The following is a 101079-nucleotide window of genomic DNA, read 5'->3' as shown; positions in this document are numbered from 1 at the left end:
ATCAGTGGTTTTTTTATTGTAGAAAAAGCCATAGAACTGAAGGTTAAAGATACCGCGCTTTGCGACTAGCGTCGATAGTAGATGAGTAGGGTGACTTCTTGGACATCACATGATCCAAATGGTTGTAAAAACAGCTTCATTCCCCCCATTCGATACCGTTATCCTTTTGAATCGTAGCAATCCCCATCGATTATACTTACTAAATTTCTTATTGGATAAGCAACAGGAACAGAGATAGAATACTAAACAGCAAACAATATCAAGACGTATATATTTTATTTAGTGTAGTTAACCATACGTCAATTAGTGACTATTAATCTACTTAATAAAATTAAATAATAATTGTAAAAACATCTAAATAATGATATTCTTATATAAGAAAATAAATGGGTCCCGTGGTGTAGCGGTTAACATGCCTGCCTGTCACGCAGGAGATCGCCGGTTCGATCCCGGTCGGGACCGCCATATTAGAATGTATATACGCTCATGTAAAGCAATGCTTTATATGAGCTTTTTTCTATTTCCTATTTTTTCCCTATACTATTGGTAGCAATCGCCCTAGTATTAGCGCCTAAATACCTTGTATATCCATTCAGTGAGGGTTCGACCAACCGGTAGCTATACCTCTAATGGTTGTTGTTAACAATCGATGGGTTTCCCTTTGCGTTCTTCCATTCCAATTGATTTCACTACTGCTAGCCAGCTCAAAATCTGTGCAAGGTTGATCGCGGTAATTTGCCCATCAGACTTGCTGTCTTGCCGAAAGGTGACCAGAGAAACCCTCTATAGCAATCTGGGCTCCAAAATTGGATATATGATAGTAACCATTCACTTTGAAACTAAAACTCTCTTTTTTCATTAATATCACATGATGACGCTTGCACATAAATATAGTGGTAGTAAGTCTTTTCTCGAGGTGATATTAATGAATAAAACACGATTCAGAAGAAATTTGATAGCCCTGATAGTGATTATTATAGCTGCTATTATTGTTCTTCTTTCAAAATGGTATTATGAAGTAAATAAATATCACGATATTGCAGACATGAATTCATTTCGCTGGCAAATGAATATGAATATAGAAGAGTTCACAGAACTTGAAAAAGGGATGTCGTATCTAGAGGTAGTAGAGGTCGCTAAAGGAGAAGGAGAGCCTGTGAATGATGGGGTATATATTTGGAAAGATGAATTATTGTTAACTCAAGTTTATGAAATACACTTTCAGGATGGGAACCTAAAAGAGAAAAGGATAGTTGAAAAGCGCGGTAACTCAACGCGATGATTCACATATAGAAAATATTGCACGATTATTTTGAGGTTCGCCATTATCCATCATTCGAAGAATTATGCTTTTATTTTAGAATAACAAGGTATAGACTTTGAACATTTATCGCTGTTTAGGTAAACTTATTGTAATGTGATTGTGAGAGGATAGTTAAAAATGATATTTGAAATGGAAGTTATGTCCTTAGAAGAAACACAAAGCTTAGCTCATAGATTGGCTCAAGTTTTGGAAGCTCAAGACACGATTACGCTTGAAGGCGATTTGGGGGCAGGGAAAACGACATTTACACAGGCGCTTGCTAAGGGTCTAGGCATTACAAGAACAGTAAATAGCCCGACCTTTACGATCATGAAGCAATACGAGGGAAGACTGCCCTTTAACCATTTAGATGTTTACCGATTAGCTGATAGCGATGAGGATCTTGGATGGGAAGAAATCTTTTATGGGGATGCAGTAACTGTTGTTGAGTGGGCGCATTTAATAGAAGAGGATTTACCGGATGAACGGTTGGCAATTGAAATTTACCGAAGCGGTAATGATAAAAGAAAGTTTGTATTCAAGCCAATCGGTAAGCGATATGAAGAGTTGTGTGAGGAGTTATTTTAATGATTTGGTTAGGAATTGAAACATCGAATTCACCTCTATCCATAGCCATTGTAAAAGATGGACAAATTGTGGAGGAGATTGTACAAAATGAAAAACTGACGCATTCCGTTACAGTGATGCCAACTATAGAAGAACTTTTCCGGAAAGCTAACTTAAATCCAGCAGATTTGGATGCAATTGCTGTCTCAGAAGGACCAGGTTCCTATACAGGATTGCGTATCGGTGTAACAATTGCAAAGACATTAGCTTGGACATTAAAAAAACCACTTGTCGGGGTTTCGAGTCTCCAGGTTTTAGCAGCCAATGGCCAAGGGTTTGCTGGTGTCATCTGCTCACTATTTGATGCTAGAAGACAAAATGTATATGCGGCAGCCTACGATGGTGAAACAATGCAACCAGTGATCCAGGACCATCATAATTCCATCGGAGGCTTATTGGAGCAACTACAGCTATTAAATACGCCTGTATTATTTATAGGTCTTGATGCAGTTAATTTTAAGGAAGTGATTACTGCTCAATTGGGTAATCAAGCGATATTTGCTTCTACATCCCTTGCATTGCCAAGGGGCTCCAAGCTGATTGAATTAGCACAAAAACAATCATTGCCAAGTGTAGAAGAAGTTCACAACTTTGTTCCAAAATATCATCGTATAACAGAAGCAGAAGCAAATTGGATTAAGGATCAGAAAAAGGGGCAATAAAAAATGGTACATTATCGTAAAATGACCCCGGAAGATGTAGAGGCTGTTCATCAAATTGAGCTAGCATCCTTTCCAACACCTTGGACATTGGATTCATTCCATTATGAAATGAGAGAAAATAATTTTGCTTATTATATTGTGGCTGAAAATGATGAGGGCAGGATTATTGGCTTTTGTGGAATGTGGCTAGTCATAGATTCGGCTCAAATTACCAATGTCGCTGTTCATGAAGCAGCAAGAGGGCTTGGTATTGGTGAAGGATTGATGAAAGAAGCAATGCGCATTGCCAGAACACGGGATGTGGATGTTATGAGTTTAGAGGTACGTGTTTCGAATTTTGTAGCGCAAAATCTTTATAGAAAATTAGGGTTTCAAGATGGTGGAATCCGTAAAGGATATTATACAGATAATCAAGAAGATGCTCTTGTAATGTGGGTGAATTTAAATGAATGATCAATATATATTAGCAATTGAGACAAGCTGTGATGAAACTGCTGCTGCTATTATTCTCAATGGCAGGGAAATCATCTCCAATGTCGTAGCTTCCCAAATTGAAAGCCAAAAGCGTTTTGGAGGAGTAGTTCCAGAAGTGGCTTCAAGACACCATGTTGAACAAATTACAATGATAATAGAAGAGACGCTGGAAAAAGCGAATATGCAGCCTTCTGAGTTAACAGCAGTTGCCGTTACTGAAGGGCCTGGATTAGTTGGAGCGTTACTAATAGGCATTAATGCTGCCAAGGCCTTTGCCTTTGCACATAGCTTGCCTCTAATTCCAGTACACCATATTGCCGGTCATATTTATGCAAATGAGTTAGTGGAACCGATGCAATTTCCGTTATTAGCTCTTGTTGTATCGGGTGGGCATACAGAATTGGTATTCATGAAAGAGCACGGGAGCTTTGAAGTAATCGGGGAAACGCGGGACGATGCAGCGGGTGAAGCCTATGACAAAGTGGCTCGTGTTCTAAATATGCCATATCCAGGTGGGCCACATATTGACCGTCTTGCACATGAAGCAGAAGAAGGAGTAGAATTCCCTCGTGCTTGGTTGGAGGAGAATTCATATGATTTCAGCTTTAGTGGATTAAAATCAGCGGTTATTAATTATAAGCATAATATGGATCAACGAGGGGAAGAAATTGATCCTCAAAAGGTAGCAAAAGGTTTCCAGGATAGTGTAGTAGAAGTATTAACAACAAAAACGTTGCGTGCTGCCCGACAATACCAAGTGAAGCAAGTAATTGCTGCAGGCGGAGTATCTGCAAATAAAGGACTAAGAACAAGTTTGGAACAAGCATTTGAAGAAGCGAAGATCTCTTTCGTTGTTCCGCCTTTAAAGCTATGTACGGATAATGCTGCAATGATAGGGGCGGCCGCTGCCCATATGTATAACGCAGGAGTTCGTGGGAATCTTGCCATGAATGGACTTCCAGGCAAGGAATTAAAAAGTTGGATATAGAATATATTAGCTGTTTCAAAGTAATTTGAAATAGCTTTTATTTTTTTAATAAAATAAATCATTCTACTCTATGCAAGTTTCTCTTTGAGTTATTAAGTTATACACCTTTTGTAGAATTTTTCTGAAAACTTATCCACAGATTAAGAATATTTTTTTAAAATTGTCAAGGCGAACATCCGTACTTATGCACAAAATGTGTATAACTTGGGGATAACCTGTGGCAAAACTATATATAGTGGTTTTTTTTACACAGTAGATTGTGGATTAATAAATTTAAAACTGTGGATAATGTGGAAAAGTATGTTGATATGTTGAAAATACTAAATTGTTCTTGTGAATAAATTTGTGGAAATTTTTTATCGAAATTTGTCTATTGACCAAGATATATGTAAATTATTAAGTAATAATAAAAATACCATGGACATAGTCACATGGTATTTTTAAGGTTAATCTATTGAGATGCAATAATATTCTCAAGCTCATCATTTAACTCAAGCCATTGCAATTCAAGTTCATCGTGTTCTGTTTTTATTAAATCAAGTTCCGACTGATACTTCATTACTTCTTCGTGGTTCTTGAAGATTTCCGGTTCACAAAGCTTGGCTTCAATATTTGAAATTTGTGCACTTAACTCAATCATCTTCTTTTCCACTTCTTCAACGGTACGACGGATTTGCCGTTCACGTTTTTTGGCATCCTTGTCGATTTGGGAGGTGGAGGCTTTGGATGGTGATGCAGTCTCTGTTATTTTTAAAGAGGCTTTTTGGGCTGCTGCTTTCATTTCCGCCAATTCTTCGAGTTCTTGTTTTTTCTCAAGATAATAATCATAATCACCTAAGTATTCAAATGAACCAGTTCCGGATAATTCGACAACCTTCGTAGCAATGCGGTTAATGAAATAACGGTCATGGGATACGAATAATAAGGTACCGGGATAGTCGATAAGTGCATTTTCCAGAACTTCCTTACTATCCAAGTCAAGATGGTTTGTCGGCTCATCCAATACGAGTAAATTTGCCTTCTGCATCATAAGCTTGGCGAGGGCAATACGAGCTTTTTCCCCACCGGACAATGAATTGATGGGCTTTGCGACGTCATCTCCACTAAATAGGAAGCTTCCCAAAATCGTACGAATATCCTTCTCATTCAATAATGGCCATTCATCCCATAATTCCTGAAGAACAGATTTGTTGCCAGTCAACTTTGCTTGTTCTTGATCATAGTAACCGATTTGAACATTTGCGCCGTAGCGAATATCTCCCGATTGGATTGGCAGATCTTTGACGATTGTTTTGAGCAGCGTTGATTTCCCGACACCATTGGGACCAACAAGAGCAATCCGATCTTCGCGGAACATCCGCAAATTAATATTCTTGGATATGCTTTTTCCTTCATAGCCTATCATTAAATCATCAACGGAAAGGACATCATTTCCGCTTTGGCGTTCGATCGTAAAGCCGAAATTTGCAGAACGCTCATCGCCATCAGGTGAATCCATCCACTCTGTTCGTTCAAGAACCTTCCTGCGGCTCTGGGCCATTTTTGTTGTCGAAGCGCGCGCTATATTCTTTTGAATAAATGCCTCAAGTTTAGCCTTTTCATCCTGTTGGCGTTCGAACATTTTTAAATCTCGCTCATAATTCTTCGCCTTTTCATCTAAATAAGCACTATAGTTTCCAACATATTTTGTCACATGTGTTCTTGAGACCTCGTAAACAATCGACACAACTTGGTCCAGGAAGTAACGGTCATGGGAGACGATCAAAATTGCCCCTTCATACCCCTTCAGATAGCCCTCAAGCCAGCTCAATGTTTCAATATCAAGGTGGTTGGTAGGCTCGTCCAGTATTAATAGATCTGGTTTACTAAGCAATAGCTTTGCCAATGCCAGTCGCGTGCGCTGTCCACCGGAAAGGGAGAGAATGGGCTTTTCGTAATCGTCCGGAAAAAACTGCATGCCGTGAAGCACCGAACGAGTATCTGCTTCATATTGATACCCGCCAGCATCCTTGAAGTCATGTTGTAGTTGGTCGTATTCCGCCATTACTCTTGCATAGTTTTCGGAGTTTTCGTAAACGGCTGGATCAGCCATCCGTTGTTCAAGGGAACGCAATTTTTTCTCCTGGCTTCGCAGTGAGTCGAATATTGTCATCATTTCGTCCCAGATCGATAAATTAGATTCGAGGCCTGCATGCTGCTCGAGATAGCCAATTTTTACGTCCTTTGGGATAATAATTTCCCCGGAATCATACGACATTTGGCCGGCGATTATTTTAAGTAATGTCGATTTCCCTGCACCGTTGCGACCTACCAAGGCAACTCGATCTCTATGTTGAACTTCTAATTTTACTCCGCTAAGTATTTCATCCGTCACAAAAGATTTATATAATTGATTAACTTGTAAGACAATCATTTTAACACCTCAGTTCTATCATTAGTGTAATAGATGAAGAATCCTTGCGCAATGTGGATGCTTTACTTATTTGTGCATGTTTAGTAAGATGAAAACGATTTTGAATTATATAAATTTCACAAGCGTTTTATCGAACCTGCACAAAGGAATTTTGAGTTCCGAGAGATAAGGCTAGTAAAATTGGAGATATAGGCTATAATCACTTATACAGAAAAAATAAAAACAGTCAGTTTGGGAAATAGATCGGGGGATAATTGTGTGAAGCAAGACATGAAAATTCCTCAAGCAACTACCAAAAGACTTCCACTCTATTACCGCTTTTTGCAAAATTTCGCCAATGAAGGAAAGAGGAGGATTTCTTCGCAAGAATTGAGTGAAGCAATGAAAATTGATTCTGCAACAATTCGAAGAGACTTTTCTTATTTTGGCGCTCTTGGCAAAAAGGGATATGGATATGATGTTCTTTACTTGCTTGAGTTTTTTAGACAAACACTTGATCAAGATGAAGGAGCGAATGTGGCCTTAATCGGTGTAGGGAACTTAGGAAACGCCTTTTTAAAATACAATTTCCAAAAGAACCACAATACGAGGATTGTTGTTGCATTTGACTCGAAAGCACCGCGCGATGGTATGGAAGTTAATGGGATACCCGTTTACCATCCAGATCGTCTAGAGGAAATGTATCATGAATATAACGCGGAATTAGCCATCTTAACGGTATCTTCGCGATCCGCACAAAACGTAGCGGACCGGTTGGTTGCGATTGATGCAAAAGGGATATTGAACTTTACACCGGTACGGTTAAATGTACCAGATTCCTTAAAGATGATGAATATCGATTTATCTGTCGAACTAGAGGCATTAATCTACTTGATTCGAAACAGTGATTGACACAAAGTCTTAAAATTTATCCATTAGCAAATTGCGACAAGATGAGATAAAATGTACATATAATAGAGGAGGTGGCTACAATGGTTATGCATTTAAATGCAATTTCACCATTTGCCGTAGTTATTATTTGTGTAGTAGCCCTATTAGTTTTTGGACCAAAAAAACTGCCGGAGTTAGGCAGAGCGATGGGTACAACTTTGCGTGAGTTCAAAAAGGGAACTAGTGGGTTATTAGATGACGAAGACGAAAAGAAAAAGAGCGCTAATGTCATCGAACAAAAAGACCTAGAAAAAGAAAACAAGTAAGCTAAGGATGTCTATCTCAATGAATCCAAAAGATCTCACTGTTATTGAACATATAGAAGAATTAAGAAAGCGCTTATTCATATGTGCAATTTTCTTTATTCTTTCCTTAATTGTGAGCTTTTATTTTGCAAAGCCGATTATCAAATATATTCAGTATAGCGAACAAGCAGAGCAATTGACTTTAAACGCTTTCAATGTAGGTGATCCACTTACTGTTTATTTGGAAGTTACATTTATAGTGGCGCTGATCATTACATCGCCCATTCTTTTATATCAGCTTTGGGCGTTTATCACACCCGGGCTGCATGAAGCCGAAAGAAAAGCAACGTTAAAATACATTCCGTATGCATTTTTATTATTCGTTGTTGGACTGGCATTTGGCTATTATATTTTATTCCCAAACGTCATGAACTTCATGATGCAATTATCAGATGATCTTGATATTCAACAAACAATTGGGATTAATGAATATTTTGGATTCTTATTTAAATTGGTCGTTCCATTCGGCATCATCTTCGAATTGCCAGTGGTAATGCTTTTCTTGGCACGGTTGGGAATCTTGAATCCTCAGCTTATGGTGAAGCTGCGCAAGTATTCTTACTTTGTTTTATTCGTACTCGCTGTATTGGTAGCGCCGCCCGATATTATTTCCTATATTTTGATTTCAATTCCATTGTTCGTTTTATATGAGATCAGTATAGTGATTGCGCGGATAGGTTATAAAAAATACCAAGTGGCCGAAGAAAAGCGTTTGCAGGAAGAGAAGGAAATCGCAGAGAGAATACAGGTAGAAGACTTACTGGCTGAACAGCGCCGTCAAATTGAGGAAATGAATAATCGACAATAATTTTAAAGCCTATTTTCAAAGATGAATTCTTTTGAAAATAGGCTTTTTGTTATGATAAGAATTTATCCAGGTTAGACATTAATCAAAACTATTGAAATAAGTGGGCGTTCATTTGGACAATAGTTACAAAACCGTTCAACATCATATGAGCGATAATCGATGTTAGTAATCGACGTGTCTTATAATATAAAAACGCAAAGATAAACCCGCTGATGGTATATAAAATGATGTGTGTAAAATCAAGGTGTATCAGGGCAAAAATGATAGAACTGATAATTCCTGCAACCCAGAAACTTTGTGTTTGAACAATAGAACCAAACACTACGCGCCGGAAAACAAGTTCTTCTAATATTGGTCCCAGAATAACTGTAGCGAGTATCATGATCGGGGCAACTTCTGTTAAAAGAATAATTGTTTCCGTATTCTCGGAGCCTTGTTGAATGCCAAGCCCGGTCTCAATGATGGCCCCGATCGTCTGTCCAAGAAAAACTAGGAAAAAACCTATAATCCCCCAACCGATTGCAACAGGAATTGAAGATTTTTCTCCCTTAAATATATTCCAGAAGTTCTTATTTTTAGAGATTAAGAATATACAAACTAAGAATGCAATTGCAAATGAGATTGTGGACCACCATCCAGCCAGCGCAATTTCTTCATTTCCATCTTGTGAAAAAAATTGCAGGAAGAATGACTTAATAGGTTGAATTCTTAATAGAAAGCCAGATAATTGCATGACTATGTAAGTGATTAAAACATAGAAGGCAGTTTTTTGAGTTTGAATTTTTGTAGAAGTGCTCAATAGAATATTTCCCTCTTTCTAAATCTAGTGTGAAAAACTTTGTGAGTCCCCGATTGCGCTTAAAAATTAAATTAAACGTATATCCGGAAAAGTAAGTAGATAAACTATCACCGGTAAGTTTTAGTTATGATACTCTATGCTTCTATTGTAGATGAATGTGGAGAGAAAACAAAATTTTTTAGGCTTCTGGCTTGCAAATGGAAAAGTAATTCATTATTATAATAATTGTGTTAGCACTCCTAAGTAGAGAGTGCTAATAAAATTATATAAATTATAACTTGTAGGAGGTTGTTTCACTTGTTAAGACCATTAGGTGATCGTATCATTATCGAACTAGTTGAGGTGGAAGAAATTACAGCATCAGGTCTTGTACTTCCAGATTCAGCAAAAGAAAAACCACAAGAAGGTAATGTAGTTGCTGTGGGAACTGGTCGTGTACTAGATAACGGCACACGCGTCGAGCTTGATGTGAAAGAAGGGAATCGCATCATCTTCTCTAAATACTCAGGCACAGAAGTGAAATATGAAGGCAAAGAATATTTAATCCTTCGCGAAAGTGATGTATTGGCTATTATCGGCTAATAATTTGAAAGTTAATCTTAAGCAAAAAGGGCGCCATACATAACCTTTACGGCGCTCACATGCTACTTTTGATTTTGAATAGAATAATAAAATTTGGAGGTAGGCAAAATGGCAAAAGATATTAAATTCTCTGAAGAAGCTCGTTCTTTAATGCTTCAAGGTGTTGATAAATTAGCAAACGCAGTAAAAGTAACATTAGGACCAAAAGGGCGTAATGTTGTATTAGAAAAGAAATTTGGTTCTCCATTAATTACAAATGATGGTGTAACAATCGCAAAAGAAATCGAACTTGACAATCCATACGAAAACATGGGTGCAAAATTAGTAGCCGAGGTTGCTTCTAAAACGAATGAAATCGCTGGTGACGGTACTACTACTGCAACAGTATTAGCACAAGCAATGATTCGTGAAGGACTTAAAAATGTAACTGCTGGAGCTAATCCTGTCGGAATCCGTAAAGGGATGGACAAAGCGGTTGCTGCTGCATTAGAAGAATTACAAGCGATTTCTCGTCCGGTAGAAAACAAGGAAGCAATTGCTCAAGTTGCTGCAATTTCTGCTGCTGATGAAGAAGTTGGTGATTTCATCGCAGACGCAATGGAGCGCGTTGGTACTGACGGTGTAATCACAATTGAAGAATCTAAAGGGTTCACTACTGAATTGGATGTTGTAGAAGGTATGCAATTCGACCGCGGATATGTATCTCACTACATGGTAACGGATACTGACAAAATGGAAGCAGTATTAGACAACCCTTATATCTTAATAACAGATAAAAAGATTTCAAACATTCAAGAAATCTTGCCATTACTTGAACAAGTTATTCAACAAAGCCGTCCGCTATTAATCATTGCAGAAGATGTTGAAGGGGAAGCACTTACAACATTAATCCTGAATAAATTACGCGGTACATTCAACGTAGTAGCTGTTAAAGCTCCTGGATTCGGTGACCGTCGTAAAGCAATGCTAGAAGATATCGCTGTGTTGACTGGTGGTCAAGTAATCACTTCCGAGCTTGGCTTAGATTTAAAAACAGCTGATGTAACAACATTAGGCCGCGCTGGTAAAGTTGTTGTGTCTAAAGACAATACTACAATCGTTGAAGGTGCTGGTAATGCCGATGAAATCGAAGTTCGCGTTAACCAAATCCGTTCTCAAATTGTTGAAACTACTTCTGAGTTCGATAAAGAGAAATTACAAGAACGCCTTGCTAAATTAGCTGGCGGTGTGGCAGTAATCAAAGTTGGTGCTGCAACTGAAACTGAACTAAAAGAACGTAAATTACGTATCGAAGACGCATTGAACTCGACACGTGCTGCTGTTGAAGAAGGTATTGTATCAGGTGGTGGTACAGCGCTTCTAAATGTATACGGTGCTGTAGAAAAAGCTCTTGATACAGTAGAAGGTGACGTAGCGACTGGTGTACGTATCGTATTACGTGCTCTTGAAGAACCAGTACGTCAAATTGCAAACAACGCTGGTCTTGAAGGTTCAATCATCGTGGACCGTTTAAAACGCGAAGAAATTGGCGTAGGCTTCAACGCTGCTAACGGCGAATGGGTAAACATGATCGAAGCGGGTGTTGTTGACCCAGCGAAAGTTACTCGTTCAGCATTACAAAACGCTGCATCTGTAGCTGCTCTATTCTTAACAACAGAAGCAGTAGTAGCAGACGTTCCTGACACAAATACTCCGGCAATCCCAGATATGGGCGGAATGGGCGGCATGATGTAACTTCCACACGGATGTGGTGGCTTAGGCTTTGCAACAGGACGTTGCGTTCTTTGCCTAAGTTCCTTCGCGCACGAAGTTGGTCATGCGGACGTTGCCGCAGAGGCTTACACGATGTAAGTCATATCAGCATTGCCACAGGACGTGGCGGTATTGCTGATAAGTGGCGGGTTTAGTCCGCGTTCCTTAAAATTACTTGTTATTATTGGGTTTGTATGTAAGATGAAAGTGATTTGCTAACATTTTGCTAACATAGAGGATTTTAATTGAAGCTTCTCATTAGTTGTGAAAACTTTTGGGAAGCTTCTTTTTTCATTTCTTTTGTTACGTGGAGATAATCTTTAGTGGAAGAACCAGGGGCTTTCTTAAGCCCCCTATAGGTTTCTTCTAAGCCTGTTTCTCTTTCTCTAGTTTTAGCCGTCAAATCACTTCAGAGTTTGCTCACAGGGCTTGTCTGTTGATTATATAATGGTTTATTCACGTCATTTTAATGTTTCGTGCTTACCGTTTCTTAGCTGCTAGTGAAGTTTTAGTTTCTTCAACAATTCGACCGATTATAATTCGTAACTACTAGCTGGTACTGCTAGAACGATTTCGGGCTTACTAACTGGCATAGCCTATAAAACTATAAAACTTAGAAACCGTAAGAAATCTTCCGGTGATCATCTTACTTATTGAAGGATTTTAAATTTTGCTTGCCCCACTCATACATCATTAAAACAATTGGCATCAAGCTTTGACCTAGTTCTGTCAATGAATATTCTACTCGTGGAGGAACTTCCGGGAATACTCTCCTTTGAATAATGCCATCTTCCTCTAACTCTCTAACTTGGGTTGTTAATACCTTATGCGTGATTTTTGGAAATAAGTGTTTAATTTCACTAAAACGTAATGTCCCATCTGTGCCTAGATAGTAAATAATCGTAATTTTCCATTTGCCGCTAATGATGGATAAGGTTAATTCCTTTTCACAATTAAATTCACCATTCTCAATTTTCTTTCTAACTTCCCTTCGTAAATCGTTCATCAAATACTTCTGCCCCCTTTTAATCAAAAAGTATCCTTTAAGTAACTTTCTCACAAAAAAGTGCGTTCTTCCAAAGAAAGGAACTATTTTTTAGAATAAATTTAAGATAGAGAATATTTAGAATATTAACCTTCATAAAATGGAGTAAGCAACTTGAGATAACTCTATCAATTTGGGATGAAAAGAACTACGTAATTTAGGTAAGAAAAATGGAGGGGGAAAAAGAATGACAGGAAACAGAGCCGTAGTTTACAGGGGGACAGGACAAGTAGCTGTTGAAGATATTGGCTACCCGGACCTAATCTTAAGAGATGGACCAGGAGTAAATCCTTTAAATGTTGGTCGTAAGTGTGACCATGGCGTAATTCTTAAGGTTGTTACAACGAATATTTGTGGAAGTGACCAACATATGGTTCGGGGTCGGACAACTGCTCCTTCAGGGCTTGTTCTAGGTCATGAGATTACGGGTGAAGTCATTGAAGTAGGACGAGATGTCGAATTCATCAAAAAAGGGGATCTTGTATCCGTACCATTTAATATTGCTTGTGGCCGTTGCCGCAGTTGCAAAGAACAGCATACACATATTTGCGAAAATGTTAATCCAGATCGCCCTGGTTCTGCTTACGGCTACGTAGACATGGGTGGATGGGTAGGTGGGCAATCCGAGTATGTAATGGTTCCCTATGCAGACTTCCAGTTGCTGAAATTTCCAGATAAGGATCAGGCCCTGGAAAAAATCCTTGATCTAACAATGCTTTCTGATATATTCCCAACAGGTTATCACGGTGCGGTAAGTGCCGGTGTGAAGCCTGGTGCTACTGTATATGTAGCTGGAGCTGGACCAGTAGGTTTGGCTGCAGCCCATTCTGCCCAACTTTTAGGGGCCTCCGTTGTTATCGTTGGTGACCTAAATAGTGAGCGACTTGCACAGGCTAGGAGCTTCGGTTGTGAAACGGTAAATCTTAGCGAACATCCTAATCTCGGAGAGCAGATTGAACAGATTCTAGGAGTTCCAGAGGTCGATTGTGCGATTGACTGTGTTGGTTTTGAAGCACATGGACATGGTAAAGGAACAGGTGAAGCTCCAGCTACTGTTTTAAACTCCATAATGGAAGTTACCCGTGCTGGAGGGCGACTTGGTATTCCAGGTCTATATGTTACAGGTGATCCTGGTGCGGTAGATGAGGATGCGAAAATCGGTACTTTAAAAGTTCGTTTGGGGCTTGGATGGGCTAAGGCCCATACTTTCGTAACTGGACAAACACCGGTTATGAAATACCACCGTGACTTAATGATGGCTATCCTGAGTGGCAGAGCTCAAATTGCGAAAGCTGTAAATGCAACACCGATTTCCTTGGATCAAGCACCGGCTGCATATGCTGAATTTGATCAAGGGGCTTCCAAGAAGTTTGTCATTGATCCTCATGGAATTTTAACTAAATAAGATAGGCAATTTAAAATTAGGAGGTCCAATATTATGAGTAACATTACATTAGAGTTGGCCAAAGAAATCATTTCAGGTGCTGAAGAAGAAGCAAAGAAAATTGGAGTTTCCATGGTTATTTCAATCGTTGATGAGGGTGGAAATATGATTGCTACCCACCGCATGGATGATGCCTGGTTAGCAAGCATTGACATTGCCCAAAATAAGGCTTGGACATCAGTTGCGTTAAAAATGCCTACTTCAAACCTAGCGCAAGCAACGGTTCCTGCAGCTGAACTTTATGGTTTGAATACAACAAATAATGGACGTCTTGTCGTTTTCGGTGGTGGAATTCCTCTTATCAGTAATGGAAAAGTGATAGGGGCTGTGGGAGTTAGCGGCAGTACGGTTGCTCATGATGTTCAAGTTGCAGAGGCTGCTGTGAAAGCGTTTAATAATAAGTTATATGTTTGATAGAAACAAGTTTGAGTGAACTTTTTAGTATATATTTATTCGGGGAGAGTCAGTAGATTTTTACTGGCTCTCATCATTTTAATAAGAAGCTGAAACATACTGCCTCAGGACGCTTTAAATGCACGGGGCAGATAAAGTATTGTAATGATGTAATTTAAAGAAACAGACGTAATGGATGAGTTCCGACGCACGAAAAAACTGCCGACCATAGTCGGCAGTTTAGATTATCGAATTACCAATTGCTATTATTTAGCTTTGATATGTGCAACGACACTATTATTTCTATAAGTGACAGTTACCTTATAACCATCAGCAGTTACATTATCGAATTTACCTATCACCTTGTCGGCAGTCATTAAAGTAATGTTTGTAGCCTTTTCTCTTTTATAATTAGAAAGATCCAGATTCAGGTTTCCACCATCAAGATATAAAAGTCCCTCAACATTTAGTTGACTGTAGTCATTTTCCATTGCAATATCTAGGTTTCCAGCTTCCATTGTTAAATTGCCTTTTAAATCTAAAGATCCATCTACATTAACTAACAATGTACCGTTTTCTACATAAAGATCGCCTTCACCAAAAGCAGTCCTAGAAGTAGCTTCCAACGTTCCGCCTTGCAGCAATGTGCCTCCTGAGTAACTATTATTTCCTGTTAATGTAAGCGTTCCTGTCCCTTGCTTGGTAAGCATACCTTTGCCGGTAATATCATTTCTCCACCAATCATGTGCATGAAATCTTCCTTTTGAAGCATCCATATCCACGGTTACGTTGCTTAAAAACGCACCATATCCATCAGATGCTGTTACCAAATCAAGTCTTCCCCAACCATTTGATTCATCTATCAATGGGTAGCCTGACTCAATCTCTGTAGTATACAGTACTTCTCTACGTTGCTTATCTGTTAAATAAGGCTGACGAGTTTCCAATAAAACTTCTGCCCCTTTAGGTACTACAGGGTCTAAACCTTTTATCCCTGTTTGAGGTAATCCGTAAGTAAGTTTTTCTCTATAGAAAGCTTTATTTGCTTCATGATTTTCCCACTTTTCTTCATCGTACGCACTTTCAAACTTATAAGCCTCTGTTACCGTATGTGCGTATTCGTATAAGCTCATATTTTTTGATTCAGCTACTTCACCGAATACTTCTCCAGCATTTTCATAAGCCTTATCCAATACCTCTTTATTTTCTGCAAGGTTGTATGCATAGGCAGTCATTGCTGTAGATTGTATTCTTGCTCCTATAACATCAAGTGGAGAATGCATTCCGGTCACTATTCTATTTTCTCCCATTTGAGCTGCTCTTGTTAAAAATTCAGCATATCTTTCCGGTGTTGCATATGCAAATCCGAATGTTGACAAATAAGCTGCACTTGTATGCCCACTTGGAAAAGCTCCGTCTTTACCTCTTCCGTCTTCTGCTTTTCTTTTGACATATTCCAACGCAGGAATTACTTCCACATTCGATTCATATTGTTGGTAATGTCTTTCTCCGGTTTCTTTTTTGCCACCTGAAGGTAATTCTTCTACTGTACTTCTACCGCTGCCGAGGGTTTCCCAAACAGGCAACCCATTCTTATCAACCACTTCTTTCACTTCTCCATTTGAATTCATTCTGTACGGTCTTGGAGAAGAGAAAAAGTATTTGGAAGGATTTGACGAAGAAGGATTCCTAAATCTAATTAAATGTACTAAATCCATTGCATCTGAGAGTTCAGAGTCCTTCCATTGTCCCATTCCTTGGCTCTGGTCTTCAACAGTTGTTTCTTCCAATACTATATTCATGTCCTCCGTTGTTCTAACAACACTTGTGACCGGTTTAACGATATCAACGTAGGTATTAGCCAAAGGCCCAAAAGCTTCTATCATGCTATATATCTTATCTCTTTGATCATCGTAATAGGCCGCTAATGCCTCTTCGTCAGTTCTGTTTTTAGTAACCTCTTCCACATATTTTATATTGGTTTTCCAAGTCTCTGAATCTCTGATTTCTTCGTTGGCATATGTCTTTTTATCTGCTACTACTTTTGTCTTATCATTTTTATATCCATCAAAATAAACTGTAGGTCCGTCACCATAATTGGCAACCTCACCAATTGCACCAGGTTTAGTTAACGCTGATCCGTCTCTCCAATCTGGTTGATTTAAAGACCATATTTGATCAAAACCATCTAAAATACTAATAAAAGGATTAGTTGCAGCTACATTCTTTAAGATAGAATCATTGGCATTTCCACCATTATCCACTGCCGATAAAGTTTTATCAACTTGAGGAGCATCTGTATTTACTTCTCCAGTAGTCCCTTGTGGTTTTTGAGGCTTTGAAAACTTATCACCTTTAAAAGTGTTATTTGATGTAACAACTGATTCTGTTAGAGAACCGTGAGGATAACTGGAAGCCTGAACAGGAAGTGTTGAAGATGCCATCGTTATCGTTGCAAGTAGTATTATTGAATTTTTTTTCACAAATTTCATATCTTTTGTGTTTCTCCTTATTTTCTCAAATGTTTTATTTAATCTCTAAAAAGATATTAAGAGATTGAATACTCTTTAACCGCATAGGTTTTACTATAAGGAGCGTATGTTATTTGAATATAGTGAAATTATTAAGGTTATGTGAATTTTATGAGGAAATAGAAGATGTAATTTTACAAAAGTTGTAGTTTTTTAGAAATCCTAAAAAGGAAAAAGGGAGCTTAAACAAAAGGCTCTGTTAAAGTCTGTTGTTCATAATTTGATTTACAGAACCATATTTTTTGTAATGGGTTTAACTATAAAAAAGTTGGTGATGAACGTTTCAGGTGTTAGAATCCATTCAACATCAAAGGAATCCAAATACTATGAATGACTTGGTGATTAAAGTAAAATTTAATACAAAATTTGGAAATGTATGATACGCTTAGGTTATCTAGAGTCACGATATAAACATTACTGCTTGTTCAACTTGGGGCTAGCATAATCATTTATATTTAAAATCAAGGCAAATAAAACTTTGTCCTAATGATACTAACGGGTGCGATGCTTTAACAGGGCTCGCTTGCCTTGTTGCGCTAACGAGGCAGTTTACATAACATAGAATACCTAAGCCGATGTTTTTTGCTCGTCTAAGAATAATGGTGATTTTTAATAATATTTCGAAACCTTACTTTCAGTTGCTTGTGAGATGGAAAGAAATACAGGAACAGTACTTTTGTGGATTAAATAAAACTAAAACAGGAAGAAATGGGGTGATTTTATTTTAGAAAAACTCAGGAAAATTAATATGAAAACTGCTGTATTTATGGGAATTATTTTTTACTCTTTGACTATCTTAATCCACTTTCTTATTATAAGCAAAAGTATGCCATTCACATGGGTTAATGGTGGAAGGTCAGAATCATTTGCTAATCAGCTTCCAATATCTGTTATAAATATGGTTATTTCTATTATTGGATTGGTTTTTACGTTGTTCGTTGGTAGATTTAAACTATATAAATACACAAGAGGAATAACCGTTATATGTTGGTTTTTTGTTGTACTTTGGTCTTTTGGATTTATACAACAACTGTTTGGAACAACTTTTGAAAAAATGGTTGTTTCGATAGTATTGCTTCTTGGAGTTATCTCGAACTTGCGTATGGCGGTTGAAAAAAAATAGCTGTAACTATTAAATTAACAAGTTTGTGAACAATTACCCTTAAACTAAAGGGGGCGTTAGTTTAACAAGCAAATATTATAAAAAAGGAACTTCCTTACATCAGGAAGTTCCTTTTTTGTTTGGTGAAATTCCAAATAGGACTGAGGGCTTAGTAAAGAATTAGCCTGAGGAAGGTTTTGCTAATAATTTCCATCTGTTATGATTACGTTGGTAAGTTCAATATTTATTGGGTTCAAGTCTAAAAACAATCTTATTGGAAGGAGATATAATTTTGTTCTTAAAAATAGTAAAGAACGATTTCATCAGGAATAAGATTTCCACTATATCAGTTTTACTATTCATAACGATGGCCGTTATTTTGGCAACTAGTGCAGTAAATAATGTGACCACTTTGATTCAGTCGATGGCAAAATTAGAGGAACGTGCAGTACCAGCTGATATTGCGCAGATGCATACCGGTGAATTTGACCAGGCAGAAATTGACCGATTCACGCTCCAATACCGGGATCATATAGCGATGCAGGAGACGATGATTCTGCAAAATGTTGATGGAAGCAATATTCATTTTAGTCAAAATCAAACATTGGCTGGCACGATACAGGATATTTCATTTGTTGTTCAGAATCGTAAATTTGATTTTATATTGAATTTGGATAATGAAAAGCTGGATGTAAAGGAAGGGTTCGTTGCTGTCCCCATCTATTTCATGGAACAACATGACTTAAAAATAGGTGATACGATTACAGTGAAAAGCGGCGGATACGAGAAAGAGTTTGTCATTTCAGATTACGCAAGAGATTTTGAAATGAACTCTTCCCTTACTTCTTCCAAAAGGTTTGTGATTAATCATAATGACTTTCATGAAATGTTTGTGATAGGACCTGGGGAAATGGAATACCTGATTGAATTCAAATTAAATAAAAACGGAGATGCTGATACTGTTCAGACAGCATATATCGAAGCAGGTCTTCCGGCAAACGGCCCGTCAATCAGAGGAAAGATGTTTCTGTTGTTTAATGCCATGTCAGATATTGCAGTCGCAATGGTCATCATTCTTATCAGTATTTTGCTGCTTATTATAGCTTTCCTCTGTATCAGGCTTACATTTTTGGCAAGCATTGATGAAGATTTGAGAGAAATCGGTGTTATGAAAGCAATGGGGATATCCAAAGAGGATATAAAGAAGGTATATCTTAACAAATACAGGGCCATTTCATTGATAGCCGGTATCATCGGTTATCTGCTTTCCTTGGCAACGGTAAATCTGCTAAACGGTAATATAAAGCTATACATTTCTTCCGATTTATCCGGTAGCTTGAATTACTTGCTATCGCTTATAGCTCCATTACTTGTATATTTCATAATTGTGATGTACTGCAAGAGAGTACTGAAAAGAATCGATAAGATTTCGGCGGTGGAAGCATTGCGGAGGGATTCCATTGAGCACGGAAAGAACGGAAAACATCATTTTCCACTGATAAAGAACAAATTCTTCAGCATTAATATATACATGGGGCTTGTGGATGTTTGGAAACGTTTCAAACTGTATAGGCTGCTGTTTGTTATTTTTATTGTATGTACGTTCATTGTTATACTTCCTGTAAATATTTTTAACACCATGACTTCACCAGAATTTTCTACCTATATGGGAATAGGAAAACAGGATATGAGAATCGATCTTCGAAGAACCGATCGCATTACAGAAGATTTTATAAAGCTGCAGCAAGAGTTAGAAAATGATAACGATATTGAAAAGTTTGCAACCTACGTCACAAGTTCCTACCCGGTTAAGAACGAGGAAGGTTCCTGGAATTATATGAATATTGAAATCGGGGATTTTTCTGCATTCCCATTAAACTATTTGGAAGGAAGAGGACCGGAGAGGGAAGGAGAAATCTCGCTCTCCTTCGCTAATGCCGCAAAGGACGGCTTAAACAAGCAGGTAGGGGATGAGGTAACTGTCCGAGTAGGTGGGAGAGAGCAGTCTTTAACAGTTACGGGTATTTATCAGGATATTACAAATGGTGGAAAAACAGCAAAGGCGAATGCAAATCTTGGCGTAAATGAAAAGGCTGTTCTTTGGTATATTGTGAGCATGGATATGGTGGACGGGGTTAATATTCCTGCGAAAATGGACTACTACCAGAATGCTTATAGCACGGCGCAGGTAAATGATATCAAAGAATATACGCAGCAGACACTTGGAAATATCATAAATCAGATGGGTACCGTTGTAATAGGCGGAATTGCCATCGCCATCATCATAGCTGTATTAATCACGGCATTATTCCTTCGAATGTTACTATCAAAGGATATTTCTCAGATTGCCATCATGCGGAGTGTGGGATTAACTTTAAAGCAGATCAATCATCAATATATGGCAGGTACGATGATGGTACTGGTAGTGGGAATCATACTTGGAGTTGTGATTGCGAATTTACTGGGAGAATTTCTTGTCAGTATGGCCATGTCCTCGATGGGAGCAGCAAAAATTGAATTTGTTCATATTGTATGGCAGACCTGGCTGCTTTGTCCGTTGGCACTCATTACAACCGTTGGATGGACAATATTCATGTCCTGCAAGGTAGCTGTAAAGGATGATCTATCTGTCGTCTTAAGAAGCTAACGGTACTAATATGCATCCCAGGACAATATTGGGAAATAGACTTCGATTTTAATATTTGGAATAGGAGGAATATGGATGACCTATATAATAGAAGCAAGAAATATGAACAAAAAAGTAATGTTAGGAAAAGGTCATGAAATTCATATCTTAAAGGATGTTAACTTGGAGATCGAAGAGGGAGAATTCGTTTCGGTTATGGGGGCATCTGGAAGTGGGAAAACTACACTCCTATATAATATTAGCGGTATGGATAGATTGACTTCTGGCAGCGTGAAATTTAATGGTCGTGAGATCGGCAGCCTAAAAGAAGAAGAATTGGCCAAGATTCGACTGAAATCAATGGGATTTATCTTTCATGATATTAATTTATTAAAGAATTTGTCCTTGATTGACAATATTATGTTTCCTGCACTTGTATCAACAGAGGCGAATAAAAATTCAGTAAATCATAAAGCGAAAAAACTTATGAAAATGACAGGAATTGATAAGCTTGCAAATCATAATATCAATCAAGGCTCTGGTGGACAGCTGCAGAGAGCAGGCATCTGCAGGGCTTTGATAAATGATCCGGATATTATATTTGGAGACGAACCTACCGGAGCATTAGATTCCAAATCGACAGAAGAAATTATGTCCATTCTTGGGGAGATTAACAAAAGTGGGACGACGATAATGCTGGTTACGCACGATGTGAAGGTGGCAGCAAAAACTGAAAGAATCCTGTTTATGGTAGATGGAAATATTGTTTCACACAAGAAAATGCGTAAATACGATGCACAGCAAAACGATAGTAGGGAAAGAGAAGAAGACCTTTTGAAATGGTTGGTTGAAAATGGGTTCTAATTTTTCAGTTCAAATGGATAACTTGAGAAGTAAGTTCAAAGGGGAAAGTTAAGCATGTTTGTAAACATAGCTGACTCAATTTGTGCACGTCATGGTAAAAAATATTTTCTAAAGTATAGGCTACTTCCTAAAAATGAAGTAGTCATTCTTTTTTTAAAATACTGCAACTTGCATTTCAAGAATTTAGGATGACAACATTCTCAAGGATACAACAGATCCTTACCATGATATGCACTTCACTTTTAGTTGCTGATAATTTTTTCTAGAGCTAATCATTTCCACGAAGGCAATTCACCTCTTATCGGTAAGTCCTATCACTGCATGCCAATTCCTCAGCCATACTCCATTTTGAGCTTTTAATTTTTCCATTTGATTTTTTTACATAATGATCTCCCAACACAAGAAAAGATAGTGCCTTATTAATTATCTTTTGTGAAATTCCCCGTTTATATAGCATAAAGAGAAAAAGACTTTTTATGTGACATATATTGGGATTTGAAGTGTATATATAGTAATAATTCAATTCTAGGAATAACAGATGATGAACAGGAATGCCTAAACAAAATAAATCGTTTACGAATACTGTAGATAAGTAATGAACAGGGTTTGAAATTGGTTGAGAAGAAGGGAGCAGAAAATGAAAGCTCTTTATCTAAACGAGATTATTTCTCAAATTGGTGGAACGTGGATGCAGGGAGAGGGCAATCCTCTTATAAAAGATGTTGTAACGAAACCTTCCAGAATTAGTCATAATAACACGCTAATGATTGATTTATATACAAAATCGAGAATAGATTCCAAACTCTTTAAAAAATACTCGCCAGTTGTTGTTGTAACAGAAAAACCAAAGGATTTCGCCAAGCTTGGAGATGAAGTTATTGTCATAAAAGTAGACGACATAGAACAAACATACTGGAAGTTCATTGATTACTATCGGGATCTCTTTGATATTCCTATTATTGGAATAACAGGGACTTGCGGTAAGACAACTACAAAGGAAATGATTAAACATATACTTGAAAGCAGCTATCCGGTTTTGGCTACTTATAAAAGCTTTAACGGAGGCCATCGAAATCACCGCTATCTACTAGGTATAGATGAAAATACAGGGGCATCTGTCATCGAGATGGGGGTTGACTCCCCGGGGGATATCCTCTTTTATTTAAAATATTTTCGCCCCCAAATCAGGGTGTTATTAAATATTGACGTGTATCATTTGGTAGGTTGTGAGACTCCGGAAGGATATCTAAAAGCCAAAGCGGAAATTTTGCATGGTTTGGATCCGGTAAACGGCTGTCTCATCTTGAATGCGGATGATGAGAATATAAAAAGAATAGATATTAGCAAACTTACTAATATTATTCAATACATTGGATTCAGTGAAGGCTGTCATTTTCGTGCAACGGATGTAACTTACGATGATAGGGGGACCCTTTTTACACTACATCATCAAAAGCAAACCTATCCTGTCTTTGTACCAGCATTTGGTGAACATAATGTCTATAATGCTCTTGCCGCAATTGCTGCAACATGGAATGCAGGGGTGCATATAATGGAAGCGGTAGAACGATTATCTACATTTCAACAAGTTAAAGAACATTTGGAACTTAAAAATGGACTTGGGGGATCTACAATCATTGATGATACCTGGAATGTAGCTCCTCTATCGATGGCTTCTGCTCTTAAAGCATTAAAAGAAATGGCAGGTACGAAAAGGAAAATTGCTCTTTTGGGATATATGCCTCAGTTGGGGGACGGATTATTCGCAGAACAGCAGTACTCCAAGATGGGTGAGAAGGCAGTGGAAGCTGAAGTAGATCTACTGATTGTTGTAGGAGAGGAAGCACGGAAAGTTGGGAGCAGAGCATTGGAAATGGGAATGGACCAAAGTAAGGTGTACTTTTCTGGCAACCCAATAGAAATTTATCAAATTCTTCAACCTTACTTAAATCCGGATTCCATTATACTCCTAAAAATCCCTCATAGGGTGATGGTTCAAGATACATTTAAAGAACTTAAGGAAAAAATCATCATTACGTGAATGGAGGGACTACATGAAAAGTTTATTTCTCCAAGATATTGTTGAGCAAATTGAAGGCAATATTGTTCAGGGATCAGGGAACCCACTTATTCAAAATGTAGTCTATCGGCCAAAAAAGATAGTAGACCAAACCCTGCTGTTTTATCGATACCAAGATATGAAAATTGAAAATAAAGTCATAAAAAAATATAAATCTGTTGCAATTGTTACAGATAGGCTTGATTTGATAAAAAATTTACCAGAGCATGTCATCATAATCCAGGTGCCGAATATCGAAGAAGCTTATTGGAAGTTTGTACACTTTTACCGTCACCTTTTCAAGATTCCAGTGGTTGGCATTACGGGTACTTGTGGAAAGACGACAACAAAACAAATGGTAAAACATATTTTGAGAAAATACTATAAAGTTCACTCCACCTTTCTAAGCAATAATCAGCGATCACTTAATTTACACTACCTGCTTGGCATCAATGATGATACAGAAGCAGCAGTCTTTGAAATGCCGGTAGCTTCTCCAGGCTATTTAACAAATACCATTCGCTACTTTCAACCCCAAATACGAATCCTTCTAAACATAGATGTCTACCACTTAACGGATAGTAAAACTCCGGAAGCCTATATGAAAGGAAAAGCTGAAATAATCAATGACCTAGATCCGGATACGGGCGTCATTATTTTAAACGCTGATGACGAAAACATTAAAAAGGTCCTTGATGTAAGTTCATTTAAGAATGTTGTCTATATAGGATTATCTGAAGGGTGCGACTTCAGAGCAGAAGATATTGGATACTCCGACAGAGGAATGAAGTTTACTCTCGAACATCAAGGGCGATCCTATCCAGTCTTCGTTCCTGGTTATGGAAAACCGAATGTTTATAATGGGCTTGCTGCGATTGCTGCAGCGGTTGCAGCAGGAATGAATGTAAAAGAATGCTGTGAGCGGCTAGCATCGTTTGAACAAATGAAGGAGCATCTCCAATTCCTGGAGGGGGAGGGGGGGTGCATCATTATTGACGATACGTGGAATGCAGCTCCATTATCGATGGCCTCTGCCCTGGAGGTTCTTCAGGAAACCTCGGACTCTAAAATGAAAATAGCACTACTAGGCTATATGCCACAATTGGGAGATAGCCGATATGCACAGGAACAGTATGCCAGAATGGGCGAGAAGGTAGTTGAAACAGAGGTGGACCTCCTTTTTGTTGTTGGTCAGGAAGCGATTGAAATCGGAAGGAAGGCTCTTGAACTACTAATGGATCCTGGCAAAGTTTATTTTTGCAATAGTGGAACAGAAATCTACCCATTCATTCAACCATATCTAAACAAAAATACAACTATCTTATTGAAAATCCCTCATCGAGTTATGGTTCAAGAATCTTTTAAAGAGTTAAAACGAAACCTCATCCCTAAAACAAATTAAATTCAATAATGAAAGGAAAGGCAATGAAAAAGACAACAAAACTAAAAGAATTAATAACTTCTAATTCATTGGAATTTATTATGGAGGCTCACAATGGTCTAACAGCAAAAATAGTGGAGGAAGCGGGTTTCAAAGGAATATGGGGAAGCGGATTGTCCATCTCAGCCTCTTTGGGAGTACGGGATAATAACGAAGCCTCCTGGACCCAGGTGCTGGACACATTGGAGTTTATGAGTGATGCCACTACCATCCCAATTTTACTTGATGGCGATACCGGTTATGGGAACTTTAATAATGCTAGAAGGTTAGTCAAAAAATTGGAGTCCAGACAAATTGCTGGAGTTTGTATTGAAGACAAATTATTCCCCAAAACAAACTCTTTTATCAGCGGGGATACACAGCCTCTTGCCGATATAGAGGAATTTTGCGGGAAAATTAAAGCGATGAAAGACAGTCAGTCGGATGATGATTTCGTTGTTGTTTCCAGAGTAGAAGCCTTTATTGCGGGTTGGGGGCTGGAAGAGGCACTCAGGCGGGCAGAGGCTTATCGCCTTGCTGGTGCAGATGCAATCCTCATGCATAGTAAAAGAAAGGATAGTACTGAAATAGAGGCCTTTTTGAAGGAATGGAGCAATAGACTTCCAGTTGTACTCGTACCGACAAAATACTATACTGTTCCGACTGATAGATTCAGGGAATTGGGTGCTAGTCTTATCATTTGGGCTAATCATAGTTTAAGGGCATCGATTAAAGCCGTCCAGGATACGACCAAGCAAATCTACGAGGATGTAAGTCTGATCAACGTAGAAAAAGAGGTTGCTCCATTAGACGAGGTGTTTCGCCTACAAGGAGCAGGTGAACTGAAGGTCGCAGAAAAACGATATCTTCCTGCCACAGGAACTAACGTTAACGTAGTCATATTGGCAGCAAGCCAAGGGGAAATGGAGGGGCTTACAGAAGAAATCCCTAAAACTTTATTGGAAGTTGGAGGGAAAACCCTGCTCTTGACACAGATACATGAATTTAACAAAGTTGGTATAAAAAAGATTAGCGTAGTCAGAGGCTTTGCGAAAGATAAAGTAACCTCCACCAATTTTTCGGTCATTGACAATGATTTGTTTGCGGAGACAAAAGAACTTTACTCCTTATATCTTGCAAAGGAAGAATTGAAGGAAAATACCATTATTAGTTATGGAGATATCATTTTTAAAAATTATATTTTGAATGACCTTCTTAATGATATGAGCGATATTACTCTTATAGTAGATGCTGATGTGGAAAACACCGCAGCTAAAGATAAAGATTACGTAATTACAAACATCCCTTACTCAAAGAAGCTTTATTCCAGTACAGTTCAATTTGTCAAAATGTCTGGAGACTTGAATGGAAAAGAAGCGCACGGGGAGTTTATAGGACTCTGGAGAGTAAATAAAAGCGGTGCCGAAGTGGTGAAAAACGCACTGATGGAACTATCAAATCGAAAAGATTTTAAACAGCTGACAATGGCAGATCTCTTCAATCATATTAGTACAACTCACCCGATTGGGGTGAAATATATCAAAGGTTCTTGGCTTGATATCGATACAATCAGGGATCTCAAAAAAGCAGGTGATTTGTTTGATCAACACTAAAGCATTTGGAAATGAGTTAAAAAAGCTGGGCTTTGATTTTTTTAGTGGTGTTCCATGTTCCTTTTTAAAAAATTTAATCAACTACGCAATCAATGAATGTGAATACGTTGCAGCTACGAACGAGGGTGAAGCAGTAGCTGTTGCTGCAGGTGCTTATCTTGGTGGTAAGAAGCCGGTTGTTCTTATGCAAAACTCTGGTTTGACCAACGCTGTTTCGCCATTGGTGTCTTTGAATTTTCCATTTCGACTTCCGGTACTTGGATTTGTCAGCTTGCGAGGGGAACCTGGGATTCCCGATGAGCCCCAGCATGAACTGATGGGCTGTATCACCACAGAAATGCTTGAACTTATGAAAATAAACTGGATGTACCTTGCTGACGACTTAGACCAAGCCAAAAAGCAATTGATTCAGGCTAATTCATGTATTGAAAAAAATGAGTCTTTTTTCTTTGTTGTGAAAAAAAATACGTTCGAAAAAGAAATCTTAATGGATCAAAAAGAGCTTGTAAATGTTAATACTCAAAAGATTGGTCAAACCAAAGAAAACCAACTTCCCACACGATTTGAAACGCTGCAGCTCATTAATTCTTTAAAGGATCAAAAAACCATCCAATTGGCTACGACCGGTAAAACGGGGCGAGAGTTATACGAAGTTGAAGATGCACCAAATAATCTGTACATGGTTGGTTCCATGGGATGTGTCAGTTCCATCGGTCTTGGCCTTTCATTAACGAAGAAAGACTATGAAGTTATTGTGCTGGAAGGAGACGGAGCATTATTGATGCGGATGGGTAGCCTTGCAACGAATGGGGCATACGCTCCGAATAATTTGCTACATATCCTTTTGGATAATAATGCGCATGATTCGACGGGAGGACAACTGACTGTATCCAACAATGTTCATTTAGTAGACATTGCAGCTGCTTGCGGCTATACCAAATCTATTCATATTCACAACCTTATAGAATTAGAATTCTATATAAAAGAATGGAAACGGGATAAACAATTAACTTTTCTATATATGAATATATCCAAGAAATCCAAAGAAAATCTTGGGCGCCCAAAGATGAAGCCAAATGAAGTTAAGGAACGATTGATGGTGTATCTGAATGGTTAAAAAGGCTGTTATTTTAGCCGGTGGGATGGGCTCCCGCTTGCGTGAGAGAACAAAAGACCATCCGAAAGGCTTCATCAAAATAGACAATTTATCCATTGTTGAACAATCCATTTTAAAATTAATAGAGGCTGGGATAGAAACAATTATCATCGGAACAGGCTATCTATCCGAGCAATACGATCAATTGTCATTGAAATACCCTCAGATTCAATGTGTTCGCAACAATGATTATGAACATACAGGCAGTATGTATACGCTGTGCAATTTAAAGAATCATGTTTCAGAAGACTTTCTTTTACTTGAAAGTGACCTGATATATGAAAAAAAAGCGTTAGGAATTTTAATAAATCATAAGGAACGCGATGTAATATTAGCAAGTGGGTTTACCCATTCCAATGATGAAGTTTTTATTGAAACGGATGAGAATAATCTATTAGTAAATATGTCAAAAAACAGTGGGGAATTGAAGGATCTTCATTCGGAATTGACTGGGATAACAAAGCTCTCTATAGAAACGTTCAAGGTAATGTGTGATTTTGCAGAGTCCATCTTCCCGGAAAATAAGCAGCTTGATTATGAAACTGCTTTAGTCGGCATTTCAAGCCAAAGGAATATATACGTTCACAAATTGCAGGATTTTGTCTGGTGTGAAATTGACAATGAAGATCATTTGCTGCGCGCAGAGAAGTACATTTATCCAATGATCACCCTCAAAGATAAGAATTTTCCTCCAGTAAAGAGAAATGTTTTATTGAATCCCGGACCTGCTACCACAACGGATACTGTTAAGTACGCACAGATAGTGCCGGATATTTGTCCTAGAGAAGAAGAATTCGGAGCGGTAATGGAGACAATTACTGGCGAGCTTACACGATTGGTTGCAAATCCCGATAATTATTCATGCGTTTTGTTTGGCGGATCAGGTACGGCCGCTGTTGAGTCTACTTTGAGTTCTGTTATAGGAAATGATGCTGTTCTTATTATTAATAATGGTGCCTACGGAAAAAGGATGTGCCAGATTGCAAAAACATACAATCTAAACTATATCGAATATAATAGCAGCAGTTACGAGGCCATTGATCTTTTATCATTGGAACAAACAATTCAACATTGTTCCAAGAAAATTTCTCATCTATGTGTTGTCCATAACGAAACAACAACAGGCTTGCTCAATGATATAAATGCAATAGGAGGACTTTGTAAAAAACACCAGATTCAATTAATTGTGGATGCTATGAGCTCATTTGCAGCCATTCCAATTGATATGGATGTGATGAATATTAGTTATCTTGTAGCCTCCTCTAATAAAAATCTACAAGCAATGGCCGGCGTAAGTTTCGTGATTGCCAGAACAGAAGATCTAGACAATACAGAACACATTCCTGCAAGAAATTTCTATCTTCATCTTTATTCACAATACAAATATTTTCTAGAAACAAAACAAATGCGTTTTACTCCTCCTGTTCAAACACTTTATGCACTTAAGCAGGCAATTGTAGAATTAAACATAGAAGGTATAAAACGGAGGTACGAAAGATATTCAAAAGCCTGGGAAGTACTCATCAATGGTATTACTCAGTTAGGCTTAACTTATTTAGTTCAAAAAGAGCATCAATCCAAGATTATTACGGCTATTGTAGAGCCTTCTATTGAAACCTATAAATTTGAGGAAATGCATGATTATTTTTATAGAAAAGGATATACGATTTATCCGGGGAAACCGGGTATAGAGGATACCTTTAGGATAGCAAATATAGGGGATATAACTTGTAAGGATATGGAATTATTTATTACAATGCTTGAAAACTATTTAAGAAGTATTGGATATTTACCTGAAAGGAACGAAAAGAATGGGTTTTCCAAAGCATAGATTAGCAGCATCCGTAGCTGTTATCAATGATCAGAACGAAATACTTTTGATAAAAAACTGGAAAAGGGGATGGGAATATCCAGGTGGTTACGTGGAGAACGGGGAATCAATCGAGTCAGCGGCCATTAGGGAAGTGAAAGAGGAATCCGGGATTGATATTTCCATCACTAAATTATGTGGATTGATTCAAGATGTTAAAAACAGCAGATGCACCGTTTTGTTTTTGGGAACTCCGATAGGTGGTAATTTGGCTGGGAGAGATGATGCCTTGGATGCAGGGTTTTTTTCAATTGAGGAAGCACTCAAGAAAGTTACTTGGAAAACATATAAAGAAAGAATTCTTAAGTGTTTAAATACAGAAGAGCACCCCTTTATCATTGAATCTTAATATAAGGGGGCTAAAAGATGAGTGTCTCCTATGTCTCATTAACAACTGAAGAAGCCATTGCTAAATACAAAGCGAATTATGATAGGTATTTCAAAAAGGAATTAGTCAAAGTGGATCAGTATCGAAAAAACGTTAAACATCTGAAGGGAAGTCTGGCTGACCAAATTGTAGAAAGAGCGATATGGTATATGAATCATGGCTATACGGTATACGGTCATGGCTTCAATACGTATCATTCCGATGGTGTTATAGATTGTTCGGGGTTTACTAAATTAGTCTATGGTGACTTTGGTTTTGAATTAACAGGAGTCTCGAGAAGGTATGAATCTATTGGAGCCAAAATTGAAGGTGTATATAGTAAACTCGTGGGGTCCAATGATTCCGAAGATTCCTATTGGTGCCTAGAAGGGGTGGAAAATCTCCGAATCGGTGACATATTAACCTGGTGGAAAAAGAAAAAAGGAATTAAGTCCATTGTCCATGTTGCTATCTATATGGGGGAGATCAACGGTAATCCATCGGTAATAGGTACAACTGGGGGAACTCCTACAGCGCTCGGCATTATCAGCAGTTTCAGGCGATGGTATGGATCACATTTCTATAACGCACAACGCATTTTACCAGAAGGATCATGGACGCCCGGAACCGTTATTGCCGGTCATGAAGATACAGGTCCCGTCATCCCGGAGAGCTATGTACTTCCCCCTCAGAATCCAATTGTCATGCCTTAACTATAGAGAATTAAAAATTCGCTTCACAATCCCATATATTGCTGTGTCAGAAGCTGTACCTATTTAAGCTTTATAGGTTCATAAATAATATAGATAGGGACTTAGTGCAGGTGGAAATCAAAGAGGTGAAGTTAGTGCAAAGTTATACCGCTGATTTCGGTTTTATATACAATGATAAGAGGCAGCAGAAACTTATTTCACATTTAATAACCCAGTTAAGGCCATTATCGATGGAACATAAAATAAAGATTGTACTGTTTTCTCTAGAAAATTTGGATCTAGATGGCACAATTATCAGTGGAACAATAATAGAAGGAAACAGTGTTCAAAAAGGACAATGTGATATCCCGCCTTTTATCTATAATCTTGCCCTCCATTCAAACGCGGATAAAATGGATAAAATGAGAAGTTTAAGAAAAATGGAAAATACTTTAATTATTAATCCGATCAATCGATTCATACAAGGAATTATCTTCGAAATGTTATCCTCTTTACCAAACTTACAACCATATCTTTTACCAGCGGTATCTTTAAACACTACTACCTTAAGCGATTATCTTGAAAAATATGAATCTTTTTTTATAGTTCAGGAAAAATCGTTCAGCAAGCCAAAAGCAGTCACAATCAAAAAATTGCATGACGAATATATTATTTATATCGGAGCATATGGGCAAAGGTGCAAAAAGGACGAAATCCTACCCTATATAAAAAAGATGATTCATAAAAACAATCATCTCCTTATAAAGGGAATCGATCGCCTGAAAAATGGAGACGTCCCTTTGGAAATGAAGATTTTTCTGCAAAAAAATTGGAAGGCTGAATGGTCAATCACTGCAACTGTAGCCAATCAAGGTATTTTCTCCAAATCTGAATCTTATTTTGCGAAAACAAGATATCCCTCCAACAATCTTGGTATCGAGGAGATAAATGAATATACAAAATGCTTGGATACTGTATCAAAGGAAATTGGGAGATTTTTGGATTATTATATTCCCTTCGTCGGTAGCTTTACCTTTGACTTTATTTTTGATGAAATCCGCTCGCCCTACCTCATCTATGTAAGCGGGTTTGAGCAGGATCAAAACATCATCGGGCAAATGGACTCGGAATCTCAAATAAATCTCCTCCAAAATGCTTTTTATTATCTATTATTTCTAATGAATAACTCTGGCATGGAAAAGGGTGCACACCATGAATTGGATAAAAGTTGAGCGGAGTGAGGTGGAAGGTTTTGAACAATCCCAAAATATTCTCTACACTTCGAAAGGATTGGCAAATAAGTTGAAATCTAGGACCATACTGAAATTTGGTCAAAAAGAGATACCTATATCGGTGAAAGAAATGCCCTCCAAACAAGAAGGCCATAAAGCTGATTTTCATCACCCTGACATTATCCAGTTATCCGAAGATACGATTAGCGAACTATTGATCCAAACATCTTCGACCTACCAATTGGAATATTCCGAAACGACGATTAAGATAGGACCAGTTGTAGGTTTTTTGCTCGGTGAACAGCATTATTATTATCATCATCGCAGATTGAAGGAATTAACGGATGCTATGGGAATATATGAAAAAGTAGGGGGGCTGTTCATCGCTTTTCGTTATTGCTCCATCGATTGGCAGGAAAAGTGCATTTTCGGTCACTATTATAACGATGTTACGAAAAGATGGGAGTATGGGAAATTGCCCATTCCCACTGTTGTCTATCGCAGAGGCTTTAATAAAAGGAATAACTTTGTAAATGAATACAAGAATGAGTTTCAATGGAAGGTTTTTAATGATATTCGGTTTGATAAGTGGGAGATGTATTGTCAATTAAAGGATAATGAAAAGCTTAATCCATTTTTGCCAGTAACGGAATTATTAACGGTTGATAGTCTTCTCGGGCTCTTTGAGAAATATCCGAAAGTAATCCTGAAACCTAAGAGCCTTTCTAGAGGGAGGGGAATAACGATTATAACTTTAAAATCTCCCGAAACCTTTGTAATCCATGATTATCGATATTATAACGATCTTACTATTGCAAAAGCAGAGTTGGAAGAATACCTTCAAGAAGGTAAATACCTAGATAGCGAATATATTATTCAACCATTCCTGAATTTGGCGAACATTGAAGGAAGTCCATGGGATATTAGAGTTGTCATGCAAAAGAATGGAGAAAACCAGTGGATTTGTAATGGGATAGAATGCCGACTGGCGCCAAGCGGAAAGATGATAACAAACATTTCCAATGGTGGAAGGGCACTTCACTTAAAAGAGGCATTGGAATTAGCATTTGGCGAAGAAGTCGAAAGTGACCTCATTAGTAAGGATATTCATGCGATTTCGATGGAGTTTTGTAAAATGATGGACCTCACAGGATATCATTTTGCTGAATTTGGATTGGATATTGCCCTTGACACTCATCAACATTACTGGTTTATCGAAGCGAATGTCCGTCCAACCTTTAAAGGATTTAAAGCATTGGATGAACAAATCTATAAACAGATATGCTATGAACCTATTCTATATTCCACATCCATCGCAGGTTTTAGCTGGGGGAACAATGATGATGCGGATGAATAAAATAATACCCGACCTCCATGCCAATAACTGCTTGACCATACATCCGGATGTCGCAAAATATCATAACCTTTCTACTGCTAAAAAATGGTTTCTCCGTTTTGGCAACCAAGCACTAGAAATGAAGCTAAAAACATCATCTGTATTAACCGAAGACGAAATAAAGCTATCTGCTTCTATTATTGATTTATTAAGCATCCCTATAAACTGCCGATTTGAAATTCGCCGGGAAAATAATGAAATTTTATTGGGACCTTTTATTGGCATCCTGGTCGGAGCAAATAAAAGCTACTTAGATGAGAGTGTACAGTATTTATCCAATTATTTATATGATTACGAACATATCGGAGGAGCTGTCATTGCCTTTTCGCTTGAAGGTATTGATCCGCTACGCTATACAATTGAAGGATACCTATATAGCCCGGAAACAGAAAAATGGGAACCAGGCATTTTTCCTTATCCAGCTTCCGTCTTTAAAATCATCTATCTAAATAGAGAATGGAGAAACCATTTTCAAACAGTTTTCGGTCATCGCTATTTTAATAGTTATGTATTTAACAAGTGGGAGATGTATAAATGGTTAAGCCAGAATTCACAGCTAAACTCCTTTTTGCCCAAGACCGTAATTTATTATGCACCACAGGATATAGAAAACCTCTTGAATGAGCACAACGAGATTTTTATAAAACCAGTTCACGGCAGTATGGGTGAAAGAATATACAGGGTTAAAAAAACTCAAGGGTCCAGCCTGCAATTGGAATTTCAACAAGCAGGAGAGCCTCAGAAAAGTAATTTTTCAAGTGTTCATGAACTCGGTGTTTTTTTGAAAAAACAATTTAAGGGAAAAACATTTATATTACAGCAATCGCTGGATCTAATAACCTATCAGGAAAAAAAAATTGATTTTCGGATTGTCATGGTTAAGAACCAGTCTGGTGATTGGGAAGATATGTGTATGGTAGCCAAGTATGGAAGAGAAGGTAGTATTGTAACGAATATACTGGCAGGCGGTACAGCAGAGGTCGGAGAAATAACATTGCAAAAAGTATTTGGATTCTCTGAGGAGGAAGCTTTTCGTTTTCGTAAAGAAATTTCCCGAATCTCCTATGAGGCAGCCCGATGTATAGAAGAATGTGGTGTTCACTGTGGAAATTTAGGGATTGATATTGCAATAGATACTGCTAAAAAGGTATGGATTATCGAAATAAATAATGTAAACCCTAGTCCTTTGTTTGCGCTTGATATCAATGACCGGCAACTTTTTTATCAAATAAAACGTTCAAATATGCTTTATGCAAAAAATCTGGCTGGATTTCCGGAGAAAATGACATGATTTATTACTTCAAAGAACTTTCTGAAAATAGAAAGAATCTACTATTCCTCCCTCTATCCATTTGGGAAAATATGAATCCAAAACCTCAGTGGCTGACTTTGCAGGCCGGAGAATGGATGGCGAGAGTGGAGGTTGAGTTGCGCGAAGATTTGCCCGAGAATACGGTAGGAGTTTCTACTATTGCTGAATTTCCTTTTAATTTGCCTGAACAAATACCGTTTGAAATGAAAATCCAAGAAGGCAAGCTTCGTATTGGTCCTATCATGGGGATATTAGCTTTTCATGAAACCCACGAGATGACAGCCGAGGCATTAGAAAAATATACTCGTTATTTAGCCGGCTATTCCAGTATTAATGGCCTTATTTATATATGTTCAGCAAAGGGCATTAATCATTCTTTAAAGACAATCGAGGGGTATTGCTTCAATCTAGAGGAAAAAACAAGTAAACCTGTTTGGATGTTTGGCAAGTTTCCATTTCCGGACGTACTATACTGTCATTTGGAACAGAGCGAAGATGAATATAATCAAACGCTATCAGTAATGCGGGGGAAGATACTGAATGCTAATTTAAGTAGTAAGTGGCTGTTGAGTAAACTATTTCAATCCTCTATTCATCTTCGTGGGCATTGGCCTTACACAGAGTTATTAAATAACGATCATAAACTGGATGATATGCTCAATAAATTTGGATCAGTCTACCTAAAGCCTTTAGTGGCTGAAAAAGGAAAGCTACTTTTTAAAGTGGATAAAAAAGAAGGAAGCTATCGCATTCATGATTACTTCGGGGATGAGAAAAGTTTAAATTCAACTATGGAAGTAAACGATTATCTGAAAGGTGCATTACATGATACGTATCTCGTACAGCAGGCCGTCCCGGTAGTTAAATATGAGGAACGATGTTTTAATTTTAAAGTCCATATGCAAAAAACAAGCAGGAGCCATTGGAAATGTGCATATATTACTGCTCATTTCGGAGAAACGGGAGGCATTTCCGCTAACTTTAATCGGACTGGAATTGTCTTGAATGGTAGGGATGCACTGAGACAGGTATTTCAAATGGATGAACGGGAAGTATTTAAAAAGGAACAAGAGATAATCGAACTTTGCTGTACTGCTTGTAAAACACTTGAGCATTCAAAAGGCAGCTATGCAGAATTATCCATAGATATTATCCTTGATGAAAATTTATCCGTGTGGTTAATGGATATCAATCATCACCCAGACCATCAATCATTATTCTATTCTGATAGGCAATTATATTTAAACGTTCTAGCAACCCCCCTGGAATATGCAAAATTATCAGCCTGGTAGGATGAACCTATTGCTACGGGATGGATGGTTTAGCCTTTTTCTACATTCTGACTTAAATATAAAGAAGCTTCCCATTAGTTGTGAAAACTTTTGAGAGCTTCTTTTTTTAATACTTTTGTTACATGGAAATAGACAACCTGGTGATCTAAATCTGAATAAACCAATCTATACATAATTGCCTTACAGCAAGGTTTTGCGAAACAGAACCGTTTGCGAAATCCATAAAGCCGTTATTCATGGCTTCGGTTGTAGGAAAGGTGTGCCAGCAGCTATAACTCCATCCTGTATTCAGTTTGATCAAAAGGACTTTTCACCATTAAAAGAGGACTGCTGCTCATTTGAGCATGGACATCTCTCATTTATTTAGGCCTCTGAATATACTGATGGGAGAATTGGAGTTGAACAACGTGAGAGAATTATTTACGGATGCCCCTTCACATCGAGAATTGCTAAACGATTGGGAACGAGAGGTACTAGAGAGATTTTCTGCAAAAATGAGTGATAAGAACCAGCCTTTCCCCTGTATCCCGGCAACAATAGGTTTTTCAAAGAACCAATTACGTTATGGATTTACTGGAGACCCGCGGAAGACTGAAACGTTATATGAGCTAGCAGGGCTACTGAGCAAGTTCACAAGTGAATCCAGAAATTTCGGTTCCTACACCTCACTAATTATCTTCTATCATACACCTATAGATATGAGGGATACTTATAGAGTTGAGGATTACGAGCAGTTATTTTGGAAACAACTTAGCGGCTTGGCGGCAATCGACTCCGTTGAATGGCCGGCTGATATGCCATTGGATCCTCACAATCCAATGTGGGAGTTTTGTTTCAATAGGGAAAAATACTTTATGTATTGTGCAACTCCTGCCCATATCAACCGCCAAAGTCGGCATTTTGATGTAATGATGCTGGCCATTACCCCACGTTGGGTACTGCAGGAACTTAATAAGAAGGAGAGTTTTGCCCGAAACATTAAAGCCAGGGTCCGTGAAAGATTGGCCAACTACGATGCGGCCCCTGTCCATCCAGACTTGAACAGTTACGGTGCCAAAGATAACTTTGAATGGAAACAGTATTTTTTGCGGGATGATGATACTTCATTATCAAAATGTCCTTATCATCGATTACTGAAATTTTTGAAGCAAGAAAAATGAACAAGAATTATTTATCGCCTAACATACAAATTCCATGGAGGCAACTCATTAGTTGTGAAAACTTTTGGGGAGCTTCTTTTTCATTTAATTTTGTAAAGCGGAGGTGACTGATCAGGTGACTGATCATAATAAATACCCTAATCTATTCCTAATTTGTTTGAATGTTGTTGCGCACAATCCATTGTAAAGGTTATATAAATTTAAAGTCATTCTTATTGACTCATATAGAAATATTCGTTACCATACTCTAGACCGGTTGCTATAATTTTTTTGGGGTGAGCTTTGGATGAAGGAAAAACATAATACTAGGGAAGTCATCTTACAAACTGCAACACGGCTTTTTCAACGACAAGGTTATAACGGAACAGGGCTTAATCAAATCATTGAAGAAAGTGGAGCTCCCAAAGGTTCGATTTATTATCATTTCCCCAATGGAAAAGAGGAAATTGCCACAGAAGCCATCTCCATGATGAGAAAGCTTGTGTTGGAAGGAGCTGAAAATGACTTAATTGGTAAAAATTCAGCTGCAGAAGCATACGAATATTATGTCCATAATGTAGCTGCTGTATTTGATAAGAGAAGTTGTATAGACGGGTTATCAATTGGGTTAATTGCATCGGAAACAGCATTTACGCATGAAAAGCTCCGGTCTTCATGTGAAATGGTTTTCAAGGATTTACAGTCTCTGCATGCTCAAATCCTTATACAGTACGGGTTTGAAATAGAACGGGCAGAAGAATTAGGGATAACCTTAACGGCGATGATCGAAGGTGCATGCATTTTATCCATCACATATCAAGATGGAAATCCATTGCGCAGCATTGCAAAGCAGTTATCCTTCCTGTTAGAAAGAAATCAAGAGACACAAGGAGAGAAATAAAAAATGGAAATGAGTAATACACAGCAAATGAAATCGGTAGAAATTAATATTGGTGAGTTACGTGTTGTTCCAATCATCATTTCATTTGTTGTTGCTGGATTTATAGGCCTGTTTAGCGAAACAGCCCTAAATATGGCATTAACAAATCTTATAAAGGATTTTGGTATACATGAAACAACGGCACAGTGGTTAACCACGGGCTATCTTCTTACATTAGGTATTCTTGTACCTGTTTCAGGACTCATCATGCAATGGTTTACTACAAGGCAGCTATTCATTACATCACTTATTGCTTCTATTATAGGTACGTTAATAGCAGGTATTGCGCCGACTTTTTCGGTATTGATGATTGCGCGTATTGTGCAGGCAGTCGGAACAGCCTTATTACTGCCATTAATGTTTAATACAATACTATTGATTATCCCGCCTCATAAACGCGGTCGCATTATGGGTATTATAGGACTTGTTATTATGTTTGCACCGGCTGTCGGTCCGACTATTTCAGGTATTATTATTAATAATCTAACTTGGCACTGGATTTTCTGGGTTTCACTACCGCTATTAATCGGAGCCCTTATTTTCGGTTCATTCTTTATGCAAAATGTTGCAACACCAACAAAGCCAAAAATCGATTTTCTTTCTATTCTATTATCTACACTTGGATTTGGAGGAATCGTATTCGGATTCAGCAGTGCGGGAGAAGGGGGCGGCTGGGGAAATCCAACTGTAATTATCGCCATTATCGTCGGTGTGGTTTCCTTAATATTGTTTTCAATTCGACAAACGAAAATGCGGCAGCCTATGCTGAATTTAAGAGCATTCAAGTATCCAATGTTTACAGTTGGTCTTTTATTAGTTCTTGTTTGTATGATGGTATTGTTGTCAACGATGATTCTTTTACCGCTTTACTTACAAACTTCACTAGCACTTACTACGTTTGCTGCCGGGCTTCTACTTTTGCCAGGTGGGATCATCAATGGGATATTATCCCCGGTTATGGGTGGATTGTTTGACAAGTACGGCCCAAAATGGCTCGTTAGAATTGGAATTGTCATCTTGCTTGGAGCAATGTTTGGATTCTCTACGATAACAATCGAGACGACTTCCGCTTTTGTTATTGCTTTGCATATCATTACAATGATCGGGGTCTCCATGATCATGATGCCTGCACAGACAAACGGTCTGAATCAACTGCCGCGTGAGCTGTACCCTGATGGGACGGCCATCATGAATACGTTGCAGCAGGTTGCCGGAGCTATCGGGACAGCTGTTGCCATCTCTATCATGTCTTCAGGTCTAGAATCATTCACGCCGGAAGACCCAGCCAATCCGCTAAATCCTTTGCTTGCATTTACGGCAGGAGTTCAGGATGCATTCATTTTCGGCATTATTATGGCGATTGTTGGTTTCATCATTTCATTGTTTGTTAAACGTGTTAAAGTAGAGCATCAAATGTAATTTATTATAACAGCCTTGCTATTTTTGCAAGGCTGTTTTTGTTTAAGGCTAATCTTTGAATAATTAGAGTCCTCTTTTGATAAAACTGGAATATGTTGTTTGCACGGGTATGAATTCGGTTTCTCCTTTATCAACTAGCATAGAATGAGGATTGATGCGGATGAAATCCTCAACATAATGAAAAATGCCATTTGTGGTAAGTGCTTTTTTATTTTCTTCGCTTAATTCATTGTACGTTACATCATATTCAGAACCTGAATCACTGTTTTTCCAAGCGACGAATTGCATTGCACGTGGTATATCTTCAAAAATATTATTGCGGAAAGTCGGGTTGATGGCACCACTTGCCAGTATACCGCTGTTCGCGTTGTATTTACCGGGAGCAACATTTTTAAATAGATTATTTTCTATAGTAGCATTACTCCAGTTCAATACACGAATTGCATCCTCACGCATTTTCTCTATTTTATTATTTCTGATTATGATGTGGTCGTGATATTTCCCGCCAGAATATTTATGGGTGCCGATTGCACGGTCCAGATCGTAGAAAACATTGTTTTCTATTGTTACATTGTGGTTGGGTGTTTTATCGAACTTGCTCCATTTAGAGCTCCAGCCATTCGTCAGCTTGTCGGGAGTATCGATATTAATCGCTTCTTTTATTAAGGTCGGGGAAGGTTTTGAATTCTTGAATTTATTATTGGAGATAATAGCATTTTCTGTTGCATCAACCTCAATGAAATGGCCGGAATACATATTAATAAAATTTATATTTTCGATTCTGATGTTTTTATTATGGCCGGCAATAATACCAATCCCATCCTTTTCAAAATTCAAGTCAATCGTTGCTGTCCCGGTGCCAATGATGGAGATGTTTTTCTCGCCTTCATATTTGCCATGGACATGTTCTTTTTTCGCGAGAGAAGGACGGATAAATTGGAAAATGGATTTATTAGCATCATTTTTAGTACCCGTTTCATCTCCATTTACAATTTTTGCCCCATCTTCAAGTTTAATCGTTACATCTGAAGGGACGAACAATACGTTTGAAACCGTATAAGTTCCCTTTTCCAATACGAGTGTCCCGCCTCCTGATTCTTCAAGCTGCTCAAGATAGGAACGAATTAAAAAATAATGTTTCGAATACTTATTGTAACTTGATTGATTCATGAAATTCCTGTTATATGTTTCGCTATCTGGTGAAATAGTATATGTCTCCGTGTTAGCTTCAATAGAATTTGCAGGAAAGAAAAACCACATAGTTAACACAAATAAGGTTAATAAAAACTTTTGCATAATCCCATACTCCTCTTGATAATGCTTTATGAATTTTAAACTTTTATTTGGAATAAAAAATTATTGACTTACCAGTAATTTTTTCTTTTACAAGTAAGTTATTTACTACTAATCTATCTACCCTTAATGAACATAAATAATCGCATGGAAGGATTATTGGATTAACTTTCCTTTGCTAAAATCAACATGAAAATTCGGAGTAAGCAAATTGTTTGTATAATCTTCCTGAAACCTCACAATCTAAACTCATAATAATTTATTGGAGGTTTTATCAGTGAGCAAATTATATTATTTATCAACCATATTGCTGCTTGCATTTCTTTTGGTTGGATGTAATTCAGAGGGTGCTATAGATAATGAAACCAGCGATAATATAAACGAAACAACGGATGTTATTGAAGAAGAGCTTGGGGATATGCAAAAAGAAGATCTTGAGGATTCAAACACGGATACACAATTAGAGAATGAACCTTCCGATGCCCAACAGAATAATGGGAACACTGGTACTAACGGCACTAACGGTGCTAATGGAACCAACGGCGATAACGACACTACTGGCAATAATGGAAATAATGGAAATAACAATGACGGCAATACTAATGAAGAACCTTATGTAGAAGAAGGCGATGGTGTCTTTGATCAAGGAAATAATAATGAACAAGACACGACTGAAAGTGAAGAAACTGACAGTGCAGCTGATAATAGATAATAATGTTTAAAAACCGGTCTCAATGGAGATCGGTTTTTTTTGAAATTATTAGTGAAATAATTTTTTGAAACAATGTATATAAATTACTGAAATGGACGTATTCTTATGTATCTTAATTTTCTATTACTAATTAATGACTATACTTCAAAAATAAAGGTTTGGTAATAGAGGATATATAGTATTATCCAAATTTGCCATTAAATTTTATCACCAACATAACATTATTATCGGGAGGTTTCATTATGTCAGAACAAGATAAAAACGGTAAAAAAGAGCCAACACCAGAAAAGCGTTCATCAAGGCGTCAATTCCTTAAAAACTCGGGGTTAACTGTTGGGGGACTTGTTGTCGGTGGTGCTCTTGGAAGCTTGTTCGGGAAAGATACAGCGACTCAAACAACTACCGTTAAAGAAGAACAACAAGCAGCGGCACCTGCAACTGACAATGCCAATCGAGCTTTAATGTTCTTCACACCAGATCAATTTGATATAGCAAATGCTGCGGTAGAAAGAATCTTCCCAGCAGATGAACTTGGACCAGGTGCGCAGGAATTACTGGTTGCTTATTTTATAGATCATCAATTAGCAAGCGGATGGGGCATAGGGGCCAAGGAATATACTTCTGGTCCTTACTATCCAGGAGAAAAAACACAGGGATATCAAGGCAGATTAAACAGGCAGGAGATTTTTGCAATAGGCTTGGAGGCAATTGAAAGTCATAGTATAGCAACCTTCGATAAATCTTTTATCGAACTGACGGAAGAACAGCAGGATCAAGTTCTAACTGATTTTGATGATGGAAACGTTGAAATGAAAGGTGTATCCTCAGACTTTTTCTTTAGTTTACTGCGTTCAACAACAATTGAAGGGGTCTATGCAGATCCACTATATGGCGGAAATGCAAACATGGAAGGTTGGAAGATGAGAAACTTCCCGGGACATCAAATGAGCTACTTCAACCTTATTGACCAAGATGAATATGAAGAGATAGAGCCAAAATCTTTATCATCGCAGCATAATCACTAATTTTATAATAAACACACTCGACCGTGATCAAGATATTAAAACGAACTCGATTGATATAGAGATGAAATTGATTGGAGAGATACGATGGTAACTACATTACCGAAAACAGATGTTGTATTAATAGGTGTAGGGTGGACAGGCGGTATTTTGGCGGCTGAACTATCCAAAAAAGGATACAAAGTTGTTGGTCTTGAACGAGGAAAAGGTAGAAAACTCGATGATTATTTAATGGTACATGATGAATTGCGCTACTCAAAACGCCATGAAATGATGCAGGACTTGTCAAGAGAAACGATAACCTTTAGAAATAACGAGAAAATGCGTGCTCTACCAATGCGTCAACATGGCTCTTTTGTAATCGGGGAGGGTGTAGGAGGTTCTGGAAGTCACTGGAGTGGACAAAATTTTAGATACTTGCCTTACGATTTCCAAATAAAAACGTTGACTGAAGAGAAGTATGGCAAAAACAAAATTGATCCGATCTATACAATTCAGGACTGGGGAATTACTTATGATGAACTAGAACCGTACTACGATGCATTTGAAAAAATGGCCGGTATTTCCGGAGAAGAAAATCCACTTGGTGGAGCTAGATCGAACCCTTATCCAACAGGGCCGATGAAAGTTTCGCCTGTCTTGAAATTATTTAAAGAGGCGACAACCAATTTGGGCTTGCACCCATTTTCGGTACCTTCAGCCAATCTTTCCGAAACTTATACCAATCCGGACGGTATTAGTCGTGCAGCATGTCAATACTGTGGCTTTTGCTCGCGATTTGGCTGTGAATATGGAGCGAAAGCGGATCCAGTTGTAACGGTGGTTCCAGTAGCAGAAAAAACAGGGAATTTTGATTTGCGTACGCATTCAAATGTTGTGGAAATTCTGCACCAAGGCAATAAAGCAACTGGCGTTCGTTTCATAGATACCCAAACAGGAGAAGAATTCATTCAACCTGCCGAAGTAGTAGGGGTGACAAGTTTCGTGCTAAACAACACGCGCTTGCTTTTATTATCAAACATGGGAACTCCTTATGATTCAAAAACAGGTAAGGGTGTAATTGGCAAGAACTATGCCTACCAAAATAACTGTGGAGAAACTATTGGATTATTCGATGATAAACAATTTAATCTATACGCTGGTGCGGGTTCGTTAGGAATGTGTATTGATGATTTTAACGGAGATAACTTTGACCATACGAACTTGAACTTTATCCATGGCGGCAACATTGCATTATTGCAAACAGGAAAAGCACCTATCGGATTTAACCCTACTAAAGAAGAAACTAAAAACTGGGGCAAACAGTTTAAACAAGAATCCATCAAATATTCCAGCCGTCAAATTGCTCTCGATGCTCAAGGTGCCATCATGCCTCACAGGTATCACTATCTCGACCTGGATCCAACGTATAAAGATGCGTATGGGAATCCTCTACTTCGCATGACGTTTGATTATGAGGAACATGATCGTGAAATGGCGAAATTTATCGGGGACCAAACAGAGAAAATCGTAAAAGAGATGGGGGCAACTGAAACTTATACAACAAGAGATCAACCAACATACGATATTGTTCCTTACCAATCGACACACAACACAGGTGGCGTCATTATGGGGGCCGATCGGGAAACAAGTGCTGTTAATAACTATATGCAAATGTGGGATTTCGAAAATGTATTCGTTCCTGGTGCAAGTGCATTCCCGCATAACTCTGGTTATAATCCGACAGGTACTTTGGGGGCACTATCCTACCGTGCCGCAGAGGGTATCGATAAATATCTGAAAAACGGTGGATTGTTAGTATAATCTTGGATAATAAGGGAGAAAAGAGGATGTTCTTTAATAGATCATCCTCTTTTGTGTGTCAGGTCCTATATTTTAAATTGGCCGGTAATTTTATTTAATTGTTCGGATTGTCTTGCCAATTGTTCTGCACTTTCCAGTATTTGTTCCATTAAACTGGATGTTTCTTCCGTGGAAGCAGTCGTTTCTTCAATGCCTGCCGCAGCTTCTTCTGATACACTCGCTATGCTTGAAATTGCAACGTTCATTTCCTCGCCTCTGGCAGACAATTCTTCCAAGTCTTTCGATATGATTGCTACTCCATTTGCCATGCGATCTATTAGTGAAGAAATTGTAGTAAATGTTTGGGAAGTTTCTTTAATTTGATGTGTTCCGCTTTGGACAGCTTCAAAGCCGGATGTTAAGGAACTACTTACATTGACTGCCTCATGTTGTACTTCGGAAATAATGGACGTAATATCCAATACACTGTGCTTAACTTCCTCAGCTAATTTTCTCACCTCATCAGCGACAACAGCAAACCCTTTACCATGTTCTCCGGCTCTCGCTGCTTCAATGGCAGCATTCAAGGCTAGTAAGTTAGTTTGTTCTGCAATTCCTGTAATCACATTGATCAAGGTAGTAATATTATTGACTTTATCGTTTAATCCTTTCACCCGGTCAACGGAATGTTCGATTATTCCCTCAATTTCAACCATTTTTTGTTCTGATTGAAGCATCAACTGATTACCTGAATCTGTAGATGTTTTCACTTCTTCTGTTATTTCCCTGACTTCCTTTCCAGACTGGTTGGTTTGGATCATGCGCTGAATAAACTCCGTTACAGCATCTGCAAGTGTTGCAGAATCTTGGGCCTGATCTTGCGCACCTGAAGCTAGTTCTTCCATAGTCATGGCAATTTGGTAACTGCCTTCCCTCACTTCGTTTGATGAAACAGCAAGCGATTTACTTTGGTTCGTCACAATATCACTTGCTTTTGAGAGCTCTTGCATAATCTCTCTTAATTGGGTACCCATGCTATTTGTAGCATCCATCAACTGAGCTGTCTCGTCTTTGGATCTTGTCTCCAAGTCGGTAAATTTCAAATCCCCTGAAGCAATTTGATGCATACGTTTCATGACAGTCTTTATTGGATTAGCAATAGATCGAGCACTCCATAGGGATAATAGGATTGCAGTTATAGTAACAATTGCTGAAATAATCAGTACTGTAGCATTGACTGTACCAAGTGCTTGAAGTACTTCATCCCCGTCATCAATAATGAGATTTTCTCTATTAGTAGAAAGTTCTTCAAATCCAGCCATGATTTCTCTTCCAAGTGGCTGTGCCTTTTCTTTCATTATTTGTATAGCTTCTTCCGAATTTCCTTTTTCTAATTCAACAAATACTTCATCGGCAACAATTTTTCTCCACTCAATACTTTTTTGGATGAGGGTTTTTGCCTCTTCTGATGCTCCGTTATTCAATATCTGCTCCTGAAGAGAGATACTCATTTCCGTATACTCCATGAATGACTCTTTGAAGGATTGATCTTCGGGGTAGAGTAAGTAACCACGAGCTAGAGCAATACGCTGGGCGATATTGAATGCTAACTTTTCATCTGCTATCAGCAGGGGCATTTCCTCTTCCAGGATGTCATGAACTTTGTTATTCGAATTATGTATTGATAAGTAAGTAATGCTGCTTAATATAAGTATTAATAATATAATTATCAAATTTATCAGCAGTAATTTATGCTTAATACTTTTCATTTGTTTCACCTCGGATGTATTTTAAAAACAATTCATTAAAAGCTATATCGTCCGATTTTAAATAGACTTTATAGATAGAATTTTATCGGTGAAAATAAATTACATGTCAGTATCCAGTAACGTATAAATTAATGAGTTTAGTTGATGGAGCCAACGGATGAACAAGTAAGAAAAAAAGCACGCGTGCAGCTAGTTCATGCTTACACGAGTGCTCCAAATGGGAGTATTTCCATGGTGAACTTCTCTTTTCGTAGAAGTTATAGGGTTTTTAAATCTAGGGAGTTATTTGAATCTAAATTGTTAGTTATATAAGAGAATTATTATTCTTTTCTTCATTCTTGATTTGCAGATATCTCCATAGTGAAACGGATATCTCATTTGCCTCTGCTTCATGGGAAGTGTCCTTGAAAGCATTTTTAAAGGCAGGTAGTACAGCTTCTAAAATATAAGTTTTTTCATCTTTTGTTTGCAGTTCATTTAGCAGGTACTTTGCATATTCGACTCCGCTTTCCGGGTCGTCAGCAGTTAGTTTTTCTGTAAAACCGTGCAGCTGTTGAAGCAAAATACTTTTCGTAATTTGTGTTTCCTCCGCTTTTTGGTGAAGTGCTTGAAATAATTCTGAAGTAATTAAAATGCTATTCGTCTTCTTTAAATGAATCAGGATTCCTTCAACATGGTTTAAAACATTTTTTACAACATCCTCTGGTGTAGCCAATTGTTTAGTGACCATGGCAATAACACGAAAAGTGTTTTGCATCATCGCAATGGCTTGGACAGCACATTCATATGAAAATTTACGAATCTCTTCTCCATAAATATCAACCAATCTAGAAGCAAGCCATTCAATTTCATTTATCAGGTGCTTTTCCAGTACTTGTTTTAATTCGGGATCTTTGTCCCCTGATACAGCCTCAAATATTTGCATTAAGTTTCTCTTGCGATGGACATATGCTATTAACGCCATTTGTTTAAGCAGTACATTTATATCATTCGGGTTCGTATTTAACGCTACTTCTAACCGGGTACTTATAATTTCTTCTCTAGTTTCATCTAGGATGGCAATTAGACATTGCGTCTTTGAAGTAAAGTGATTATAAAAAGTACCTTTGGATACATTAGCTGAAGAAATAATGTCAATAATAGATGTATCATTATAGCCTTTATCTAAAAAAAGTTGTCGTGCAGCCTGTATAATTTGTCTTTTCCTTTTATTCATAACCTCACCTAACTATCCCTTTTATTAAGAATATTATACCGCAAGTATAATTTGAAAACACTTTCATTTCAACATTTTAAACAATAAATATTTTTTTGTTGAAAAAAATAGACTAACGGTATAGAATATATTTCGAGGCATGAAATGAAAAAGAGAGAGAGTGAAAATATAAATATGAACAATAACTTTCAAACACTTGAAAAGCCCCCTTATTTAATGATAGCAGTTCTATTCGTGGGCGCTTTTGTTGCGTTTTTGAATAATACTTTACTAAATGTAGCACTTCCAACCATTATGACAGATTTAGGCGTGACCTATTCAACTGTTCAATGGTTAGCAACAGGATATATGTTGGTGAGTGGGGTATTGATTCCTGCTTCTGCATTTTTAATTACCCGTTTTAAGACAAGACCATTATTTATTTTTGCAATGTCCATCTTCGTTGTAGGTACAATAGTGGCCGCAATTGCACCAAGTTTTCCTGTATTGCTTGCAGGTCGTATGATTCAGGCAGTTGGTTCTTCGGTAATGGCCCCGATTCTTATGAACGTTATGTTGATTAGCTTCCCTGTAGAAAAGCGTGGAGCAGCGATGGGGATGTTCGGGTTAGTAATGATTGCAGCTCCAGCAATTGGTCCAACTCTATCTGGTTGGATTGTAGAGCATTATGAGTGGCGAGTTCTTTTTGAAATGATTATCCCAATTGCGGTTTTAAGTTTATTATTTAGTATTTGGAAATTAGAAAATGTACTTCCAAATAAAAAAGTTACACTGGATTACTTCTCACTGGTACTTTCAACAATTGGTTTCGGTGGAATACTTTATGGATTTAGTAACGCCGGAAACGATGGCTGGACAGATCCAATCGTACTAACAACAATTATTGTTGGGGTAATTGGAGTTACACTATTTGTTCTGCGTCAACTTAAAATAGATACACCAATTTTAAGTATGGAAATTTTCAAGTCACCATTATATGCACTGTCAGCTATCATAAGTGCCGTACTTTCCATGGCAATGATGGGCGGTATGATTTTAACACCTGCTTATGTACAAAATGTACGCGGAATTGAACCATTCGAATCCGGGTTAATGATGTTGCCTGGTGCCCTTGTAATGGCGATTATGTCACCAATTACAGGTCGTCTATTTGATAAAGTGGGGCCGAAACTTTTAGCTATCACTGGTTTAACAATTACAGCAATTTCAACATATTTCTTGCACGAGTTAGATATGGATTCTACTTACCTATACATTATTATGATTTACACAATTCGTATGTTGGGTATCTCCATGGTCATGATGCCAATTATGACAAATGGTTTAAACTCTTTACCAGCTCGTTTAAACCCGCATGGTACAGCTTCCAATAATACGATTCAACAAGTTGCCGGGTCAATTGGTACAGCATTATTAGTAGCAATCATGAATAAAAGAACAACTGCTACTGGTGAGGATTTTGCTGCACAAGCACAAGCGAATATAACTAGTCCAATGTCACAAGAACAAATGGCAGCAATGAAAGCCCAAATTACACAACAAGCATTGCTGGACGGAATTCAGTACTCATTCTTAATAGCAACAGGCATTACAATTGTGGCATTAATCTTATCATTGTTCCTAAAACGGTCAACAAGTCCAGATAGCAAGGCAACGTCGATTGATTCAAAAAATAATGGAACAATCGAACAAGCTAATGCAACATTAAGCAAATAAAATCGTTATATATTACACCTATCACTGTGTACTTTATATAAGAAAAGCCATTCCTTTATTGGAATGGCTTTTTTGTACGCTAAGTACAAATAATAGGGTGCATTTAAATTGCTAAAGTACGAAGTGGGTATTGAAATAATCTCTACAGGAATATAATGACTTTATACGACATTTTCGAAATGTTGGGGTTATCGAATCTTTTCGAACATATGAATTGGTGTATAATGGGGTTATGAAAAGTAGTAAGTCATGGGGGTTTTGTGGATGGATGTGCTTGATTTTCTAGATAAGTTAGATGAAATCAATATTTTATTCGAGCCGATTTATAGTGCAGATGAACATGTTATCGTTGCCTATGAAGTAATTGGCCAGATTAAAAACAATGGGGAAACGTTTAATGTACTAAATTTTACATATGATGACACAATACCTGTAGATATTCGTACCGATGTTGAGCATGCACTTGTCAAAAAAGCAATAGGGTTAGCAAAAGATGAAATTTCCCAAAATCATGTTAGATTGTATCTTCCATGTAACCCTAATTTGTTAATGGAGGACTTTGGTGATCGATACTTCCAATTATTAAAAGATACATTGGGTGAAGAATTATTAACTTATATCTATCTTGTGATACCGGAGCATAAGTTCCAAGGGGAGATTGAACAGCTGCAGCATCCGATTCGTTATATTAAAACCTACGGGGTCAAGATTGCTTTGGATCAGATAGGCTCCGAGAGCAATCTTGACCAAATTTTAATGTTCGAACCAGCTACACTGAAAATTAATGTAAGCCAGTTAAACTACAATGCATGGGGAGCTCAAAACCATGTGTTTACAACGATACAGTCATTGGCAGTAAAAATTGGGGCAGCTTTAATGTTCGATAATATACAAACCGATTATCAGTTGCATCACGCATGGAAAAGCGGGGCAAGATTTTTTAAAGGGATATACCTGCAAAAACCAGCAACTGATTTCATTCCAAAAGATACGTTAAAGGATCGTTTTCGAAATGAATGTAAGCAATTTATTTCTGCCGAGAAAAGATTGCTTGAAAGTAAATTCGAAGAAATGAAGAACCTTGGGAAAAAGATTACGTCGATTGTGGAAGTTACCAAGCCGGATGGCAAAAATGTTGAAAAACTCCTGCAATTAGCCAATCAACTAGAGCAATATGCCTTCCGTTTCTATATTTGTAATGATGAAGGATTCCAAATTTCCCCCAATATTGTTCGGCATAATGGGAAATGGAATGTGGAAGAGTGTGCGGTCGGCAAGAACTGGAGTTGGAGACCGTATTTCCTTTTTAACATCATAAAAATTCGCAATACCGAAAAAGGAAATTTATCGAGTATCTATAGCGATATCGAGACGGGTGAGTTGACTCGCACTTTCTCAATGGCATTAAAAGACCACGAATATCTATTTGTAGATATTACCTACGATTATCTCTATGAACACAATATTGTAAACTAAAGAACAATTCCTATTTGTAGTTTTGCTATGAATAGGATTTTTTTTTTATGTATTTTGAAGGATTGTGTCCTCAGTATATTTTCCGAAATTCTTATTTTTTCAAAAGTATGTTATGTAAAGAGTAATAGAAACATAAAATACTAGGTGTAATTACCATGAACGATAAAAGGGAGGAAATGAGATTCAAATACATGTAGTCCAGTCCGGACAGTCTCTTTTTGGTATCGCACAAGCCTACAGCACAACAACTGAGAGCATCATCGAAGCCAACCAAATAGAAAATCCGCAGCGTTTAGTCATTGGGCAAGCTTTGGTTATTCCGATTACTGGGAGTTTTTATTGGGTACGGCAAGGGGATACGTTATACTCCATTGCACAACGTTTTGGATTGAACGTAAACACTTTGGCGCAATTCAATGGCATTAATGTCAATACACCTTTAAGTGTTGGGACACGGCTATACATTCCACCAATGCAAAAACGGAATGCAGAAGTCAATATTTACATTGAACCAACTGGTGATACAGTTAGCCAGGAATTATTGAATGAGGCAAGAAGTGTAGGACGGTATTTAACGTATCTGGCTCCATTTAGCTATGAAGCAAGAAGAGATGGAAGTCTAGATCCGCTTCCGATTGAGGGAATTCCAGAAGCGGCAAGGGAAGCTGGAGCATCGTTAATGATGGTAGTATCCAATCTTGAAAATGGCCAGTTTAGTGGTGAACTAGGTAGAGCCATTTTGCAAAGTACGGCTGTTCAAGAAGTGCTGCTTGAAAACATAGTCGAAGAAGCTCGAAGAATTGGCAGTGTATCAGATATCCATTTTGATTTCGAATTTCTTCCAGGAGATCAACGACAAGCCTACAATAATTTCTTAAGAAAAGCAGTAGATTACTTACACGGAGAAGATTTGCTGGTGTCGACTGCATTGGCGCCGAAAACTAGTGCCGAGCAGGCAGGTCAATGGTATGAAGCCCATGATTATAGAGCTCACGGAGAAATAGTCGACTTCTCTGTGCTTATGACGTACGAGTGGGGTTATTCAGGTGGACCGCCAATGCCGGTGTCGCCTATTCCACAGGTAGAAGAGGTTATCCAATATGCCTTAACGGAAATGCCTGCAAATAAAATCATGATGGGGCAGAATCTATATGGCTATGATTGGACGCTTCCCTTTGTGCAGGGGGGGCAATATGCAAGAGCCGTAAGTCCGCAAAGGGCGATTGAAATCGCACAAACAAACAATGCTGTTATTGAGTATGATTATACAGCACAGGCTCCACATTTTAACTATGTGGATAATGAAGGAAAAGCACATAAGGTCTGGTTTGAGGATGCAAGGTCCATCCAGGCGAAATTTAATCTTATGAAACGCTTGAATTTGCGAGGAATTAGTTATTGGAAGCTTGGCTTCGCATTCCCGCAAAACTGGTTATTGATTGGCGAGAATTTCAATGTAGTGAAGCGTTAAACTAAAGTTACTGAAATTATAAATATAATAAATGAGTAAAAGGGCAGTTTAGAATGATAAGCTGCCTTTTTGATGCGAAATCTAGGATTATATTAAAAAAAATAGAGATTTCTATTTTTTATTTCCAATATTTATCATACAATATTTCGTATAAGAAAATAGGGGGGATATTTTGGTAAAGTTAAATAAAATTGGAATACCTATTCTGACAGTTGCAATGTCTCTGGGAGTAATGTCTGTTGGGAGTGCCGAAACAATTGATAAACCATTCGCGAATAATCTGCAGATCGAAGTAGCCAAAGCGGATAACATAATCTCGAAAAATGAAGTAGTAAAAAAATTTAAGGAACTTTTTCCGAATGAATTTAACTTCCTCACAATGGAAGATTTCTATCTGAATACAGGTCATTATTATCCGGAAGATGAAACCATTCGATACGATTTAAGCTTTACAAAATTAGTGCAAGGTAAAGATGTTTATGGAAGCGCTACTTTTAAAGGAGATAACCTGGAATTAGAAAGTTTCCACTTTGAACCTGTAAACAAAACAGATGCCCTGTTTCCTGCGAAAATAACGAAGGAAGAAGCACAAAAAATTGCACAGGATTTTATGAAGAAGTTTGCAGGCGGCAAACAATATAAACTAGATAAAAATAACAATGAATATTACTACTATTATTCCAATCAATTATTAACCGAACCAATCCGATACTATTTCTCCTTTATCCGTACAGAAAATAACATCGAAATCGCTGACCAAAGAATGGAAGTGGCGGTTCTTGGTAATGGTGATATCGTTCAATATTCTCAATATCAAACGAGCGATGGAAAAGGTTCTTTTGAAAAAGCAGAGAACTTGTTAAATGAAAAAGAGCTATTAAGTAAAATAAAGGAAAATATGAATCTCCAATTGCAGTACCAAGTAAATTATGACTTCCGATCAGATAAACCTAATGTACAACTAGTCTATACTCCAGTAACTCAATTTACTGGTATCAATGCGATAACTGGTCTATGGCATACAAATAATGGATTTACGGAGAATCTGCCAAATAATCCAAAGGTAGAAAAACTAACGCAACAACCATTAAAACCAAGGCAGGAAGCTATTACAGTGGAGGATGCAAAAGAGGTCGCTGAAAAATTGCTGGCAATTGATTCGGAAGAGGTTAAGCTGAAGTTTGATAGTATTGATGAAAGAACAAACAGGGATGGAAAAGAAACGATTAGCATCAATTACACCTATGAATACCGAAATGGCGGATATGGGACAAGCCTGGACCTGGATAAGCAAACAGGTGAAATTATCCAATATCACAATATTAAAAATGAAGTTTTAATGCAAGTTGGACAAAAAACAAATGATGATAAAAAAATAACTAGCGATGAAGCATTATCTAAGGCAATTGATTACTTAAAAGAATGGGTACCATCTACTTTGCATAACTATATCAAGCCTATTGCCGAGCCCTATACTGATGAAAACTATGGGGTTTATAATTTCACATTCCCAAGAATCGTTAACGGAATTGTTGTAGCAGGAAATGATATTAGTATAGGTATTAATTTTGATGGTTCATTAAGTAGTCTTTATATTAATGCACTAGAACTGGAACAATGGCCAACGACTGATGGTATTCTATCGAAGGAAGAAGCGGAAAAAATTCTCGATGAAGCACTCAATGTGAAGCTGCAATATGCAAAAGAAAATAGTCAAGAACAAACGGAGCATTACTCATTGCTATATACACCGATTTTTAATGAGAAGTCATCCACTTCGATTGATGCAATTAGTGGTGAGTGGACAAGTATATTTGGCGTAGCAGAATATCCAATTGTTACGGATGATGTAGCAGAAGAAGAACTAAATTACCTTATTCAAAATAATATATTAGAAATCGATGAAGATAGCTTCAATGCGGATTCACCAGTAACAAGAGGAGAAGCCTTGAATGTTCTTCTTAAATCAATCTCCTACGTTTATGAAAGAGATTATCCGCAACAAGTAGAAGCCCATCAAACTTTTAAGGATATTGGTCCGGACAATCCATACTATCAGGTAGTGGAACAAGCCGTTAGAATGGGAATCGTGGATTCGGAGAAGGGTAACTTTATGTCTTCCGAAAAGATTACCCGCGAGGAGCTTGCAGTGTGGTATATAAGAGCAATCGGGCTGGAACAAGCTGCAAAACATATGGAAGTCTATCAGCTTAACAACATAAAAGATGCAAAAGATGTAACCTATAAGGGCTACGTGGCATTAGCTAATGCAATGGGTATTATTCCTTCACAAAATGGATTATTCAATCCGAAGAAATCAGTAACTTATTCCGAACTTGCTATATCAACGATTCAGTTAGCGCATAAAGTCCACGAGAATGGTAACGCAAATAGATATTATTGATTGAGTAATGGGAGCTGGCATAATTTATTTATGCTAGCTTTTTTTGTTTTCAAAAACTTTTTCGAAAAAATTGGAATTTAGAAAAAAATAGGGTAATGGTAGAACGGATCACTTTTATTCTTATGAACGTTGGCACAACTTATAGTTTTTACCAAAGGTGGATAAAATGAGAGGAGTGGCAAGACAAAACATGAGGGTGAATTGTATGGAGAAAAGAAAAAGCAGCCAGGATGGACCGTTTAATGTTTGGTCAGGTTTCTTATTTGGAGTTGGATTAGTTGCTTTTATTGATGAAGCAGTATTTCATCAACTCCTTCACTGGCATCATTTTTATGATAAATCAACACCTAGCATCGGACTGGTTTCGGATGGGATTTTTCATGCATTTAGTTGGTTTGCTACAGTGGCAGCTCTTTTTATGTTGGCAGATCTTCGGAAGCGAAATGTGTGGGATAGAGGAAGGTGGATCGGAGCTTTGATTTTAGGAACCGGAGTCTTCCAGTTATATGATGGCATCATTCAGCATAAGCTCCTGCGCCTACACCAAATCCGTTACGGAGTGGACATTATTCCTTATGATATCGTATGGAATGTAAGTGCAGGATTTATGATTATAATTGGATTGATTATTTTAGGGCGGAAAAGATCAACTCAATCAAAGTAAAAAAGCGGGTGAACTATAATGCATAATCATGAAGCCGGAAGTGGGATCTATAGTTTTCTCGATTTGCTGAGCTATGCTTTACCAATGGTATTCACTGTCGGTTATATAGTAATGGTTTATAGAACGAATAAGAGATACAAGAAATGGCCAGGTACACGAATTGTCTTTTGGGTAATTGGTGTATTGTCTGTTACATTCGCAATTGCCGGACCAATTGCTGAGCAGGCTCACTCAAGTTTTACGGCACATATGATGGCCCATTTACTGCTGGGGATGCTAGGTCCGCTGTTTATAGTTCTTTCCGCACCGATGAAGCTTCTATTAAGAAGTGTTCCGATTGTTTCGGGCAGGCTGATTAGCAAAGGACTTAAAAGTTCCTACTTACAGTGGATTACCCACCCAATACTCGCAAGTGTACTGAATTTTGGCGGTCTATGGATTCTCTATACGACGGATTTATATAGCATGATGCATTCATCTTACTTACTTTACGTTCTTGTGCATATCCACGTTTTTTTTGCAGGATATGTTTTTACTCTCTCCATGATTTATATAGAAGTGACACCTCACCGCACGAGCTTTCGGTTAAGAGCGGTTGTATTAATTTTGGCGATGGCATCTCACGGTATATTGTCAAAATGGATTTATGCAAACCCACCAGCCGGCGTTGACAGTACGGATGCACAACGCGGCGGAATGTTGATGTATTACGGTGGGGACGCCATTGATGTAATCATTGTAATTATCTTATGTTATCAATATTTTGGTGGGAGAAATCGATTGTCGGCAAAGAAGAACTACTCGGTTATGGAAGTTTAAAGCAGGTCCGCAAGTAAGCTTCCCAACTCGCAAGTAAAGAGTGTGAACTCGCAAGTAACTTTCCCAATGTTGCAAGTAAAGTAGCCAAAACCCCTAGGTAAAACGGGGTTGGCGTAATAATTAGACTGCCCAACGACCCTATTCCCTAAATAAGATAGGGAGAAAAGCTTAGGTTCACTCCCTATTTTTTCTTTGTTAATTCCACTAACGTTGTTAGGACTGTTTCAAATTGTTGTTTTTCCCCGACTTTGTAGAAGTTGCTAAATAGATCTCCCTTATTTTTGATACGTTCGAGAACGGCGGGTATTGTAAAGTGTTTAGGACTTAAATCGCTATTAACCTCATGCCACTCCAAAGGGGTTGCTATCAAGCCGTGTTCATGACCTCTTGGCGAATAGGGACTAACGATCGTTTTTCCTTCAGCGTGCTGAATATAATCTAAATATAATCGGTTTCCCCGATTCTTTTTCATTCGCTCGATTGTAAACCATTTTGGATTTTGTTCAACTAAAAATCGGCATACAAACTCCGTGAAAATTCTGGTTTCCTCAAATGTAAAGGTATCCTTTGAAAGGGGAATATAAATTTGCAGCCCTTTGCCACCGGATGTTTTAATGAAGGACTCCAAATTGAATTTATCAAATATGGCTTTCATATTCAGTGCTGCTTCGATGGCCAATGAAAAATCATCTACAGAAGGTGGATCCAGGTCGAATACAATTTCTGTAGGGTAAGTTGTATCAATCGTTTTAAAAGGAATATGGTATTCAATTGCCAGTTGATTTCCTAACCATAATAATGTCTTCATATCATTGCAAACTACATATTCAATTTCTTCCTCGACACTTGTCTTGATAAAGCTGGGTGTGTACTCGGGGGCATTTTTTTGATAAAAGCTTTCACCAGGCACACCGTGAGGAAAACGGATCGTTGTTAGTAAACGATTTTTTAGGAATGGTAAAAAGAATGGTGCTACTTCCTGGAGGTAGTATATATAATCATCCTTTACTAAACCAACTGCTGGCCAAATCGGCTTATCTGGATGAGTTATCGCAACGGATTCAGGTATTGGATTTAGCCCCCGCAACATCCTCTTCCAAGTTGCATCAGCCGGGGTCACGTCAAACCGGAAAGCCTCAAAACGCGGCTCTCGAAGTTTTTTGCCATCAAAATCAATACATGCTACATCTACACATATCGATGGAGGAAGTATCCAAGTCGTTGCCGAAGTTTTCGTTCCATTAGCTTGAAAAAAGTTAGCAAGTGTTTGCAACTCTTCGTCTTTAAGGCCATGGCGAAAATTGGTGATTTCTCTTAATTCATCATTATAATAAACCGCTCCATTAAAATAGCCGTTTGTTTGATCAAAAAGAGTAAGAATAATTGTAATGATGCGCCAGTTTTTCACTTTTAGCCAGAGGCTGGATCTTTTACCACTTTCCCAAAGACTGCTTTTTTTCTTGGCAATCATTCCTTCAGCATTCCATTCCCTTATCTTTTCCCAAAGCTTTTCACTCTCACTAGAAACTCCAATTAATTGAAGGCTTCCTTTATCTTTATAGGAAGGGGAAAGTGGCAGCTGTACGCTTTCAAACAAAGACGTTAGTTTAGTTTTACGCACTTCGAGAGAATCCTGCGTAACATCTTCGCCTTCCAGTTGCAGTAGATCAAATGCAATAAAGTTACAGGGAAATTTTCCACTGGATTCGAGTATCGTTTTTTTACTGCGCATTCTTCCACGAGATTGAACTGTCGAAAAGTTGCTCCGGTAGTCATTCTGCAAGTAGACAATTTCTCCATCTAAAAGAATCGGTAAATGGGGGGAAATCCTAGTTTGAATATCATGGCAAAATTGAATGATTTCAGGAAAGTATTCTGTTAATTCTTTATCATTTCGGCTTATTAGCGTTATGCCTGCAGCATCCCATTTTAAAATGCAACGAAAGCCATCATACTTTACTTCGTATATCCAATCATTGCCGGTCGGGACAGCATCTGCCGAAGTTAGGAGCATCGGTTTCATGTCAACAGAACCTCTTTTTTAGTTAGTTTTTAACTTATTTCGGTGGTTATACATAGTTGCCAGCAGAAATCATCATAATAAGAAAAAAGCAGGTGACGAAATTTGCATACAGTTTGGAAAGGCAGTATTAGCTTTGGACTTGTCAATATACCGGTGAAGCTTCACACGGCAACCGAAAATAAAGATATTAAGCTAAGGCAGCTTCATAAAGAATGCAACAGTCCAATTAATTATCAAAAGGTTTGTCCGGTTTGTGAACAGGAAGTAAAAAGTGAAGATATAGTCAAAGCCTATGAATACTCAAAGAATAAGTTTGTTGTGCTGGATGATGATGAGCTTGAAAGGCTGCGCAAAGAAAATGAAGATAAAGCAGTAGAAATTATGGAGTTTGTGAAACTGGAAGAGATCGACCCAATCTATTTTGAAAGAAGTTATTTCATGGCCCCGGATACTGGAGGGGGAAAGGCCTATGCCCTTTTACGGAAGGCATTGGGTGATTCGGGGAAAATCGGCGTTGCGAAGATTACGATTCGCTCTAAGGAACAACTGGCAATTGTACGTGTTTATGGAGAAACTTTAGTCATGGAGACGATTCACTTTCCTGATGAAGTGCGAAGTACAGAAGAGGTCCCCAATATTCCGAGTGAAGAAAAAGTCACTGAAAAAGAGCTCGACACCGCATTGTTATTGATTGAACAATTAACAGCAAAATTTGAGCCTGATAAATACCAGGATGACTATCGAACAGCGTTGATTGAACTAATAGAGCAGAAGAAAAATGGCGAATTAACCGTGACGGTAAGCGAGAAAGAGACGGTCATTCCATCTGACATGACAGATCTAATGGCAGCCCTGCAAGCGTCTCTTGATAAGACATCAACGCCGAAAAAGAAAACGACTACTAGAAAAAGGAAGACAACAGCAGAGAAAAAAGAAGCATAATTCTGTGAATGTTTCTTTTTAGGCTAATATCCAGCAAGTTTTTATCAGTAAAATATAATTAAAAAACACAACTCGACCCCAATCTGGACCTGAGTTGTGTTTTTATTATCATTATTCAAAGTCTAATTTATAATCTTCGTCCTTGATAAGTTTCAATTTCTTCTTAAATACATAGATAAAGATCAGGTTCAGGATGAGTGGAAGGATGAAGAACATGCTTAGCATAATGGCGATGTTCGGTGCAGACCAACCACCCTCAGCCAAATTTATATAATTTAGCGGTCCCACTAAGCCGGATAAACCAAACCCTGCACTATAAGGGGTTCCTTGAACATTGAATACGCCGGCAAGTCCCCCGAGTATGGCAGCGGATATTAACATAGGGATTGCAATGACTGGCTTCATAAAGAAATTTCGCATTTGAATTTTGGGTGATCCCAAGACATGTGCCAAGGCAGTACCCAGTGAGTTTGCTTTGAGACTTGCTAAGAATAATCCCATACCAACTGCAACAATCCCTAAATTCGCAGCGCCAGATCCAATACCTGACAGCATTATAACCGTAGCGATTCCAACCGTTGAAATAGGTGAGATAATGACAACGCCAAAGATGACAGCAAGTAATGCTCCCATTAAAACAGGCTGTAGACCTGTTAGGTAAGCAACAACTTCACCTACAAGACCAGCACTTGTTTTTACATAAGGTAAGATCATGTAGCCAATCATACCAGGCACAACTACTGATAACATCGGCATTAAAAGAATAGAATACTCCTTCAATTTCTCGCCTACAAGTTTAACAAAAAGTACAGCAAGAGCAGCGGTTAAGCCAGAGTTAAGTGTTACACCAATACCATTTAGTGTAAATAGACCCTCAGCAGTTTTTATGATTGCACCACTTCCTATAACAGTGGCAATCCCGACACATGCAGTTTGAATTTGAGTCAGTTTAAACTGCATACCTACCAAAATCCCGGTTAACAGAGGCAGCATACTCATGATAACGACTGTTGCATCAAAAAGATGCTGTAGAGCAGGCACAGAAGGAATGATCAGCTTTAGTATTTCACCAAGTAAAGCATTGGGGATAAGGGCGACCACGATGGCAATACTCATCCCCGTTAAAAGTTTACTGAAGAAGTCTTTCATATGTATAACCTCTTTCTATGAGAATGTTCGATTCTATTATGTAGGTATTAATTATATATGTATAATAATTCAGAATCAACAGAAAGTTTATCGCTTCAACGCGTTAAATTCTAGTTGGTTTAATTAACCTCACTATCCTGGTAAAACAGCTAAAGATCTAAAGTTGCATAGATCGGCTTCCTCTCTTATTTATAGCGTGTTTTTTATTGTCATAGGTATAATGAAAACTATATAGTTAAATTGTTAAATACATAAAAGGAGCATTTATGATGAACGTCTTATTAGTACTTGGTTCAATTTTGGCCTTTTTGGGAGTCGTACTTGGTGCATTTGGTGCCCATGCTTTAAAAGATAAATTTCCCGAGCCGCGCTATGAACAAATTTGGAATACAGCAGTGCAATATCAAATGTACCACGCAATAGGATTAATCCTATTGGGCATCCTTTCGATGGATGCCTTATTGGGGAGCTCTAGTTTATTATCGTGGGCTGGGTATTTGATGTTTGCGGGAGTTATCTTCTTTTCAGGAAGTTTGTATGTCTTGTCTGTAACGGGAGTTAAAAAGTTAGGGGCGATTACACCAATAGGAGGCTTGTTATTTTTGGCGGGCTGGATCCTATTGTTTATTGAAGTGATTTAACTAGCGAAAAGAAGGAGTGGCCTCGAATACCGAGTCCCCTCCTTTTTGTCCCTCTATCGCTTTGGAGCTAGCTCTCAAGCCAACTGCAGGTGTCGGAATTATAGTTTGAAATGGTGGACTAAAACTTTTAATTCATCTGCAAGTAAGGTAAGTTGCTCAGTGCTACTTGAGATTTCATCGATAGAACTGTTGAACTCCTGTGTTGTTGCAGCTGTTTGTTCCACTGCTGCTGCCGTCTCCTCCGAAACTGAAGCGATTTGCTCAATGGAATAATGCATTTGTTTCGTAAGATTGACATTATCATCTAAATTACTTGTGATGTTGCCTATACTTTCAACCATACTTGAAATTGAAGTGTGAATTTTGTTGAATGTTTCTCCTGTAGATTGAATAAGGGAAGAACCTTGCTGAACCTCTTTATAGCCAATTTCAAGTGATGATTCCACAAGATTTGTTTCTACTTGAATAGAGGTAACAATCTTTGTGATATCCTTGACTGAATCTGAAACCTGTTCGGCCAGTTTTCTAACCTCTTCTGCAACTACTGCAAAACCTTTACCATGCTCTCCGGCTCGACTTGCCTCTATTGCAGCATTTAATGCAAGCAGGTTTGTTTGATTAGCGATTGCTTCAATCATTAATACCAATTTTGAAATTTCCTTCGTCTGGTTTTCCAGGCCATTCATTTTAAGGACTGCTTCTTTCATAACCCGATCAATCTTGTCCATCTGCTCATCTGAGGTGTGCATTTTTTCTTTTCCTTCAGCAGTTAATAGAAGAACAGCCTTTGTTGAATTATTTATTTCATATCCTTTATGGCGTGTTTCTTCCATAATCATTGAGAAATCGGTTGCATTTGAAGCTAAGTCGGAAATCGTATTTGCCTGATTTTCCGAACTAACCGAGATTTCTGTCATGGTCGATGCCATTTGCTGTGACCCTGCTTGGATACCGTCTGTTGCTTCTTTTAGTTCAGTACTTTGTTTCGCAACATCAAGAGATGATTGGGATACCTTTAAAATCGTTTCATAAAGTGTATTTTTCATGACATGCATGGAATTTAACAACTGGCCAAGCTCGTCTTTTCTCGTGCTTTGTTCAGTTTTAATTTGTAAGTTGCCGTGCGAAAGTTCATCCAATGAAACGGCAAGATGAACAATTGGCTTAGAAATCGATCTGCTAAAGAAGACTGCTATTATAAGAACGGTAAGTATTGTTCCAACTAGGACGAGGGTAGCAATGAACAAAAGGTGGCCTTGAACCTGTTGAATGATTGAAATGTCCTGCTTTACACCAATGCCTCCGATAATTTGACTGCCAGTTGGATCGTACATTGGCAGAATCGATTCCATTGTATTTTTCTGTTTCAATGTAGACACCTTACCGTTACCTATCTGTGCCAATGTATCTTCCGAAAGTGTTAAACCTTGGCCTGATGGATTGGAAGAATAGATTGTACTTCCTTCCTTATCGTATAAAGTAATGGTTACACCATCCAACTGTTCGCTTAACTGTTCCAAGAATGTGCTTTCAACACTTGTTTGTAGTGTGCCCACTACTGTACTGCCTGCTAATAATGGTGCAAAGGCCCTAACGGAAAGCCCGCTTTGACCGACTTCAAAACCGGAAATCGATTGTCCATTTAGGGCTGCTTGAATGGCTTGTAAATCACTTTTGTCATCTCCATGTTTTTGGGGATTATGTCCGCGCAAAAATACGACTCCGCTTTGATCGCCAAATTCAAAAACGGATACATCATGTTCCTCCTGTAAACGAGGAAAAACACCATTAACTGTCGTTAACAGCCGGGCTCGATTACCTGATTGGTAGCTGGAAATAAGTTGTTCGTTTTGTGAGTAAGAATTTGTTAGATCCAACAGATTGCGAGAGACATTATCTAATTCACTCTGGACATTATGTATCATTTTTTCTTGTTGGTTTTCTGTTAAATCCGAATAGCCCTTACCGGTTACGAAGAAAATAATCGTAGTTATTAAAATTAAGGGGAGAATGGTTAAAGAAAGTAATATTAAGATTAATTTCGCTTTAATCGTCTTCACTTGATGCCTCCTACTATGTGCAACACTGTGTAATGAATGGATTACTGAGTTTAGTTTTGCATACAAAAATTAAATTAACATAATAATGTTCCGATATGATAGGGTTTATTTAAAATTTACAAAATTGAAACAAAAGCGCAGTTGATGTATTTTAAGTTGCAACAAAGAACATGATTTGGGGTAATCTTTCTATATAGAAAATAGTAAGGAAGTGGTCATCATGCTAAAAGAGATTTACGCTGATTTACATATACATATTGGGCGTACTGAAAAGGGGAGAGCGGTTAAAATTACAGGCAGCAAAAACTTAACGCTAAAAAATATACTGGAAACGGCTACCTCGAGGAAGGGTTTAGATTTAATCGGCATTATTGATTGTCATTCGCCGGAAGTATTGGATGAGATGGAACAATTGATTCGTGAAGGGAAAGCACAAGAAATTCCGGATGGTGGTATCCGTTACGAAAAAACAACACTGATTCCTGGTTCGGAAATAGAAATTTATGATGAAAATTGCCACGGGCCAATTCATGTACTGGCTTACTTCAAGACGATTGAAAAGATGCGGGAATTTTCGTTGTGGATGAGTACAAAGCAAAAAAATATTCACCTAAGCTCACAGCGAATTTACTGTAATGGCCGGACTTTGCAGCAAAAGGTAAATGAATTGGGTGGACTATTCATTCCCGCTCATGTCTTTACACCTTTTAAAAGCCTTTACGGAAAAGGTGTAAAGAAAAGCTTGAGTGAAGTGTTTGATCCACAATTGATTGATGGGATTGAATTGGGCTTAAGTTCGGACACGTATATGGTGAAAGGGATGAGTGAACTCGCACCCTATACATTTGTAACGAACTCGGATGCCCATTCACTTGGAAAGCTGGCTCGCGAATATCAAAAAATAAATGTAGCTGATGCCAATTTTGAGGAGTTAAAAAAAGCGCTTCACAAAGAAGAAGGAAGAGCTTTTGGCGCAAATTATGGCTTAAACCCGCTGCTTGGAAAGTACCACGAAACAGTATGTGCTGATTGCGGAGAACAAATTGAGGAAGAGGGTCATACGCGTTGTCCATACTGTGGGAAAGAACATCTCATCAAAGGTGTAGCCAAGCGGATTGCTGAATTAACGGATGCACCATTGCAAGAAGTAGAAAGGCCACCCTATATTCATCAAGTACCACTGGATTTTATCCCTGGAATCGGACCGAAAACGATGACGAAACTGTTGGATGCATTTGGTACGGAAATGAATATATTGCACGGTGCATCGCTGGAAGATCTAAAGGAAATAATACCGGAAAAACTAGCCAACAATATTCATTTAGCGAGAACGGGTAAATTAGGGATTACAGTTGGTGGGGGAGGAGTTTACGGGAAAATTGATAGGTCTCCATCCGAGTAAAGCTTTGGGAAGAAGTGCATTGAAAATAAAAAAACAAGCTACTTTGTTTAAGACGGGGAATCTTAAACGTAGCTTGTTTTAAAGGGATGTATGTCACATGGACATATATTTTATAGCAAATTGGGGAATTTGCAGTTTTGGGTTACCGCAAAAATTTGCTAGGGGATACATTAATAATATAACCAAGTATCTCAAATTTTATATCAAGATATTTGAGAAATATTCATTTTCTCTTCATTCCATTTAAGTCCTTCGAAGAAACGGAAAATTTCCTCGAAAACAAGCTCTTTTTCTTGGTCAAGTGTTAAAATATGACCAGAGTTGATAAAACTTTTAACAGACTTAATGCGAGATTTTACGGAATTGTATATTAAATCTGCGCTTTCGCAGTAATAATCATCATCACGTAGCCCACGTAAAATGTGAACTGGTGTTTGAATTGTTTGAAGCTTTTCACTAGTCTCGTTGATCATGCCTTGTAGATATTCTAATGCAGGCATACGGTATTTTTCGGCAATTTCTAAAGGATGATCGGATTGTTCGTCAAATGTGCCGGCTAATTTTTTATATTTTATCGTATAATCGATAATTCGCTCTTGCAAGCTATCGATACTTTTTGCTAATGCAGGAGCAGACATTGCAACAATTGCTTTTGTAGGACGTTCTTCTCCAAGTTTTAAAGAGAAAATCCCACCAAGTGAAACACCTGCAACTGCGATTTCGTCATAGCCTCTGTTTTTTAGTTCATCATAACCTTCCAGTACACTGTTCCACCATTCAACAGGATTTGTTTGAATAAGTGTCACAGGGTCACCGCCATGACCTTTATACAATGGTGCATGTACCGTGTAGTTACGTTCAGCTAAATATCTGCCCAAACGTTTCACGTCGTTTGTATTTCCAGTAAAACCATGAAGTAGAAGTACAGCGCGATTACCTTTTTCAATCATAAATGGTTTCGGAGGAATGATTTTCATTTTTAATTGGCCCCTTTAAGTAATTAGATGTGACAGACATTCGAACTTTTTATATAAACTATTGTTTTTCTTATTTAAATTTGATATGCAAACTTTATGTCTAAGCTTATTATAGAATTATCAATACATAAGTACAATTTATTGTTTTTATCATTATCATTCCAAATAGTTATCATTTGAAGAGGAGTATAAAATGGAAATCCAACAGCTTGAATATTTTAAAATCGTTGCAGAAATGCAGCATATGACACATGCAGCGGAGCAGTTAAATATTTCGCAGCCAGCCCTCAGCAAGTCGATTTCCAATATCGAACAAGAGATTGGTGTACCTTTGTTTGATAGACAAGGACGCTCAATTAGTTTAAACCGATATGGAAAACTCTTTCTTGTAAGTGTCAATGCAATTTTACATGAATTTGAAAAAGCGAAAGTTGAAATCAGTAGTCTCGTAATGCCTGGTTATGGTGATGTGGCTTTTGGTTTTATTCATACACTCGGAATGGAAGTAGTGCCGGAGTTAATGGCCCATGTTCCCGAAAAATATCCCAATATGAAATTTACACTAACGCAAGCTGCTTCCTATAATCTTTTAAAATGGCTTGAAGAAGGACAGGTCGATTTATGTTTATCTCAGCGTATCGAGTCAAAAACGATCGATATCGAATGGGTTGAATTATGGAGTGAGGAGCTATTTGTGATAGTGCCGAAAAACCATCGATTTGCCAATCGAGAAACAATCAAGCTCGAGGAAATAAAGGATGAACCATTCATCTCCATCAAACGGGGAAATGCGCTGCGTCAGATTGTGGATAAATTTTTTAAGGAAGCCGGAATAACAACAAATATCGCATTTGCTGCTGAAGAAATGCATACCGTTGCCGGATTTGTTGGGGCTGGTTTAGGTGTTTCCCTTATTCCCAATATAAAAGGATTAAATGAGTATAACGTATGTAAAATCCGGGTAAGTGAACCGATTTGTGAGCGGAAGATCGGAGTTTCTTGGGCTGTTGGCCGTTACTTATCCCCTGCCGCGGTGCAGTTTAAAGAGTATTTAGTTGAATATTTTAAAGAAAAATAATAATGATCAGTTTTTTAAAAAACATTGATAAAGGTGAAGAGTCCCATGCTTTATGACCGCGAATTATTTGAAGAATTACTGAATGACCATAGCGAAATTTTTGATGCTGAAGAAGTAAAAGAAGCCCTGGATATATTTATCCTAGCTTTGGAAGGCGATGGCAATGCCATGCTTGAGATTGCCTATATTTACCGGGCTATGGATAAATTTAGCGATTCGGTACATTGGCTGAAGGAAGCTGTACTTCTAGACAATACAGTTGCCATGTTCGAATTGGGTAATTGTTATTTTGAAGGGCTTGGTACTGAAGAAAACTACGAAAAAGCCTTTTTATACTATAAAAGTGCCGCCCAAAAGGGTCATGCTGATAGTGCCAATAATCTTGCGGATATGTACTTAAATGGTGAAGGTGTAGCTGTAGATGCAAGTAAAGCACTATATTGGTTCGAAATTGCTGCTTCCCAAGGTGTAGTGGAGGCAATGTTTACTTTAGGGATCATGTATGAGCAGGGAATTGGCATGGAACCCGATGAGTCCATGGCCTTTCACTATTATCTAAAATCTGCAACAGGAGGGTATGAGGACGCACAGTATCGAGTTGGTACGATTTATCTGGAGGGGCTGCTTGGGCAAGAGAAGAATATCGGGCAAGCGTTGGAATGGTTTGAAAAAGCAGCGCAAACCCATCATATCGACTCCATCTATAATTTAGGTTTTTTATATGAGAATGGTATAGGTGTACCCCGAAATGGAAAAAAGGCTCTGAATTATTACAAAAGGGCTTCATTACTTGGCGATTATCAATCAAAGCTGAATATTGCCAGCATCTATGAACTCGGCATCGACGTTCCCAAAAATCGAAAAGAAGCGGCCAAGTGGCGTAACGCAGCCAGTCACCAGATGCAAAAGTTTGACTAATTACTCTTTTAATTCAGGTTTTTTTCATAAAATTGTTCTATTCTTGTACGAGTTTTGTAAAACAACTCACAGGTACTTTTGCGGAAAAACGTTTATACTAGAGGCAGATAGATGAACGATTAGGAGTGTCTTTATGAAAACAGTAGTTGTTGTTGGTGGGGGAATCACGGGGCTATGCACATTGCATTATTTAAAACGCCAAGCTCCCGGTGATGAGCAGATTCGGTACATACTAGCCGAAAAAAATGAGCATCTAGGCGGGAAAATGCATACGGTGCATGAATCCGGTTTTATTATGGAATCGGGTGCAGATTCGATTGTTGCGCGTCACCCGAATGTTCTGGAATTAGTCAAGGAACTCGATTTTGATTCGGAATTGGTTTATAACGAAACAGGAATTTCGTATATCCATACAAATAATGAGCTGCATGCAATTCCTGCAGGATCTACATTTGGTATTCCGATGAGTATGGAATCTCTGCAGGCAAGCACTTTAATTTCGGAAGAAGGAAAGGCTCGCGTATTAAAGGATGCGGAAATCCCTAATGAACAGTTTACAAAAGAAAGTTCGATAGGCGACTTTCTGGAGTTCTTTTTAGGAAAAGAGATTGTTGAGAAGCAAATTGCCCCGGTCCTTGCCGGTGTATACTCCGGCGATTTATATCAGTTGTCGCTTGCATCCACATTACCTTATCTAGTTGACTACAAAAATAACTATGGCAGCATTATGAAAGGTTTTGAAGCGAACAAGGAGCAATTTGATAAGGCGGCCAATAAAAAATTCATATCATTTCGAAATGGGCTTTCCGCTTTAATTAATCGTCTTGAGGAGCTTCTTCCTGAAGTTGAATTTTACAAAAATACCGAAACTGCAAGTGTGAAGAAAAATGGAATCCTCTACGAAGTAACTTTTGCCAATGGGGAGACGGTTCAAGCGGATGTGGTCGTATTGGCAGTTCCTAATAACGTTGTTCGAAATGTTTTAAAGGATGAGGAGATGGATTTAAACTTAAGTAAGTTTACGAATGCCTCAGCCCTGACGATCTATTTGGGATTTGACCTTCCCGATTCCATTTTGCCTGCTGACGGAACAGGTTTTATCGTTTCGCATAATAGCGATCTAGTTTGTAATGCTTCAACCTGGACAAGCCGTAAATGGAAGCATACTTCTGCCAGTGGAAATTTGCTCGTAAGATTATTCTATAAGAATACAAATCCCCGATATGAAGAGTTGGCGGCGATGTCGGATGAAGAATTGACGGAAGTAGCATTGGAAGATGTGAAGCTGAGTCTTGATATCCAGGAAAAACCGGTTGTCGTTAATGTAGCAAGATGGATAGAAATGATGCCGAGATATGATTTAGCTCATAAGGAAGCATTGGATACACTATTAATCGACCTAAATTCAAAATATCCAAATCTTTATATAGCGGGCAGTTCCTACTTCGGTGTAGGAATTGGAGCATGTATTGAAAATGGAAAAAATACAGCAGCAAAAGTTCTAAATAGTCTATCTTTCATACAAAAATAGAGTACTTGAGGGTTCTGCTATTTAAAGTACGATATTTTAAGAATATGTGGAATGAAGAGTGAAGAAAAAACAAAATGTTTTTTCTTCTTTTTTATATAGAGTGAGTAATAATTTTGCTTCATCGTTGTTTATGAAGGACGTCCGTGAGGTATCTTGATTGAAGAGCATATGGTTGGGTGCAAAATTTATATTCGAAATCACTTTTTTCTAAAGATGCTTATATAAGATGTCTGTTGGAATCTTGATGGCTTGCTAGTAGAAATAGCTTAGTACAGCTATCAGGGGTCTAATTTGTAAATATCGCCCAAATTTGGTACCTGGTCATATGACATTTGTAATAAAATAATCATGATGTTTGCTCCTACTAGCATAGGTGGTTATTTTCTATGATGGTATTAGGAACAAAACGAAGAAAGAGGGTATGGAAATTGGCTATGACTGATGCTGAAAAAACAAAGCAGTTACGTAAAGACGTAGCACCTTTTGCAAAATCAGAGTTGAAAATTAGTATATTACAAATAATAAATACAATCATTCCACTTCTTGTTGTTTGGGGAGCGGGGTACTACTTACTACAGTTTTCTCCTTGGTTTACGGTAGCATGTAGTATACTTGCCTCAGGTTTTGTAGTTCGGACATTTATTATCTTCCATGATTGTACACATGGATCATTTTTTAAAAATAAAACAGCAAATGCAATTATCGGCAATATCACAGGAATTCTGACGTCATTCCCTTATGAAAAATGGAAAAGGGAGCATATGATCCACCATGCATCGAGCTCCAATTTAGATAAACGCGGTATTGGTGACATTGATATGTTAACAGTTGAAGAGTATTTACAAAAATCTAAACTTGGCCGATTCGGGTACCGTTTATACCGCAATCCGATTGTGATGTTTGGGTTGGGACCATTATATTTGGTATTGGTGGCGAATCGATTAAACCGTAAAGATGCGAAAAGAAAAGAACGGTTGAATACGTACTTTACAAATGCAGCATTGCTGATTCTCTGTGTTACTCTAGTATTGGTAACGGGATGGCAAACATTCTTGCTGGTACATGGCATCACATTGTTTTTAGCTGGTGCATTAGGTATCTGGTTATTCTATATTCAACATACGTACGAAGATTCATATTTTGAGTACGAAACAGACTGGGATTACGTAAAAGCTGCAGTAGAAGGAAGTTCTTATTATAAGCTGCCGAAAATCCTGCAGTGGGTGACGGGGAATATTGGCTTCCACCATGTTCATCATTTAGCGCCACGCGTACCGAATTATAATTTAGAAGCGGCACATGAATCCATCCCACCTTTACAAAAAGCAACAACTATTACATTAAAAACAAGTGTAGAGTCTATTCGATATAAACTATATGATGCGAAGAATAAAAAGTTTATTTCATTTAAAGAGGTTGAACAATCTTTGCGGATTAAAAGGAATTCCATTCAAGCTTAAGGAATTTCGGAGAAGTACATTGGGGTGTTTTAATAGAAATCACGGTGTTGCCTTTAGGGGTACACCGTGATTTTGTTATAATAATTGCGAAATCATTCTATTCAACCTTAGTGAAAACGAATTATAAAAGAAGTGTGAGGAATATCATGAGAAGTTGGTATACAATTTTGCCGAAAAATCCGTGGATCAGTATTTATGTTTGGGTTATTTTTTGTATTATGCCATTCTATTTCATTATCAGGTCTCTATCCATATTTGAAATTTCTATAGGTATCTTATTGATTTTGCTATTTTTCTTATCTCATTATTTTTCATTTAATTCTAAAAGTGCTTTGCTGTACATGTGGATTAGTTTTGAAATGGTATTGAATGTAGCGATGACATTGATGTATGGATATGTCTACTTATCACTATTTACCGCATTCTTTATAGGGAATTTCAGAAATAATGTAGGATTTTTTATCATGTATGGCTTACATATCGGCTTTACGATCCTATCAATCGTCGCGGGATATTTTATCGACCTGGATTTATTTCTATCGCAAACTCCGTTTATTATTATCACGGTTGTCGGGGTAGTATTATTGCCATTTACCTTATATAGTAAAAATAAAAGAGAAAAGTTGCAGGGTCAGCTTGAAACAGCCAATGAACGCATCGCTGAATTGATCATCCATGAAGAACGTCAGAGAATCGCCAGAGATTTGCATGATACATTAGGGCAAAAGCTCTCGATGATTGGCTTGAAAAGTGACCTAGCCAGCAGACTTGTTACAAAAAATCCGGAAGCGGCCATACAGGAAATAAAAGAAATTCGCCAGACCGCAAGCATCGCATTGAAGGAAGTAAGGGAACTGGTATCCGATATGCGTGCCGTAAAGCTTCAAGAGGAATTGGCTAGGGTGAAGCAAATTTTGGAAGCGGCCGAAATTGAGTATGAGATACAAGGAAACAGTGCGGAATTGCAACTGCCGGTTTTGGTGGAAAGTGTATTAAGCATGAGCTTAAAAGAAGCCATTACAAATGTAGTGAAGCATAGCGAGGCTAAAAAATGTGCAATAATAATAGAAAGAAATGATAATGAAGTCATCTTGACCATTTATGATACGGGCAAAGGATTTAACGAAAAGTTGAATATCGCCGGGAATGGATTGAAAGGAATGAGGGAGCGGTTAGAATTTATTAACGGCTCTGTTCAAATTGAAAGTAAAGAGGGCACCAAGCTTATGATCAGTATTCCGCTTGCCATTACACATCAGAAAGGAAGTGAGTGATATGATTCGAATTGTGATAGCTGAAGACCAGGGAATGTTGCTGGGTGCGATGAAATCACTGCTGAATATGGAAGATGATATGGAAGTAGTCGGAATTGCCAAAAATGGCGAGGAAGCAATCGGGTTAGTGAATGAATTAAAGCCTGATATCTGTATTATGGATATAGAAATGCCGGTTAAAACAGGATTGGATGCAGCGGAAGGTTTGCAGGAAAATACGGATTGCAAAATCATTATATTAACGACTTTTGCGAGACCCGGCTACTTTGAAAGAGCAAGAAAAGCGGGTGTGCGAGGTTATTTACTAAAAGATAGCCCGATTGAGGATTTGGTGAATTCAATTCGCGTAATCATGGATGGCCGACGGATGTATGCGCCTGAGCTTGTAGACTTTGTTTATGAGGATGATAGCGAAAATCCGCTGACGGAGCGAGAAAGCCAAGTCCTGGAATTGGTTGCGGAAGGTAAGACGACGAAAGAAATCGCGGCAGAGCTCTTTTTGTCTGCAGGTACCGTGCGAAATTATATATCCACAATATTGGATAAACTTGGTGTAAGTAATCGAATTGAAGCCATTTCTAGATTTAAAGAAAAGGGTTGGAATAAATAAAGATGAAAATGTCCTGCCTCATCGATGAGGAAAAAATACTTAAGTGGAATAGGATGTTTACCCATAAGAAAAAGAGGCTGCCGGCGCAGCCTCTTTTTGTATTCCGATAAGTGAATCAGGGAAATACTCTTACTTCTTTTTAGTAAGACGACCTAATACAAATGCTGCAGCAGCTACACCTAGAACAGTGTTTGTTTTCTTGGTGAAAACTTGCTTCGTTACAAGATTCAAGTTCTGAGGGCGTTCTGCTAGGCGGCGCATAAAGTAGCCGTACCAATCATTGCCGAATGGTACATACGTACAGAAGTTATAGCCTTCTTTAGCCAACTCCAATTGCATTTCTTTTCTGAAGCCGTAAAGCATCTGGAATTCAAATTTATCGTTCGGGATATTGTGATCTTTCACGAATTGCTTAACATGGTTAATGATGTTGTGGTCGTGTGTTGCTATTGATGTGAATTTCCCGTGAAGCAAATGGTATTCAATTAACTCGATGAAGTTTAAATCGATATCGTTTTTATCTTGGTAAGCAACTTCTGCTGGTTCTTTATAAGCGCCTTTTACGATACGCAGACGATAGTTTTTATACTTTTCGATATTTTCCTGGGCGTTGAAGAAATAAGCCTGGATTACTGTACCTACATTATCGTACACTAGCGAGATTTTATCCAACAAATCAAATGATGGTTGTAGGCGTTCGTAATTTTCCATATCAAAGTTGACGTGGATTTTGTATTCATGCGCTTTTCCTACAATCTCCATTAAGTTGTCGTAGCAAAAATCGTAATCGATATCCAAACCAAGCTGAGACGGTTTAAGCGAGATATGCGCATCTACATCATTTTCATGGATAGCTTCGATGACTTCAAGGATTCGTTCTTTAGCTTTTGTAGCTTCTGATTTTTCGTAAACGAATTCACCAAGATTATCAACAGTACAAGAAATACCTTGAGCATTCAATTCTTTCATGCTCTGGATTACTTCTTCGATATTCGTACCTGCAACTACACTTTGTGCTCCCATTTTTAGACCGTATTTTTGAGCTGCACTATTCAGGAATTGGTTCTCGGATAAAGCGATGAAAAAATCACGTAATACTGGCATAATTGGTACCTCATTTCTATTTTTGCAATTATTATAACATACAAAAAAATAATAATATTAAATTGGGGAAAGTACAAATTTTAATCGAATTTAGGTTTTGGAAATTTCTATTAATTGCATACGTTCGTTGAATAATGTCGGGTAGCTCAAGAAACCGATAAATACACTTGATAAGGCTGCAGTAGTGAGTAAAGCAAAAATAATGAGTAATTGAAATTGTACAGCTTGCACCGGGTCCGCCCCGCCGATAATCTGTCCACTCATCATTCCGGGTAATTGCACCAATCCGATTGTTTTTTGACTCTCTATTGTTGGAATCATGCTGGCGCGAATGGCGGTTTTAAGCTGATGATGGACTGCTTGCTTCGGCGTTCCTCCCAGTGAGAGAATAAGTTCAATCTGATCGCGGCCCGATTCAATTTCAGCTGTAAAGCGATTTAAGAAAAGAATCGATAGGACCATCGAATTTCCGATTAACATACCGCTTATTGGAATGATATATTGTGCAGTTGCCGGTACAATTTTAAAGCCTAAAAGAATTCCTTGTGTCACTACTTCGATAATTATCAGGGTGGTCGCAATCTTCCATGTAATCCCTTTAATAGCTTTCCCTTTTTTTCGGGCGTTTAACGTCGCAGTTAAAATCATTAATAAAATCATCACAATCATATAGATAAAGCTATGAGCATCGAAAACGAATTTCAATACATAGCCGACTGCCAGTAATTGAATAATGGATCGTATAGTAGCGATGGTTGTGTCTTTTTCAAGACCAAGCTTTAATGTTCTGGATAGGATAATTGGAATCAAGACAAAAATTAATGTTAGGGAGAGTGATGTGTAAGTCATTTGCTGTGTACTCCTTTAGCGAACAGTTGGATTTGTTCGTTCGTTGAGGTACTCAAAATGCTGCTCTCGCCGCTTTCCAATAATCGACCTTCCATCAAGATCCACGTGAAATCTCCTATTCTTTTAGCCTGTTCAATGTTGTGTGTAATCCAAACAATCGTTACTTGAAATTCTTGATTGATCTTTAAAATAAGTTGTTCAATCTCGCTTACTGATGCTGGATCCAATGCAGACGTAATTTCGTCCAAAAGAAGTACTTTTGGTTTATTGACCAAAGAACGTGCGATGGAAATCTTTTGTTTTTGCCCACCTGATAGATCGCTTGCCCGGCGATATAAAAAAGTATGGTCAAGTCCTACAGCTTCTAAAAATAGTATTGCTTCTTTTTCGGTTAACTTTTTCTCTTGCAGCGAAAATGGAAGTGCGATATTTTCAAAGACTGTTCCGTGAATAATCGGTGCATTTTGAAGCACGATTCCTATGTTTTTTCGCAAAGTAGTTGGTGCAATTGAATCAATGGAAATGGATTCGATGAAAACTTCCCCGGAAGTTGGAGAAATTAGACCGTTGCACATTTTTAGCAGCGTAGTTTTTCCTGCGCCGGATGGCCCAACGAGAGTGGTAATTTGCTCCTCATAAAATGAACCGCTAATATTGTTTAAAATGGGCACTCGATCAATTTCAAAACAGATGTTGTTGAATTGAATTGCAGAAGTGTAAGTATGTTTCATGGTTTTCTCCTATTTATAAAACTTAGCAATATTATAACGCTGGTATTTTATTAAATAAAATAGGATTTCATTCAAGGAATAAAAAAAGCTAACTCGCATGATTTGGGGGCACGAGTTAGCCAAAAAGGTATTGATAACTAGCTTGCTAAGGGTACAAGTCTAGTAATCGGCAACAAGAATCATAAAGACATTCCTTGAAGACAAATTGTAAAGAAAACCTTAAAGTAAATAGGGGTTCTATTTCTAATACAATTCGTTTCGTGTTACTATATCTAACATAATAATATGAAATTGTAAAAAAAGCAATAGTTGATCTTGTTTTTATGTTAGAATTTATAACATAATTCGTTGTGATGATGAAAAATTATGAAATACTTTATGAAATAAACAGATATTTTAATTTCGATGTAGTTTTTCTCTTTGATATGAGACTGTTTTTAGTGTGATGAGATATGACATGGATTTGAGTGGAGGATAAAAGGGGATGGCAATAGAAAGTATAAATTTTAAGGATACCCGTAAAAATGACGGCAGTAGAATTGAGATTTTTAGTGTTGTGTTTGAGTTTTTCTAATTTACTGTTAAATAGTGTATAATGTGACTAATTATGAAACTGGAAGAAGGGGCATTATATGAAATCGAATTATGCTGACGATAGCTTGACTTTACACACGGATTTGTACCAAATCAATATGGCGGAAAGCTATTGGGCGGATGGCGTCCATAATCGAAAAGCGGTTTTTGAATTATATTTTAGAAAGCTACCTTTTGGAAACGGATATGCGGTATTTGCAGGACTGGAGCGAATTCTCCAATACTTGAAGAATTTCCGATTCTCAAAAAGCGATATTGCATATTTATCGGAAGAATTAAAGTACAAAGAGGATTATATCGATTACTTAAAAGAATTAACTTTTACTGGTTCTGTTTATTCGGTAAAAGAAGGGGAAATTGTATTTGCGAACGAACCACTTTTACGAATTGAAGCACCTCTAGTGGAGGCGCAATTAATAGAAACTGCCCTTTTAAATATTGTAAATTACCAAACTTTGATCGCTACAAAGGCGAGTCGTATAAAACAAATTATTAAAGATGAAGGCGCAGCGGAATTTGGTTCTCGTAGAGCCCAGGAAATGGATGCGGCGATTTGGGGATCAAGAGCTGCGATCATTGGAGGATTTGATTCTACTTCCAATGTTCGGGCGGGTAAGCTTTTTGATATTCCTGTTTCGGGTACCCATGCCCATGCAATGGTGCAAGCCTACCGCAGTGAGTATGAGGCATTTCATGCTTATGCAAAACGCCATAAGGATTGCGTGTTTTTGGTAGATACCTATAATACATTGAAATCAGGTGTCCCGAATGCAATTCGCGTAGCGAAGGAATTGGGAGATAAAATTAACTTTGTGGGAATTCGTTTGGATAGTGGAGATATTGCTTTTCTATCTAAAGAAGCAAGACGCATGTTAGATGAAGCTGGTTTTCAAAATGCAAAAATTATTGTATCAAACGATTTGGATGAATATACAATTTTAAATCTAAAAGCTCAAGGGGCAAAAGTAGATTCTTGGGGAATTGGTACAAAATTAATTACTGCCTATGATCAACCGGCATTGGGTGCTGTTTATAAGTTGGTTTCGATCGAAGACGAATTGGGTGAAATGAGAGACACGATTAAAATTACCGCCAATGCTGAAAAAGTATCAACGCCGGGATTGAAGAAAGTTTATCGCATTATAAATAGGGAAAATGGTAAAGCGGAAGGCGACTATATCGTAATGGCTGACGAAAATCCGCAAGATGAGGAACGCATTAAAATGTTCCATCCTGTGCATACGTTTATCTCGAAGTTTGTAACAAATTTTGAAGCAAGACAAATGCATATCAAAGTAGTGGATGAAGGTAAAGTAATCTATACGAGTCCTTCGGTAAAAGACATGAAGCAATATACTGCCGATAATCTAGAGTTATTATGGGATGAATATAAACGTTCGTTGAATCCTGAAGAGTATCCGGTTGACTTAAGCAAAAAATGCTGGGACAACAAAATGCGGAATATTGAAGACGTTCGCAATATGGTTCATGATATTGAAAACTAATAAAGGGGTGACTGCTCATGCAAGATTTGCAAAAACAAATTATTGAAGAGTTGAAAGTGATGCCTGAAATCGATGCGCAAGAAGAGGTTCGTAAATCCGTTGATTTTCTGAAGGAATATGCGAAAAAGCATTCCTTCTTGAGTAGTTTCGTTATTGGTGTGAGTGGTGGTCAAGACTCCACATTAACGGGTAAGCTGATTCAAATCGCTGTAGATGAGTTGAACCAAGAAGCAGAAGAAGCAAAGTATTCCACTATTGCAGTGCGTTTGCCTTATGGTGTACAAGCAGATGAGGAAGATTGCCAAGATGCGCTTGACTTCATTCAACCAACTAAAGTGTTTGAAGTGAATATTAAAGCGAGTGTAGATGCAAGTGTTGCTTCTTTGGAGGAAGCCGGTATTAGCTTAAGTGATTTTGCAAAAGGAAATGAAAAAGCAAGGGAACGCATGAAGGTACAATATTCAATCGCTGCCATGAATAATGGGGTGGTAGTCGGTACTGACCATGGAGCTGAGGCTATAACTGGATTTTATACAAAATACGGAGATGGTGGAGTAGATTTAACGCCAATTTTCCGTTTGAACAAGCGGCAAGGCAAACAAATCCTGGCTTATTTGGGATGCCCGGAGCATTTATACCTGAAAACACCAACAGCGGATCTAGAGGAAGATCGACCAGCATTGCCGGATGAAACGGCACTGGGTGTCACTTATGATGTCATAGATGATTATCTGGAAGGTAAAGAAGTACCGGAAGCTGCCAGAAAAATTATTGAGGGACATTATCTGAAAAGCCAACATAAACGTCACTTACCAATTACAATTTTTGATGATTTTTGGAAATAATAATCGACATAGTGCAAAAAGTTATTGAATGGAAGAACTTATCTGCACTATGTTTATTCATAGTCATTTATTTCAAGCTAATTTCATTAAATAATGGAGCAAGTAAGAAGAGGAGGTAAGTATGAATGCGAGCAACACGAGTAATACAAACAACTAGCAGTATTTTTCGTAATTCAAGGCAATATTTGCATACGAATGAACAAATTTTCCGTATGATGCAAGAAGCCGAGGTTAGCCAGTTTGCTGGTGGGCAGGGGAATCGAAAAAGAAAAAGACAACAAGACGAAAATCATTCGTCAAAAAAGGCTGAATTGAAAACAAACCTGGACAGTATGCCTGTTAGCGGATTGCCAAATGATGCAATGACGATTGCCTCATTGCAAAATCGTTTAATAAAATATACTGAAAAAATTGAAATGGCAAGAAAGAAGGTATCTCGCATTCCTGCTTACCGTTCATCAATCTAAAATTATCGGTGTCTCAACTAATTGTTGAGGCATTTTTTATTGTAAGGTGAGGAAATTTGGACTTGTAAAATTTTAGGCGAATTCCCAATGCAATTAAGTGGCTTCCTATCTAATTTTCGTTTATGCTTTATATATAATGTGTGTAAATTCTGACTATTGTTGGGGACCTTGGAGGATTGGTAGTAATGCATAAACAAGTAGAAGCAATAATTGAAAACATAGAGAAAGTAATGATTGGAAAACGTGAAGTAGCTGAATTAAGTGTGGTTGCTCTGCTTTCTGGAGGGCATGTTTTACTGGAGGATGTGCCGGGAGTTGGAAAGACTATGATGGTAAAAGCTATGGCAAAATCAGTTGGTGCAGAGTTTAAACGTATCCAGTTTACACCCGATTTACTCCCGTCCGATGTTATAGGTGTTTCAATATACAATCCGAAAACTCTTCAATTCGAATTTCGTCCAGGGCCGATTGTAGGAAATATTATTCTGGCAGATGAAATCAACCGCACCTCCCCTAAAACACAGTCTGCTCTTCTTGAAAGCATGGAAGAAGCCTCGGTCACGATTGATGGAGAGACATTGCAAATCAGACGGCCATTTTTTGTAATGGCAACCCAGAATCCGATTGAATACGAAGGTACATATCCGCTGCCGGAAGCGCAACTAGATCGTTTTCTACTGAAAATAAAAATGGGCTATCCTTCCGCACAGGAAGAAGTAGAGGTATTGCGCCGTTCCTCAAATTCCGAACCGATTGTTCACTTGACACCCGCCATTTCCCTTGACGAACTTTTGGAACTCCAAGATGAAGTGAGAAATGTATATATTGAAGATTCGGTCAAGAGTTATATTGTACAGCTTGCCAGAGCAACAAGAAATATAAGTGAAGTTTATTTAGGTGTGAGCCCGCGTGCATCCATTGCCTTAATGAAAGCATCTCAAGCTTATGCAAAAATGCAGGACCGTGATTTTGTGAAACCTGACGATGTACAGTATTTAGCGCCATTTGTATTTGGGCATCGGATAATCTTAAAGCCCGAAGCAAGATATGAGGGAGTTACAACGGATGAAATAGTAAGTCGAATTATTCAAAAATCGGTTATTCCGATAAAAAGGTTTGCTGAGCAATGAAAAGGCTAAATGCATATTTGCGTGGCGGTGGTCAATTTATCTTCATTATTCTACTGGCTGTAATAACGTTTAGTTATGCCATGTTTCAAGGTGGATTTGTAAGCTGGTTTATATTTTATTCCTTAACGCCTTTTTTACTTTACTCCGTGCTGTTATCGTTTGCTCCCATTAATATCGTTGAAGTGCACAGGGAGGTAACCCCCTCCAAACTCCATCGCGGTGATTCTGTAAAAGTATCTGTAAGCTTTCGGAATAAGACGTGGATTCCCCTGATATTTCTGACCGTCCAGGAAATTCAAACTGAAGGTCTGTCGAGGAAGTATCAGGGAAACGATAGTCAAATTCATTTTGTTGGCTGGAAGCGTAAATTCGATTGGTCCTATGAGCTGAATCATCTGGAGCGAGGCAAAATTGAATTTCAAGGTATTCAATTAACTTTTACGGATTTTTTCGGATGGACTATACGTACCAAGGTGATTGAGGAAAATAAATCGATTGTCATCCTGCCGAAACTATCAACCATTAAATATAGACCATTGCAAATGCAATTTGAACATGGTGGGGTAGTTGCCCAGTTTTCGATGATGAAGGATACTTCGCTGGTAACTGGAATAAGAGATTATCAATCGGGAGATAAGTCTTCCTGGATACATTGGAAGTCATACGCAAAAAATGAAACTTTGCGGACAAAGGAATTTGAAGATCGCCAGACTCAGGATTTATTCCTTGCGATCGACCAGTCCTCGGCCAAGAATTTTGAATATGCGGTGGATTTAACGGCTTCTATCCTGCAAAGTGTCATCGAAAATAATGGTGACATTTCTTTTATATCAACCGGTGAAAAAAGGGAAGTATTTCCGAAACTTAAATCCCGAAGCCGACTGGAAAAAGTGATGCAGCACCTGGCTGTCATAGAAGCGAATGCAAACCAAGCAATCGATTCAATCCTTGCAAAGCAAATGGGTCTAATAAGTTCTGCTACTCTAGTGCTAGTAACAGGCGAGCTATCACAAGAACTGAAGGACTTCTTTGTGAATAGTGCAAAATTTGCACGTGGCATTGTCTGTTTTGTCGTGTCTGATAAAGGTGAAAAAATGACGGAGAAACGCTTGAGTGTAGCGAATGTAAAAGTGATTTATATTACGATTGACCAGTTTGAAAATGCATTCACGGAGGTGATGAAGCCGTGATAAAAAATTCTTTTAGCTTAATAGAATTGCTTATTTACTATATTGTTATATTCTTTATTTTGCGTGAGTGGCTCGTTCCGATTATGGATTTAACAAAGACTGGCTATATGGAACTCATTTTATTATTTATAGCATTATCGCTTGTGATAAGTCTGTTTCGTATACATTTCATTGCTTCGTGGCTTGTTAAAGTTGCCTATATACTATGGTTTATCGTCTTCATATATGACGGAGTATTCGTGCTTTCGGCGGAGGGGATTGATTTTTTATTTAGCGATTTCCAAACAAATATCGAAGCGCTAATGCGTGCTGATTGGCCGCATATTACCGATCCGTTCCGAACGTTCCTATTCTTTATCTTAATCTGGATGTTGATTTATTTGATTCATCATTGGATAGTAGTGAGAATGAATATTTTTTACTTCCTCCTGTTAACTGTGTTTTTTGTTGGAGCACTTGATACGTTTACTGAATATGATGGTTCCCTTGCAATCGTGCGAATCATGCTGCTCGGTTTGATTATGACAGTGTCCTTGCTTATTAAGCGTCTAATCAATAACGCGAATATCAAAATGGATTTAATGAAATATCTAAAACTCGTTGTTCCGGTTATTTTGTTGGTGGTTGCTGTAAGCAGTATAGCGTTTTTCCTGCCGAAATCTCCTCCTCAGTGGCCAGATCCGGTTCCGTTTATTAAATCCGCAGCAGGCAAAGGCGGCAGTGAAGTTGATGAGGGTGGAATCAAGAAAGTAGGATATGGCGACAATGATAGTAGATTAGGCGGTTCCTTTGTTGCGGATGATACTGTTGTATTCTTGGCAGAAGCATCCACAAAGCAGTACTGGCGAGTGGAAACAAAAGATGTTTATACATCGAAAGGCTGGGAGGATGCGGGTTATTCTCAAGGGGAACTTAGAGCAATTGCACCTGGTGAAACGATCGACTACTCGCTTCCTAGAGGACCTGAAGAAGATACGAAGACTGCAACGATTCAGGTAATGGATCCCTACGATTTTGTTATACAGCCCTATGGATTGAAAAATGTTACTTCTGCCATGATGTCGGTACATCCAAATCTTGAGTTCATGATGTCCTTGGATACAGAAAAAATCATGTCTTATGTTGACCGCGCTCCAACTGCTTTAACAGGTTACACAGTGGAATACAGTAAGCCGGTTTTTCAATATAGCGCCTTGAAGGATCCAACCGAAGAAATAGATCCAATGATTGGGGAGAGGTATCTCCAACTACCAGAAGCCTTGCCGGATAGAGTGAAAGATTTGGCTACCGACATTGTAGAAGGAAGAGAAACTCCATATGATAAGGCCCGTGCAATCGAAATGTATTTTAAACAAAATGGATTCCGATACGATACGGATAATATAGCAATCCCTTCCGAAGAGCAGGATTATGTAGATCAATTTTTATTTGAAACAAAAATCGGCTATTGCGACAACTTCTCGACATCGATGGTTGTTTTACTGCGTTCAGTTGGGATTCCGGCAAGATGGGTGAAGGGATTTGCCGGTGGGGATCTAGTTGATAACAATGGTTCCATGAGTACCTACCAGATTACAAATAATGATGCACACTCATGGGTGGAGGCTTATATTCCAAGTGTTGGTTGGGTCAATTTTGAACCAACGATCGGGTTTAACAGTTCACGCTCAATCGATTATGATTTGGAAACGGATGCTTATCAAGAGGATGCCTTAACGATTGAAGAAGAAACCGAACCGGATGAAGTGGTTGAAGAGGAACCTGAGACACAACAAACAACACCTCAAGAAAATCGGTTGTCGAAGAATATATCCGATTTCTTTGAACAAAATAAGTTTATCTTTATGCTTCTGTTAGCAGCAGGCATTGTATGTGTGTTTGTGCTATATAAAATACGCAGAAAATGGCTGCCGAAAGTATACGCTGCGCTATATAGACGAAAAGATTTTAATGAATCCACGTTTGAAGCAGCTTTCTTGCAGCTGTTGAAGTTGCTGGAGTTGAAAGGTTTCAAACGGAAGGATGGACAAACGTTGCAGACGTTTGCAAAAGAAATGGATGCATATTTCGAAACAGGCCACATGTCCCGTTTAACGAAGTTCTATGAACAATCAATCTATTCAAAAAATGCATCCAAAGCAGACATGTCCCAAATGAAAGAAAGTTGGGAATATTTAATCAATCAGATAACTAGTTGATTTTAGCTTATACTAAGGGTAGAATTTAGGAAAAATATAAATAGGCTGCCTTCATATAAGTCCGATAATAGGGTTCGGATGTATCTACTAAGTTACCATAAATAACTTATCTATGAGGGCGGGTACGGCCATGTCCTAAGGGTCAACTGTATCCGCCTTGTCTCCAATCATGAACGCGTCAGAAAGTTTTCTTTTTGAACGCGTTTTTTTACAAAGAAGCGAGGCGCCTTTAAAATTTTAGAAGAGGTGTAAAAAGCGTGACGACTCCACTGTTAAAAGAACAAGAAAAAATCGTTGTACTCGATTTTGGTAGCCAATTTAATCAATTAATTACACGTCGAATCCGTGAATTTGGTGTTTTCTCTGAATTACACCCACACACAATTACGGCTGAGGAAATTAAAGAAATGAATGCTGCAGGGATTATTTTCTCTGGTGGTCCAAACTCAGTATACGATGAAAAAGCATTTAAAGTAGACGAAGCGATTTTTGATCTAGGTTTGCCAATCTTGGGGATTTGCTACGGTATGCAACTAATGTCGTATGCTTTAGGCGGTAAAGTTGAGGGTGCTGATCATCGTGAGTATGGGAAAGCGGAAATCAATATTACAGCAGATAATCAATTATTTGGTGACCTTCCAAAAGAACAAGTGGTTTGGATGAGTCATGGTGACCTTGTAACAGAAGTGCCAACAGGTTTTGAAGTGATTGCAACAAGTGCATCTTGCCCAATTTCAGCTATGCAAAATGTTGAGCGAGGCTTCTATGCTGTGCAATTCCACCCGGAAGTGCGCCACTCTGTATATGGAAACGATATTTTACGCCAATTCGTATTTGATATTTGCCATGCAAAAGGCGACTGGTCAATGGCAAACTTTATCGAGCTTGAAATGAATAAGATCCGTGAACAAGTTGGGGACAAACAAGTTCTTTGTGCATTATCCGGTGGGGTAGACTCTTCTGTCGTAGCGGTATTGATACATAAAGCGATTGGTGACCAATTAACGTGTATGTTCGTGGATCACAACTTGAACCGTAAAGGTGAAGTTGAGCAGGTAATGAAAACTTTCACGGAAGATTTTGATATGAAAGTCATCAAAATCGATGCTCGCGAACGCTTCATGAGCAAATTGGAAGGCGTTTCAGATCCGGAACAAAAACGTAAAATTATCGGTAACGAATTTATTTACGTATTTGACGAAGAATCAGCAAAATTAACAGATATGGATTTCCTTGCACAAGGAACTCTTTATACAGATATCATTGAATCAGGTACAGCAACAGCTCAAACAATCAAATCCCACCACAATGTTGGCGGACTTCCGGAAGATATGAAGTTTGAGTTAATCGAACCTTTAAATACGCTATTTAAAGACGAAGTTCGTGCTCTAGGTCTAGAGCTTGGATTACCGGAAGAAATCGTATGGCGCCAACCATTCCCGGGCCCTGGTTTGGGTATCCGTGTTCTTGGTGAAATCACTGAAGCAAAACTTGATATCCTTCGTGAAGCAGATTATATCTTGCGTGAGGAAATCAAAAATGCAGGTCTTGACCGAGAAATCTGGCAATACTTCTGTGTACTTCCAGACATCCGTTCAGTAGGTGTTATGGGTGATGCACGTACTTACGATTACGCAGTAGGTATCCGTGCCGTAACTTCAATCGACGGCATGACTTCCGACTGGGCACGTATCCCTTGGGACGTATTAGAAAAAATCTCAGTACGAATTGTCAACGAAGTTAAACACGTAAACCGCGTGCTGTATGATATTACATCTAAGCCGCCAGCGACGATTGAGTGGGAATAGGATAAATACCTATAACCATTCGCAAACGCGTCATATCAAGTGTTTGAATGTGTTTTATGGTGATGTATAGTCGTTAACCTGCAACGATTGAATTTCAGAAATTTACTCTCTTTTATTTGCGTTATTTAACCAAATAGAAGGGAGTTTCTTTATGACCAAAATAGTTGAGTTAATTGATGATTTTAAGTTGAATCAAGAAATACAGGGTAGAAAGAAAGATTATATTTATCAATGTATGCATAGATTGAATCAATTTGAAGTTTATGTATTAAGTGAATTGGAAATTGAGGAAGTTGAGGACATAAAAGCAATTCACATTAAAAAATTCATTAGATGTAAACAAGAAGAAGGGAAACAGAACAATAGAACAATAAATAATCAAATTGCTACATTGAAAATCTTTTTTCAGTATTTAGTTGATGAAGGATTTTTAGATGAAGATGATTGTCCAATGAAACGTATTAAGAATCTGAAAGAGGATAATACAGTTATCGTTACATTTAATGATGAAGAAGTAAAACGTATCTTGTGTGATGTAGAAGAAAAAACGTATTCAAATATTAGAGATAAATTAATTTTAATATTCTTATTTGAAACAGGGATTCGAGTAAGTGAACTATGTAATATCAAACAAAGCGACATTTCAACTAAGCACATATTGATACATGGAAAAGGAAGTAAACAACGTTTAGTGCATATAACAAAATTAATGAGACGTTACATGAGGAAGTTTGAAGGTTTGAAAATAGAACGTTTTAAGCACAAAATTAATGAGGATATAGAGGATTATTATTTTCTTGACCAATCCGCACAAAAGTTACACCGTTCGAGAATAAATAAGATTCTAAAAGAACATTGTGAAAATGCAAAAGTTAGAAAGGAAATAAGATGCTCACCGCATGATTGCCGGCATTATTACGCCCAAAAATCATTAAAAAATGGAATAGATGTCTATAGTTTAAGTCGTTTAATGGGGCATTATGATACTCAAATAACCTCAAAATATCTTAGAGGACTTGAACAAGATGATATATTAACTATTGGTAAATTATATAGTCCATTAAATGATGTTAAGTTATAAAATAATAGTGCATGATATGTATTGAATTAAACACATTATAATCACTACCTAGTGAATGTAATGAATTAAAATTTAACACTCTATGCACTACGCATTGCACGAAGTGTAGCAAATCAGATACACATTGTTCACAGTTTAAAGAATAAACTAATAAAATAATAAACTAACTTAAACTAAACGCATGGCTACGGTCTGTCTTTCCCTGCTGAAGCAGGGGAATCTTATGATATTTATTAAAAACCTTAATAAAAATAGTAACATCATATAAAATATATGGTGTACACTCAAGAAAGTTGGTGATATAAACAATAAGATTGTTTGGAGGTATCTAATGGCTTACAATATAAATAAAGAAATTGAATATAAACCATTTATAATCTCAGATATAAATGTTGTTGAATTATTAATATCCCTTAGATATAAATATGATGAAAATATGTTTCTTGAAAATGGCTCAATGTTCTATATAACAGGGGCGAAGGCACTAAATCAAGAGTTGGTTGCCACTTATGTTTCATTAGATGAAACTATTAAAAAGTGTAACTTTAGTGACAAGCAACTAAAACTAATCAAGTTGGTTGAACAAGGATATACTCATAGGGAAATTGAACAAATATTAAAGATTGATAATTCAAATGTTACTAAATCTTTGAAAACTATTTATAAAACAATAGTAGATATTAATTTAAGAGAATGGAGAAAATCTACCTATACTAATACATTGGGAATAAAAACTAAACAGTGTAGCAAGTGTAAAGAAAACCTCCCTGCTACCAATGAATTTTTCTCATTTGATAAGACAAATAACAGATTTAAAGCAAGTTGTAAAAAATGTAGGTAACTAAGAAGAACAAATACTACCGCAAAAGCGGTGAGAAGTTGAACTAGTATTATGAGGGATAATTGAAATGTTAAAAACAGTGCTTGATTAACTTAATTCAAATTCATTCATAGTAATTTAGACAAAACTCTAAAGACAAAAATCTACCGCAAAAGCGATTTCCCACCGCCTGTAATAGTGAGGGAACTTTTTATCATTCAAATATTTACTTACAGATATAGATGCTCTCTTTGAGAGTGTCTTTTTTTATATACATTATTCAAATATTTAACTAAAGAGGAAGTGAGTAAAATAGCAAAAAAGAATTATTTTTAATAGGTAGACAAAAGAAAATCAAACTCTTAGACATTGCTGAGCATATTGGTTGTTCAGTTGCTTTACTGTCAAATACGAATAACAAAGTTTCAATGGATACACCAAAAGTAAAGCGATACAAAGATTTTATTTTAAATTACTAATAGAAGGGACTGAACAAATGAACGATATGACTTAATTCCTTTTCTCCAAACATTAGGCAACGCCTGTTTGTGCATTTTAGAAATGCAAGGAGAAAAGGAGAAACAATCAGTAATGATTTACCTTATGGGGTTGAGTTCCATAAGGTTTTTTTATTTAAGAAAAGGAATGAGCGTATGTTCATTCACACAATGAAAAAAGAAATTAAAGAGTTATTCCCACAGTGGGCAAATGAGAAATTAGACAGAAACCTTACAATGACAAATGATTTAGATTCATTAGTAAGTTGCTCTCTATTGAATATGATATTTGGCTATAAGGTCAATTATTATTACTCATTCAAAGGGTTATTTAGATTGGATGATAGCGACAAAAGAAAAAGCATTGGTGTTGATTTAGCAATAGATGGATACACATGGGATAATCATGTAACAAAGATTTATGCTAATAGTTATGTAAATCCTCACTCAGCAAACTTAAATGCAATAAATGGAATTTCAAAAGAGAATTATTATCAAAAGTATGCAGGAAGCACAGCACTTCAAATTTGGTCATATTATGACCTTCCATTACCTCCAACAGATGATGGTAAATTATTTCTTTTAACAATTGATTCAGCATACTTAGGTCATTATAAGAAAGAGTACAAAAGTATTCACAATGAGTATCTAAGACAATTAGGTTTCGAGGAACTGATTGAATTACTCGATAATACACCTGAATGGAAATTAGACTTTTCGAAAATTGGGGAACAACTATCATTTAAAAATGGTGAAATCTATTATCCACCGCACTCAATCGACTATGTTGAGAAAATGCTAGGTATTAAGTTAATACTTCCGAAAGGTCAATTCACTCAGATTGCTGAATATGAAGCGGACAAAGATAGGATTAGTCATATTAATACATCTATTTTTACTAAAGAGAAAATGTTCTCATTTGCACTCACAGGGATGAATTACATTAAATATTCGATGTTAAAGGAGAAATCAGAATGACACAGATTGATAACAAAGATTTTTTCTACTGCTACACAAAGAAATTATCATTGTTTTTAAGTAGTGAAGGAATCGGATATATCCTCAAAGCCAAGAGTGTAAAAGATGATTCGATTTTTACACTCTATCGGAAGTCAGACGAACTACAACAGGCATTGGATAAGTTTAAGTCAATTTAATATCTAACACTTAAGGGAGTTGCCGAATAGGTAACTTCTTTTTTTATTTAAAAAATATAATCACATAGGAGAATCGCACATGGCAAAAACAAAATTTATTATGATAAATAATCAATTAATTACGGAGGGAAATGAACATCAATTAAACTCGGAAGAATTATATCTGTATTCCATTCTTCAGATGAGTAAAGACTTAAATGATGAAATCTACTTCACAGTGACATTATTAAATGATAAATCCACAATACAATTAGGAAGTAGCAAACAAAGAGCAGTAAAAAAAATAAAAGAAAATCTATGTTCTTTGGTTGAAAAGAAAGTTATTAAAATCACCAATATATTAGGAGAAGTGTTAACAGATATGAAGCCTAATGATGTTGTAATTGCTCAAGTATTAAAAATAGAAGAAAATGGGTTTACGAAGTTAAGTTTAGATATTTTTTACTACATCAAAAAAGTTGAATATATCTACATTTACTTAGCAACCCATCGGTGGGCTAATAGTGGAGATGGTTGTTTTACATGCTCATATGACAGATGGGCAAGCATATTACAATGTTCTAAACGTCATGCTATTGAATTGATAAATGAAGCAGTAGAAAAAAGCATTATATACAAAAATATTGGTGACTACGACAATAAGAATAATAATAAAAAGCAAGATATTAATAAATATAGAACATTTCGATTTAGCAAGGATGAAAAGACAAAACATACTAAAAAAGAAGATGAGTATAAAATGAAAAAAATTCTTGAAAATCAAAGTGTAAAAATATCCACAAAATCTATTTTGGAAGATATTGAATTAAATACCGACCTAGTATATTTTGAAATTGAAGATTTAGAACGGTCTTATTTCAGATTTTCGGACACTAAGAACGAATTTGGTAGAGACCAATTTCCTGAAGTTGAGGATTATGTACTACTACACGATTTAAATAAAGATAAAAATTTACGTCAACTTACTGAGTTTGAAGTAGAAGTATTTAATGCAGGTAGTAAAAGAATGAAAATGCTTGAAAATAAATCGACTTCTAAAAAAATCATGATGGAAAAAATAGGGAAGGCAAAAGAGATTATTAAGAATAGAGAAAAGTCACAACAAAAAGAAATAGGGGTATCTAATCGTAATGATAGTGATGATGACCCGTTTGGAGAGGATTAATGACAGGTGTACATTATTTAAGAAAGTAGTAGTTTTTCTAATGGATATTTTGAAACACATTCAAGCGTTTCCTGAGAAAAAGGATTATTATTTTATAGTTACTTAATATACGAATTTTTATTAGGTATCACAATTAACATGATGTGCTTTTTATGTTCATGTTACCCTTTCGCCCACAACCCAATTTTTGCTTATGTTTTAGTTGAACATACAAAAATACGAACTTTTAATTTGGTAATTAATGTTAGGAACTAGTGATATTCCCTTAATTGAAGTGGTATAATTTTCAATATCTAGAATAAGGAGCGATTTTTATGGAATTATTTGAAGTCTTCTCAAGAAGAAATAAATTAGTAGAGATAAAAGATGTATATCAATATGATAATATTTCAATTGAGTTTAGAAACCAATTTGTAAACCTTATTAATCGATTATTACCAAGGGGAACTTATAAAGAGGGGCAATTTTGGGATTTAGTTGCAGAAGAAGTTAAACTTGAACTAGGAATCTTGGATTTTGCTACATCCTCTTCGCCGACAAATATTTTTAATTACTTACTAAAGTGTAATACTATTCAAGCATTGGACATAATTGATATTTTAGTGAATTTGTTAAGAAGGTTATCGAATAATATAAGTTTCCATGATAGTGGAGAATTTCATTTTATGAATGACAAAATTGACCATACATTTGATAGAATTAACCAAAAGTTTCGTCAAAATGCATTGGGCTATGAAATAGTCGGAAATCAATTGATTAGAATTGATAACCAACACATACATAGTGAAGTGGTTAAACATGCAATTAAATTACTTCATCAAAATGATTTTACTAGTGCTTCATCTGACTTTATGGATGCACATAAACTCTATAAAGATGGAGAATGGGAAAGTGCTATTGTAAAAGCATGTGTTGCATTTGAAAGTGCGATGAAAATTATTTGCGATAAAATGGGTTATTCACATAGTGTTAGGGCAACTGCTAGCCCGCTTATAAATACTCTAGCAACTAACGGTTTTTTCAATGTATCAAGTGAAACCCATCTTAACGCTTTGAAAAGTTCATTATCTAGTGGGTTACCAACAATAAGAAATCAAACTGGACATGGACAAAAGGAAGAAACTGAAGTTGCATTATCAACTGTTAAATATGCGTTGGATTTATGTGCAACCAATATTGTGTACTTAGTAAATTTATATGAAGAAAAGAAAGTTAGATAGTTCTATATTAGTACATCATCAATTTGATGTACTTATTTATGTTTATAAACATTGAGAAATAGTGAACAGCCTTTTTTTTGATATAAACTAAGTTTCATAATATAAACTTCTTCTCTAAGACTTTTAATTTCTAAATGATACTAGTATTATATGTATATATTTGGATATTTGAGGAGAATTAGATAAATGGATGAAACGGTTGTGGCAACAGAAGTAAAACATACTAAAAAAACAATTAATGTCGGATTAATAATGCCAATTGCTGAAATTGCGGGTTTGAGTGAACAACATTGGGAAGATGTTAGGAGAATTATCAAGGAATCGTTGAAAGATGATGAAAAGTATGAAATGAATATTCGCTTGGTAAGTCATTCAGATGAAGTGCGTGTGATTCAGACTAGTATAGTTCAAAACATATATTATGATGATATTGTAGTTATTGATGTTAGTGCTAAAAATGCTAATGTAATGTTTGAGTTTGGGATGAGGTTAGCATTTGATAAACCATTCGTTGTTATCAAAGATGATGTAACACCTTATATATTTGATACAGGAAACATTCAACATTTAGAATATCCTAGAGATTTGAGATATACTCAAATAGAAACTTTTAAAGTTGATTTTAAGAAAAAAGTCATTAGTACATTAGAGTATGCCTTATCTAACCCTAATGAAAGTATGTATTTGGAGCAATATGGTAACCTTAAACCTACAAAAATCGAAGAGATAGAAGTTAGTGGAATTGAGTATATAGAAAATACATTAAAAACAATAAGAAGAGATTTTAAACGACTAGAAAACAATGTGATGAACGGAACAAAGAATAGTAATAAAAACTTCTTTAAGATAGAAATTGATAATACGGAAAAACTTTATGAAATGGTTTCACCTATAATTCTTAAATATTTCAAAGATTCTACATACCGCGATGTTACAACTACCTCTGAATTAGTAGAGTTTGTAAAAAACACTTTGGAAAGTAGAGGAATCTCTTATTCAAGTTATCTATTACAAGATGTAATTGAAAGAAAAGTTGACGAGGTTTTGGTTGACAAGTTACCATTTTAGTATAAATCTAAAGAGAATAGACATAAAGAGGAAACGAGTAGCGAAAGTGCTACTCGTTTTTATATACAACAAATGTTCGACTCTGTTACAAGCAACGATACGATAAGGTCTAAAAAGTTATTAATCCAATCCTTAACATTTTCTAGATTATTCACAGTAAAACCTGCATAAATAGTTTTATTGAACAACAGACGAAAGAACAGTAACTAATAAGAGGAAAGTAATCATTTTAATAAAGTGAGAAGATGAGCGGTTTTTTTTATACGAGAATATACGTTCTTAACGAGTGATTGTTCGATACCGTTTGAGTACACTCTATCGGTAATGAAAATAAGGGACTGAAAAGCCCGTCATTCTAACATCTATTCGTTACCGTTTGGGTGTTACCTAAATGAATGGTAAAATTAGAGTATAAAATTAAAAAGGCGGTAATGATATGGTAAGGAAAGTGGGATATATTAGGGTAAGTTCACAACAACAAAATACAGTACGTCAAAAGAAATCACTAAAGGAACAAGGGTGTACTGTATTTTATGAGGAAAAAATCAGTGGTGCAACATTAGACCGCCCCGAATTACAACAAATGCTAGACGGATTAGAGGGAGGTGATATTGTCATTGTACATGAAATTAGTCGTTTATCACGTTCCACAAAAGACCTTTTGGAAATCATCGACCAAATCAAAGAACGTGGTGCTAGTTTAAAATCTGTGAGTGAAGCATGGTTAGATACTTCAAGTGACAACCCGATGAACGACTTCTTATTAACTGTATTTGCGGGTTTAGTTGAATTTGAACGTAAATCAATTAAGCAAAGACAACGGGAAGGTATTGATATTGCATTGTCACAGGGAAAGTACAAAGGTCGTAAAACTAAGTTAGTTGAGGGTGGAGAAGAAGAAGTAAGAAGAAATGCAATACTTGAAGCATACAAGAATAGAACTTCAATCGCAGATATTCGAAAAACTTACAAAGTAGGTACAGGTACAATATACAGATTACTAGAGCGAGAAGGGGTTAATAGATAGCCTAAATAACTTCTCTAAATTATTTAGGAGAATGTAAAATGAGAAAATTCAAAGGTTTTGATGATTTCAAGTTAATAACTAAGTTGGATACTATTAATGATTTTGCAATATTGTTTGAAAATACCAATGACATGTACAAGAAGCACTATAATGACCTTGTTCAACTAGCAGAGAGCATAGAAGAAAAAGAAGCAAAACAGCAGTTTTATGATTTTACTATTGATAATTTCCACCTGTATAAAAATACCTTACCTAGAATTAGCAAATATAGTATTTTGATGAATGTATGGGCGTGTCTAGAGTACAGTCTTTTGCAGTTGGCAAATGAAGCAATTAGTGAATTGGGGATAGATGATAAAGTTAGAGGTCATAGTTTTAAAGATTATTTAAGTTTTCTCAGAATGAATGTTGAAGAAACGCTTGTAAGTTCTGAAAAAGAAGAGGAAATAGAGGTTCTAAGAGTAATACGAAACCGACTTATGCACAGTAATGGCTTTGTTAATAGAGATAGCCAAGCCAAACAACATGTTGAAGCGATTAAATATGTTGAATCAAATGACTTATTAAGTTTTTCAGAAGAAGACCAAATTATTATATCTGATTATTACGTTGAAGAATGTTTAGATTTAGCAAGTGATATCATCGAAGAAATACATAATACTATTTACAAACGGGAAAAATAAAATATCTCTTTTATTTGAGTTTTTGAGATTGTGAGGGGAGGGGTATTTTCCGATAAATGAAATTGGTGAGTACTTATAGAAGAATAACCACTTACAGCAACACATACTTTTCTTCCGTAAATTTTTATTTAAATATAAATGACCTATGTAATTAAGGGTTTAACTCTAAACATTCCATTATTTGGTCTTTAGTAGTACAGTTATATTGTATTAACTATTAGGAGGATATAAATGTCAGAAGTTCAAAATGAAGAGAAATTAGTAGAAGATAAGTTTTTAGAAAATAAAAGAAACTATGAAATAAGTTATGAAAAGAATAATACAAATAGGACTATCAATTATACTTGGGCAATTGTAATTGGATTTATAGGGGTTATTATTTCATTGGCAATGGGTTTCTATAAAATGTTTATCTATGAAAATAGTGATTCTTATTTTGAAGAAAGTATAAATACATATGTGGGCGGTGATGCTTACAATTATATTATTAATGGTACATATACAGTTGCTTATTTTGTATTAGCCTTAGTTTTTATGGTATATACTGCAACCATGATGATATTAAATGTATTAAAAAACAAATATTCTTAAAAAGGTAAGATAAGATACTTTATAATGTTGGTAGAGGGCAGAAATGCCTTCTTTTTATTATTATATAATCTAATGAAAAGGTAATGGATAATATAAGGGTTTATGGTAAAATGAACCTATATTTAGCGAAAGGGGCTTACCGATGTATGAAATTTTATAGGGTAATCGGAATATTAATTATAGTATTATCATTATTTGGTTGTGGTAATGCTACAGAGACAAAGGAAGAATCTAAAATAGATGAACAAATTATAAATGATACATATGAAGAGATTTCAGAAGCAAGTAAATATTCTTTAGAGACAAGTAATATTATACTAACTGTTTGGGACACTGCTATTTCAAAAGATTTCGATTTTAATTCTGTTTTTAGTTATATGTTCTCTGGTGATATACGCAATCATGAATGGTCAGGGCTAGGAATGGATACAGAAGGCTTTTCTGATTTTTCATGGGGGAGCATTGCTGTGGATATGAATACATTTAACTCAAGATTAAGTAAAATAAATGAAGACAAGAAAAAAATTGATGAAATGATGCAACAAATAAAGGGTATTGAAAATGAAGAATATTTGCAAACTATTGGTTTGTTAACTGATTACTATATTGCTTATACTAAAATTTTCAACTCATCTACAAATCCTACAGGTAATAAAATTGGTTTTTCAGATAACTTAGTTGATTTAAGTAATGAACTTCAAGAAACAAAAATAAAAATAGACATGTTAGTTGATTGACATTAAAAAATTCATACTCTGATTGAATAAAATACTTGAATAATTCAGAGTGCAGAAATGTCTTCTTTTTTATAGAAGTAACTATTATTAAACTTTTTAATTACCTCTGTTTAATCGTTGCTAAAATGACCTTTCACGTGCTACGATTGAGTTACAAAAATAACGTCTATAATTGAAATGTAAATTTAATTTGAGAATGTTTATAAGTTGTAGAAACCCCGATATATCAACGAATTGTCAACGAAGTTAAACACGTAAACCGCGTGCTGTATGATATTACATCTAAGCCGCCAGCGACGATTGAGTGGGAATAGGACTGTTCAGTAATATAATCTTAACAGGTTATAAACATAGCCATGTTAAGAACTAAAACGTGATTAACGTCCAACTATCGATATTTCATAAGCTAAATCCTCTTTTAGTTATTTATAACAAGTAACTAGAAGGGGGTTTTTATTTCTGTCAAAATTAGCGAAGTGATTATTTAAATGAATCAGCAAATTCAAGGTGGGAAAGATAAATATAATGAATACCATTTGGTTATGAATGATGTTACAAAGTTTTTAATGGTTTTACTGGTAGATGCTAGGTTAGGTAGTGCACTAATAAGTGTAAAGGTTTATTTCAGTAAAATAAGGTATATTATATTTGTTAAAAGATTCACTTTAGACAAGAAAAGTAGGTGAGCGAAGTGGGGAAGTATCAATTGGATACCAAAGGTCAGGCAGCTGTTGCAAAGTATCATGAAAAAAATAAGCCTGCCAAATTTGATAAAAAGCAGCAACTTGAAAAAATACGTGCCGAGTATTTAAAAAAGAAGCAAAACCAACCAGATAAATAATATGATGAAAACATAGGAAGACTAAAAATTTCCCTATGTTTTTTTATTGTGTGAAGTTCTTTTTTCGATTGATGTTAGAATTTAGTATCCTCCTGAACTTCAAATTGGGTGAGACAAAAATACAACCCCTTATATATCATGGTTGGCGAGCTGCTTTATGACATTGCGTGTAATCCGTCAGCAATTGAGTTGGAATAGGCGATTCCATAGCAATATTTAAATGTTCTATTTAGCTCTCTTTTATTTGTGCTTACTAGCAAATAAAAGAGTTTTTTTATGTTTAATTTAAAGCGAATAGGAATTATTACGATTTGAAATTAATAGGATGTTATGAGATGCCGATTTTTTATCTTGGACAAGCTATAAAAAACCAAGCCACAAAAGAAAGAGGAGATTCGATGCAATCGAGGCAGAAGCAATCCTACAATATCTCAACTGTATTTGTTTTAGGAATTCTACTTATTATTTTAGTTCCCCTATTTTTAGGCAGTAAGACACTTACTATCCCAAACTCTTTCCCACAGCTAAATACTATTTTCCTGAGTATATTAATTGAGGCGATACCCTTTGTCTTGATAGGAGTGTTGATTGCAGGCTTTATTCAGATTTTTATTACAGAAGATCATATCCGTAAATGGATACCAAAGAACAAATTTTTGGCAGTTGTAATGAGCTGTGTTGTAGGTGCAGCATTTCCAGCCTGTGAATGTGGCATTGTACCGATTGTGCGCAGATTGATCGGCAAAGGTGTTCCTTTATATGCGGGGGTGGGTTTTCTATTAACCGGTCCACTCATTAACCCGATTGTTATCTTATCGACTTACATGGCATTTGGTAATGACATGGAGATGGCCTTGCTGCGTATGGGAGTTGGTTTTGTTGCTGCTTTAGCCATTGCGCTGACTGTCAGTATCTTATTTAAATCGAACCAATTAAAAAAATCGACCGGGAACTTCGAGTCGGCGACCACAGGGAACAAAAAACAACCATTTGCTGCACGATTGCATGAAATGTTGAAACATTCAATAGATGAATTTTTTGATATGAGCAAATATTTAATTGCGGGTGCTTTTGTTGCGGCTTTCCTGCAAACCTATGTTTCTACACAATCGCTCCTGCAGTTAGGGAGTAGCCAGATGCAATCTACTTTCGTAATGATGGCTTTAGCCTTTATTCTCTCGCTCTGTTCAGAAGCAGATGCTTTTATCGGTGCTTCTTTTAGAAATGTATTTCCAACTTCCTCGATATTGGCTTTTTTAATTTATGGACCGATGATCGATTTAAAAAACACAATCATGTTATTAAGTGTATTTAAGGCGAAATTTGTATTTGTTTTATTCATTCTCATCACGAGTATTGTCTTCTTATTTGTGAATTTGACAATTTTACTATAGGAGGTGCAGCGTGAAATTTCATTTTCAGCATTTTTTGAAGGCGCTTCTACTAGGTTTGTTTACACTGTTTTTTGCAAACCTTCATATTACAGGTGACATTATAAAGTACATTAACCCGAAATATGATTATATGAGTAAAATGACTGTCATCTTCTTTTTTGTTTTATTGCTTATTCAAGTGACACGCATCTGGCAGGAAAAACATACTCACCATGTCTGTTCCCATAGATGTGATCACGACCATGGAAATAGCCATTGGAGCTTGAGGCGGGTGGTTAGCTATAGTATTGTTGCTTTTCCGATCGTTACGGGTTTTATGGTTCCACCTGCTACGTTAGATGCTTCAATTGCTGCTAATAAGGGGTTCCTGGTATCTCAAGGTGGAGGGCAGAGTGGGGGAACGGAGCGAAAGTCTTTGATGGAAGGTGCGGAATCTTTGGTAGAAAAAGAAGATATCGATATCTATTCGAGCGAGCATGTTCCTCTCCCAAATGAAAACTACTTATCAGAACAGGAATACGATGGGAAGCTGCGATTATTGCAGGAATCGGAAAGTATCCAAATGACTGAGGATATGTTCAGCACCTATTATGGAGAAATCAATGATAACCTGGAATCCTATGTTGGAAAAACGATTAAAATGAGCGGCTTCGTTTTTAAGGAAGAAGGATTAACAGGCAATCAGTTAGTGATTTCGAGATTTCTTATTACTCATTGTGTAGCGGATGCCAGCATTATTGGTTTTCTGACTGAATTTACTGGAGCCGTAACGATTCAAGAAGATGCATGGGTAGAAATTGAAGGAGTGTTGGAAGTGGGGAATTATAACGGTTATGATTTACCGCTTCTTAAGGCTACAAGTTTAAATGTAGTAGAAGAACCGAGTGAACCATATATCTATCCTGTCTTGAAAATGTTAGGTAATTAAGTTGTTGAGAGAGTCCTTATGGGGGACTCTTTTTTATTTGTTTGCCGGGCATGTCCATTAACATTGCAGTTTGATTTTTGAGGTAGTATAGCCTTGTGGATCATAATGAATTGACACCCATGATGGATTGTTAAAAGCTGGTTTTTAAGATTATAAGTTTCATCTAGATGAGATACGGTAATAGAAAGAATAGTTACAGCAACACAAATTAGCTTCAAATTTAGGAGGAGACTTAACATGGAAAAACGTGAGCTATATGGGATTTATGATACCGAGGCACAATTGGAAGCGGAGATGGATCGACTGCGCCTGCAGGGATATAAAGAGGAAGATATGTTCATCGTATCAAACCGAGATGACCAATATACATTACACCGTGGATATGCCGGAACCTCTGATGATATGGAGGGAGCTAGCTGGTGGGATAAATTTAAAGCCTTTATGACAGGCGAAGATTTAGTGAATGATAATTTCCGTCGCTTGGGGATTGATGATGCAGAAAGAGATCGTTATTACAATGAACTGCGGAATGGCAAATATCTATTGTATGTAGATTCTGACTATGACACTTATTACAACGGCAGTACTCTTGACGCGGCGATTGATGATGAAAAGAGATTGGAGCTCCATGAGGAACGTTTGAATATTGATAAAAACCGTGTAAAAACCGGCGAAGTGAATGTTAATAAAAACGTTCACATAGATGAGCAAACAATTGATGTACCGGTAGAACGCGAAGAAGTATATATTGAGCGTCGCCCAGTGAATCGGGAAGTCGGGGAAGGCGGTACTGCCAACTTCAGTACGAATGGTACCTTGGATGATGAAGGTACAATTCATATCCCGATTACTGAAGAGCAAGTAGAGGTAACGAAAAAAGACGTTGTCACTGAAGAAATCGTTGTCGGTAAACGTAAAGTTGTGGATACTGAAACGATCACTGATACAGTTCGCCGTGAAGAAGCAGAAATTGATGATACGACTGCTAGACTGAATGATGATACGGACAATCGCTACCATGGTGGTATTTAAGCAATAATCCCATGTTGGAAAGGAGCGAAAAAACATGGCTCATAGAGGAAAAGAGAAGATTGATCGATTGGAAGATAGCGCAACATTTGATGATGTGCCGAATGAAGAATTGAATGAAAAAGTAAAAGATGAAAAAGATAAAGACAAAACAAAGGATACATCTTCCAGTGAGGAAGAAAGAGTAGACGAAAACTAAAGTATTTATGAGCAAATCCATATGTGGGTTTGCTCTTTTCTTTTAGAGATTATTATTGAGTGCATATCAAGTTCTTATGTAGTGTATACTTCCATTGACGGCATTATAGTGAAATAATCATTAAAAAGTTCTGAGAAAAAAGTGCCCAATTCACGAACTTTAATTAAAATTTGCAAAAAAATGTTCGTAAAAGTGGTTGAATTTCATAAAGCGAGATGATATATTACATGAGTAAATTAAATATATCGTCGTATAATGTCGAGAATATGGCTCGTGAGTTTCTACCAAGCTACCTTAAATAGCTTGACTACGATTTAGAATGTATTAGTAAATGCTATACTTGTATAGTTATGCTAATAAATCGTAGACATGCAACTCTTGTTAGGTGCGTGTCTTTTTATTTTTTTGACATTGTGGACGAATCATTCGGAGGAAAAAATGAAAAAGTATTTTCAATTTGATCAACTAGGTACTACATATGGTCGTGAAATTCTTGGAGGTTTCACTACATTTTTAGCAATGGCATATATTCTAGTTGTTAACCCACTAACGTTAACTCTAGCGGATGTAAAAGATCTACCTGACGCATTGCGTATGGATTATGGTGCTGTCTTTGTAGCAACAGCGATTTCAGCTGCGGTTGGATGTTTCGTTATGGGATTCCTTGCAAAATATCCATTGGCACTGGCTCCCGGTCTGGGACTTAATGCATTTTTCGCTTACACAGTAATTTTAGTAAACGGCAGCCCATGGCAACATGCTTTAGCAGCAGTATTTATATCAGGTGTATTCTTCTTATTATTGACATTGACGGGATTACGCGAAAAATTAATTAACGCTATTCCAATGGAGTTAAAATTAGCGGTAGGTGCCGGAATCGGACTATTTATCGCATTTATCGGAATGCAGAACGCTGATATTATCGTTAATAATGATGCAACACTAGTTGGTATAGGTAACTTGCATGATCCTCAAGTATTACTAGCAATCTTTGGTATTATCATCACAGTTATCTTTTTGGTAAAAGGATTTAAAGGCGGCGTATTCTACGGTATGGTGATTACTGCTATCGTAGGGATGATCTTTGGGTTAGTCGAATTGCCAGGCAGTATAGTATCGGCACCACCAAGTATCGCACCGACATTCGGATCATTATTCAGTGCTTTCTCAGATCCGGAATTCTATTCTTTAACAATGCTTTCAGTAATTCTAACATTCCTGTTTGTAGACTTCTTCGATAACGCAGGTACATTAATGGCAGTTGCGAATCAAGCCGGTTTTGTAAAAGATAACCGTTTACCTCGCGCAGGTAAAGCGTTGGTTTCTGATTCAATCGCTACTATTATAGGTTCTATTTTCGGTACTTCAACAATAACATCTTATGTTGAATCTTCATCTGGGGTGGCAGCCGGTGCGAGAACTGGTTTTGCTTCGGTAGTTACAGGTGTACTATTCTTGCTGGCATTATTCCTTTCTCCTCTATTATCTGTAGTAACTAATGCAGTTACTGCTCCGGCTTTAATCGTAGTAGGGGTGTTAATGGTAGCTTCTCTTGGGCAAATTGCATGGAATCGCTTCGAAATTGCAGTACCAGCATTTTTAACAATGATCATGATGCCATTAACTTATTCAATTGCAACAGGTATCGCAGTTGGTTTCATCTTCTATCCATTAACAATGATCGTTAAAGGTAAAGCAAAAGAAGTAAGTCCAATCATGTATGTCTTTGCAGTAATCTTCTTATTATACTTATTAACGGTTTAACGATTAAAATTAATAAAGCGGTGATCGTCGACGAAAAGTTGTTGATCACTGCTTTTTTATTTTGACAGTATAAAAGGCATGATTGTAAATCGTATATATAATAGAGAAAACTCATGTCTGACTATTTATATTAAACTAAATTGTTTTACTTTTAATTTTGACTTGTTATCTGAATGTGATGATGATATATTAATAAACGTGCTTCTGAGCTAGTAAGTTAGCTCGAGAGTGATGATAAAAAAAACTGTTGATATAATAATGTTAAGGTGATAAAGTAGTTTAAGTCTTCTCTTGAAAAAGAGTATGGACGACAGAAATATTGACATTTAAATATGAAGGTGTTATTATTGAAAAGTCACTGCTTAATACACAGAAATAAAAGTGTTGACAGCGAATTGTTATACTGATATAATAATTCGAGTAACTGATGAACCTTGAAAACTGAACAACAAAACGTTAATGAATATAGTTTCTTCTATTAATTTAGAGAAAC

Annotated in this window: 85 protein-coding genes, 1 tRNA gene, 2 pseudogenes and 2 riboswitches; of the genes and pseudogenes, 74 read left to right on the top strand and 14 right to left on the bottom strand. The window is 37.1% G+C overall.

What is annotated here, in order from left to right; translation table 11 throughout:
- Nucleotides 1–389 precede the first annotated feature (389 nt).
- The 6 genes from QYB95_RS15705 to tsaD all read left to right on the top strand — a co-directional run bounded on the left by QYB95_RS15705 (nt 390) and on the right by tsaD (nt 4054).
- A tRNA-Asp gene (locus QYB95_RS15705) sits at nt 390–465 on the top strand.
- A 460-nt stretch (nt 466–925) separates the two neighbouring features.
- Nucleotides 926–1282 (top strand): hypothetical protein, encoded by a 357-nt coding sequence (locus tag QYB95_RS15700; protein WP_301139316.1) that lies wholly within the window; start codon nt 926–928, stop codon nt 1280–1282.
- Between the two features lie 159 nt (nt 1283–1441).
- Nucleotides 1442–1891, top strand: coding sequence for a tRNA (adenosine(37)-N6)-threonylcarbamoyltransferase complex ATPase subunit type 1 TsaE (gene tsaE / locus QYB95_RS15695; protein ID WP_301139315.1), 450 nt, complete (start codon nt 1442–1444; stop codon nt 1889–1891).
- Entirely contained in the window at nt 1891–2592 is a 702-nt protein-coding gene (gene tsaB, locus QYB95_RS15690; RefSeq protein WP_301139314.1) for a tRNA (adenosine(37)-N6)-threonylcarbamoyltransferase complex dimerization subunit type 1 TsaB, read from the top strand. Before tsaE ends, tsaB begins: the two co-directional genes overlap by 1 nt.
- Before the next feature lie 3 nt (nt 2593–2595).
- Nucleotides 2596–3045, top strand: coding sequence for a ribosomal protein S18-alanine N-acetyltransferase (gene rimI / locus QYB95_RS15685; protein WP_301139313.1), 450 nt, complete (start codon nt 2596–2598; stop codon nt 3043–3045).
- A complete protein-coding gene (tsaD, locus tag QYB95_RS15680) occupies nt 3038–4054 on the top strand; it encodes a tRNA (adenosine(37)-N6)-threonylcarbamoyltransferase complex transferase subunit TsaD (protein ID WP_301139312.1) in 1017 nt (338 codons plus the stop codon). Before rimI ends, tsaD begins: the two co-directional genes overlap by 8 nt.
- 451 nt (nt 4055–4505) lie before the next feature.
- Here tsaD and QYB95_RS15675 read toward each other — a convergent pair whose 3' ends face one another.
- The gene (locus QYB95_RS15675; RefSeq protein ID WP_301139311.1) at nt 4506–6467 is read right to left on the bottom strand and encodes an ABC transporter ATP-binding protein; all 1962 of its coding nucleotides are present in this window, start codon (nt 6465–6467) and stop codon (nt 4506–4508) included.
- A gap of 258 nt (nt 6468–6725) precedes the next feature.
- Between QYB95_RS15675 and QYB95_RS15670 the strand changes: the two genes are divergently transcribed.
- The 3 genes from QYB95_RS15670 (at nt 6726) to tatC (ending at nt 8510) form a co-directional block, all read left to right on the top strand.
- Entirely contained in the window at nt 6726–7358 is a 633-nt protein-coding gene (locus tag QYB95_RS15670) for a redox-sensing transcriptional repressor Rex (RefSeq protein WP_301139310.1), read from the top strand.
- A gap of 86 nt (nt 7359–7444) precedes the next feature.
- The gene (locus QYB95_RS15665) at nt 7445–7663 is read left to right on the top strand and encodes a twin-arginine translocase TatA/TatE family subunit (RefSeq protein WP_425609214.1); all 219 of its coding nucleotides are present in this window, start codon (nt 7445–7447) and stop codon (nt 7661–7663) included.
- Between the two features lie 19 nt (nt 7664–7682).
- The gene (gene tatC, locus QYB95_RS15660) at nt 7683–8510 is read left to right on the top strand and encodes a twin-arginine translocase subunit TatC (protein ID WP_301139308.1); all 828 of its coding nucleotides are present in this window, start codon (nt 7683–7685) and stop codon (nt 8508–8510) included.
- Nucleotides 8511–8598: 88 nt separating this feature from the next.
- Here the strand turns inward: tatC and QYB95_RS15655 are convergent, their stop codons facing one another.
- A complete protein-coding gene (locus QYB95_RS15655) occupies nt 8599–9309 on the bottom strand; it encodes a CPBP family intramembrane glutamic endopeptidase (protein WP_301139307.1) in 711 nt (236 codons plus the stop codon).
- Between the two features lie 297 nt (nt 9310–9606).
- On the opposite strand from QYB95_RS15655, the gene groES reads away from it, so the two are divergent.
- Together groES and groL are read left to right on the top strand one after the other, a co-directional pair.
- Nucleotides 9607–9891 carry a co-chaperone GroES gene (gene groES, locus QYB95_RS15650; RefSeq protein WP_301139306.1) on the top strand — a complete coding sequence of 95 codons (285 nt, stop codon included), beginning with the start codon at nt 9607–9609 and terminating at the stop codon, nt 9889–9891.
- Between the two features lie 108 nt (nt 9892–9999).
- The gene (gene groL / locus QYB95_RS15645; RefSeq protein WP_301139305.1) at nt 10000–11625 is read left to right on the top strand and encodes a chaperonin GroEL; all 1626 of its coding nucleotides are present in this window, start codon (nt 10000–10002) and stop codon (nt 11623–11625) included.
- 664 nt (nt 11626–12289) lie between these two features.
- Here groL and QYB95_RS15640 read toward each other — a convergent pair.
- Entirely contained in the window at nt 12290–12649 is a 360-nt protein-coding gene (locus QYB95_RS15640; RefSeq protein WP_301139304.1) for a winged helix-turn-helix transcriptional regulator, read from the bottom strand.
- Nucleotides 12650–12875: 226 nt separating this feature from the next.
- Here QYB95_RS15640 and fdhA point away from each other — a divergent pair, with 226 nt between their 5' ends.
- Nucleotides 12876–14093 (top strand): formaldehyde dehydrogenase, glutathione-independent, encoded by a 1218-nt coding sequence (gene fdhA, locus QYB95_RS15635; protein ID WP_301139303.1) that lies wholly within the window; start codon nt 12876–12878, stop codon nt 14091–14093.
- 33 nt (nt 14094–14126) lie between these two features.
- Nucleotides 14127–14546 carry a GlcG/HbpS family heme-binding protein gene (locus tag QYB95_RS15630; RefSeq protein ID WP_301139302.1) on the top strand — a complete coding sequence of 140 codons (420 nt, stop codon included), beginning with the start codon at nt 14127–14129 and terminating at the stop codon, nt 14544–14546.
- A 245-nt stretch (nt 14547–14791) separates the two neighbouring features.
- Here the strand turns inward: QYB95_RS15630 and QYB95_RS15625 are convergent, their stop codons facing one another.
- Nucleotides 14792–17017 carry a phosphatase PAP2 family protein gene (locus tag QYB95_RS15625; protein ID WP_301139301.1) on the bottom strand — a complete coding sequence of 742 codons (2226 nt, stop codon included), beginning with the start codon at nt 17015–17017 and terminating at the stop codon, nt 14792–14794.
- 320 nt (nt 17018–17337) lie between these two features.
- On the opposite strand from QYB95_RS15625, the pseudogene QYB95_RS15620 reads away from it, so the two are divergent.
- The 18 genes and pseudogenes from QYB95_RS15620 to QYB95_RS15535 all read left to right on the top strand — a co-directional run.
- A pseudogene (locus QYB95_RS15620) lies at nt 17338–17467 on the top strand (IS1595 family transposase); the annotation flags it as partial.
- A 337-nt stretch (nt 17468–17804) separates the two neighbouring features.
- Nucleotides 17805–18179, top strand: coding sequence for a hypothetical protein (locus tag QYB95_RS15615; RefSeq protein WP_301139300.1), 375 nt, complete (start codon nt 17805–17807; stop codon nt 18177–18179).
- Between the two features lie 271 nt (nt 18180–18450).
- Nucleotides 18451–20805 carry an ABC transporter permease gene (locus QYB95_RS15610; RefSeq protein ID WP_301139299.1) on the top strand — a complete coding sequence of 785 codons (2355 nt, stop codon included), beginning with the start codon at nt 18451–18453 and terminating at the stop codon, nt 20803–20805.
- A 75-nt stretch (nt 20806–20880) separates the two neighbouring features.
- Nucleotides 20881–21648, top strand: coding sequence for an ABC transporter ATP-binding protein (locus QYB95_RS15605; protein ID WP_301139298.1), 768 nt, complete (start codon nt 20881–20883; stop codon nt 21646–21648).
- A gap of 637 nt (nt 21649–22285) precedes the next feature.
- The gene (locus QYB95_RS15600) at nt 22286–23689 is read left to right on the top strand and encodes a UDP-N-acetylmuramoyl-tripeptide--D-alanyl-D-alanine ligase (RefSeq protein WP_301139297.1); all 1404 of its coding nucleotides are present in this window, start codon (nt 22286–22288) and stop codon (nt 23687–23689) included.
- A gap of 13 nt (nt 23690–23702) precedes the next feature.
- The gene (locus QYB95_RS15595) at nt 23703–25109 is read left to right on the top strand and encodes a Mur ligase family protein (RefSeq protein WP_301139296.1); all 1407 of its coding nucleotides are present in this window, start codon (nt 23703–23705) and stop codon (nt 25107–25109) included.
- Between the two features lie 23 nt (nt 25110–25132).
- The gene (gene aepX, locus QYB95_RS15590) at nt 25133–26740 is read left to right on the top strand and encodes a phosphoenolpyruvate mutase (RefSeq protein WP_301139295.1); all 1608 of its coding nucleotides are present in this window, start codon (nt 25133–25135) and stop codon (nt 26738–26740) included.
- Nucleotides 26727–27857 carry a phosphonopyruvate decarboxylase gene (gene aepY / locus QYB95_RS15585; RefSeq protein ID WP_301139294.1) on the top strand — a complete coding sequence of 377 codons (1131 nt, stop codon included), beginning with the start codon at nt 26727–26729 and terminating at the stop codon, nt 27855–27857. The genes aepX and aepY overlap by 14 nt, the downstream gene beginning before the upstream one ends.
- Complete coding sequence (locus tag QYB95_RS15580; protein ID WP_301139293.1) at nt 27850–29727, top strand: 2-aminoethylphosphonate aminotransferase; 1878 nt, start codon at nt 27850–27852, stop codon at nt 29725–29727. Before aepY ends, QYB95_RS15580 begins: the two co-directional genes overlap by 8 nt.
- Nucleotides 29708–30115, top strand: a complete 408-nt coding sequence (locus QYB95_RS15575) for an NUDIX hydrolase (protein ID WP_301139292.1) — start codon at nt 29708–29710, stop codon at nt 30113–30115. Before QYB95_RS15580 ends, QYB95_RS15575 begins: the two co-directional genes overlap by 20 nt.
- Before the next feature lie 17 nt (nt 30116–30132).
- On the top strand, nt 30133–30846 hold the full coding sequence (locus tag QYB95_RS15570) for an NlpC/P60 family protein (RefSeq protein WP_301139291.1): 714 nt from the start codon (nt 30133–30135) through the stop codon (nt 30844–30846).
- Between the two features lie 134 nt (nt 30847–30980).
- Nucleotides 30981–32057, top strand: a complete 1077-nt coding sequence (locus QYB95_RS15565) for a YheC/YheD family protein (RefSeq protein WP_301139290.1) — start codon at nt 30981–30983, stop codon at nt 32055–32057.
- On the top strand, nt 32038–33414 hold the full coding sequence (locus QYB95_RS15560; protein ID WP_301139289.1) for a YheC/YheD family endospore coat-associated protein: 1377 nt from the start codon (nt 32038–32040) through the stop codon (nt 33412–33414). The genes QYB95_RS15565 and QYB95_RS15560 overlap by 20 nt, the downstream gene beginning before the upstream one ends.
- Nucleotides 33395–34744, top strand: coding sequence for a YheC/YheD family endospore coat-associated protein (locus QYB95_RS15555; protein ID WP_301139288.1), 1350 nt, complete (start codon nt 33395–33397; stop codon nt 34742–34744). Before QYB95_RS15560 ends, QYB95_RS15555 begins: the two co-directional genes overlap by 20 nt.
- Complete coding sequence (locus QYB95_RS15550; protein WP_301139287.1) at nt 34741–36057, top strand: YheC/YheD family protein; 1317 nt, start codon at nt 34741–34743, stop codon at nt 36055–36057. Before QYB95_RS15555 ends, QYB95_RS15550 begins: the two co-directional genes overlap by 4 nt.
- Before the next feature lie 398 nt (nt 36058–36455).
- Nucleotides 36456–37217 (top strand): YqcI/YcgG family protein, encoded by a 762-nt coding sequence (locus QYB95_RS15545; RefSeq protein WP_301139286.1) that lies wholly within the window; start codon nt 36456–36458, stop codon nt 37215–37217.
- A gap of 286 nt (nt 37218–37503) precedes the next feature.
- Nucleotides 37504–38097, top strand: coding sequence for a TetR/AcrR family transcriptional regulator (locus tag QYB95_RS15540; protein WP_301139285.1), 594 nt, complete (start codon nt 37504–37506; stop codon nt 38095–38097).
- A gap of 27 nt (nt 38098–38124) precedes the next feature.
- Complete coding sequence (locus QYB95_RS15535; protein WP_425609213.1) at nt 38125–39555, top strand: DHA2 family efflux MFS transporter permease subunit; 1431 nt, start codon at nt 38125–38127, stop codon at nt 39553–39555.
- A gap of 63 nt (nt 39556–39618) precedes the next feature.
- On the opposite strand, the gene QYB95_RS15530 is transcribed toward QYB95_RS15535, so the two are convergent.
- Nucleotides 39619–40851 (bottom strand): right-handed parallel beta-helix repeat-containing protein, encoded by a 1233-nt coding sequence (locus QYB95_RS15530; RefSeq protein WP_301139284.1) that lies wholly within the window; start codon nt 40849–40851, stop codon nt 39619–39621.
- A gap of 274 nt (nt 40852–41125) precedes the next feature.
- Here QYB95_RS15530 and QYB95_RS15525 point away from each other — a divergent pair, with 274 nt between their 5' ends.
- The 3 genes from QYB95_RS15525 (at nt 41126) to QYB95_RS15515 (ending at nt 44385) form a co-directional block, all read left to right on the top strand.
- On the top strand, nt 41126–41560 hold the full coding sequence (locus QYB95_RS15525) for a hypothetical protein (RefSeq protein ID WP_301139283.1): 435 nt from the start codon (nt 41126–41128) through the stop codon (nt 41558–41560).
- 242 nt (nt 41561–41802) lie between these two features.
- Nucleotides 41803–42585: a gluconate 2-dehydrogenase subunit 3 family protein gene (locus tag QYB95_RS15520; RefSeq protein ID WP_301139282.1), complete on the top strand. Its 783-nt coding sequence runs from the start codon at nt 41803–41805 to the stop codon at nt 42583–42585.
- Nucleotides 42586–42669: 84 nt separating this feature from the next.
- Nucleotides 42670–44385: a GMC family oxidoreductase gene (locus tag QYB95_RS15515; RefSeq protein WP_301139281.1), complete on the top strand. Its 1716-nt coding sequence runs from the start codon at nt 42670–42672 to the stop codon at nt 44383–44385.
- Nucleotides 44386–44450: 65 nt separating this feature from the next.
- Here the strand turns inward: QYB95_RS15515 and QYB95_RS15510 are convergent, their stop codons facing one another.
- Nucleotides 44451–46133, bottom strand: coding sequence for a methyl-accepting chemotaxis protein (locus tag QYB95_RS15510; RefSeq protein WP_301139280.1), 1683 nt, complete (start codon nt 46131–46133; stop codon nt 44451–44453).
- Nucleotides 46134–46437: 304 nt separating this feature from the next.
- The gene (locus QYB95_RS15505) at nt 46438–47349 is read right to left on the bottom strand and encodes a TetR/AcrR family transcriptional regulator (protein ID WP_301139279.1); all 912 of its coding nucleotides are present in this window, start codon (nt 47347–47349) and stop codon (nt 46438–46440) included.
- Nucleotides 47350–47493: 144 nt separating this feature from the next.
- Here QYB95_RS15505 and QYB95_RS15500 point away from each other — a divergent pair, with 144 nt between their 5' ends.
- From QYB95_RS15500 to QYB95_RS15475, 6 genes are all read left to right on the top strand, one after another.
- Nucleotides 47494–49065, top strand: coding sequence for a DHA2 family efflux MFS transporter permease subunit (locus QYB95_RS15500; protein ID WP_301139278.1), 1572 nt, complete (start codon nt 47494–47496; stop codon nt 49063–49065).
- A 264-nt stretch (nt 49066–49329) separates the two neighbouring features.
- Nucleotides 49330–50541, top strand: coding sequence for an EAL-associated domain-containing protein (locus tag QYB95_RS15495; protein ID WP_301139277.1), 1212 nt, complete (start codon nt 49330–49332; stop codon nt 50539–50541).
- A gap of 181 nt (nt 50542–50722) precedes the next feature.
- Complete coding sequence (locus QYB95_RS15490; RefSeq protein ID WP_301139319.1) at nt 50723–52012, top strand: glycoside hydrolase family 18 protein; 1290 nt, start codon at nt 50723–50725, stop codon at nt 52010–52012.
- A gap of 172 nt (nt 52013–52184) precedes the next feature.
- Entirely contained in the window at nt 52185–54416 is a 2232-nt protein-coding gene (locus tag QYB95_RS15485) for a YcdB/YcdC domain-containing protein (RefSeq protein ID WP_301139276.1), read from the top strand.
- 205 nt (nt 54417–54621) lie between these two features.
- A complete protein-coding gene (locus QYB95_RS15480; RefSeq protein ID WP_301139275.1) occupies nt 54622–55080 on the top strand; it encodes a DUF2243 domain-containing protein in 459 nt (152 codons plus the stop codon).
- Nucleotides 55081–55098: 18 nt separating this feature from the next.
- Nucleotides 55099–55899, top strand: coding sequence for a cytochrome c oxidase assembly protein (locus QYB95_RS15475; RefSeq protein WP_301139274.1), 801 nt, complete (start codon nt 55099–55101; stop codon nt 55897–55899).
- Nucleotides 55900–56080: 181 nt separating this feature from the next.
- Here the strand turns inward: QYB95_RS15475 and QYB95_RS15470 are convergent, their stop codons facing one another.
- A complete protein-coding gene (locus QYB95_RS15470) occupies nt 56081–57922 on the bottom strand; it encodes a DNA ligase D (RefSeq protein ID WP_301139273.1) in 1842 nt (613 codons plus the stop codon).
- A 102-nt stretch (nt 57923–58024) separates the two neighbouring features.
- Here QYB95_RS15470 and ku point away from each other — a divergent pair, with 102 nt between their 5' ends.
- Nucleotides 58025–58864, top strand: a complete 840-nt coding sequence (gene ku, locus QYB95_RS15465; protein WP_301139272.1) for a non-homologous end joining protein Ku — start codon at nt 58025–58027, stop codon at nt 58862–58864.
- Between the two features lie 111 nt (nt 58865–58975).
- Here the strand turns inward: ku and QYB95_RS15460 are convergent, their stop codons facing one another.
- Nucleotides 58976–60013: a PTS sugar transporter subunit IIC gene (locus QYB95_RS15460; protein WP_301139271.1), complete on the bottom strand. Its 1038-nt coding sequence runs from the start codon at nt 60011–60013 to the stop codon at nt 58976–58978.
- A 269-nt stretch (nt 60014–60282) separates the two neighbouring features.
- On the opposite strand from QYB95_RS15460, the gene QYB95_RS15455 reads away from it, so the two are divergent.
- A complete protein-coding gene (locus QYB95_RS15455; RefSeq protein WP_301139318.1) occupies nt 60283–60654 on the top strand; it encodes a DUF423 domain-containing protein in 372 nt (123 codons plus the stop codon).
- Nucleotides 60655–60752: 98 nt separating this feature from the next.
- Here the strand turns inward: QYB95_RS15455 and QYB95_RS15450 are convergent, their stop codons facing one another.
- Nucleotides 60753–62714 carry a methyl-accepting chemotaxis protein gene (locus QYB95_RS15450; protein WP_301139270.1) on the bottom strand — a complete coding sequence of 654 codons (1962 nt, stop codon included), beginning with the start codon at nt 62712–62714 and terminating at the stop codon, nt 60753–60755.
- A gap of 220 nt (nt 62715–62934) precedes the next feature.
- Between QYB95_RS15450 and QYB95_RS15445 the strand changes: the two genes are divergently transcribed.
- Entirely contained in the window at nt 62935–64116 is a 1182-nt protein-coding gene (locus QYB95_RS15445) for an endonuclease Q family protein (protein ID WP_301139269.1), read from the top strand.
- A gap of 203 nt (nt 64117–64319) precedes the next feature.
- Here the strand turns inward: QYB95_RS15445 and QYB95_RS15440 are convergent, their stop codons facing one another.
- Nucleotides 64320–65093, bottom strand: coding sequence for an alpha/beta hydrolase (locus QYB95_RS15440; RefSeq protein ID WP_301139268.1), 774 nt, complete (start codon nt 65091–65093; stop codon nt 64320–64322).
- Nucleotides 65094–65286: 193 nt separating this feature from the next.
- Here QYB95_RS15440 and QYB95_RS15435 point away from each other — a divergent pair, with 193 nt between their 5' ends.
- The 6 genes from QYB95_RS15435 to QYB95_RS15410 all read left to right on the top strand — a co-directional run bounded on the left by QYB95_RS15435 (nt 65287) and on the right by QYB95_RS15410 (nt 71964).
- Nucleotides 65287–66171 carry a LysR family transcriptional regulator gene (locus QYB95_RS15435; RefSeq protein WP_301139267.1) on the top strand — a complete coding sequence of 295 codons (885 nt, stop codon included), beginning with the start codon at nt 65287–65289 and terminating at the stop codon, nt 66169–66171.
- Nucleotides 66172–66216: 45 nt separating this feature from the next.
- Nucleotides 66217–67089 carry a tetratricopeptide repeat protein gene (locus QYB95_RS15430; protein WP_301139266.1) on the top strand — a complete coding sequence of 291 codons (873 nt, stop codon included), beginning with the start codon at nt 66217–66219 and terminating at the stop codon, nt 67087–67089.
- A 133-nt stretch (nt 67090–67222) separates the two neighbouring features.
- Nucleotides 67223–68620, top strand: a complete 1398-nt coding sequence (hemG, locus tag QYB95_RS15425; RefSeq protein ID WP_301139265.1) for a protoporphyrinogen oxidase — start codon at nt 67223–67225, stop codon at nt 68618–68620.
- A gap of 434 nt (nt 68621–69054) precedes the next feature.
- Nucleotides 69055–70080, top strand: a complete 1026-nt coding sequence (desA, locus tag QYB95_RS15420) for a Delta(5) desaturase DesA (RefSeq protein WP_301139317.1) — start codon at nt 69055–69057, stop codon at nt 70078–70080.
- A gap of 146 nt (nt 70081–70226) precedes the next feature.
- Complete coding sequence (locus QYB95_RS15415; protein WP_301139264.1) at nt 70227–71354, top strand: sensor histidine kinase; 1128 nt, start codon at nt 70227–70229, stop codon at nt 71352–71354.
- A gap of 1 nt (nt 71355) precedes the next feature.
- Nucleotides 71356–71964 carry a response regulator transcription factor gene (locus QYB95_RS15410; protein WP_301139263.1) on the top strand — a complete coding sequence of 203 codons (609 nt, stop codon included), beginning with the start codon at nt 71356–71358 and terminating at the stop codon, nt 71962–71964.
- A gap of 129 nt (nt 71965–72093) precedes the next feature.
- Here QYB95_RS15410 and QYB95_RS15405 read toward each other — a convergent pair whose 3' ends face one another.
- The 3 genes from QYB95_RS15405 to QYB95_RS15395 form a co-directional block, all read right to left on the bottom strand.
- The gene (locus tag QYB95_RS15405) at nt 72094–73068 is read right to left on the bottom strand and encodes a proline dehydrogenase family protein (RefSeq protein WP_301139262.1); all 975 of its coding nucleotides are present in this window, start codon (nt 73066–73068) and stop codon (nt 72094–72096) included.
- Nucleotides 73069–73158: 90 nt separating this feature from the next.
- Nucleotides 73159–73917: an ABC transporter permease gene (locus QYB95_RS15400; RefSeq protein ID WP_301139261.1), complete on the bottom strand. Its 759-nt coding sequence runs from the start codon at nt 73915–73917 to the stop codon at nt 73159–73161.
- Complete coding sequence (locus tag QYB95_RS15395) at nt 73914–74648, bottom strand: ABC transporter ATP-binding protein (RefSeq protein WP_301139260.1); 735 nt, start codon at nt 74646–74648, stop codon at nt 73914–73916. The genes QYB95_RS15400 and QYB95_RS15395 overlap by 4 nt, the downstream gene beginning before the upstream one ends.
- 632 nt (nt 74649–75280) lie before the next feature.
- On the opposite strand from QYB95_RS15395, the gene QYB95_RS15390 reads away from it, so the two are divergent.
- The 25 genes and pseudogenes from QYB95_RS15390 (at nt 75281) to QYB95_RS15270 (ending at nt 100586) form a co-directional block, all read left to right on the top strand.
- On the top strand, nt 75281–76747 hold the full coding sequence (locus QYB95_RS15390; RefSeq protein ID WP_301139259.1) for a nicotinate phosphoribosyltransferase: 1467 nt from the start codon (nt 75281–75283) through the stop codon (nt 76745–76747).
- Nucleotides 76748–76764: 17 nt separating this feature from the next.
- Entirely contained in the window at nt 76765–77592 is an 828-nt protein-coding gene (nadE, locus tag QYB95_RS15385) for an ammonia-dependent NAD(+) synthetase (protein ID WP_301139258.1), read from the top strand.
- Between the two features lie 125 nt (nt 77593–77717).
- Complete coding sequence (locus QYB95_RS15380) at nt 77718–78059, top strand: hypothetical protein (protein WP_301139257.1); 342 nt, start codon at nt 77718–77720, stop codon at nt 78057–78059.
- Between the two features lie 185 nt (nt 78060–78244).
- On the top strand, nt 78245–79189 hold the full coding sequence (locus tag QYB95_RS15375) for an AAA family ATPase (RefSeq protein WP_301139256.1): 945 nt from the start codon (nt 78245–78247) through the stop codon (nt 79187–79189).
- Nucleotides 79186–80379: a DUF58 domain-containing protein gene (locus tag QYB95_RS15370; RefSeq protein WP_301139255.1), complete on the top strand. Its 1194-nt coding sequence runs from the start codon at nt 79186–79188 to the stop codon at nt 80377–80379. The genes QYB95_RS15375 and QYB95_RS15370 overlap by 4 nt, the downstream gene beginning before the upstream one ends.
- On the top strand, nt 80376–82577 hold the full coding sequence (locus QYB95_RS15365) for a transglutaminase-like domain-containing protein (protein ID WP_301139254.1): 2202 nt from the start codon (nt 80376–80378) through the stop codon (nt 82575–82577). The genes QYB95_RS15370 and QYB95_RS15365 overlap by 4 nt, the downstream gene beginning before the upstream one ends.
- Before the next feature lie 31 nt (nt 82578–82608).
- Nucleotides 82609–82710: riboswitch (purine riboswitch) on the top strand.
- A 124-nt stretch (nt 82711–82834) separates the two neighbouring features.
- Entirely contained in the window at nt 82835–84385 is a 1551-nt protein-coding gene (guaA, locus tag QYB95_RS15360) for a glutamine-hydrolyzing GMP synthase (protein ID WP_301139253.1), read from the top strand.
- Nucleotides 84386–84536: 151 nt separating this feature from the next.
- Nucleotides 84537–85466 carry a tyrosine-type recombinase/integrase gene (locus tag QYB95_RS15355; RefSeq protein ID WP_301139252.1) on the top strand — a complete coding sequence of 310 codons (930 nt, stop codon included), beginning with the start codon at nt 84537–84539 and terminating at the stop codon, nt 85464–85466.
- Nucleotides 85467–85797: 331 nt separating this feature from the next.
- Entirely contained in the window at nt 85798–86307 is a 510-nt protein-coding gene (locus tag QYB95_RS15350) for a hypothetical protein (protein WP_301139251.1), read from the top strand.
- A gap of 632 nt (nt 86308–86939) precedes the next feature.
- Nucleotides 86940–87761: a hypothetical protein gene (locus QYB95_RS15345; protein ID WP_301139250.1), complete on the top strand. Its 822-nt coding sequence runs from the start codon at nt 86940–86942 to the stop codon at nt 87759–87761.
- Nucleotides 87758–87940, top strand: coding sequence for a hypothetical protein (locus QYB95_RS15340; protein ID WP_301139249.1), 183 nt, complete (start codon nt 87758–87760; stop codon nt 87938–87940). The genes QYB95_RS15345 and QYB95_RS15340 overlap by 4 nt, the downstream gene beginning before the upstream one ends.
- Nucleotides 87941–88019: 79 nt before the next feature.
- A complete protein-coding gene (locus QYB95_RS15335; RefSeq protein ID WP_301139248.1) occupies nt 88020–89105 on the top strand; it encodes a helix-turn-helix domain-containing protein in 1086 nt (361 codons plus the stop codon).
- Nucleotides 89106–89419: 314 nt separating this feature from the next.
- Entirely contained in the window at nt 89420–90325 is a 906-nt protein-coding gene (locus tag QYB95_RS15330) for an STM4504/CBY_0614 family protein (RefSeq protein ID WP_301139247.1), read from the top strand.
- 186 nt (nt 90326–90511) lie between these two features.
- The gene (locus QYB95_RS15325) at nt 90512–91393 is read left to right on the top strand and encodes a hypothetical protein (RefSeq protein ID WP_301139246.1); all 882 of its coding nucleotides are present in this window, start codon (nt 90512–90514) and stop codon (nt 91391–91393) included.
- A 436-nt stretch (nt 91394–91829) separates the two neighbouring features.
- Nucleotides 91830–92420: a recombinase family protein gene (locus QYB95_RS15320; protein WP_301139245.1), complete on the top strand. Its 591-nt coding sequence runs from the start codon at nt 91830–91832 to the stop codon at nt 92418–92420.
- Nucleotides 92421–92458: 38 nt separating this feature from the next.
- Nucleotides 92459–93103, top strand: coding sequence for a hypothetical protein (locus QYB95_RS15315; protein WP_301139244.1), 645 nt, complete (start codon nt 92459–92461; stop codon nt 93101–93103).
- A gap of 231 nt (nt 93104–93334) precedes the next feature.
- The gene (locus tag QYB95_RS15310; RefSeq protein ID WP_301139243.1) at nt 93335–93694 is read left to right on the top strand and encodes a hypothetical protein; all 360 of its coding nucleotides are present in this window, start codon (nt 93335–93337) and stop codon (nt 93692–93694) included.
- 146 nt (nt 93695–93840) lie between these two features.
- Nucleotides 93841–94431: a hypothetical protein gene (locus QYB95_RS15305; RefSeq protein WP_301139242.1), complete on the top strand. Its 591-nt coding sequence runs from the start codon at nt 93841–93843 to the stop codon at nt 94429–94431.
- 221 nt (nt 94432–94652) lie between these two features.
- A pseudogene (locus QYB95_RS15300) lies at nt 94653–94745 on the top strand (GMP synthase (glutamine-hydrolyzing)); the annotation flags it as partial.
- A gap of 392 nt (nt 94746–95137) precedes the next feature.
- The gene (locus QYB95_RS15295) at nt 95138–95272 is read left to right on the top strand and encodes a hypothetical protein (RefSeq protein WP_301139321.1); all 135 of its coding nucleotides are present in this window, start codon (nt 95138–95140) and stop codon (nt 95270–95272) included.
- 398 nt (nt 95273–95670) lie between these two features.
- Nucleotides 95671–96666, top strand: a complete 996-nt coding sequence (locus QYB95_RS15290; protein ID WP_425609212.1) for a permease — start codon at nt 95671–95673, stop codon at nt 96664–96666.
- A gap of 10 nt (nt 96667–96676) precedes the next feature.
- Nucleotides 96677–97594, top strand: coding sequence for a TIGR03943 family putative permease subunit (locus QYB95_RS15285; protein ID WP_301139240.1), 918 nt, complete (start codon nt 96677–96679; stop codon nt 97592–97594).
- A 237-nt stretch (nt 97595–97831) separates the two neighbouring features.
- Complete coding sequence (locus QYB95_RS15280; RefSeq protein WP_301139239.1) at nt 97832–98626, top strand: YsnF/AvaK domain-containing protein; 795 nt, start codon at nt 97832–97834, stop codon at nt 98624–98626.
- Nucleotides 98627–98660: 34 nt separating this feature from the next.
- Nucleotides 98661–98822 (top strand): hypothetical protein, encoded by a 162-nt coding sequence (locus QYB95_RS15275; protein ID WP_301139238.1) that lies wholly within the window; start codon nt 98661–98663, stop codon nt 98820–98822.
- A gap of 228 nt (nt 98823–99050) precedes the next feature.
- Nucleotides 99051–99152: riboswitch (purine riboswitch) on the top strand.
- A 108-nt stretch (nt 99153–99260) separates the two neighbouring features.
- A complete protein-coding gene (locus QYB95_RS15270) occupies nt 99261–100586 on the top strand; it encodes an NCS2 family permease (RefSeq protein ID WP_301139237.1) in 1326 nt (441 codons plus the stop codon).
- Nucleotides 100587–101079: the final 493 nt, after the last annotated feature.

Source organism: Ureibacillus aquaedulcis (assembly GCF_030418165.1).
GTDB classification, from domain to species: Bacteria; Bacillota; Bacilli; order Bacillales_A; family Planococcaceae; genus Ureibacillus; species Ureibacillus aquaedulcis.
Note: the sequence above shows the minus strand (reverse complement) of the source record. Positions and strands in the feature narration are given on the sequence as shown.

Bases quoted from the DNA above. Each gene is read 5' to 3' on its own strand.
- QYB95_RS15700 (WP_301139316.1), top strand. From the start codon at position 926: ATGAATAAAACACGATTCAGAAGAAATTTGATAGCCCTGATAGTGATT.
- tsaE (WP_301139315.1), top strand. From the start codon at position 1,442: ATGATATTTGAAATGGAAGTTATGTCCTTAGAAGAAACACAAAGCTTA.
- tsaB (WP_301139314.1), top strand. From the start codon at position 1,891: ATGATTTGGTTAGGAATTGAAACATCGAATTCACCTCTATCCATAGCC.
- rimI (WP_301139313.1), top strand. From the start codon at position 2,596: ATGGTACATTATCGTAAAATGACCCCGGAAGATGTAGAGGCTGTTCAT.
- tsaD (WP_301139312.1), top strand. From the start codon at position 3,038: ATGAATGATCAATATATATTAGCAATTGAGACAAGCTGTGATGAAACT.
- QYB95_RS15675 (WP_301139311.1), bottom strand. From the start codon at position 6,467: ATGATTGTCTTACAAGTTAATCAATTATATAAATCTTTTGTGACGGAT.
- QYB95_RS15665 (WP_425609214.1), top strand. From the start codon at position 7,445: ATGCATTTAAATGCAATTTCACCATTTGCCGTAGTTATTATTTGTGTA.
- tatC (WP_301139308.1), top strand. From the start codon at position 7,683: ATGAATCCAAAAGATCTCACTGTTATTGAACATATAGAAGAATTAAGA.
- groL (WP_301139305.1), top strand. From the start codon at position 10,000: ATGGCAAAAGATATTAAATTCTCTGAAGAAGCTCGTTCTTTAATGCTT.
- QYB95_RS15640 (WP_301139304.1), bottom strand. From the start codon at position 12,649: ATGAACGATTTACGAAGGGAAGTTAGAAAGAAAATTGAGAATGGTGAA.
- fdhA (WP_301139303.1), top strand. From the start codon at position 12,876: ATGACAGGAAACAGAGCCGTAGTTTACAGGGGGACAGGACAAGTAGCT.
- QYB95_RS15630 (WP_301139302.1), top strand. From the start codon at position 14,127: ATGAGTAACATTACATTAGAGTTGGCCAAAGAAATCATTTCAGGTGCT.
- QYB95_RS15625 (WP_301139301.1), bottom strand. From the start codon at position 17,017: ATGAAATTTGTGAAAAAAAATTCAATAATACTACTTGCAACGATAACG.
- QYB95_RS15615 (WP_301139300.1), top strand. From the start codon at position 17,805: ATGAAAACTGCTGTATTTATGGGAATTATTTTTTACTCTTTGACTATC.
- QYB95_RS15605 (WP_301139298.1), top strand. From the start codon at position 20,881: ATGACCTATATAATAGAAGCAAGAAATATGAACAAAAAAGTAATGTTA.
- QYB95_RS15600 (WP_301139297.1), top strand. From the start codon at position 22,286: ATGAAAGCTCTTTATCTAAACGAGATTATTTCTCAAATTGGTGGAACG.
- QYB95_RS15595 (WP_301139296.1), top strand. From the start codon at position 23,703: ATGAAAAGTTTATTTCTCCAAGATATTGTTGAGCAAATTGAAGGCAAT.
- aepX (WP_301139295.1), top strand. From the start codon at position 25,133: ATGAAAAAGACAACAAAACTAAAAGAATTAATAACTTCTAATTCATTG.
- QYB95_RS15580 (WP_301139293.1), top strand. From the start codon at position 27,850: ATGGTTAAAAAGGCTGTTATTTTAGCCGGTGGGATGGGCTCCCGCTTG.
- QYB95_RS15575 (WP_301139292.1), top strand. From the start codon at position 29,708: ATGGGTTTTCCAAAGCATAGATTAGCAGCATCCGTAGCTGTTATCAAT.
- QYB95_RS15570 (WP_301139291.1), top strand. From the start codon at position 30,133: ATGAGTGTCTCCTATGTCTCATTAACAACTGAAGAAGCCATTGCTAAA.
- QYB95_RS15560 (WP_301139289.1), top strand. From the start codon at position 32,038: ATGAATTGGATAAAAGTTGAGCGGAGTGAGGTGGAAGGTTTTGAACAA.
- QYB95_RS15555 (WP_301139288.1), top strand. From the start codon at position 33,395: ATGATGATGCGGATGAATAAAATAATACCCGACCTCCATGCCAATAAC.
- QYB95_RS15550 (WP_301139287.1), top strand. From the start codon at position 34,741: ATGATTTATTACTTCAAAGAACTTTCTGAAAATAGAAAGAATCTACTA.
- QYB95_RS15540 (WP_301139285.1), top strand. From the start codon at position 37,504: ATGAAGGAAAAACATAATACTAGGGAAGTCATCTTACAAACTGCAACA.
- QYB95_RS15535 (WP_425609213.1), top strand. From the start codon at position 38,125: ATGAAATCGGTAGAAATTAATATTGGTGAGTTACGTGTTGTTCCAATC.
- QYB95_RS15530 (WP_301139284.1), bottom strand. From the start codon at position 40,851: ATGCAAAAGTTTTTATTAACCTTATTTGTGTTAACTATGTGGTTTTTC.
- QYB95_RS15520 (WP_301139282.1), top strand. From the start codon at position 41,803: ATGTCAGAACAAGATAAAAACGGTAAAAAAGAGCCAACACCAGAAAAG.
- QYB95_RS15515 (WP_301139281.1), top strand. From the start codon at position 42,670: ATGGTAACTACATTACCGAAAACAGATGTTGTATTAATAGGTGTAGGG.
- QYB95_RS15510 (WP_301139280.1), bottom strand. From the start codon at position 46,133: ATGAAAAGTATTAAGCATAAATTACTGCTGATAAATTTGATAATTATA.
- QYB95_RS15505 (WP_301139279.1), bottom strand. From the start codon at position 47,349: ATGAATAAAAGGAAAAGACAAATTATACAGGCTGCACGACAACTTTTT.
- QYB95_RS15500 (WP_301139278.1), top strand. From the start codon at position 47,494: ATGAAAAAGAGAGAGAGTGAAAATATAAATATGAACAATAACTTTCAA.
- QYB95_RS15495 (WP_301139277.1), top strand. From the start codon at position 49,330: ATGGATGTGCTTGATTTTCTAGATAAGTTAGATGAAATCAATATTTTA.
- QYB95_RS15480 (WP_301139275.1), top strand. From the start codon at position 54,622: ATGGAGAAAAGAAAAAGCAGCCAGGATGGACCGTTTAATGTTTGGTCA.
- QYB95_RS15475 (WP_301139274.1), top strand. From the start codon at position 55,099: ATGCATAATCATGAAGCCGGAAGTGGGATCTATAGTTTTCTCGATTTG.
- QYB95_RS15470 (WP_301139273.1), bottom strand. From the start codon at position 57,922: ATGAAACCGATGCTCCTAACTTCGGCAGATGCTGTCCCGACCGGCAAT.
- QYB95_RS15460 (WP_301139271.1), bottom strand. From the start codon at position 60,013: ATGAAAGACTTCTTCAGTAAACTTTTAACGGGGATGAGTATTGCCATC.
- QYB95_RS15455 (WP_301139318.1), top strand. From the start codon at position 60,283: ATGAACGTCTTATTAGTACTTGGTTCAATTTTGGCCTTTTTGGGAGTC.
- QYB95_RS15445 (WP_301139269.1), top strand. From the start codon at position 62,935: ATGCTAAAAGAGATTTACGCTGATTTACATATACATATTGGGCGTACT.
- QYB95_RS15440 (WP_301139268.1), bottom strand. From the start codon at position 65,093: ATGAAAATCATTCCTCCGAAACCATTTATGATTGAAAAAGGTAATCGC.
- QYB95_RS15435 (WP_301139267.1), top strand. From the start codon at position 65,287: ATGGAAATCCAACAGCTTGAATATTTTAAAATCGTTGCAGAAATGCAG.
- QYB95_RS15430 (WP_301139266.1), top strand. From the start codon at position 66,217: ATGCTTTATGACCGCGAATTATTTGAAGAATTACTGAATGACCATAGC.
- hemG (WP_301139265.1), top strand. From the start codon at position 67,223: ATGAAAACAGTAGTTGTTGTTGGTGGGGGAATCACGGGGCTATGCACA.
- desA (WP_301139317.1), top strand. From the start codon at position 69,055: ATGACTGATGCTGAAAAAACAAAGCAGTTACGTAAAGACGTAGCACCT.
- QYB95_RS15415 (WP_301139264.1), top strand. From the start codon at position 70,227: ATGAGAAGTTGGTATACAATTTTGCCGAAAAATCCGTGGATCAGTATT.
- QYB95_RS15410 (WP_301139263.1), top strand. From the start codon at position 71,356: ATGATTCGAATTGTGATAGCTGAAGACCAGGGAATGTTGCTGGGTGCG.
- QYB95_RS15405 (WP_301139262.1), bottom strand. From the start codon at position 73,068: ATGCCAGTATTACGTGATTTTTTCATCGCTTTATCCGAGAACCAATTC.
- QYB95_RS15400 (WP_301139261.1), bottom strand. From the start codon at position 73,917: ATGACTTACACATCACTCTCCCTAACATTAATTTTTGTCTTGATTCCA.
- QYB95_RS15395 (WP_301139260.1), bottom strand. From the start codon at position 74,648: ATGAAACATACTTACACTTCTGCAATTCAATTCAACAACATCTGTTTT.
- QYB95_RS15390 (WP_301139259.1), top strand. From the start codon at position 75,281: ATGAAATCGAATTATGCTGACGATAGCTTGACTTTACACACGGATTTG.
- nadE (WP_301139258.1), top strand. From the start codon at position 76,765: ATGCAAGATTTGCAAAAACAAATTATTGAAGAGTTGAAAGTGATGCCT.
- QYB95_RS15380 (WP_301139257.1), top strand. From the start codon at position 77,718: ATGCGAGCAACACGAGTAATACAAACAACTAGCAGTATTTTTCGTAAT.
- QYB95_RS15375 (WP_301139256.1), top strand. From the start codon at position 78,245: ATGCATAAACAAGTAGAAGCAATAATTGAAAACATAGAGAAAGTAATG.
- QYB95_RS15370 (WP_301139255.1), top strand. From the start codon at position 79,186: ATGAAAAGGCTAAATGCATATTTGCGTGGCGGTGGTCAATTTATCTTC.
- QYB95_RS15355 (WP_301139252.1), top strand. From the start codon at position 84,537: ATGACCAAAATAGTTGAGTTAATTGATGATTTTAAGTTGAATCAAGAA.
- QYB95_RS15350 (WP_301139251.1), top strand. From the start codon at position 85,798: ATGGCTTACAATATAAATAAAGAAATTGAATATAAACCATTTATAATC.
- QYB95_RS15345 (WP_301139250.1), top strand. From the start codon at position 86,940: ATGTTCATTCACACAATGAAAAAAGAAATTAAAGAGTTATTCCCACAG.
- QYB95_RS15340 (WP_301139249.1), top strand. From the start codon at position 87,758: ATGACACAGATTGATAACAAAGATTTTTTCTACTGCTACACAAAGAAA.
- QYB95_RS15335 (WP_301139248.1), top strand. From the start codon at position 88,020: ATGGCAAAAACAAAATTTATTATGATAAATAATCAATTAATTACGGAG.
- QYB95_RS15330 (WP_301139247.1), top strand. From the start codon at position 89,420: ATGGAATTATTTGAAGTCTTCTCAAGAAGAAATAAATTAGTAGAGATA.
- QYB95_RS15325 (WP_301139246.1), top strand. From the start codon at position 90,512: ATGGATGAAACGGTTGTGGCAACAGAAGTAAAACATACTAAAAAAACA.
- QYB95_RS15320 (WP_301139245.1), top strand. From the start codon at position 91,830: ATGGTAAGGAAAGTGGGATATATTAGGGTAAGTTCACAACAACAAAAT.
- QYB95_RS15315 (WP_301139244.1), top strand. From the start codon at position 92,459: ATGAGAAAATTCAAAGGTTTTGATGATTTCAAGTTAATAACTAAGTTG.
- QYB95_RS15310 (WP_301139243.1), top strand. From the start codon at position 93,335: ATGTCAGAAGTTCAAAATGAAGAGAAATTAGTAGAAGATAAGTTTTTA.
- QYB95_RS15305 (WP_301139242.1), top strand. From the start codon at position 93,841: ATGAAATTTTATAGGGTAATCGGAATATTAATTATAGTATTATCATTA.
- QYB95_RS15290 (WP_425609212.1), top strand. From the start codon at position 95,671: ATGCAATCGAGGCAGAAGCAATCCTACAATATCTCAACTGTATTTGTT.
- QYB95_RS15280 (WP_301139239.1), top strand. From the start codon at position 97,832: ATGGAAAAACGTGAGCTATATGGGATTTATGATACCGAGGCACAATTG.
- QYB95_RS15275 (WP_301139238.1), top strand. From the start codon at position 98,661: ATGGCTCATAGAGGAAAAGAGAAGATTGATCGATTGGAAGATAGCGCA.
- QYB95_RS15270 (WP_301139237.1), top strand. From the start codon at position 99,261: ATGAAAAAGTATTTTCAATTTGATCAACTAGGTACTACATATGGTCGT.